Genomic DNA, 112,666 nt, shown 5'->3' with positions numbered 1-112,666 from the left:
CGTTTGCGCCGGGGATTCAATATAAAACTAAAAATCATTGATTTATCAATGGATTATGAAGTTTTTACGGGGCGCTTGATTGCGCGCCCACGAACAACCGTCTAAAACGCCGCGAGCAACGTGTTCGAGCCAGGGCCGATTCAGGTTAGCGCCGGAATTGGCTCTCAACTTCAGTATCGAGACCATTTTCCTGACGCGAACGTATCAGGCGATTCGCGTGCGGAAAACGTTCTGCCACCGTGCGGGCAAGGGCTCGCGGGAATTGGGAAAGCGATGAGCGTGACCTCCAGCACAAAATCTGAAAGCGGCTTGGGTGAAACCATCCGCGTCGTCATCCACGCTCTCCTGATCGCGCTCGTGATCCGCACTTTCCTGTTTCAGCCGTTCAACATCCCCTCGGGATCGATGAAGGCGACGCTGCTGGTGGGCGATTACCTGTTCGTCTCGAAATATTCCTACGGCTACAGCCACTACTCCATTCCCCTGTCACCGCCGCTGTTCTCGGGCCGCATCTTCGGCTCGGAGCCGAACCGCGGCGACATCGTGGTGTTCCGCCTGCCGAAGGATGACTCCACCGATTACATCAAGCGCGTGATCGGCCTGCCAGGCGACCGCATCCAGATGCGGGAAGGCCTGCTCTACATCAACGACAAGCCGATCAAGCGCGAGCGCTTGTCCGATTTCATCGGCGAGGACCCTTGCGGCTCGGATGCCACCGCGCGCGTCAAGCGCTGGAAGGAAACGCTGCCGAACGGCGTCAGCTATGAATCTCTCGATTGCGTCGACAACGGCTTCTACGACAACACCAACGTCTACACCGTGCCCGCCGGCCACTTCTTCATGATGGGCGACAACCGCGACAACTCGACCGACAGCCGCGTGCTGTCGGCGGTGGGTTATGTGCCGTTCGAGAACATCGTCGGCCGGGCGCAGATGATCTTCTTCTCCATTGCCGAGGGCGAACATGCCTGGATGTTCTGGCGCTGGCCGACCGCCGTGCGCTGGAATCGCCTATTCACAATCGTGCGATGATCGACGAAACAGCGACCATTCCTGACACATCGACCTCGGGTGAGCCGGGCCAGCGGGCCGAAGCCGCCGGCGCCGCCGCGCCGAAAAAGAGGCGTGGCAAGGCCGGGGCCAAGGCGGCCGCTGCCGCGATCGAGGGACGCATCGGCTACAAATTTTCCGATCCCGCGCTGCTGACGACCGCCTTTACCCATGTCTCCGCCTTGAAGCCCGCGACCCGCCATCGCGCCGACAGCTATCAGCGGCTGGAATTCCTCGGCGATCACGTGCTTGGGCTGATCATCTCCGACATGCTGTATCGCGCCTATCCGCGGGCCGACGAGGGCGAATTGTCGAAACGGCTGGCCGATCTCGTGCGCAAGGAAAGCTGCGCCGACGTCGCAAAATCGCTCGGGCTGCTCGACGACATCAAGCTCGGCGCGGTAGGCGCAGGGGCGGGCGCGCGCCTGCGCAAATCCGTGCTCGGCGACATCTGCGAGGCCGTGATCGGCGCGATCTATCTCGACGGCGGCTATGCCGCGGCGTCGCAATTCGTCGAGCGCAACTGGCTGGAGCGGATGCGCAAGCCGCGCCGGCCGCTGCGCGATCCCAAGACGGTGTTGCAGGAATGGGCCCAGAGCAAGGGATTGCCGACGCCGGTCTATCGCGAGATCGAGCGCACCGGGCCGCATCACGACCCGCAGTTCCGCGTCGCCGTCGACTTGCCGGGCCTTGTGCCCGCCGAAGGCGTCGGCGGCTCCAAGCGCGCCGCCGAGAAGGTCGCGGCCTCCGTGATGATCGAACGCGAAGGCGTCGGTGGCGGCAGCAATGACAGTTGAACCCACACCCGGCGCGCCCGCCGAGACCGCCTGCGGCTTTGTCGCGCTGATCGGCGCGCCCAATGTCGGCAAGTCCACGCTGGTCAACGCGCTGGTCGGCTCCAAGGTCACCATCGTCTCGCGCAAGGTGCAGACGACCCGCGCCCTGATCCGCGGCATCGTGATCGAGGACAATGCGCAAATCATCCTGGTCGATACGCCCGGCATATTCTCGCCCAAACGAAGACTCGACCGCGCCATGGTGTCCACCGCCTGGAGCGGGGCCCATGATGCCGACCTCGTCTGCGTGCTGCTCGACGCCAAGGCCGGGATCGACGACGAGGCCGACGCGATCCTGAACAAGCTTGCGTCGGTTCAACACCCGAAAATCCTGGTGCTGAACAAGATCGACCTGATCCCGCGCGAGAAGCTTTTGGCGCTGGCGCAGGCCGCCAATGAGCGCATGAAATTCGAAAGCACCTTCATGATCTCGGCGCTGTCGGGCGATGGCGTCGATGACCTGCGCAAGACGCTTGCGAAGATGGTGCCGCCCGGACCCTTCCACTACCCGGAAGACCAGATGTCGGACGCGCCGCTGCGGCATCTGGCGGCTGAAATCACCCGCGAGAAGATCTACCGCCACCTCCATCAGGAATTGCCGTATCAATCGACGGTGGAGACCGATAGCTGGACCGAGCGCAAGGACAAGTCGGTTCGCATCGAGCAGACGATCTTTGTCGAGCGCGAGAGCCAGCGCAAGATCGTGCTCGGCAAGGGCGGCGCCACCATCAAGTCGATCGGCGCGCATTCGCGGAAAGAAATCGCCGAAATTGTCGGCGTGCCCGTGCATCTGTTCCTGTTCGTCAAGGTGCGCGAGAACTGGGGCGACGACCCCGACCGCTACCGGGAAATGGGGCTGGAATTCCCCAAGGAATGATCAAGCAGTAAAGAAGAACAAGCCCGATGAACGTACCCCGGAACGTAGTGTGGTTTGAGGCTCTGCTGTACATGTCGCTGACGCTGGACTCGGTGTCGGTGGCGTTTCAGGACCGCACGCCAAAGGCCGACATGACCGCGCAGATGGTCAACGTGGCGACTCTGATGGCGGCCGGCCTGATCCTGCTTCTGGTCTACTTCGTCTGGCTCGCCGCACAGCGCCGCAAGAACTGGCCACGCTGGGTGCTGGCGGCAGCGCTGGTGCTGTCGGTGATTTCGCTCGTGCAGGTGATCGGCGCAAAGGGCCTGGCGTTCGACAGCGGCATCGAGGTGATTTCCTGCGCACTGACGGCGATGGGGCTGTATTACTCCTTCACCGGCGACGCGGTGGGATGGTTCAACGCGTGAGGCTCCCTCCGTCATTCCGGGGCGATGCGAAGCATCGAACCCGGAATCTCGAGATTCCGGGTTCGCATCTTCGATGCGCCCCGGAATGACGGCCGAGAGACCGCTGCGTCCCTCTGCGATTTCCTGTAAACTCCGCTCATGGAATGGACCGACGAGGGTATCGTGCTGGGCGTGCGGCGGCATGGCGAATCCTCCGCCATCGTCGAACTGCTGACGCGCGCGCATGGCCGTCATCTCGGCCTGGTGCGCGGCGGTGCGGGCAAGCGGATGCGGCCCTTGCTGCAGCCGGGCAACAGCGTCACCACGGTGTGGCGGGCGCGGCTCGACGAGCATCTCGGATATTACGCCATTGAGGGTACGCGCTTGCGCGCGGCCACCCTTTTGGCGTCGGCGCACGCGACCTATGGCGTCACCCATCTGGCCTCGCTGGTGCGGTTGCTGCCGGAGCGCGATCCGCACGAGGACATCTACGAGATGCTCGGCCGCACGCTCGACGACTTTGACGATGCCGGCGGCGCGGCGGCCCACCTCATCAGGTTTGAGCTCGCGATGCTGGCCGAACTCGGCTTCGGCCTCGATCTGGAAAACTGCGCCGCCACCGGCGAGACGTCCGACCTGATCTACGTCTCGCCGAAATCCGGCGGCGCAGTGTCGCGGCGGGCCGGCGAGCCCTACCGGGACCGGCTGCTGCGGCTGCCAGCCTTCCTGCGCGAAGGCGAGGGCGGGGCGAACGGCTGGTCGGACCAGGACCTGCAGGACGGTTTCCGACTGACCGGGCTATTCCTGCTCCGCCACGTGCTGGAACCGCGCGGGCAGGGCCATTCCGACGCACGGGACGGGTTCATCAACGCGGTGACGAGGAATCGGGCGCGAATCAGTTCCTCCGCCTGACCCACTCCCTCGATCCGTCGCCCTGCGAACGCAGGGACCCATATGCCGCGGCCCATCATTGGCGCCGTGGCCCCAGCCATTTTTCGCCACAAACACCTGTGGTTATGGGTCCCTGCGTTCGCTGGGACGACGGATGCCCTGTTTCCCGTCTTGCCCGATTCAGCCGAAAAGTTTAACGCCTCCCCATGGGAAAACGACAGCTGCCGCCGGAAGAACCGGCCGAAATCCACGAGGTCATGCTGCGCGATGCGCTGGAAGAGCGCTATCTCGCCTACGCGCTCTCGACCATCATGCACCGCGCTCTGCCGGACGCCCGCGACGGGCTGAAGCCGGTGCACCGGCGCATCCTCTACGGCATGCGCCTGTTGCGGCTTGACCCCGGCACGCCATTCAAGAAGTCCGCGAAAATCGTCGGCGACGTGATGGGTTCGTTCCATCCGCATGGCGACCAGGCGATCTACGACGCCATGGTGCGTCTGGCGCAGGATTTCGCCTCGCGCTATCCGCTGGTCGACGGCCAGGGCAATTTCGGCAATATCGACGGCGATAATCCTGCCGCCTATCGCTACACCGAAGCGCGCATGACCGACGTCGCGCGGTTGCTGCTGGAAGGTATCGACGAGGACGGCGTCGAATTCCGCCCGAATTACGACGGCCAGAGCAAGGAGCCGGTGGTTCTGCCCGGCGGCTTCCCGAATCTGCTCGCCAACGGTTCGCAGGGCATCGCGGTCGGCATGGCCACCTCGATCCCGCCGCACAACGCAGCCGAACTCTGCGACGCCGCGCTGCATCTGATCGACAAGCCCGACGCCAAGTCGAAGTCGCTCTTGAAATGGGTCAAGGGCCCGGATTTCCCGACCGGCGGCATTGTTGTCGACTCAAAGGAAAGCATCGCCGAAGCCTACATGACCGGGCGCGGCTCGTTCCGCACCCGCGCCAAGTGGATCCAGGAAGAGGGCGCCCGTGGCACCTGGGTCGTCGTCATCACCGAAATCCCGTGGCTGGTGCAAAAATCCCGGCTGGTCGAGAAGATCGCCGAACTACTGAACGAGAAGAAACTGCCGCTGGTCGGCGATGTCCGCGACGAATCGGCCGAAGACGTCCGCCTCGTGATCGAGCCGAAATCCCGTGCGGTCGATCCGGCGCTGATGATGGAATCGCTGTTCCGGCTCACCGAGCTCGAGAGCAAGATTTCGCTGAACCTCAACGTGCTGATCAAGGGCAAGATCCCCAAGGTGGTGGGGCTTGCGGAATGTTTGCGCGAATGGCTCGACCATCTGCGCGACGTGCTGGTCCGCCGCTCCAATTACCGTAAGACGCAGATCGAGAACCGGCTCGAAGTGCTCGGCGGTTACCTGATCGCGTACTTGAACATCGACAAGGTGATCAAGATCATCCGCACCGAGGATGAGCCCAAGCCGGCGCTGATCAAGGCGTTCAAGCTGACGGAAGTTCAGGCCGACGCCATCCTCAACATGCGCCTGCGCTCGTTGCGCAAGCTCGAGGAATTCGAAATTCGCACCGAGGACAAGAACCTTCGCGGCGAGTTGAAGGGCATCAAGTCGCTGCTCGGTTCCGAGACCGAGCAATGGTCCAAGGTCGGCGAGCAGGTCCGCAAGGTCCGCGACCTTTTCGGACCGAAGACGCCGCTCGGCAAGCGTCGCACGATGTTCGCCGATGCGCCCGAGCATGACCTTGCTGCGATCGAGGAAGCCTTCGTCGAGCGCGAGCCGTGCACGGTGGTGATTTCCGAAAAGGGCTGGGTGCGGACGCTGAAGGGCCACGTCGAGGATATCTCGGGCCTTGCCTTCAAGACCGACGACAAGCTCGACCATGCCTTCTTCGCCGAGACCACCTCCAAGCTTCTGCTGTTTGCCACCAACGGCAAATTCTATTCGCTCGACGTCGCAAAACTACCCGGCGGACGCGGCCATGGCGAGCCGATCCGCATGTTCATCGACATGGAGCAGGACGCCGCGATCGTCTCGCTGTTCGTCAACAAGGGCGAGCGAAAGTTCCTGATCGCGAGCAGCGAAGGGCAGGGCTTCGTGGTCAAGGAAGAGGATTGCGTCAGCAACACCCGCAAGGGCAAGCAGGTGCTCAACGTCACCATGCCGAACGAGGCCTGCGCGATTGCGACCGTGTCGGGTGATACGGTCGCCGCGATCGGCACCAACCACAAGATGGTGCTGTTCCCGCTCGACCAGGTGCCGGAAATGGCACGCGGCCGTGGCGTGCGGCTGCAGAAGTACTCCAGCGCCAAGCTGTCGGATGTCGCCGTGTTCGAACTCAAGGCGGGGTTGACCTGGAAGGATTCCGCCGGCCGCGAGCAGAGCATGAGCGCCAAGGAATTGTCCGACTGGCGCGGCAACCGCGCCGACGCCGGCCGCCTTGCACACGGCCTGCCGAAATCGAACAAGTTCTTGAGAGGCGTGGAGTAACGAAGGTAGGGTGGGCAAAGGCGCGCATGCGCCGTGCCCACCATCTGTCGGCATGTCTATCAAGAACGGTGGGACCGCTTCGCTTTGCCCGCCCTGCGAATCCCACCTGTAATAGTATTCGCAATTCCGCGCGCTATATAAGTCGCCGTCGAACTGGACGAGGCGGAATGGCGCACGATCACTCTCACCAGCATCATTCCCACACACATGGTCATTCCCATGGTCACGCCGGCCACAGCCATGCGCCGGATAATTTCGGCTGGGCGTTCGCCATTGGCGCCGCGCTCAATACGGCGTTCGTCATTGCGGAGCTGATCTTCGGCTACGCCGCCAACTCGCTTGCCCTGATTTCGGACGCCGTTCACAATCTCTCCGACGTGATCGCACTGCTGCTGGCATGGGGCGCGGCATGGCTGTCGCAGAAGCAGCCGACGCAGCGACATACCTACGGCTATCGCCGGGCTTCGATCCTGGCGGCGCTGTTCAACGCCGGTCTGCTGCTGGTCGCGGTCGGGGGCATCGTCGTCGAGGCGGTCAACCGGCTCTACAGCCCGGCGCCGGTCGCGGGTTGGACGGTCGTGGTGGTCGCGGCCTTTGGCGTCGCCGTCAACGGCTTCACCGCATTGCTATTCATGCGCGGCCGTCATGGCGACCTCAATATTCGCGGCGCCTATCTGCACATGGTGGCGGACGCGGGCGTTTCGCTCGGCGTAGTCGTTGCCGCCGGGGTCATCATGCTGACGGGCTGGCTGTGGCTCGATCCCGCGATCAGCCTCGTCATCGCCGCCGTGGTGTTCTGGAGCGGATGGGGCTTGGCGCGCGACAGCGTCAACCTCGCGCTCGACGGCGTGCCGCGTGGTATCGAGCTTGCCGAGGTGAGGGATTATCTCGCCGGCCTCGAAGGTGTTGCCGAGGTGCATGATCTGCACATCTGGGCGATGAGCACCAACGAGACCGCGCTGACCGCGCATCTGGTGCGGCCCGGCGGCACCGACGATGCCTTCCTGCATGGGGTCTGCGAGGAACTCTCGCACCGCTTCAACATCCACCATTCCACGCTGCAGATCGAAGCCGCCGCCGAAGTGTGCAAGCTCGCCCCGGCCGAGCGGGTGTAGGGAATGTAGGATGGGTGGAGCGAAGCGATACCCATCAGCCTCACAACCGGTATTGATGGGTATCGCTTCGCTCCACCCATCCTACGAGATCATGGCTACGCTCAAGCCCATCCCGCAAATCGCATCATCACACCCGCCGTGCACGACCCCGCCAACACCCACAGCATCCCGATGTTGAGACGGAAGATCGCAGTCGCCGCGGCAGCCGCCAGCACGAAGGCTGCGAGGTCGAGGCTTCCCCACACCGGCATGTCGAACGACAGCCCGAACGAGCGGACCGGGATGGTCTGCCGGAACAGCGTGTGCAATCCAAACCAGATCGAGAGGTTCAGGATCACGCCGACGACAGCGGCGGTGATCGTGGACAGCGCGCCTGCGAGCCCCTTGTTGCCGCGCAGCGTCTCGACATAGGGCGCGCCGAGGAAGATCCAGAGGAAGCAGGGGATGAAGGTGACCCAGGTTGCCAGCAATCCGCCGAGCGTGGCCGCAACCATCGGCGACAGCGTGCCGGGGTCGCGGAAGGCGGCCATGAAGCCGACGAACTGCAGCACCATGATCAGCGGACCCGGCGTGGTCTCGGCCATGCCGAGGCCATCCAGCATCTCGCGCGGCTGCAGCCAGTGATAATGCTCGACCGCCTGCTGCGCGACATAGGCCAGCACCGCATAGGCGCCGCCGAACGTCACCATCGCCATCTTGGAAAAGAACAGCGCGATCTGGCTGAACACATTGGCCTGCCCAAGCCCGATCAGCAGCGCCGCCACCGGCACCACCCACAGCAACAGCCACACCAAACTCACTCTTAGCGCACGCGCCACGGTAGGCCGGACATGATCGGGCAATTCCTCGCCGAGCAGGCTGTCGACCGCTGCCGTCTTCCCGTTTCCGCCGCCGTGTTCGACGGCGGCGAATTCCGGCCGTCCGCTCTTCGCGCCGAAATAACCGATCACGCCCGCCGCGATGATGATGACCGGGAAGGGGACGTTGAAAAAGAAGATTGCGACAAAGGCGATGGCCGCCAGCGCAATCATCACCCGGTTGCGCAACGCGCGCTTGCCGACGCGAACGACCGCGTGGACCACGATCGCGAGCACTGCAGCCTTCAACCCAAAGAACACCGCCTCGACGAAGCCGACATTGCCGTAAGCCGCGTAGATGTAGCTCAGGCCCATGATGGCGATGATGCCGGGCAGGATGAACAGGCCGCCGGCCATGATGCCGCCGGCGGTCCGGTGCAGCAGCCAGCCGATATAGGTCGCAAGCTGCTGCGCCTCCGGGCCCGGCAGCAGCATGCAGTAGTTCAGCGCATGCAAAAACCGGCTCTCGGAGATCCAGTTCTTCTCCTCGACCAGGATGCGGTGCATGACCGCGATCTGCCCGGCCGGGCCGCCGAAGCTGAGCACGGCGACCCGCAGCCAGACCCGGAACGCTTCGCCGAAGCTGATGCCGTGACCGAGGTCGCGGCTTACGCCGGCCTCGGCCGCCTTGTCGATCGTGGCTTCCATTACGATTTCGCCTTGTTGGTCGGCCAGTTGTGCGTCTCGCCTGACGCGTCGCGGCACCAGCGGTAGAACGCGTCGTACAGCGTCATGCCGGCCTCGAGCTGTTCGAGATCGTCGTCGAACATGCGCGACAGGCCGAGCGAGGCGGCGAGCAACCCGGGTGCTTCCGGAGACAGATCGAGCCGCCCGGTATCGGCACCGCGCACCATCGCCGCCAGCCGCAGCAGCGGCGGCGTCGCCAGGCCAAACTCCTCGATCATGACGTCGAAGGTGCAGAGTTCGCCGCGGTGGCTCCAGAACACGTTCTCGACGTCGAAAGGAGCCGCGTTGAACCGCTCGCCAACGGCCAGCACTTCCGGCGGCGAGACGAACAGGAACACGGCGTTTGGATCCACAAAGCGGCGGATCAGCCAGGGGCAGGCGATGCGGTCGATCTTCGGCCGCGCGCGGGTGACCCAGACGGTGCGGCCTTTCGCGTCACGCGCGGGCAGTTTTTCCGCCGGCACCAGCGGCAGTTTGGCCGCTTTCCAGCCTTCAAATCCGCCTTCCAGCGCTTCGGCCGGAACATCGAGATGCCGCAACCAGGCGGCCGTGCCCTGCGCCAGTTTCTGACCGCGCAGGCAGACGACAATGGCCGGGCGGCCGGAAAATTCCTCGCCCCAATCGGCGGCTTGCTCGTGGTTGCGCCTGATAGCACCGGGAATCAGCCGCGGGTCGGCGGCGAAATCCTCGTCGGTGCGAACGTCGATCAGGGCCGGCGTATTTGCCGTGCCGATCAATTTGGAAAGCTTGTCTGGTGATATCGTGGTGTAGGATGACATGGCTGCGCCCTCGTAAAAAAAACGGGACGCGATACTTGGGCATGTCGCCTCGTGGGGAGATCGCAAAATCCCCATGGGGGCGAATTAATCGCGTGCGGCTTCTTCTGTCAACCCGCTAGCGGGCCCACGTAGGGAGGGTAGAGCGAAGCGAAACCCATCATTTCGTTCGTCGGCACCAATCGATGGGTTTCGCTTCGCTCTACCCATCCTACCCAAGGGGTGCTTGCGAACTGCCGGTTTCGGTCCTAGCTTGCGCGTCATCGGGGACGAAGCAGGCTCCCCGTCAGACGGTCCGCCGTCCAAGCTCTGCGCACCTCTCGACGTGTCGAGGATGGCGCATGGACGCTGGGATGACCGATATCACGACTGAACCAAAACCCTCCACCGCCAACGCGCTGATCAGGCTGCTTTATGTCGCACGGGGTTTGCGTGGCTTCGGCGACGGTTTTGCTGTCATCATTTTGCCGGCCTACATGACCGCGCTCGGTTACGACGCGATCGCGGTCGGCATCGTCGCGACCGCATCGCTGCTGGGAACCGCGTTGCTGACCCTGGTCGTCGGCTGGGTCGCGCCCCGTCACTACCTGCGGCCGCTGCTGATCGCGGGCGCGTGCCTGATGGCCGCCACCGGCATCACCTTTCCCGGCGTCGAGCATTTTGTGCTGATTGCGCTGGTCGCCTTCGTCGGCACCATCAATCCATCCGGCGGTGATCTCGGCGTGCTGGTGCCGCTCGAGCATGCGGTGCTGGCGCACAGCGCCACCGATGAGCGCCGCACCCAGGTGTTCGCGCGTTACAGCCTGATCGGCGCGCTCTGCACTGCTGTTGGATCGCTGGCGGCGTCGCTGCCCGATCTCCTGGTTGCGGGCGGCAGCACCAAACTCGCCGCGTTCCGCCTGATGTTCTACGCCTATGCCGCGCTCGGCATCGTCTGCGCGGCGCTTTATCGCTATGTGCCGCATGCGCGTGGCGAGGAGAGGGCGCCACAGGCGCCGCTCGGGCCCTCGCGCGGCACCGTCTACAAGCTCGCGGCGCTGTTCAGCATCGATTCCTTTGCCGGTGGTTTCGTCGCGCAGTCCCTGCTGGTGCTCTGGCTGTTCGAGCGGTTCGACCTGTCATTGTCTGCGGCCGGATTGTTTTTCTTCTGGTCGAGCACGCTCAGCGCCTTCTCCTATCCGGTCGCCGCCTGGATTGCCAAGCGCATCGGCCTCGTCAACACCATGGTGTTCACGCACATTCCCTCCAGCATCTTCCTGATCCTGGCGGCGTTCTCGCCGAACCTCTATCTGGCGCTTGGGTTGCTGCTGTTGCGCTCGGCGCTGTCGCAGATGGACGTGCCGACCCGCACCTCCTACGTCATGGCTGTGGTGACGCCGGCCGAGCGGCCGGCGGCTGCCAGCGTCACCGCCGTGCCGCGCAGCCTTGCATCGGCGATCAGCCCGGCGATCTCAGGTGCGCTCTTGATGACGTCGTTTACGGGGCTGCCGCTGGTGGTCTGCGGCACGCTCAAGATCGCCTACGACCTCGCGCTCTTGTTCTCGTTCCGCCATATCAAGCCGCCCGAGGAGCAGGGGCGTTAGAGCTTTTGAGGCGCGCGACTACCAGGGCGGTCGCCGTCCGTCAGGGAGGGGGTCCATCAATCGCCGCTCATCTCGAACGTGCGACCATTGCGCCAGCTTGATCTCCGGAGAGTCGGGCGTATTGGCCTCTTCCGAGTGAAAGGCGAGTTTCTGGTTGGCCTGCACCTGGTATTTGGCGGCCTGCGCGAGCCAGTACCATTTCTTGTCCGGTTCGCTCAGAGCGCGCTGACGGCACTCGGCTTCCAATTCACGTAAGCGGGTCGCTTCATTCATAGCCAATTCCAGAGCCTTGAAGTTCCAACAGAGCGGAGCCTCGAAACCACCGGAAACGGGTTCCGGCACGTCGTCATGACAAAAACTTCTTGACGCCACGCTATGCAGGTCGGAGGCAATTGATTGAAATTTAGAAATGGATTGACGCTATAATTAATGGGCCTGGCCGGGGCTGCCCCAATCCATTGCGATACTGCTCGCGAATGCCCGCCTACACGATCAGCAGGGCGCCCGAGACCAGAAGAAGTATCAGCACGATTTTCCGGAACGTGGCCTCGTCGAGCCGCCCGAACAGTTTTAGCCCGAGCCAAGTGCCGGCGAACAAGGCCGGCAGTCCGATCAGGAACAGCTTGATCGTATCCGGCGTGATCGCGCCCCTGGCGCCGATCCAGAAGGCGCTCATGGCGAAGATCGCAACGGCCACCGGCTGAAACACCGTGCGCTGAACGTCCTTCGGCCATCCGCGCAGGCCGCACCAGATCGTCACCAGGATCCCGGCAAGCCCGGTGATGCCGCCGAGCACGCCGTTGAGGAATCCGATGCCGGCGTCGGCAGCGGCGCCGCCGGCTTCAACCTTTGGGATTGCAGGCCGCAGTAGCGCGTAGAGACTGTAAAGCACCAGGAACGCGCCGACGCCCATGCGCACATGGGCGGGGTTCGCCCAGGTCAGGATGCCGACGCCGACGGGAACGCCGAGCGCGGCGCCGGCCACGAACGGCCAGAGCCGCCGCCAGTCCAGCGCGCCGCGCAGCTTCCAGACCGAATAGCCCTGCACGAGCAGCCCGAATGCGATGATCAGCGTCGCCGTTTGCAGCGGGGTGAGGATGTAGAGCCAGATCGCCGATACGACGAGGCCGAAGGCGAAGCCAGACAGTCCGGCGACCAGCGCGCCGGCAAACGTCGCGAGAAGAAACAGCAGCAGTTCGAGTGTCGTTCCATCCATGTGCCCGCTCCACAGAAAAGCGAGCAGCGCTTGAATGGGATCGCCATTTGACGGGGAGGCTGCGATACCCCCGTCGTCAGGCTATGCCCGGCACGGCATCGTGCGCAAGATACATCGTTTGGCCGCTAGCGATGATCGCGCTGCTGACATTTGCCGCCATGCTGACAGTTGCCGCCATCAAGCAGAAAGATTCGCACGACAAACGCTTTTTGCTCGCGTGCTGCTCTGTCGCGACCATATGTTCAGCCAATCGCTGCAGTCGATGGCGCGTTGAATGCGGAGAGACGGCGTGGGCGAATGGGTTGGGGTCACGATCGCGCTGGTCTCGAGTTGTCTCGGCGGGACTGCCGCGGCGATCACGCGCTATCTTGCCGGCAACACCGATCCGATCACGCTTGCGATCCTGCGCTGGGCGATCGGCTTTTGCTGCGTGCTGCCGGCGGCGCTGTTGCTGAAGGCGCGATGGCCGCAACAGCGGGATTTGCCGGCCGTCGCCGCGCTGGGCTTTTGCTTCTTCGGCGTATTCTTCGTCCTCTACAACATCGCGATGTCCTACACGACCGCGGCGCGTGCCTCGCTCGCGCTGGCGACGTTGCCGCTGCACACCATGGTGGTCGGCGCAATACTCGGCATCGAGCCGCTGACGAAACGGAAATCGATCGGGGTCTGCGTCGCGGTGCTCGGCGTCGCTGCCGCGCTTGCAACGGGATTGTCGGCCGCGCCGCCGGGAGCCTGGCGCGGTGAACTGATCATGACCGCGGCAGTCTTGTGCATGGCGTTCTACAATGTCTGGTCTCGTCCCTTCATCCAGCGATCGAGCGCGCTGGGTTTCCTGACGGTCGGCATGGGGACCGGTGCCGTGGCCCTGGTCCTGGTCGGCTTGTTGACGGGAAGCGTGGCGGCGTTGAGCCAGTTCAGCACGCCGCAATGGATCGCCGGGATTTATCTTGGCGTTGCCGGCGGCGCGCTGGCGTTCATCCTGTGGGTGCTGGCGCTGGAGCGGGCGTCGCCGACGCGCGTCGCCAACACCATGACCGTCAATCCGCTCGCGGCAGGGCTGCTGGCTACTCAGTTGGTCGGAGAACCGATCACGCCGAATCTCGTGCTCGGGCTTGTCGCGGTGTTCGCCGGGATCTGGATCGCAACGTCGGAAGTCAGGAAGCCTGCTTGATGCTCACGCCGCCGCGATTGCCTCGATCTCGATCAGGAAATCCGGACCGTAGAGCTTTGACACCTCGACGATCTGCGAATAGCCGGGTGGCGACCCGAGTTCAGGCGGATTGATGCGGATGATCATTCAGGCATCCTCTTCTTTCGTCGCGCTTCGAGGCGGCGGCGCACGCAGCAAGCACAGCGCCAGCAGTGCGGCAAGGCTGAGCGCCGACGACACGATCAGGATGCGGCTGCCCATGACGTCGATCAAGAGGCTGAACGCCAGCGGGGCGCCGGCCTGCGCGATCCGCGCTGGTGCGCCGATGATCCCGAGGCGGTAGGCATAGTTCTGCGGGCCGAAGATCGCGAGCGGCATCGTGCCGCGAGCTATGGTCAAAATGCCATTGCCGGCGCCGTAAAAGACCGCAAACACGCTGGCCGCGCCGCCGCCCGCCAGGCCGAGGATCGCCGCGCCGATCGGGTGCGTCAGGCATGCCAGCCGGCCCGAGACCAGCGGGTGATAACGACTGAGGAAACCGGCCTCGAAGATGCGGGCCGCCACCTGCGCCGGACCCATCAGCGCGCCGGCCGCGACCGCTTGCAGCGATGTCGCGCCGGCGGATTCCAGGATGCGCGGCAAATGCGCGGCCATCGCGCCGGTGACGGTCCACGCGGCGGCGAAGGCGAATGCCAGCAGGATCATGGTGCGGTCGATCGGGATGTGCGGCTTGATGGCGGCGGCAATGGCGGCCTTTGCGCCCGCGACCGGCGGCAGCATCAACCAGTTGATCGGCAGCCCGATCAGGATGTGTGCCGCCGCCCAGGCAAAGCAGGTGTTGCGCCAGCCAATGGTTTCGAGTCCCCACGCGGTCAGCGGCCATCCGACCGTGGAGGCGAAGCCCGCGATCAAGGTGATGCCGGTAATGGAACGCCGTGCCTTGTCGCCGTAGATGCGGCCGAGCGCGCCGAAGGCGGCGTCGTAGAGGCCCGCACCCATGCCGATGCCGAGCAGGAGCCAGGCTGTAAGCAGCACCGGTATCGAATAGGTGAGGCCGAGCAGGGCGAGCCCCGCGGCCAGCGTGACATTGGAAATCGACAGCACGGAGCGGCCGCCGACCAGATCAATCTGCCGGCCGATGCGCGGGCCGAGCATCGCCGAAATCACCAGCGAGGCGGAGAACGCGGCAAAGATCCAGTTCGGGGAAACGCCGAGATCGCGCGCGATCGGATCGGCGAGAATCGCGGGGAGGTAATAGCTGGAAGCCCAGGCCAAGGTCTGCGTCGTGCCGAGCGCGACAATGATGGAAAACTGGCTGCGGTTCACGGCTGTGGAGTCTCTCTTCTCGACCAATAGAGCGCCAGCGGTCCAAGGAGGATGCCCGCCGCCAGCACCGAAAATGCGGTCATCCAGGCCGACGCACTCTGCGGTCCACCCGCCACATCGAGCGCTATGCCCACCGCCCACGCGCCAAGCGCGGACAGGCTGAAGCCGACGGTCGAATGCATCGCCATGGTCGCGCCGCGATGGCTCGGGTCTGCGGCCATCGACATGCCCGAGGTCAAAGCGCCGGAATCGGCAGGAACTGTGATGGCATAGATGAGCACCAGCGGCAGTAGCAGCCAGGGCGACTTGTCGGCGAATACGCCGATCAGAAGCGCAACGGCGGCGGAGGAGAACATCACCGCCGTGACGGCGCGGTGGCGGCCGAACCTGAGCGCGAGCTCATTGCCGAGAATGCTCGCGGGCATCGCGAGCAGCGAGAACACGACGCTGACCACGATCGGCGTCAAAATCGAGGCGTCTGAATTTCTCAGCGAGACAAAGGTCCAGAACGCCACGATCCAGGTTCTGATGCCGTAGAGCTCAAAACAATGCGCGCCGTAGCCCAGCACGAACCCCATGGCTTTCCGGTTCTGGAACACCGGCGCGAAATCCAGCAGGCGTCCCGTCGCCGGCTTCGGCTCGACCGGCCGCAGCAGGAAGCAGACGGCGAGCATCACGAGCGGCCCGGCGGCCGTGACGAAGAATGCGATGCGCCAGCCCCAGGCTTCGGCGACGAGTTGGGAAACCAGAAACGACAGGCCGACCCCGAACGAAAAGCTCGACGTGTAAAGCGTGATCGCGCGGGATGAATCGCCCGGCGCGAGACGATCCGTCAACGCTTTCAGGCCTGGCATATAGGCGCCCGCAAATCCCACACCGGCGATCGCGTTGAAGAGCGCGCCCGACCAGAGGCCGGTGGCGAACATGCCGAACAGCAGCGTGCCGAGTGCGCTGAGTGCGGAGCCTGCAATCAGGATCTTGCGCGCGTCGATACGGTCAGTGAGCGTCGCCAAAAACGGGACAGCCAGCATGTAACCTGCCGCACCCGAGCCCGCCAGCAGGCCGGCTTGCGCGCCGCTGAGATGCCACTCCGGAATCAGAAACGCCGCAAGAATGGATGGCACGACGACGTGCGGGAGCAGGCTGCCGAGTTGCCCCAGGCACATCGCGACAATGACGGATCGGCCTTCCAGAAAAATTCCGTTCACTCCCTATTGATCAGGAGGCGCAGCCGCACCCCGTCTTGCCGTCCTGCTTTGATTTCTCATCCGCGACGCAACACGCGTCAACATCCGATAATGCAGGGCCGCCGCAACAATTGCTGGCATCTGGCGCGAGCGGCCGGCTGCAGACGCCGGTCTCGGGCAGCACCAGTTCGACGCGCTCCGCGGCCGCGCGGTCGCCGGCGATGTCGGCGGCAATCGAGCGCACCTGCTCGTATCCCGTGAGCATCAGGAAGGTCGGCGCGCGGCCGTAGGATTTGATGCCGGCGAAATAGAAGCCGGGCTCATCCTGCGCAAGTTCACGGGCACCGTGCGGCCGCACGGTGCCGCAGCTATGCTCGTTGGGATCGATCAGCGGCGCCAGCGCGACCGGGCATTCGATCGCCGGATCGAGCCGGATGCGCAACTCGCGCGCAAAGTCGAGGTTCGGGCGAAAGCCCGTTGCGACGATGAACTCGTCGGCGATGACCCGGCGGGCCGAGCAGCCGGAGAGGGCGGCCACGACAAGGCTGGGGCCATCGGCGATGAGATGCGAAACACGAAATCCGCTTTCCAGCTTGATCCGGCCGGCGGTCACCAGCGCGGCAAAAGCCGCACCCAGCTCGCCGCGGGCCACCAGCTTGTCGTTGGCGCCGCCGCCAAAGGCCTTGGCGGGATCGCTGCCGCGCAACAGCCAGACCGGTCGGGTTTCAGGTGCTTCTGCCGCAAGCTTCGCCAGATCGGTCAGCGTGCCGATCGCGGAATGCCCGGCACCCAGCACGGCTACGGTCTTGCCGGCATAGCGTGCGCGGTCCTTACCCAATACGTCGGGCATGCCGTAGGCGATCCTGTCGGTGGCCTCTGTCTCGCCGATGGCGGGGAGGCCGTTCGCGCCCGCCGGATTCGGCGAGTGCCAGGTGCCGGATACGTCGATGACCGCATCGGCCTTGACGACCTCAGGACCTTTCCCGTTCTGATACCGGATTTCGAACGGCGCGGCCTCGCGGCCTTTTGTTTTCAGCTTGTCGAAGCCGATGCGGCTGATGCCCGTGACGCGGCTCGAGGTGTGGATGTGCGGCTTGAGCGCGGCGTGGGCCGCAAGCGGTTCGAGGTAGCGCTCAACTATCTCCGCGCCGGTCGGATACTGATCGGGTTCGGGAGAATTCCAGCCTGTCGTCGCCAGCAGGCGCGCCGCCGCTTTGTCGACGTTGTATTCCCATGGAGAGAACAGTTGAACATGGCCCCATTGCCGCATGGCGTGGCCGACAGTTTCGCCGGCTTCCAGCACGATCGGCTGCAGGCCGCGCTCCAGAACATGGGCGGCGGCGGCCAAGCCTACCGGTCCGGCTCCGATGATGGCGACGGTCTTGGCTTCGCTCATGGCATTCTCCCATTAAACTGGAAATATCGAAATATGGCGCAAATGATGATGCTTATGCCGCCGTCCTGGCATCCTTTGTTTCGGCGCTCTCCGTGCAGCATTCCGCGACCAGAAAACCCACCAGCTCCCGCATCACTTCGTAGTTGGCGTGGCAGATCAGCGTGGTCGCATCGCGCACCTGGGTCACGAGGCCGACCACCACCAGCGCCTTGATGTGGTGGGAGAGGGTGGAGGGCGCGATCTTCAGCTTCTCCTGCAGCCGCCCGACCGCTAGCCCGGCGCCCCCGGCGCGGATCAGCGCGCGGTAGATTTTGAGCCGGGTCGGGTTGCCCAGCGCCTCGAGATGGGCGGCGGCGTCATCGAGCTTCATGGAAGCAACATTTCAGGCTTCGCCTACGATGTCAACTATATTTCTAGAATTACGGAAATAGCGGCGCCTGTCGCTGCGTCGACTTGACAAGTGTCTATATATCGCTAATTCTAGATATATGGAATCAACGGATGCCATTGCCGCGCTGGCCGCACTCGCCCAATCGACCCGTCTCGATGTGTTCCGCTTGCTGGTCAAACACGAGCCGGACGGGCTTTCGGCTGGCGACATCGCCAAGGCGCTCGAGGTCCCGCAAAACACCATGTCCTCGCATTTGTCGGTGCTGTCGCGCGCCGGGCTGGTATCGGCGCAGCGGTTCAGCCGCTCGATCGTCTATCGCGCCGATCTGAGCCGTCTACAGGATGTCGTGCTGTTCATGCTCCGGGATTGTTGCGACGGGCGGCCGGAAATTTGTGCGCCGGTCATCGAAGACCTCACGCCGTGTTGCCAGCCTAGGCCGAGGGGGGCTGATGTCTGAGCGTACCCGCAACGGTCCGTGGAGCGGAAACAGCGCTCGTTCCTTTGGCTCCCATATCAACGGCTGAACGCGTATGAGAGTTCGTACACTATCCGATCCCGACTTCCTGCCCGCCCTAGACAGGCGCCACGTGCCGCAAAGCCAGGCGAGCGGCCTCGCTGCCGACCGCCGGCATTCGCCGCGCATCCTGCTTCTCTACGGATCGCTGCGAGAGCGCTCCTATTCGCGTCTGGTTATCGAAGAGGCGGCCCGTCTCGTCCGCTTCTTTGGAGCCGAACCGCGCATCTTTGACCCATCAGACCTCCCGTTGCCGGATCAGTTCAAGGGCGACGATCATCCGGCGGTGCAGGAGCTGCGTGAGCTGTCGATGTGGTCGGAGGGGCAAATCTGGTGCAGTCCGGAGCGGCACGGCCAGATCACAGGTGTCATGAAGGCGCAGATCGATCACCTGCCGCTCAACATGGGCGGTATGCGGCCGACCCAGGGCCGAACGCTGGCGGTCATGCAGGTTTGCGGCGGCTCGCAGTCTTTCAATGCCGTGAACACGCTGCGGCTGCTGGGTCGCTGGCTCCGGATGTTCACCGTTCCGAACCAGTCGAGCGTCCCAAAGGCATTCCAGGAGTTCGACGAGACCGGCCGGATGAAGTCATCGAGCTACTACGAACGGATTGTCGACGTCGTCGAAGAGCTCGTTCGCTTCACGGTCCTGCTCCGGCCCCACGTTACGACTCTGACGGACCGCTACTCCGAGCGCAAGGCGGCCGCAGGTCTGCAACGCGATGCTGCGTCGGACCTTTCGGCGATTGCGACGGCCCATCAGCGGATGTGTTCCAAGGTGTGAAGAAAACCGCAAGAAGTCCGGAAGAGGCCGATGAAAGAGCAGCTCTGGATCGAACCGAGGCAGCCCGTGATACGGCGGCCTGATACAGCACGCCGGAAAGAGGAATGCCGAGAAGGTAGCCCCGAACAGCGCCAATCCGACCACCAAGGCGATGTCTGGGCGTCAACGTCGGGGTTGAGTTCGTGATGGTCGCCAAAGGAATCGGCATAAGGGATATGGTCCATAACCCCTGCCAGGAACATCATGCAGAATTTTGACCTCACACGCCGGCTCACCGCCGAAGCACTCGGCACCGCGCTGCTGGTCGCGACCGTGGTCGGCTCCGGCATCATGGCCGAAACCTTGACAAAGGACGTCGCGCTGGCGCTGCTCGGCAATACGCTGCCGACAGGTGCGATCCTGGTCGTGCTCATTACGATTCTCGGGCCCATCTCGGGTGCGCATTTCAATCCTGCGGTATCGCTGGTCTTTGCCTTGAAGGGCGAACTGACGCCGCGCGACGCGCTGGGTTACGTTGCCGCGCAGGTGGCCGGGGGGATTGCCGGAACCATGGCGGCGCATGCGATGTTCGCGCTGCCGCTGATTGACGCCTCGCTGAAAATGCGAACCGGCGGCGCGCAATGGTTCGCCGAGGGCGTCGCCGCATTCGGCCTGGTGGCGACCATCCTCGCCGGCATCCGATTCAACCGGTCCGCGGTACCCTGGCTGGTCGGCCTCTACATCACGGCGGCCTACTGGTTCACGGCCTCAACCTCGTTTGCCAATCCTGCCGTTGCCATCGCGCGCTCGATGACCAATACGTTTTCGGGCATTCGTCCCGCCGATCTTCCCGGCTTTATCGCGGCCGAACTCAGCGGCGCCGTCGTGGCGCTGATCTTCATGAACTGGTTGCTGCGCGGGGCAGGCGAGACGGCAACGACCAAGGAGGCCCGGCCATGAGCGTGACCATCTATCACAATCCCGCCTGCGGCACCTCGCGCAATACGCTGACGATGATCCGGCAGAGCGGCGAAGAACCCGAGGTGATCGAGTACCTGAAGACGCCGCCGAGCCGCGTCCGGCTGGTCGAGCTGATCAAGGCCTTGGGCCTCACGCCACGGGAGCTGTTGCGCGAAAAGGGCACGCCCTATGCCGAGCTTGGCTTGGCCGACCCAAAGTGGAGCGACGACGAGCTGATCGACTTCATGCTTGCTCATCCGATCCTGATCAACCGGCCGATCGTGGTGACGCCGAAGGGCGTGCGGCTGTGCCGGCCGTCAGAGCTGGTGCTTGATCTGCTCGACAACCCCATCCAATCCTTCGTCAAGGAAGACGGCGAGGCGGTGACGCGCGCGAAGGGTTGAAGGGCGCGAGGCTTTCACCCGTCACGATTGCGCGGCATAATGGCGGCATGGAACTCACGCCCCGTCTGCGCCTGATGAACTGGCTGGTCAACCAGGGTCTCACAGGCCTACCCGAAAATGATCTGATCCGCGGTTTCTGCCAACGCTGCCGCGCCGAAGGCCTCCCCGTATCGCGCGGGATGGTCTTCATCGATACGCTGCACCCGATCTTCGAGGGCCGCGGCTTTCGCTGGAACGACGCCGAGACCAACGAAAGCGACGTCTTCGAATATGGTTCGACCAACGAGGGCGAAGCCGCGCAGGCCTGGCGCAGTTCGATCTTCTACCACATGCTCGAAAACGGTCATGAGGAACTGCCGGTCGACCTCGCCGACGGCGGGACTCACAGGTTCAAGTTCGTGAACGAACTCGCCGAGAAGGGCCACAAGCATCTGGTGGCCTATGTGCACCGGTTCGGCGAGGCCGGCACCATGGGGCAGATGGACTGCTTCTATTCCTATTGGGTGACCCGGCGCGACGAGGGTTTTGGCGCGCAGGGCCTGGCGGCGTTGCGCGACCTCGTGCCGGTGCTCGGGCTTGCCATCAAGACCGCGGCGCAGGCCGATATCACCAAGACGCTGGGCCGGGTCTATCTCGGGCGCGACACCGCCGAGCAGGTCTTGCGCGGACGGATCACGCGCGGCGTCACCGAGCGCATCAATACCGTGCTGTGGTTCTCCGACTTGCGCGGCTCGACCGCGATCAGCGAGAGCATCGATCCCGGCGAGATCATCCCGTTCCTCAACGATTACGCACAGGCCTCGATCGACGCCATCCATGACGCCGGCGGCGAGGTGCTGAAGCTGATCGGCGACGGAGTGCTGGCGATGTTCACCCATGACAACATGGCGTTGGCAAAACGCACAGCACTTCGCGCCGAACATCGCTTCCGCCGCAACATGAAGGCGCTGACCGCCCGCCGCACCACCGAGGGCCGCCCGGTGACGTCGGCCCATGTCGGCCTGCATGTCGGCGAAGTCTTCTATGGCAATATCGGCAGCGATGACCGGCTCGACTTCACCGTGGTGGGGCCGGCCGTCAACGAGGTCAGCCGCATCGCCTCGATGTGCCGCTCGGTCGACCGCGAATTGTTGATGTCGTCGGCGTTCCGCGCCGGCCTCGATGCCGCCGGGCGGAACTATCTGGTGTCCACCGGCCGCTATGCGCTGCGCGGCATCGGCCGCGCGCAGGATTTGTATACGCTCGATCCTGACATCGCCGCGGATGAGGTGGTGGCAGGGAAGTACGAGCGGTACTTGGCCGGCTAGTTCGGTCTTGCCCGCAGCATGTAGAGCCCGACCGCCAGCAGCGAGAACACTGTCAGCACCATGCCGAGCGCGAACAGCGCCTCGTGCGAGATCGTGGCGGCGAGCCAGACGCCGATGGCGGCCGTCATCATCTGCCAGAAACCGAGCAGCGCCGACGCCGCGCCCGCTTTCTCGCCAAACGGCGAGAGCGCTTGCGCCGTGCCCAACGGACTGACGATGCCCATGCCGAGCAGGAACACGCTCATGGCCGCAAGAAATGGCAGGAAGGTGGGAGTGTACAGCGAAACCAGCAGCATCGCGAGGCTGCCGGCGGCGGCTAGAAACAACGCGCCCAGGATCGGCCGGTCGAGTCCGTAGCGTGGCGCCAGTCGGGTCGCGAGCATGCCGGCGGCGAACACGATCAGCACAGTGCCCGCAAAGAACAGGCCGAGCTGTATAGGCGTGAAGTGCATCGCCTCGATCAGGACGCGGGGCGCGGCCGAGAACATCGAGAACAGCCCGCCCAGGATCAGGCTCACGGTCGCGGCCGGCACCACGAAGCGGCGATCGGCGATCAGGCCGAAGTAGGTTTTGGCGATGGCGAGCGGATCGAGTGGGGTGCGCGTTGCGTGATGGGTCTCGCCGAATACCGTCCCATAGGCCAACGCGCCGAGCGCAGCAAAGGCCGCGACCAGGACGAACTCGGAACGCCAGCCGAAAGCGTGGTCGAGCGCGCCGCCGAGCAGCGGCGAGAAGCCAGGCGCCGCCGCCATCGCGATCATGATCAGCGCCATCGCGCGCGCCAATGCAGCGCCCGAAAACATGTCGCGGGCGATCGCGCGGGACAGCACCGACGTGGCGCAGGCGCCCGCCGCCTGGATCACGCGGCCGATCAAGAGGCTGGTCAGGTCGGTCGCCAGCGCGCACCCGACGCTGCCGGCAAAGAATACTCCAAATCCGATCAGCACCGGCCAGCGGCGGCCGTAACGGTCCGAGATCGGCCCGACCGCAAGCTGACCGACGGCGAACACGGCGAGAAAGATCGTGATCGCCGAGGTCACCGCCGCGCTGGTGACGTTCAGCGATGCCGCCATCTGCGGCAGCGACGGCAGCAGGATGTTGGTGGCGAGCGTTCCGGTCGCGGCAAGGCCTGCCAACACAGCGATCTGCAGGACGGTCGAAGAGGCCTCGGTACGGCGGCTGGCGTCGATCGCGGCGGTCTGGTCGGTCATGGCGGTTCCCGTTCTCATATGAGATGACGTATATCATATAAAACGGGATCAGAAAGCAGCAATCGGCCTCCTACCGGCATTTGGAATAAAACACACGCTTACCCCGTCATTGCGAGCGAAGCGAAGCAATCCATCGTGCCGCGCAAGGAAAGAACGGATTGCTTCGCTGAGCCTGTCATCCGACGGCGCTACGCGCCGACCGGGTGGCTCGCAATGACGATTTCGCCAGCGCGCCTACCGGTCCGCTAACAGCCCGCCGGCTCGCCGACCATGTCCGGCTGCCGGGCCAGCGAGACCGCCGGCGACAGCAGGATCACCAGCGCCTGTGCGCCGAAGATGGTGGCTGCGAGATAGAGGCAGGCTTCCGCGCTGTAGAGCCCGCCGACGATGGCACCGAGCGCGGAGCCGAGCGGACGGGCGCCGTAGCTCATGATGTTGATGGCGGAGACACGCCCGAGCAGCGACGGCGGCGTCACCGATTGCCGCAAGGTGGTCGTCGAGATCACCCACAGGATCGGGCCGACGCCGAGCAGGAAGAAGCTCAAGCCGGCGAGCCATGGCGTCGGCACGATGGTCGTCAGCGCCATCACCGCTGCGGCGACGAAGCCGGTGACGGGCCCGAGCCCGATCACGGTGCCGAAGGCTAGCCGCTTCATCACGCGCGTCGCCGCGAGCGCGCCGGCGACCATGCCGACGCCATACATCCCAAGCGTCACGCCCACGCCGGTGGCCGATAGGCCGAGGTGGCGCACGGCGTAGGGCACGAACACGGCAAGCAGCAGGAACGACGCCGTGTTGAAGATGAATTGCGTGATGAACACCGGCCGCAGCAGCGGGTGATGCAGCACGAACGCCGCGCCTTCCCTGATTTCCTGCAGCGGATGACGCCGCGGCGCGGGCGCACGCGCCGGTTCATAGATGCCCGACAGCAGCACGACTGCGATCACGGACAACGCCGCGGCAAATCCGAAGGCGGGCCCGGCCCCGACCCATCCGACCAGCACGCCACCCAGTGCGGGGCCGCTGGCGAATGCGATCGTGCGCGCCAGTTCGATCCGCGCGTTCGCCGCAGGTAATTGTTTCGACGTCACCAGCGACGGCACCAAAGCGGGTGCGGCGACGCTGTAGGCCACGGTGCCGCATACCGCGATGAAGCCGAGCAGCGAAAGCAGTGGCAGCGTCATTTGCCCGAGCCAGATCAGCAGCAGAATTCCGGCCAACGCCGCAGCGCGCAGCGCCTCCGAGCCCGCCATTACCCAGCGCCGCGAAGTGCGATCGGCGAGCAGACCTGCGGGGATCGCGAACAGGATGAAGGGCAACGTCAGCGCGGTCTGCAGCAGGCCGGTCTGGCCCTCGCCGACGCCGAGCAGCAGCACCGCAACGATGGGCGCTGCGGCGAGCGCGATCTGTTCGGCCGACTGCGCGGCGAGGTTGGACCAGGCCAGGCGGTTGAAGGTTGCGGGCAGGTGAGGCGTCGCATCGGCTGACATGGCTGGATTCCCTGAAAGATTCGATTTTCACCTCATTGTCTGGCCTGAGGACGATCCAACCCACCCGTTTCCCGACAAGCTTTTGCAAACAAAAAACCTCCACACGCGAACGTGTGGAGGTGTTTCACCTTCCGTGATGGCCGGGCTTTATCCGGCACGTGGGCTTTATCCGGCACGTCCTCCTGCCGACCGATTCGCATCAAACGTCGAACAGGAAATCGTGCTTTGTGAGTTCATGAGGCCGCACGCCGGTCAGTTCAATCCGGTCGTCACCGACCTGAACCAATGTGTTGCCGTGGTTGCCCCAGATTTTCACATCGTGAAAGTCCAGACGGCCGGCGTTCTCAAACACCAGCATGTCGATGCCGGGATCGAAGTCGGTGATCTCAGCTTTGGTGGATCCGAAATCGAACACGAATCGGTCAGCGCCGTCATTCCCCGTCATCGTCTGCTTGCCAGTTCCGGCGAACAGGTAATCGCCCTGCGGACCGCCGATCAGCGTGTCGTTGCCGTTGGAGCCGATGACGATCTGGCGGGCTTCGGGATCCTCTGACTCCACGCCGCCGGCGAGGCCGGTGTGCCGCACATAGGTGACGAAGACATCGTCCTGGATATGCTTGGTGTCGGTATTGCGCAGAATGATGTCTGCCAGCGTCGTGCCTTTTATCTCGGACAACGTCCTGGAATCGAACCCCTGATTCTCAAACCAGAACCGGTCGCCATCGCGCAACGCCTCGAACTGCCTCGCAATGATGGCCTGGAAGGTTTCGCCGACAAGCGCGCCAGCGACATGATTTTCCGACAGGCCGCCGGTCCACAGGCCGACATTGTTGACATTGCCGTAAGCCGCTTTCAGCCCGGCCAGCGTCTCCGGATCGCTCGTGATCTGGCTGAAATCCGTGTAGGGGTCGAGGCCAAGTGCTTCACGAGTCTGGTTGAGCGTGCCGAGGCCAACGTCGCGCGCGCGTTGGATATTGATCGCGGCGAGATCCAGCGATACCGGCGGATCGAAAAGAAAATTGCGCAGGTCATCGACGATGCGCGCATCGAGCGCCTGCGATGGATCGGCGGCCAGGTGGCGCAATTGTCCGTCGGCGCCGCCATTGTCGATGAAGTTTGCCGCCGGCTGGAAAAATACATCCTTCAGGTCTTCCTCGGAGCCGGCGATGACCTCGCCGTTTTCCGCAAGGCCTTCGGTCTCGCCCGACACGATCGAATGCCCGAAGCGGAACGCCGCGGCGACGAATTCTAACGACAAATGGGGATCGACATTGGGATCATAGCCGTCATAGGGCGTGAGCGCGTTCTTGCCGACGAGGTTGGGCAGGAATTCCGAATAGGTGATGTTGGCGATTTCCGCCGTCACGATGGCGCGGGCGTGATTGTAGAGTTGGTCGCCGCTCCAGTTCGGGTGCTCGAGGTGCAGCTTGTCGACCCAATAATTGTGTTCGCGGACAAACAGCGTGTGCAGCGCGGTGAGCGCCGGATTTTCTGCGGCGCGGACGTCGCCGGCCACGACCATGCCGTCGACGATCGGCAGGTTGTCGCCTTCCGACGTCAGCATGTGGCCGTCGGCGGTGCGCAGGCTGGCGGCGGTCGCGGCGCTCGACCCATAGACCATCGAGGCGTCGAGCCAGGCGGTATTGGAATTGACCGCCATCGCCGGATTGGATGTGCCCGCACCGGTGGTGGGATCGATGACGGCGCGGGTGATCGGAATGACGGTGCCGGCGGGAAGCACGGGATCATCAGCGGGAACCACAACGCTGATGTCGCTGACGCCGTCGGTCCGGGTCAGCGTCATGTCGTGATCGATGAACTGGCCCCAGGCGTACATGAAGGCGGAGACGCCTTCCGGGTTCGCCACGTCAGGATCGCCGGCGCCGACCACAAGATTGCTGATGGTGCGCGGATTGTTGCCGCCGAGCGGGACGGAGATGCCGTCGGCGAAATGCGCTTCCCCGATGCGTCCGAATTCGGTGCCGGCAGCGTTGAGGGTGGCATCGGATTGATTGTTCTGCGAACCGTCGAAGCTGCGGTATTCGATTTTTGCCGGCTGCGGACCCGGTTGGCACGGCGAACCGTGGTGGCCGTGTGAGCCATGAGACTCATGCGGCCGGTGCAGGTGGTCGAAAAAATCGCCGAAGTGAAAATCGTCGCGATCCCCGTCGCGGTCTCCCCAAGTCCGCTTGAACTGGCGCATTCGGCTGCTCCCTCAGTTGCAATTGCGAATTAGTCGCAATTAATGTCACTAATGAGAGGCATTTGCAATAAGGGCATAAGGGCGCCCAAGCCTGCCTGCAAACCCGCCCGCTGTTCCCCGACAAGGCACACGCGAGCGGTGCCGAGAAAAAAGGCCCGCCGCGTCACCGCGGCAGGCCTCATTGACTTCGATTGAACGGCGTTCTGGCCGCTTGATTACGATTTCGGACCGAGCGTCGCCTTGCCCGTACCAGAGATGGTGGCGGGCGGCGTCACCACGTCATCATCATCTGCATCAAGCACGGCGGGCGCCTCGGCGGGAGCTGCCAGTTGCTGTGCGGCCAGCGCGTTGGTCAGGGTGGTCAGCGCATCCGGGCCGGCGGCGAAGCCACCCTCGGCGAGGATCTTGTCGATGATCGGCTTGAACGCCGAGACTGACAGCAACTGTGCGGCAAGGCCGTCGCCGAGGCCAAGACCGTTGCCATGACCGTTCATGGCGCCGTTGCCGCCGCGACCGAGCATGCCGCCGGTGTCGAAGATCCGGATGTCGGAAATCTTCTCGATCGGCTTGACCGCTTCGGCCAGCGCGTTCGGGATGATGTTGATGCGCGCGAGACTGAGGTCGTAGTCGACCATCGCGGATGAGAGCTTGTTGCGGGCTTCCGCCTTCAACGCCGCCACCTCGGCCTCGGCCTGGCCGAGCGACTTGACGCCGGTGGCGCGGGTGATCGCCGCATCGGCGTCGGCCCTGGCCAGCATGGTGATGGCTTCGGCCTTGTTGGTCGCGGCCTGGTTTTCGGCTTCCGCCATCACGGTGATCGGCATTGCCTCGGTTTCGGCGGCCTTTCGCGCCGCGATCACGTTGATGATCTTGTCGCGTTCGGCGATTTCGACGGCTTTGGCGGTGGTGACCTTTTCCTCGGCCGCAATCGCAAGCGCGCGTGCGGTCTCGGCGACGGTCTGCGCCTCGGATTGCTCCTTGCTCTTGGTGGCGACCGCGATCGCGCTTTCCTGGGCGACGATCTGCAGGTCGCGCTCCATCTCGGTGTTCCGGCGCTTCACCGCGAGATCGGCCTCGATCTTTCTGGTGTCGCGGGCCTGATTGGCTTCGGTCTGCTTGTTGGCGACCGCCAGTTCCTGCTGGATACGGTACTCCGCTTCGTTCTGCAGTGCGGTCTGCTCGACCTGTGCGGTCTGCGCGCGCATCGCGGCGGTCTTGTTGGCGATGTCGCGCTGCTGCGCCAGTTCCGCCTCGCGCTTGGTGGCTTCAATCGTCAGCGTGGTCTGGCGAGCGACGAGGTCCTGCTGCGCGATATTGACCTCGGTGGTGCGGACGATCTGGTTGCGCTCCTGTTCGCGTTCCCTTGTGATCTTGGTCAGCGTCGTCAGACCGTGGGCGTCGAAGAAATTGCTGGGATTGAAATGCTTGATGTCACTCTGGTCGAGCCGCGTCAGCGACACCGACTCGAGCTCGAGGCCGTTGTTCTGGATGTCGGCGCCAACCGCCTCCTGCACCGACTTGACGAAGGTCGCCCGCTGCTCCTGCAGCTCTTCGAGGTTCATGGTGGCGGCCACCGAACGAAGGCCGTCGACGAATTTGGCCTCGATCAACTCGCGCAGCTCGCCGGCGTTGTTGGTGCGGCTGCCCAGCGTCTGCGCGGCGAGCGCGATCGACGAGGCATCGGGTTTGACGCGCACGTAGAATTCGGCGCCGATGTCGACGCGCATGCGATCCTTGGTGATCAGCGAGTCCGGGCCGCCGCGGGCGACCTCGAGCCGCAGCGTCTTCAGGTTGACCGCAGCCGTCGAGTGGAAAACCGGAAGCACGATCGAGCCGCCATCGAGGACGACTTTCTGGCCGCCGAGGCCGGTGCGGACATAGGCCTCGTCACGCGTCGAGCGGCGGTAGAGTTTTGCAAGCAGGAGACCGATAACAAGAACGACAATGACGCCAATAGCGACGGGTACTGCAAGTTCCCACATGTTTTAAGCCCTGTCTGAACGTTGTTGTGCAATGAGGTCGGTTGGAGCGGAAATGGCGATAAAGCTCTTGGCGTCACGGTCGACCAGCAACACGCTGGCGCCGACCGGAAGCGGGGTGGACTCGGGACTGGCGCGTGCGACGAGAGAGTGCCAGTTGCCGAAGACATCCTTGAGACGGACGCGGCCGGGCAATCCCTGGTCGAGCGGCCCGATCGAAACTTCGGCGACGTGACCGATGAAATCGGCCTCCTCAACCGCATAGGTCTCGTCGCGCGGAATGATGCGGGCGATGCCGCGGCTGGTGACCCGGATGACGGGGAGACTCAAGGCTGCGGCGGCAAGCGCGGCGATCGAGACAGGTGCCGAGAGTCCCACACCGTGCGCGAGGCCTTGCAGGAAGAATCCCGCGATCGAGAACACACCGAGCGCGAGGATGATCAGGATCAAAAGCGGCAGACGTCCCGCATTGATCCACAGGAACAGGCCGCCGAGTCCGTTGCCGTGGTCGGCCTCGACGGTGACTTCCTTGCCGACAAGTTCGCTGATCGAGAAGCCGACCAGCGTTGCCAGCAATTCGATGCCGCCGAGCGCCAGCATGATTGCTGCGGCCACGGCGAAGGGCCGCACGTCCGGCGCCAGCAGGATGTCGGTCAGGGCACTCATTGCTGCGATTTGATCCTTTCAAGGCGAGCCGCGATTTCCTTTTCGCGGTGCAACCGGTCGAGTTCGTCGAGCTCCTTGTCGCCGGGCACGCCGGACGCCGGCACGCCGGTGACGCGTGCGATCGCCGCCATTGCCCGATCAGGGCTTACTGTTTTAGTCGCGCCAGCCCCGCGTCCGGTTTCCTGCGGCGAATGCTTTTCGAGGCTCGCTTCGAGATCGGCGAGACGGGTTTCAGCTTCACGCCGTGCGCCAAGCATCGCTTGTAACGCCTTGGTCTGCTCGTCGATTTCGAGTTCGATGAAATCCATCGCGCGTTCGAGCGCCGTTCCCTGTGATTCCAGATCAATTTGCCGTGCGACGCCGGCGCGCGCGAGATCCTCACGGTTTTCTGCAACCGCAAGACGAATCTTGTCCGTCAGCCCGCCAATTTCGACGTCCAGTTCCTCGCGCCGACGCTTCAGACGAAACTCCTCGGCGCGCGACTTGCCAAGCGCATGGCGCGCTTCATCGGCGCCGGCGTCGATTTCACGGATCGCCTGCTTGACCAGCGCGACCTTGTTGCTGTTCTCGGCATTGTCGATGGTCTCGCTGGCAATCGCAGCAAGAAGTCTACCCATACGTGCAAGGATACCCTCGTGAACCATGGTCTTCTCCTCCGGTGCTGTGGATTTCGATTTGACGGCGATGTGGATTTCGTAAGCACGGCCGTCCGAGACCAGGTGAGCCGGGAAGGGACTTTCCCAGCCGGCAAGATAGCCGGGTATTTCGAACGGCACCAAGATGCGGCCGCGGACAGTGCTAATCGTTAGTGAAGTTGGTCCCTTGATCGCGAACAACTTGTCGTCGAGCGGGATGCGGCGCGTTGCGGTGCCCGCTGCGTAATTGGCGCGGTCGCGCAAGCCGAGCGTCACCAGGCGAGCCGGCAGGCCGGTCTCGGTGCGAATCTTCTCGTAGGCCTGGGCGTGCAGCGAGACGAGGTTTGCGCCGACGGGGGCGACTTCTGCGAGGATCGCCATCATCCGCTCATACGCGGCAAAGGTTTCTTCGATCGCAGCGATGCCAGCCTCGTCAGGGGCAAGCGCGTAGCGCAGCGTAGCGGTTGGCGTTTCAAGCGGCAGTTTGATCATAGGATCATCCTAAAGCACTTCCTCAGTGCTTTACAATCAGTTCAGCGGGTATCATTTTCGTGATTGCTAGATGCAGTTGCAAATGAGTTGCAATAAAGATTGATATCGGCCATCTTGTTTAGATGGACGCCCGAACGCCCGCATTGGGCCCGAAGACCCCGATTGAGAGTGTCCCGATGTCCGACACGACTGCCGCCGGCTGGCGCGCTGACGCCGCCGCTGGCACGCAGCTCAGCCTGCCTGAGGTCAATTCGACCATCTCGGTGCCCTTTGGCGGGCATTGGTCGCGCCGGCTGCTGGCCTTCCTCGGCCCCGGCTATTTGGTCTCCGTCGGTTATATGGACCCGGGCAACTGGGCCACCGACCTCGCGGGCGGATCCAAGTTCGGCTACACGCTGCTGTCGGTGATCCTGCTGTCGAACCTGATGGCGATCCTGTTGCAGGCGCTCGCCGCGCGGCTCGGCATCGTCACCGACCGCGACCTCGCGCAGGCCTGCCGCGCCAGCTTTTCCCGACCCGTCAACTTCCTGCTCTGGGTGGCCTGCGAGGCCGCGATCATCGCCTGCGACCTTGCGGAAGTGATCGGCACCGCGATTGCGTTGAAACTTCTGTTCGGCATCCCCCTGATCAGCGGCGCGCTGATCACGGCGCTCGACGCCTTCCTGCTGCTGCTGTTGATGAACAAGGGTTTTCGTTTCCTCGAAGCCTTTGTCATCTCGCTGTTGATCGTGATTGGTGTCTGCTTTGCGATCCAGATCGTGGCTGCCGCCCCGCCGGTGGCCGGGGTGCTGAAGGGCTTTATGCCCTCGAGCGAGATCGTCACCAATCCTGAAATGCTCTACATCGCCATCGGCATCATCGGCGCCACCGTGATGCCGCATAACCTCTATCTGCACTCCTCGATCGTGCAGACCCGCGCCTATGAACGGAACGACAAGGGCCGCCGCGAGGCGATCAAATGGGCGACGACGGATTCTACGATCGCCTTGATGCTGGCGCTGTTCATCAATGCCGCAATCCTGATCGTGGCGGCTGCGACCTTCCATGCGACCGGCCGCACCGAGGTCGCCGAGATCGGCCAGGCATATGAACTGCTATCGCCGCTACTCGGGCTCGGCATCGCCTCGACCCTGTTCGCGGTGGCGCTGCTCGCCTCCGGCCTGAATTCGACGGTCACGGCGACTTTGGCCGGCCAGATCGTGATGGAGGGCTTTCTGCACCTGCGGCTGCCGAGCTGGGCGCGGCGGCTGCTCACCCGCGGCATCGCCATCGTTCCGGTGGTGATCGTCACCGCGCTCTATGGCGAGCGCGGCACCGGCCAGCTATTGGTGTTCAGCCAGGTCGTGCTGTCGATGCAATTGCCGTTCGCGGTGATCCCGCTGGTGAAGTTCGTTTCCGACCGGCGCAAGATGGGCAAATTCGCCATCTCCCGTTCGGTCGCCGCGGTGGCGTGGGTCGTCGCCGGCGTGATCGTCGCGCTGAACGTGAAGCTGTTGTTCGAGACATTCTTCGGGTGAGGAGTTCGTAGCCCGGATGGAGCGAAGCGCAATCCGGGAATCTTGAGAGCGGCCCCGGATTTCGCTGCGCTCCATCCGGGCTACAAGCTAAGCGTGAGCACTCAATCCTGCGGCTAACATAGCCCGCTCATATGCCGGAACTTCCAGAGAGACGGGACATCCTGGGGATTAATTCTTGGCACGTAGCCCCGCAACGTGGTCTTCGGTCCCTTCAGCTTGAATTCATCGATGCCGCACGAGGTCGGACCGTCGTACAGGCTCACCGTCACGTAATAGAAATCGGGTAGGATCTTCTCGATCCTGGCTTCGGATGCAACGTCGGCGTTTGGGCGCTTCCATGAATGGATGACTTTGCGACCGGGCTCGGGCCTGTCGAACAGAGGAACATCCGGCGCGAAGAGATCGGCGGTCTCGCCAACTTTATTGACCTGCTGACCGTAGCCGTTCAGGAATTTCAGAAGCTTCGCAGACGGGGGGGCTGCCCGCGACACAGCGTCCATAATAGTCCGTGTAGCCGGCTTCGCAGGCACAAGCCTCAGCGCTTGTCAGCAAGGCCAAGAAGGGCAATGCGAAGAGGACCAGCGACCTGAAATTCTGAGTGCCGGCAAATGACACCGACAGCGCTGGTGCGCCGCCGCTCGCCGCGCAACGCCGAACCATCATTCTCTAATCCTGCGGCTCGGACAGCATTTCGCCCGATGCGTCGACCCGCAGCCAGCCGGACGGCGCCAGCCGCTGCTGCGGCAGGAAGCGGCCCTTGTAGTCCATCTTCTTGGAGCCCTCGATCCAGTAGCCGAGATAGACGTAAGGCAGCCCGAGCCTGCGGGCGCGGGTGATGTGATCGAGGATCATGAAGGTGCCGAGCGAGCGGCTCTGCTGCGACGGCTCGAAGAAGGAGTATACCATCGACAGCCCGTCGCTGAGCACATCCGTCAGCGCCACTGCGATCAGCTCCTCGCCGCGGCCGGTGATGCCGGTATCGACGCCGCGCTTGCGGTATTCGATGATGCGGGTCTCGACATGGCTGTCTTCCACCATCATCGCGTAATCGAGCACGGTCATGTCGGCCATGCCGCCGTGGCGGTGCCGCCTGTCGAGATAGGCGCGGAACACGGAATACTGCTCCGACGTCGGCACGGCGCTGCGCTGCTCGCCGACGATGTCGGAATTGCGCGCCAGGACCTTCTTGAAATTGCGCGAGGGACGGAATTCGTTGGCGATGACGCGCACGGAAACGCAGGCGCGACACTGGTCGCAGGCCGGCCGGTAGGCGATCGACTGGCTGCGGCGGAAGCCGCCGTGGGTCAGGAGGTCGTTGAGGTCGCCGGCCTTGTCGCCGACCAGATGCGTGAACACCTTGCGCTCGTGCCGGCCCGGCAGATAGGGGCAAGGCGAGGGCGCCGTCAGGTAGAATTGCGGGGTGTCACGCGAGTGCTGGGTCACGTCGGATCGTCAGGCCTCCGAAACAAATCAACCATAGCGCTTTCCCGTTAAGAAAACGCGTCAAAGCGAAAAAGTGCCGGGCCGGCCCCGATTCAATCCGGGCCGGACCAACTGTAACATCGCGCCCCGAGGGCTGACGGTCAATTGGTTTGCTGCTCGCTCAGTAGCTGCTGCGTGCCGATGGCGCTACCTGAGTGCGAACCGAGCTGTTGATGACCACGGTTCCCAGGATGATATCGTGCAGCAGCCGGCGCCGGCCGTTGAACAGGCCGACCAGCAGCACCAGCGGCGTCAGGAACGAGATCGAGACCCAGTACAGCACGGCATGGCAGGCGCCGAGCACGAAATAGCCAGGGGCGCCGTACCAGGTGCGCAGCTCCAGATCCATCGCGCGCATGCCCATGGTGGCCGAATGCGGGCCGCCGATCGAGGCGCCGTAATAGACGATCGCCCACACGATGGTAGCCGGCCACGCCAGCCAGAACAGCATAAAGCCCAGTCCCAGCGTCACGATGCCGAACACGAAGATGAAGATGTAGCCGAGGATGACGGGCACCGACAGCACCACGAGGTCGATCAGGAACGCAAATACTCGCCGCGTCAGCAGGCCGCGAAACAGTTCCGGCTGCAGATCCGGATCGAACGCATGCGGCGGCACCCCGCCGTCGTTCCGCCAGGCGCCGCCGGCACTTGAAGGGCCGCCAGCACTTGAAGGGCCGCCAGCACCTGAAGGGCCGCCAGCACTTGAAGCGCCGCCACCGGTATTGCCAGAGCCGCTATAAGACATGGTCGTCCTCCAGGCCGAATTTACCGAACGAAACATGGGAACCGGCCAAGTGCTCGCCAAGGGCCTGCGACCATTAACAGCGTTCAATATTGGGGGTGAGGAACGTCACTCCCACCGCGTCATTGCTATCCGTTATGCTGCGCCATGGATTGCTTCGCTTCGCTCGCAAAGACGCGGAGGGAGCCTTGCGCACGATGGTAGCGGTGGATTAGCCGAAGGCGTAATCCACCGCGGGACCGTCCGCGTATCGAAACTTTGGTGGGTTATGGCTTCGCCTAACCCACCTACGAATTCGCCTTGATCTTCTCCGCGGCCTTCGGCGCAAAGTACGTCAAAATCCCATCCGCGCCGGCGCGCTTGAAGCCGAGCAGGCTTTCCATCATCGCGCGGTCGCCGTCGATCCAGCCATTGTTGGCGGCGGCTGCGATCATCGCGTATTCGCCGGACACCTGGTAGACGAAGGTCGGCATCGAAAACGTGTCCTTCACCCGCCGCACGATATCGAGATAGGGCATGCCGGGTTTCACCATCACCATGTCGGCGCCCTCGGCGATGTCGAGTTCGACCTCGCGCAGCGCTTCGTCGGAATTGGCGCTGTCCATCTGGTAGGTGCGCTTGTCGCCGGTCAGCGTTTTTGCGGAACCAATGGCGTCGCGGAACGGGCCGTAGAAGGCGGATGCGTATTTCGCCGCGTAGGACATGATCTGCACGTCGAGGAAGCCGGCCTCATCCAGCGCCTCGCGGATCGCGCCGACGCGGCCGTCCATCATGTCGGAGGGCGCGATGATGTCGCAGCCGGCCTCGGCCTGCACCAGCGCCTGCCGCACCAGCACCGCCACCGTCTCGTCGTTGAGGATCTTGCCGTCCTCGATCAACCCGTCATGGCCGTGGCTGGTGAAGGGATCGAGCGCCACGTCGCAGAGCACGCCGAGCTCAGGAAATTCCTTCTTGATCGCGCGCACCGACTGGCAGACCAGATTGTTCGGGTTGAGCGCTTCGGAACCGTTCTCGTCGCGCAAGGACGGTTCGGTATAGGGGAACAGCGCGATGCAGGGGATGTCGAGCTTCATCGCGCGCTCGGCGTCGCGCACCGCCTGATCGACGGTGAGGCGGTCGACGCCGGGCATCGAGGTGATGGGCGTGCGCGTGTTGTTTCCGTCGACCACGAACATCGGCCAGATCAGATCATTTGTGGTCAGCACGTTTTCGCGCACCATCCGCCGCGCCCATTCCGCCTTGCGGTTGCGGCGGGGGCGGATCGCCAGGTCCAGCGGGGTGGAGGCGAGGGCGGTCTGCCGCCGCGGTGCGTCGCGCATTTCGATCGGACGCCCGAATTTGATCGCCATGTGATGGGTACTCCTGAAGGCGCTGGTCAGTTTTGATTTGTTCCAGTTCTAGCACCTTGAAGGTCGCCCGTCACCGAGGCTTGATCCATCTCATCGGCAATTGATTTTACCGTCCCGGCGGGCCAAGACATGGCTATGAGGACATTCCAGTACGCGTTGAGCCCCGATTCCGAGGTCAACTTCCATGTCTGATACTTCGGCGCGCGATCAGGGGCGGGACAGGTCCAGGGACAATGCCATGTCGATGGCGGCGATGTCGTCGGAGCGGATCGAGCCCGACGAGAACGTCTGGACGCGCCGCCTCGTGCTGTTTCTGCGCGTCATGGCGGCCATCTCGATCCTGAAAGGCCTGTACCACTGGGCGCAGGTGACGGGTTTCATCGGCGGCGAGGAAGAGGCGTTCGAGAACCAGTCGATGGCCTGGCAGACCGCGACCGTCTATTTCGCCGTGATCGAACTCGTCGCCGCCGTCGGCCTGTGGCTTGCGACGCCCTGGGGCGCGGTGGTGTGGCTCACCACCGTGGTGTCGATGGCGGTGATCGAGCTGATGTTTCCCGGAATCTACGGCGGCAGCCTGACGGTCGTGGGACTCGAAGCCGTGATGCTGGCGGCGTATCTGGCGCTCGCCTGGATGGCCGCGCGCGAACGGCCGCCGTAGGAGGCTTGCTCCGATGCGCTCCCTCGCCCGGCTCTTACGGGGTCGAGACAAGCGAAGCTTGCTCTTAGAGGGTTGGGTGAGGCGTGTCACCGCGAGTCCGAGCGTGTCAGTTTCCCGCCATAATTCATCCGGGTGCAGAAACCGCGACGCCATCCGCTAAAATTTTCAAATATTTTGCCGGTAACGCTTCAGTCACCGTTAAGGGGCGTAAAGGGTTCCACCACACACCTTACGCGAGCGTTTCGATTTCAGACGCACCTGTTTCCGAATGCGACAGGGCTTGCAGACGAAGCGTGAACATGACGCTCTCACCGTCAATGAAATATTGCAAAAAGCCTTGATCCATGGGGCTTAATCGACAATTCACTCTGTTAAATTCATGATCTCTTTATTCTCTTATTTAAGCGGATCTTCAAACGGCCCCCTTAAGTTGAACCTATCAGGCGGGACAGAAGTTTCGTCGAAATAAGTCGAAAAACGACGACAGGGGAAGTGTCATGATCAAAGCCGTTGCAACGGCGGTGGAAACCGCTGAACGCTCTGCCGGTCAAACTCCGGTGCAGCCGCTCTATCTGGAAGCGTTGACTTTGGTGGAGCGGCTTCACCGCCGGCTGCTCGACGTCATCAAGGATGAATTCGATCGCCGCGGCCGCGCCGACATCAATTCGGTGCAGGCATTGCTGCTCTATAACATCGGCGACAAGGAGCTGACCGCGGGCGAGCTGCGCACGCGCGGTTACTACCTCGGCTCCAACGTCTCCTATAACCTCAAGAAGCTCGTCGAGCTCGGCTTCCTCGATCATCAGCGCTCCCGCGTCGATCGCCGTTCGGTCCGCATCCGCCTGACCGCGCAGGGCCAGGAAATCCGCAAGATCGTCGACGCGCTCTACCAGAAGCACGTCAAGACCGTGGAGCAGGTCGGCGGCATCTCGAACGAGGAGTTCGCAACGCTGAACAAGTCGCTGCACCGCCTCGAGCGGTTCTGGACCGACCAGATCCTGTATCGCCTCTGAGAATTTCTTTTCCGCTCGCGGTCAAGCCGGCCATCCGAGAAGACCGGCAGCCAACAGCGGACAATGAACTGGCAAGGCAGTAAGCCTTTGCTGAAAGCGCATCGGCACCGGTTCTCCGGGTCCGGTGCGTTTTGCTTTTTGGCGCACCTCTGGTTGATGTTTTCAATCAGCGTCTGCCCGATCGCTTGCCTTCGCCGATCCGATTGTGCTCTCGCACAATCCGATTGTGCCGCGTGCCACAATCCGGATTGACTAGCCTTCGACGCCCCGCCCATACTCCCCGAAAATACAGGCTTCACGCGCGTACCGGCCAGAAGAGTCGTGACGGCTTGATGCCCAAATGGGGAAACCGGCTTGTCGGCATCGCGGCGTCCCATGTTCGGCGAGCAACAGCGTTTCGTGCTGCTTCTGATCGCGCCGGCTGCGCTGTTGTTGCTGCTGTTTCAGGTCGTGCCGATCGTGATCGGCGCCAACGCCAGCTTTCGCGACTGGGCGCTCTATAATCCCAAAAAAACCTGGATCGGCTTCGACCACTATGTCGCCGTGATAACGGATCCGGCGTTCCTCTACGTGGTGCTGCCGAACACCTTCCTGTTCATGGTTCTCAGCGTCGCCGGCGCGCTGGTGACGGGGCTCATGCTGGCGCTCTTGCTCAACCGTCCATTCCGCGGACAGAAGCTGGTGCAGACGATCCTGCTGGTGCCGCTGATGGTGGCGCCCGTCATCGCCGCGATCATGATCCGCTGGATCTTCAACGACCAGTTCGGCATCGTGAATGTGGTGCTTGAAGCCATCGGGCTCGAGGGGCAGCCCTGGCTGGTGCAGCGCTGGAGCGCGTTCGGCATCATCCTTCTGACCGACATCTGGCTGTGGACGCCGTGGTTCACGCTGCTGCTGTTGGCCGGACTGCAGAGCCTGCCGAAGGAGCCGTTCGAGGCCGCGGCCATCGACGGCACCACTACATGGCGCGTGTTTCGCTTCCTGACGCTGCCGATGCTGCGCCCGGTGATCGTGGTGTGCGTGGTGATCCGCGCCATCGATGCCTTCCGCACGTTCGACATCGTGTGGACGCTGACCGGCGGCGGGCCCGGCCGCTCGACGGAATTGTTCAGCCTCTATGCCTATGTGCACGCCTTCCTCAACCTCGATCTCGGCCGCGGTTCGGCGGCCGCCATCGTCGGCGGGCTCATCATCCTCGTGATCGGCGTGGTGCTCTACCGCCTCGTCGATCGCATCGCAAAGGCCTGACCCGATGCCCATGGTACGCCGCTCCGAATTCCTGCCGTGGCTGCCGCCGATCGGCCGCAAGACGCTGTTCGCGCTGGCGCTCGCTTTCATCTGCTTTGCGTTCGCCTTTCCGGTGCTGTGGCTGATCCTGACCTCGCTGCGGCCGGAATCCGGCGTCTATTACGTCCATCGCGGCACTGAATTTACGCTCAGCAGCTTCGCCGAGGTGCTGAGCGACGAGCGGATCGTCAGCGCCTTCCTCAACAGCGCGCTGATCTCGACGCTGGCGACCGTGTTCTCGCTGCTGGTGACGGTCTCGAGCGGCTACATGCTGTCGCGCTTCACCGGGCCGGCCTCGCGGATCTGGTTCGGAACGATCTATGTGTTCCGCTGCGTGCCCTATATCTCCTGGGTATTGCCGCTGTATTTCGTGACGCAAAGCTGGGGCATCTACGACACCTATACGGGGCTGCTGCTGCCGCACGTCGCCGTGCATATCTGCTTCTTCTCATGGCTGATGAAGGGCTTTTTCGACGGCATCGACCCGTCGATGGAATACGCCGCCATGATCGACGGCTGCACCCGGTGGGGCGCCTTCATCCGCGTCGCGGTGCCGTCGGCGCTGCCGGCGATTTCCGCGCTCGCCGTGTTGTGCTGGCTGTTCACCTGGAACGAGTTTCTGTTCGCGCTGATCCTGACCGGCAACCGCGTGCCGATGATTACGGTTGTGATGGCGCAGTTCGTCACCGAGATGGGATTGCGCTGGAACCTGATGGCGGCGACCGCGGTCATGGCGCTGGTGCCGGCGTTTTTGATCGCGCTGTTCGGCCAGAAATACGTAATACGGGGTTTAAGGATTTAGCTGAGGGAAGACACGACACAACGACAAAAAACAGGAGGAGAGGCGATGCAGGGACTGGCGAGATGGTTCGTTGCGGCGACCGCGGCCCTGGTGGCTGCGACCGGCGGTGCCGCCGCACAGGTGAAGGAACTGCGGATCGGCTACCAGCCGAGCCCGATCCAGGACGCCTCGATTGCGATGTTCGAGGCCTGGGGCGCCAAGAACGGCGTCAAGATCGTCAAGGTGCCGAATTCCTACGGCGTCTATGTCGAGAAAATGACGGCGTCGCTGACGTCGAACGCCGACCAGTACGACGTCATCTGGCACAATGACGACTGGGGACAGACCTGGGCGCATCTGCTGGAGCCGACCGACGACGTCGAAGCCAATAAATACGCCGACAAATGGAGCATGGCCCCGGTCGTGTTCGCCAATGCGGAAGGCAAGAACACCGTCGTGCCTATGGGCCAGACCTTCAGCGTGTTCTTCTACCGCTCCGATCTGGTCAAGCCGGAGGAAGTGCCGAAGACGCTGGAAGAACTGATCACAACAAGCAAGAAGCTGCAGGCCGACGGCAAGGTCAAGTTCGGCTATGTCGGCGGCATGTCGATGAACCATAGCTGGTTCAGCTGGTTCTGGTCGATGTGGGGCAACAATTGCGACGTGCTGATGCCGGCCTATGAGCGCGACAACAAGGTACTCGCAGCCAATGGATGGAAGTCCGGCCTGACTGAGCCATGCATGCAGCAGACCGTCGAATATTGGTGGGACGTCATCAACACCCACAAGATCTCGCCGCGCGGCATGCCGGCCTATGACCGTAACGAGGCTAATGCCATCTTCATGTCCGGCGATGCCGCGTTCACCGTCGCCGACTCGCTGTGGTGGGGGACGTTCAACGACCCGGCCAAATCCAAGGTGGCCGGCAAGGTGGCCGCCGCGCGCTTCCCGCTCGGTCCCAACCGGGCCAAACCCTTCGCCTGGGACGATATCTGGGGCTGGGCGATCCCGAAGTCGATTGCGCCGGAGCGCAAGAAGCTGGCCAAGCAGATGCTGGAAGCGATGATGCTTGACGAGGAAGGCCAGACCAGGCTGTTCAAGATGACCGGCGCGCCGCCGCCCAACACGACGTTCTGGCCGAAGATTGCCGCCGAAGACTCCTTCATGAAGCTCTTGAAGGAATCGGTGCTGGATTCGCCGGATAAGGTGCGCGGCGCCTATTACTTCCCGCAATGGCCGGCCGTGCACAAGGCGTTCAACGACACCGTCACCAGGGCCGTCACCGGCAAGCGCGAGGACATCGCAAGAGTGCTTGCCGAGGGCGCGCCGCTGGTCAGCAAGGCTGCGCAATAATCACGAACGCGAAGCCCGCCGCGCAAGCTCGCGGCGGGCTTTTTGAAACAGGCATCATCAGGTTCGGTCACGGCGGGGCAATGGCAGCGATCACACTCCAAAAGCTGAACAAGCATTATGGCACGCTGTTCCACGCCGTGAAGGACGTCGATCTCGAGATTGCCGACAAGGAATTCGTGGCGCTGGTCGGCCCGTCCGGATGCGGCAAGTCGACCACGCTGCGCATGATCGCAGGCCTGGAAGACATCACCAGCGGCGACATCCGCATCGGCAACAAGGTGGTCAATCATCTGCCGCCGCGAGACCGCGACGTCGCCATGGTGTTCCAGAACTACGCGCTCTACCAGCACATGAGCGTCTACGACAATCTGGCGTTCGGCCTGCGCAACAAGAAGACGGCGGAAGCCGAGATCAAGGCGGCGATCGACCGCGCCGCCGGCATGCTCGGGTTGCATGATTTGCTCCAGCGCAAGCCCAGGCAATTATCTGGAGGACAGCAGCAGCGCGTCGCGCTCGGCCGCTGCATTGTGCGCAATCCGCAGGTGTTTTTGTTCGACGAGCCGCTGTCGAACCTCGATGCCAAGCTGCGCGCGCAGATGCGCATCGAGATCAAGCGCCTGCATGCGGAGATTCCGACCACGTCGGTGTTCGTGACCCACGACCAGGTCGAGGCTATGACGCTCGGCGACCGCGTCGTCATCATGCGCGACGGCAGGATTCAGCAGATCGGCACGCCGCTGCAGGTGTACGGCAAGCCCGCCAACAAGTTCGTCGCGGGCTTTATCGGCGCGCCCGCGATGAACTTCATCGACGTCGGCGTCCGCAGCGCAGCGGGTGTGACGTCAGTCGAGGCAGAAGGCCTGCGGCTCACGGTCGGGCCTGCGGACGCGTCTCCGCTCGCGGCCTACAGCGGCCGCCGCGTGATCCTGGGCGTGCGGCCGGAGCACCTCGTGCTCGGCGCTGGCGCCCCGGGCCTTGGTTTCGATGCCCGCGTCGAGGTGGTCGAACAGCTCGGCTCCGAGATCTTGCTGGAGACGAGGGTAGGCAGCGCCAGCGTCACCGCCGCCCGCGTCCCTGCGGAAACCGTCATCGCGCGCGGCGATCAGGTCCGTCTTTCGGCCCAGGCCGGCCGTCTGCATTTCTTCGATCCCGAGACCGAGTTGCCGATTTCGAGATGAATCAAGCCGAAACGCGCTGTTTTTACTGTCAAAAGGCAGGGCTCCCCAAAAAAGATGGAACCATCGCGCCCCTCGCGCATTGTCGGGCCTGTCACGGAACAGGTGAGGTATGCTGGTCGAGCGCGGAATTCAGGTCATGAACTTCGAGGTGGTGGGCGATGCCTACGCCATCGCGTCGAACTACCTGCGCAAGACCGGCGCCATTGCCGATAGCCTCGTCACCGACGAGCGATTGCTCCAAATCATCGTGAAGATGTTCCAGCACGGCGAATTCAACAGGCTTAGGCTCGCCAACAAGGCAATCGCCGAATTCGAAGCGTACATACCGGCCTGACCGCATCACCCGCATCACGCAACTCAGGAGGAATCCATGGAAGCCGCGATCGACCGCATCATGCAGACCTATGAGCTGCTTGTGAACCGCACCGCCGCGGCCAACGACGAGGCGCGCGTCAAGGTGACCGAATATCTCACCACGCTGGTGGAAGCGGGCGAGAAGGATCCGCACCGGCTTACCGTGTGCGGGCTGACCTATTTGCGGCAGCTCGACGGCAGCAACGATCCGGTGAAGGCGGGATATACGGGGCTGTAACGGACGCAGTCCTGCTGCGCGTCCGGTCCGAGCGGTGCGCGCTCAGGGCCTCCTCCTGAAAGGGGCCTTGCCTGCCACGCACGCTCCGCCATAGATTTCCTGATCTGATCTGGGCGTGAGGGGCTTGTCATGGACGTAGCTATTCCAGCCAATGAGCCTGAGCGGGTTGACGCGCTGAAAAGCTACGCCATTCTCGATACGCTTCCGGAAATCGGCTTCGACGAAATCACCGAACTGGCGGCACAGATTTGCGACTGCCCGGCCGCGCTGATCAGCTTCGTCGATCCATCGCGCCAATGGATGAAGGCAAAATACGGTCTCCCTTCGGATCTTGCCGAATGCCCCCGGGAAATCTCGATCTGTCAGGCCACGATCTGCAACAACGATATTCTCTACGTTCCCGATCTGCTCAGCGATCAGCGATTCAACACCAGCCCACTGGTGACAACCGGCTTGAACCTCCGCTTCTACTGCGGCGCTCCGCTCATCACGCACGACGGTTATGCGCTGGGCACGCTGTGCGTGATCGATTTCAAGTCGCGCGAACTCAGCTTTGAGCAGCGCGAAGCCTTGCGACGGCTGTCGCGGCAAACCATGGTTCATCTCGAATTGCGCCGGCAGTTGCTCGAACGCAACGAGATGCTGCGCGCGCTGGAGCAGGCCCGCGACCGCGCCGTTGCCGAGAAATCTGAATCGGAGCGGCTGCTGCTGAATATCCTGCCGGCATCGATCGCAGCCGAGCTAAAGGCGAGCTCGCGCGTCAAGCCGCGATTCTTCGACCTGGCCACCGTCATCTTCATCGATTTCAGCGGATTCACCCGCATTGTCGAAACGATGGAGCCTGCCAGCGTAATCGATCAGCTTGACCAGCACTTCACCAGGTTCGACGATATCATCGCAAAACACCGCCTGGAAAAACTCAAGACGATCGGCGATGCCTATCTCGCCGTGGGCGGCGTCCCGGAGCCCAACCGCTCGCACGCGATGGACGCCGCTCTATGTGCGCTGCAGATCATGGATCACATGACGAAGCTGAACCGGCAACGGGAAAAGCTGCATCTTCCGGCATGGCACGCGAGGATCGGGATCAATACCGGACCCGTGATTGCCGGCGTGGTAGGCAAGCACAAGTTCACCTATGATATCTGGGGGAACACCGTAAATGTGGCGGAGCGCGTTGAGGCCTCCGGAGTTCCGGGCCGCATCACGATCTCCGAAGCCACCTGGCAGCACATCAAGGGGCGCTTCGAGACGGAACCCCGCGGCGCCGTTGAGGTGAAGCACAAAGGCCTGGTGAACATGTACTTCCTCAATCGCGTTAAACCGGAATTCGCGTCTGATCCAGCCGGCACGATGCCCAATGAGGGATTCTGGAAAAAGGAATGGGAAACTCATTAGGGCACGGACTGCCGCTCCAAGGAGGCTCTCTATGACCTCACTCACCCGTCGTTTATTTCTGTCGCTGGCAGCCAGCCTTGCGCCGGCGTCGGCCATCGCCCATCACGGCTGGGGTGGATACGATACGTCGAAATCGTTCACCGTCACCGGCAAGATCCTGAAATCGACCTTTGAGAACCCGCATTGCGAGATCGAGATGGAGGTCGACGGCAAGCACTGGCACTTCGTCCTGGCGCCGCCGGCGCGCATGCAGGCGCGGGGTGCGACTGCTGACCGGATCGCCGTCGGCAAGACCTGCACCGTGTTCGGCTATCCCCATACCAGCAAGCCGGACGAGGCGCGGATCGAGTACATCGTGCTCGACGGCAAGCGCATCGAATTGCGGTAGGGCGCGGCGTGGAGCATCAGGCAGCCCCATCGATTTTCCTGACTTTGCAGGAAAGCGCGCTGGGCCATGCGATGCGCTCTTCACCCGCGCTCTATCCCGCGGTCGAGATCCTGCACATCATCGGCTTCGTGGTGCTGGTGGGGTCGATCCTGGCGCTCGATTTGAGGATGCTGGGGCTCGGGCGCGCGATTGCGATCCCACCGATGGCGCGATTGCTGTTGCCGTTGTCGCGCGCCGGCTTTGTGCTCGCGATCAGCATGGGACTTTTGCTGTTCTCCGCCGATGCATCGCATGTCGTGAAAAACCCGGCGTTCCAGAGCAAGCTGCTGCTGATTGCGGCGGCGCTGGTCAACGTCGTGATCGCGCATTCAGGCCCATGGCGTCATGTTGAGAGCTGGCATGACAAAGCCTCCGGCGGCGCCAAAGCCACGGCGCTGATCTCGCTTGTGCTGTGGCTCGGTGCGATCTGCGCCGGCCGCCTGATCGCGTATTTCTGATGGAGGCCGCCATGCGTTGCATGCGTTTTGCCATCTTCGCGCTCCTTCTCGGCTTCTGTAGCGCCGCAGAGGTCGCCGGCGCCGACGACGCGGCCGATGCCTGGACGGCGTTGCGGGCAGGCGGCCACGTCGCCCTGATGCGTCACGCCGATGCGCCGGGTGGCCTCGGCGATCCGCCGGGATTCCGCGTCGATGATTGTGCCACGCAGCGCAACCTCAGCGAAAAGGGGCGGGCGGACGCGGCAAAAATCGGCGCGCGGCTCAAAGGGGAAGGGATTGCATTCGAGAGAATCCTGAGTTCGCCGTGGTGCCGATGCATCGACACCGCCAAATTGCTGAACCTGGGGACAGTCGAAACCGAGGCGACGTTCGGCAATGTCGTGGTGCTGCGAGATCAAAGAGAGGCACTCACCACCGGCGCCCGCGCGCTCATCGCCAAATGGGCCGGGCGCGGAAACCTGCTTGTCGCGACGCATGGCGCGAACATTCAGGCGCTGACCGGTATCTCGCCCGCCAGCGGCGAGATCGTCGTTATCAGAGGCGGCAACGACCGCGCCGAACCTGTCGGTCGCCTGCTTCTCGATTGATGGCTGGCGAGAACTACCGCGCTTCCGCTCTCGCATCCTTTGCGCGGTGACGGTTCCAGTTGGCGATCACGGCCTCATATCTGAGCGCCTTCGCTGCAGTCTGGATGGGGGCGCCTTCGCCTTGCGTCCCATGGGTCTTCATATCCGGAAAAACGATAAAGTATCCGAGCAGACCGACGACCATCGTCCCGTAGATCAGGAAGGCCGTTGTCAGCCAGCGTCTCGATTTAGCCTTGGCCTCGCTATGTGAGCGTGAATCAGACATTTGCGAAATCCATCTGTCAGCCCCCAGTGTTTATGGACCCACCCGAGGCATTGCACTGTGAACCGGATCACAGGTGCAAATTTCAACGACGCCGTGCCGCACGGACCGGCGTAGGCTGCGATGCGGCTAATTGCGCTTCGCCGAATAAACAAACGATTGGTCGTCGTAATTGTCCGTCGCAAGCTTGTTCACGTCGACCATCAATTCGCTCAACGACATGAAGCCGGCGGATGCGTCTGGATGGTTCTTTGAGGGCAGCGGTCGCAGCGCGGCGGCTGTTGCGGCGACCGCAAGCAGAGCGACGGCTACGAAACTGGTGATCGTTCGATGCTTCGTCATGGGAAATCTCCGTTCCCCAGCCCATGACTGTACGTCAAGGGAACAACGGCGCGGTTCAACGTCAGGCCGATTAAATGAGGGGCAGGATCGGTGTCGAAAATTGCAGCCGACGTAACAGGAGCTTGCGCACGCTTGATGCGGGTAAGCATGCCACACTATGCGGCAAGCGGGACACATTCGGGAGCCGCGCGTGTAGCGCGTGTAGGATGGGTGGAGCGAAGCGATACCCATCATGTCTCTACAGGGGAATTGATGGGTTTCGCTTCGCTCTACCCATCCTACGAACCGTTCATTGCGAGCGCAGTGAAGCAATCCATCCCGCGGCACAAAGAAAGAATGGATTGCTTCGCTTCGCTCGCAATGACGCGGAGAGGCTGCGACGTACCGGATCGCCCGGTCGAGCCGGCCGATGACAGGGCTGTTTGAAAACTGAATCGGAAATGCCGCCTACTTCTCCACATGCTGCCCGACGAACGACGCCAGCGGCTGGCCTTGCTCGACGATATAGGTCGACAGCATCCGTCCCGTTTCCGGACCGAGGTCACGCGCATTGTGCGGAGTCCGCGGCGGGATGAGGAAACCGTCGCCGGCGCGCAGGATGACGGTGGGACGTCCCTCGACCTTCATCTCGACCTCGCCAGCGATGATGTAGCCGACCTCTTCGCCGGGATGGACGTGCCATCCGGATTCGACGCCTGCGGGAATCTCCGTCTCCACCTGCACGATCTCGCGGCCTGGGATCGACGACGGCGCGCGCTGGATGATCCGCCGGACAAGTTTACCGGCCAGGTCGTCGCGCGGCCGCTCGGATGCCGCCGAGGTTCGATCACTCGCGGCGCCCTGTGTCGTCTGAGCCGATGCCGGTGCGGCTGAAAGCATTAAAGCCAGCGCGAGCGCGGTCACCGGAATAAGGGAGAAGCTCTTGGATAGCGTACGCATTGCAAATCTCCATGATGGGTTGGTTGGATGCATCGGCGGCGAAATCGCCAGGACCTGCCGCCGATGCCTGTCGCACAGGTGCTGTTCATGCGGCCTGCTGCTGGCCGTGCTGTTCGTTGACGATGTAGTCGGCGTACCAGTCCGGCCAGTTCTCGTCGTGCTTGCCGCCGTTCTGCTTCTCGTATTCGCCATGGGCGGCGGCCGCCCGGCGGAACGCGGCGGCGAGATCGGCTGACGAGGTGAACGAGGTGCCGTTGCCGTCGATGCGGCCGGGCAATCGCGCGGTGACTTCCTGCAGCAGCCAGCCATTGCCGTCGGGATCGCTGAACGAGGCATACGAACGGTAGCTGCCGCGTTCCGGGTCCGGGCCGCTCAGCCGGACCCGCCCAAACAGATACGGCTCGTCCGTACCAACGTGCACATCGCCGCCGGCGTGAAACGCCTCACTGATCGCAACGCCACGGCCCAGCAACGCGTTGCGGGCGGCCTCGATGTCGGAGACGACCAAATAGAGGCCCTGCGCGGAGCCAGGCGCGGCGGAGGTGACGTTCTTGCCGAAGATCACCGAGGTGTTGGAGCCGGGCGGGGTGAACTGGATCACGCGGTAATCGTCGGGGCCGGAGAAATCGGCGTCGAGCCGCCAGCCGAGTTTTGCATAAAACTGCTTGGCGCGTTCGACGTCGGAGACCGGGATGACGACGATTTCGAGCTTCAGGTCGACCGCCGGCGCATTCGAGGTCTGGTTTGCAGATGTGGTGGTCATGGCTTTCTCCTTTAATTAGATCGTGTACGATATATTCGCGTGCGGCCTATAAATACTCGCCGAGCCCGACTGTCAACCCTTCCGATTTAATCGGATGCGATATATATGGATGCGAGACTTCACATGTTCGTGTCGAAAAGGACGACCCCGATGAAACCAAATGAGGCCCCCAAGACCGGTGCAAGCACCGGTTCCAGGGACAATTCCCGAGACAACTCAAAGGCCGGCCAGAAGGCAAAACCGCCGGGGGCCGACCGGCGCCTTGGCGATTTCCTCTGCTTTGCGATCTACTCGGCCAACCTCGCCTTCGGCCGGGCTTACCGGAAGGGCCTTGAGGATCTCGGCCTGACCTATCCGCAATGGATCGCGATCGTGGCCTTGTGGGAGCAGGACGGCCAGACGGTGAGCGAGCTTGGCGAAAAGATGTTCCTGGAATCCAACACGCTGACGCCGGTCCTGAAAAAGCTCGAGACCATGGGTTATCTGCGCCGACAACGCGATCCCGCGGACGAACGGCAGGTGCGCATCAGCCTCACCGAGGCCGGTCGGCTTCTGCGCGAGAAGGGCATGCACATGAACCTCGTGGCCTCGACCGGACTGAAGCCGGACGAGTTCGCGCGGCTGCAGGAAACTGTCGTCACGCTGCGCGACAATCTGATCAAGGCGACGGCGGAGGAGGCGTGACGGTGCGCTCGATCGGCGCTTCGATGCGATCGGCCGTCGGCGACGCATGAAGGGGAAGGTGCGATGAGCGTTGCGCCACACGAGGGCTCGCTTCGCGGACGTATCGCCGTCGTGGCAGGCGCGACGCGCGGCGCCGGCCGCGGCATCGCTACAGCGCTCGGCGAGGCCGGCGCGACGGTGATCTGCACCGGCCGCAGCAGCACGCGCGCCGATGCGCCGACGCGATCCGACTATGACCGGCCCGAGACGATCGAGGAGACAGCCGAGCATGTGACCACACTCGGCGGCAAGGGCGTCGCGATCGCCGTCGACCATCTCGAACCGGCGCAGGTCGCGGCGCTGGCCGAACGCATCCGCGCCGAGCACGGCCGCATCGACGTGCTCGTCAATGACATCTGGGGTGCCGAAGTGCTGAAAGGTGCCCCGCCGCAATGGAACACGCCGATCTGGAAGCTCGACCTGCAGAAGGGCTTGCGGATCCTGCGGCTCGGCATCGAGACGCATCTGGTGACGTCGCATTATCTGTTGCCGCTATTGGTCGCGCAGCCCGGCGGCCTGCTCGTCGAAGTCACCGACGGCACCGCCGACTATAACGCGCAGCATTACCGGATCTCGGTATTCTATGACCTCGTCAAGCAGAGCGTGAACCGTCTTGCCTTCTCGCAAGGCCATGAGCTCGCGCCGCATGAGGCCACCGCGGTTGCGATCACCCCGGGCTGGCTGCGCTCGGAAATGATGCTGGAGAATTTCGGCGTCACCGAAGCGAACTGGCGCGAAGCGCTGACGGAGCGGGGCGGCGGCCGGCACCAGGCGCCGCCCGATTTTGCGCTGTCGGAATCGCCGCGCTATGTCGGCCGCGCCGTGGCTGCGCTTGCCGCCGATCCTGATCGTGGCAAGTGGAATCAGAAGTCGGTCAGCTCCGGCGAGCTCGCCCGCCACTATGGTTTTACCGATATAGATGGCTCGCGGCCCGACATCTGGCGCTACACCGCCGAGGTCCGGGAGGGCGGCAAGGCGGCAGACCTTGGCGACTACCGCTAGGGTTGTCGTGCAATTGAGTGAGAATGAAAGCAGCAGCCTGATGTCCGACAGCCCTGGCCATCCCCTCGATTATCCGATCTGGACCGCACTGACGACCACGCAGCAGGCGTTGGCCGAAGGCGATGCCCGCGCGTGGCGCTATCCGGCAGAGATCACACCGTTCGCCGCGACGGCGGACAGGTCGCCCGAAAGCTTTGCAGCGCTTCGTGCGCTGATGTCGCCGCAGGACATCGCCGTGCTGTTCACGCCGGATGCCGTGAGCCCGCCTGCCGGATTCAAGGTCGCGCTGGCGGACACCGGCGAGCAGATGATCGGGACGCCGGTTGATACGCCGGCCAACGGCATCGACATCGTCACCCTCGGTATCGAGGACGTTCCAGCAATGATCGAACTGACCGCGCTCACCAAGCCCGGGCCGTTCAGCGCGCGGACCCATGAACTCGGCACGTTCCTCGGCATCCGCGTCGATGGCCAGCTTGTCGCGATGGCCGGCGAGCGGATGAAGCCCGCTCACTACACCGAGATGACCGCCGTCTGCGTGCATCCATCCCACCGCGGCCGCGGCTACGGGCAGATGCTGCTATCCGCCGTCTCCCGCCAGATCGTGGCGCGCGGCGAAACTCCCTTCCTGCACGTCTTCACCAGCAATCACTCGGCCATCGCGCTCTACCGGCGGCAGGGGATGGAAATCCGCCGCCGTCTCCACGTGACGGTGTTGAAGAAAGAGGATTGATCGTCCAGCGATGCGCGCCTTGACCGATATCCCTCTCACGCGTTGCGGGTGCCGTTCGGGCCCAGATCCGGACCGGGATCCTGGCCGGAGGCTACCTTGGTCAGCCTGTCGATATAATGGATCCACCCCTTGGCATGGCTCGCCTGGTGCGCGGCGCTGGGAAGCCCGCTATGGGTCATGCGCAGCAATGTGCCGCCATCGTGCTCGATCAGGTCGATCTCGATCAGGCCCGATCCCGGCGGCACCTCCTCATTGCCTTCCCAGCCAAAACTGTAGGCGAGGCGATGCACCGGCACCACCTCGCGGAACGTGCCGCGCGCTGTCGAACTGCCAACGCCCTTCAAGAGGTAAAGCCCGCCCGGATGCATCTCCGTCACGGCCTCGCTGCCCATCCATTGCACGATCTTCTCGGGGTCCGTCAGGAAGGCGAACACGCTGGCGCGCGGCGCGGCGATCTGGGTCTCGCGCTGGACCACAAACGATTCAGGCATCAAAAACCTCGCTACTTATTGGCATCAGGGGCGCTGCAACCGTGCCAACATATGCCGGCGCGGGAATTTACCAAGGGCCGATGGCGATAATGAACTATCCCTGCCATAGGGTCGGACCATGCAACTGAGTTCGACGCTGACATGGTTGGTCGATGCGGCCAGCGCTTCGCCGAGCGCTGAGCGGTTCCTCGCCGAACTCGGCACGCGCCTGATCGCGGACAACATGCCGCTCGCCGGCGGGGCGCTGACGCTCGCCGTGCCGCACCCGATCATCGCCCGCCGCACCTGGTTGTGGCGGGCAGGGAACGGCGAGGTGATCGAGGCGGTGGGATTTGCGCCAGTGGGATTTGGCGGCGCGGGGAGTTCGTCCGGCGATGCGGGGCGGAGCTGGCTGGCCGGGCTCGCGGGTGGTGCGGTGCATGAAGACGCCGTTGGCGCGGGAGAGGGCCGGCCGGTGCTCGGCTGGGTTGGGCCGCGCCGGTTCACGGAAACGGAAGCCGACCGATTGCGCGAGGCCGCCCGCTTTGCCGCAGCACCGCTCGCCGCGCTCTCGGCGCGCGCGACGCTGTCGGCCGCGCTCGAGGCTTATCTTGGCCGGCGCAGCGCCGCGCGCGTGTTGGCGGGGCCGCTGCGGCGCGAAGTCGGCGAGACCATTCGGGCGGTGCTGCTCTATGGCGATCTGCGCGGCTTCACGGCGCTGTCTGAATCCGAGCCTCCCGCTGCCGTCATCGCCGCCCTTGGCGGCTGGTTCGACTGCATCGGCGGCGCGGTCCATGCCTTTGGCGGCGAGGTGTTGAAATTCATCGGCGACGGCGTGCTCGCGATCTTCCCGGTCGGCGACAAGCCGCGCGACGCCTGCGACGCTGCGCTGCGCGCGGTTGCTTCCGCGAAAGCCGGCATGGCGCATCTCGATACGAGCCGGCGAGAGCAGGGGCTGCCACCGCTGTCGTTCGGCGTGGCGCTGCACCTTGGCGAAATTCTGTGGGGCAATGTCGGCGCGGCCGACCGGCTGGATTTCACTGCGATTGGTCCTGCGGTGAACCTGGTTAGCCGGTTGGAAGGGCTCTGCCGTCCGCTTGGCCGAACCGTCCTGATCTCGGGCGCGGTCGCTACTGAGACAAGCGCAACGCTGATGCCGCTGGGAACGCATGCGCTGCGCGGCATCGCATATCCCTGCGCCGTCTACACGGCGCCGGACAGCTAGGCGCAGTCTCGGAACCGCCGGGTCCATCACGGAAACGTTAAACCGATCGGTTGACTATCGGTGCTGCGTGCCTATACTAAACCAAATGGTTGAACGATCCGCCCATCTCGATGCTGTCTTCCATGCCCTCGCGGACCCGACGCGCCGCGCGATGCTTGGTCACCTGGCCGAGCAGGAGCTCACGATCGGGGAACTGGCGACGCCATTCCACATGAGCTTCGCCGGCGCGTCGAAACATGTGCGGGTGCTGGAGAATGCCGGGCTGGTGAAGCGCACGATCCGTGGCCGCTCCCATCTGTGCCGACTCGAGGCGGCACGGCTCGCGGAAGCCGATGCGTGGCTGAAGCGCTACGAACGTTTCTGGAGCGCAAAACTGGACTCGCTGGAAGCCCTGCTGCGTGCAGAGGACGAGGCGAAAGCAAAGCAGGTGAAGGAGTAGACAATGAATGCAACGACAAAGCCCGATGCCTATGGCGAGTTGATCGAGCCGACCACGCTCAAGATCCAAAGGCTTCTGCCCGGCCCGATCGAACGCATCTGGGCCTATCTCACCGACAGCGAGCTGCGCCGCAAATGGCTCGCGGCGGGCGCGATGGAGATGAAGGTCGGCGCGCCCGTCGAATTCGTCTGGCGCAACGACGAACTCAACGATCCCCCGGGCAAGCGGCCGGAGGGATTCCCGGAAGAGCATCGGATGCAGAGCCGGATCAATGAGCTCGAACCGCTCCGCAAGCTCTCGATCGCCTGGAACAACAGCGGCGACGTGACGTTCGAGCTGGAGCAGAGGGGCACGGGCGTGCTGCTCACCGTGACCCATCGCCATCTGCCCGATCGCTCGACCATGCTCAAGGTCAGCGCCGGCTGGCATATGCATCTCGATATCCTGGTCGCCCGCGCCAACGACAAGGAACCGGCGCCGTTCTGGGATGGCTGGGCCCGCCTGCAGCAGGAATACGATCGCCGGCTGCCGGCCTGAATGGATCGAAGCGTGCGCAACAACTGTCCCAACAAACAGGAGGTTAGCTATGCAAATTCATGCCGTTTCAGCACAGGAGTGGGAAGCCGCGCGCCAGAAATTGCTCGTGAAGGAAAAGGAATTAACCCACGCCCGTGACGCCATGGCCGCCGAGCGCCGGCGGATGCCGTGGCTGGCCGTGGAGAAGGCGTACAAGTTCGAGGGGCCCAAGGGCAACGCGAGCCTGCGCGATCTGTTCGAAGGCCGCCATCAGTTGATCGTCTACCGCGCCTTCTACGAGCCCGGCGTGTTCGGCTGGCCCGAGCATGCCTGCCGCGGCTGCTCGATGGTGGCCGACCAGGTCGCTCACATCGCCCATCTCAACGCCCGTGACACCACGCTCGTGTTCGCCTCGCGCGCGCCGCAGGCGGACATCGCGCGCCTGAAGGCGCGAATGGGGTGGGAGATGATCCCCTGGTACACCGTCACGGACAGCTTCGACGCCGATTTCGGCGTGGACGAGTGGCACGGCACCAACGTGTTCTTCCGCGACGGCGACAAAATCTACCGGACCTACTTCATCAACAACCGCGGCGACGAGCAGATGGGGGGCACCTGGAATTATCTCGACATCACCCCGCTCGGGCGCCAGGAGGAGTGGGAGGATTCGCCCGAAGGCTATCCGCAAACCCAAACCTACAAGTGGTGGAACTGGCACGATAGCTACGTTGAAGGCGCCGCGCCCGACAAGAGGTGGGTCGAGGTATCGGACGCCGGCGAGGCCGCGTTCCGGGAGCAGTCCGCGAGAGCAAAGCGATGAGCCATGCTTGCTCAGGCGGATCCGGCGGCGGTGCGCGCCGCCGGAATGCCGCCGCGCATCGGGTGGCCAATGGGCTCTATCTCGCGGCCGCGCCGACCTTTGCGATGATGGCGCTCCTGACGGGCGTCCTTGGCAGCGGCCCGTCGGACGCGTTGTGTTCGATCGCGGGCGCGTCTCCGCTCGGCGGAATGGTCCCGATGTACTTGCTGATGAGCGTCTTCCATTCAGCGCCCTGGCTGAAGCTGACGCTCACTCGGCCAGCGCCTCCTGGCGGCTGCGCCGGATCGCCGGGAATACCATCAGCAGAAACAGCCCCGCGACGAGCGCGAGCAGCGTGGCGCTGATCGGGCGGCGAAGAAAGACCGAGAAATCGCCGTCCGCCAGCAGCATCGCGCGACGGAAGTTTTCTTCCAGTTGCGGCCCGAGCACGAGGCCGAGCAGCAACGGTGCCGGCTCGACGCCGACCTTGATGAAGAAGTATCCGACCAGCGCGCAGCCGAGCATCAGCCAGACATTGAACAAATTGTTGGCGAGGCCGAAGGTGCCGATGCAGCAGAACAGCACGATCGCCGGAAACAGCAGCCGGTAGGGTATTTTCAGCATCGAGACCCAGACGCCGATCAGCGGCAGGTTGATGATGATCAGCATCAGGTTTCCGACCCACATGCTGGCGATGACGCCCCAGACCAGTTGCGGCTGCTCGCGCATGATCTGCGGGCCGGGCTGGATGCCCTGCATCATCAGCGCGCCGATCATCAGCGCCATCAGGGCATTGGCGGGGATGCCGAGCGTCAGCAGCGGGATGAAGCTCGTCTGCGCGCCCGCATTGTTGGCGGCCTCCGGTCCGGCGACGCCTTCGATCGCGCCCTTGCCGAAACGGGAGGGATCGCGGGCGAGTTTCTTCTCCAGCGCATAGGAGGAGAAGGGTGGCAGCGCGGCGCCGCCGCCCGGCAACACGCCGAGGACGGAGCCCAACACGGTGCCGCGGACCATCGCCGGGAAAGCGGCGCGAAGATCGGCGCCGCTCGGGATCAGGCTGCGGATCGACTGGCTGACGACGCGCATCACCGCCGGACGTTCAAGATTGGCGATGATCTCGCCGAGGCCGAACATGCCCATCGCGACCGGCACGAAGTCGAGCCCATCGGAGATCTCGGCGATGCCGAAGGTCATCCGCGGCGCGCCCGAATTGACATCGATGCCGACGAGGCCAAGCAGGATGCCCAGCAGCACCATCGCAAGCGACTTGGCGACGGAGCCGTGGGCAAGCACGACCGCCGCGATTAGCCCGAGCACGAGCAGGCTGAAATACTCGACCGCGGTGAATTTCAGCGCCAGCGCGGCCAGCGGCAGGCTGAGCACGGCGATCACAACAGTAGCGACGGTGCCGGCAAAAAACGAGGCGATCGCCGCGATTGCCAGCGCCGTCCCGGCCTTACCCTGCTTGGCCATCTCGTGGCCGTCGAGGCAGGTGACGACCGAGGAGGTTTCGCCGGGCACGTTGACGAGGATGGCCGTGGTCGAGCCGCCATACTGTGCGCCGTAGAAGATGCCGGCGAGCATGATCATGGCTGATGGAGGTGACAGGCCGAAGGTGAAGGGCAGCAGCAGCGCGATCGCCGGGATCGGTCCGATGCCGGGCAGCACGCCAATCGCGGTGCCGATGACAACGCCGATCAGGCAGAACAGCAAATTGTTGAGCTGCAGGGCGGTCGTCAGCCCCATCAGCAGATTGTCGAAAAGCTCCATATCAGAACCATGCTCCAGGCCAGATCGGCACCGGCAAGGCCAGCGCCTTGACGAAGAGCAGCACCGCCGCCGCCGAGAGCCCCAGTGCGAAGAGTAAGGTTTCGATCGGCCGCGCTTCCCGCGTCGCAAGGCTTGCGATCAGGATCGCGGCGAATGACGACAACGCGAGGCCGAAGCGCGTGGCTGACAGCGCGAACACGGCAACCGATGCCGTGATCGCGAGCAGCGGCTGCAGGCGGACCGGTGCAATTCCAACGAAGGGACGGCGGAGCCCACGGATGCTGAACCAGAGCCCGAAGCCCAGCAGCATGACGGCAATGGCGCGCGGCATATAGCCGGGGCCCATGTCGGCGGCATTGCCGCCCGACAAAGTGCGCGTTGCCGCCAGCGCGATTGCAGCGACGGCGATCAGGAACAGCCCGAAGAGCAGATCCTGCCAGTCCGTTCGGCGGGCGTTCATCGCAGGCCTCGCATCGCCAGTATCGATCCCGTCACTCGCCCTTGATGCCGGCTTCGCGGATGATGTCGCCCCAGCGCTTTGTTGAGTCGTTCAACCAGGTCGCCAACGCATCCGTGGTGCCGGCACGGACTTCGCCGCCCTGTTCGGCGATCTTGGCCTTGATTTCGGGCGACTGCAGAATCTTGCCGATCTCGGTATTGAGCCGCGCGATGGTCGCCGGCGGCGTGCCGCTGGCCACGACAATGCCTTGCCAGGTGCCGAACTCGCCGCCGGGCAGCTTGGCTTCCTTGAAGGTCGGCACATCGGGCGCGGAGGGGACGCGGTTCTCGCCGGTCACCGCAAGACCGATCAGTTGCTTGTTGTTCACGAAAGGAAGGGTGGCCGACGCGCCATTGATGAGCGCGCCGCTTTCGCCGGCGACCACGGCGCGGGTGGCTGCAGCACCGCCCTTGTAGGGTACGTGCTTGAACTGGATGCCGAGTTCCTTCTGCATCACCAGAGCGGTGATGTGATTGGCGCCGCCGACGCCGGAATTGGCGACGGCGAGTTTGCCGGGATTGGCCTTGGCATAGGCAATCAGTTCCGCGGCTGTTTTGACCGGGATCGATTCATGTACGGCCAGCACATAGGGGCCGAACATTACCATCGTGACGGGGGCTAGGTCCTTTTGGAGACTATAGGTCAGGTTCGAAAACAGGCTGGGCGCCGTCGTGAGCGAACCGAGATCCGTCAGCAGCAACGTCGTGCCGTCAGGCGTCGCCTTGGCGACGGCATCGGCGCCGAGATTGCCGGACGCGCCGGGCTTGTTCTCGATCACCACGCTCTGGCCGATCGCCGCCGACAGTTTCGGGCTGATCAGCCGCGCCAGGATGTCGGAGGTTCCGCCGGGCGCGAACGGCACGATGATTCGGACCGGCCGGTCGAAGTTTTGGGCGGAAGCGGCGCCGGGCAGTTGGCTGAACAGGATGGCTGCGGCGGCGGCGAGGGCGGCGCGGCGCCCGAAACGTGGAAGCATGGTTTCTCCTCCGGTCGAGTTTGCGCAGGCGCTCTGCGGCGTCGCGCATCGCGGTCTTTGGCCGCGCTGGTGGCACGATAAGCGATGACCGATCCAATAGCGAACTAGAATGAGGATGGTTCGATACCAATTTTGGATCATATTGCTGAGATGCGCTAGGCTAGCGAGGCGGAGCCGGTATGCGGCAGAGAATAAAGGGCGCGGGATGTTCGAACTGAGCCAGCTGCGCTGCTTCGTGGCGGTGGCGGAGGAACTGCATTTCGGCCGCGCCGCGGCCCGGCTGAACATGACGCAGCCCCCACTGAGCCGGCAGGTCCAGATTCTCGAACGGATTTTGGGTGTGCAATTGCTTCAGCGCGGCAATCGCCTGGTCCGGCTGACGCCGGCCGGACAGAGTTTTCTGACCGAGGCGCGGCTGATCCTGAAGCTGACGGAAAGTGCGGCGCTGCTGGCGAGGCGCGTCGCCGAGGGCAAGGCCGGCTCGGTCAATATCGGCTTCACCGCCGCGTCGTCCTATAGTTATGTCCCGGAACTGGTGGCGGCGTGCCGCCAGCAGTTGCCGGATGTCGAATTGATCCTCAAGGAGATGGTCAGCGGCGACCAGCTCAAGCGGCTCGGCGCCGGCGAAATCGATATCGGTCTGCTGCGGCCGCCGATCCCGCGCAGCGGCCTGCAGTTTTTCCGGGTTAAGGCCGAACGCATGATCGCGGCCGTGCCGACCGGTCACAAGCTCGCGGGGGCGGCGACGATCAGTCTGCCGGACCTCGCGGCCGAACCTTTTATTACTTATGCGCCTTACGAGGCCCGTTACTTCCACGACCTGTTGGTCGAGCTTTTCTCGCGCGCCGCACTGGCGCCGCTATACGTCCAGCACCTCGCGCAGATCCATTCGATCCTGGCCATCGTGCAAGCCGGCGTCGGCGTCGCCCTGGTGCCGGAAGCGGCGGAGAAATTGCAATTCAAGGGCGTCGCGCTGCGGCCGCTGGCGGACGATCAGCTGCGGGCGGCCGAACTCTACTTCGTCTGGCGGGACGACAACGACAATCCGTTGCTGCCGGTGATCGCGTCGATCGCCCGCGATCTTGCCGGTGCCTGAGCCATCCAATCAATGGATCATTCGATCCAGCAATTGGTCTGCCGCAGCATCAAGGCTGGTCTAATCCTCAGCCTTCCACAGCGAGGACCGCCACGATGAGCAGAATGACCCCGAAGGAGATGGCGCTGACGATCGGCAACGGGCTGTTGTCGTTTCCCGTCACGCCGTTCGACGCATCCAACAAATTCGACGCCGTGCGCTATCGCTCCAATCTCGACTGGCTGTGCAGCTATGAAGTGGCCGGTCTGTTCGCGGCCGGCGGCACCGGAGAATTCTTCTCGCTGACGCCGGCGGAAGTCGTCGACGTCGTGACCACTGCCGTGCAGCAGACCGCCGGCCGCGTGCCGGTGCTGGCCGGCGTCGGCTACGGCACGGCGATGGCGACCGAACTCGCCGGCGCCGTCGAGCGCGCCGGCGCCGACGGCATCCTGCTGCTGCCGCCCTATCTGGTGTTCTCCGAGCAGGCGGGACTGGCGGCGCATGTCGAGGCGGTTTGCAAGGCGACCAGCCTCGGCGTCATCGTCTACAATCGCGACAACGCCATCCTCACCGAGGACACGATCGCAAGACTTTGCGAACGCTGCCCAAACCTTGTCGGCTTCAAGGACGGCGTCGGCGACATCGAACAGATGACGCGCATTCATCTGCGCATGGGCGACCGGTTGACCTATGTCGGCGGATTGCCCACTGCCGAAACCTTCGCGTTGCCCTATCTCGAAATGGGCGTGACGACCTACTCCTCCGCCGTGTTCAACTTCGTGCCGGAGTTCTCGACCAAGTTCTACGCGGCGGTGCGGCGGCGCGACCGCGAGACCGTCCAGGCGGGCCTGCGCGACTTCATCATGCCGCTGCTCGCGATCCGCAACCGCAAGCGCGGTTATGCGGTGTCGATGATCAAGGCCGGGATGAAGGTGATCGGCCGCGATTCCGGCCCGGTGCGGTCGCCGCTGACCGACCTGGCATCAGGGGAAGTCGAGGAACTGTCTGTTCTGGTCAGCCGGCTGAAAGCAAGCGAGTTTGCCAGCCGATCGTTCGCAGCTGCCTGACGGCAGTCTTGTAGCTTAAGGAAATTGGCCCGGGCACGCGTTGGCATGCCCGGGCCATTCTTGTTGCGATCAATGCTTCGTCTCTTCCGATGCCGCGATCCACGCGAAATCCGACCGACGCGATAATTCGGCTGCCGGTGACATTGTCCGACATGCGTGCGCGTTGTCAGCTCCTGTCGCCCCGATCGGAGCACAAATATTCAACATGGATGGACTTGTTGTCCGGGTGCGCCACGCCAATGTTAGCGGGCAGTATCTGTCATCAATGAGCGCGTAATGTCGGAAGTCAGGCTGATTCAATCCATCGAGCGCGCAACCGCGATCCTCGAAATCATCGCACAAGAGGGTGGTGCTGCGCGGCTGCAGCATATTGCCGAGCACACGAATCTCGGCAAGACGACCGCGCACAATCTTCTGAAGACGCTGGACGAGCTTGGCTACGTACACCGCCGCGCCGGAGATACGCGCTATCATCTCGGCGGCCGCATTCTCAATCTGGCGCGGATCGCCGGAGACGATGGCGCGCTTCGCAGCCGCCTGCGCCCGGCGCTCGAAGCCGTCGCAAGGCGCACCGGAGAGATGGTCTATCTCGCCGTCCCGAGCGGTGACGAAGTCTATTATCTCGATGCAATCGAACCGTCCCACGCCTTGAAGGCGGGCGCATGTCCTATCGGCGTACGTGAACCTCTGGAAGGATCAGCGGTCGGCCTCGTGTTCCTCGCCTTCATGCCCGGGCTCGGCAAGCGTGTCCTTGCCAGCCGTGCCGACGCGCTTGGTCCGCAGATTCTATCCGAGATCAAGACGGTGACCACGCGCGGCTTCGCGCTCGATCTCGAGAATTGCCAGCCGGGTCTCCACTGCGTCGCGATTCCCTGGCGCGAGGGTGGCGAGGTTCGTGCGAGCGTCGGGCTGAGCGGGCCATCGGCGCGCTTGTCGCCGCAGGCATTGACGGACATGGCCTGGATGATGATGAGGGAGGTCGAGCGCGCCTGAGTTCAGCATTGCTGAACATATGGCGTTTCCAAGTTTCGATCGTTCGCCTTTGCGATTTTGCGCACCATGTTGAGGCCGTCGCGCCACCCGCGCGTTTCGTAAGCCTCAACAGGAGCAACGTCTTTGAGCAACGTCCTTGTCGTTCACGCGCATCCGGAACCGAAATCACTCACCAGCGCCTTGAAGAATCTGGCGGTCGAAACCCTCACCGCGCAGGGCCACACGGTGCAGGTCTCGGATCTCTACGCGGCCAACTGGAAGGCGGTCGCCGATCGCGGAGATTTTCTCGATCAGGCGCAACCGGATCGCCTCGGCTATGCCGCCGAGTCGCGTCATGCATTCGCCACCGGCACCCAATCGGCCGACGTCGAGGCCGAACAGCAGAAGCTCTTGTGGGCTGACGCTGTTCTCCTGAGTTTTCCGATGTGGTGGTTCGGCATGCCGGCGATCCTGAAGGGCTGGGTCGACCGGGTCTTCGCCTACGGTTTTGCATATGGCGTCGGGACTCATGGTGGCGAAAGATGGGGCGACCGGTATGGCGAAGGTACCTTGAGCGGTCGCCGCGCGATACTGTCGGTCACGATCGGTGGACGCGCGCCGCACTATGGCGAGCGCGGCGTGAATGGGCGGCTCGACGATCTGCTGTGGCCGATCCAGCATGGCATGCTCTTTTATCCGGGCATGCAGATCCTGCCGCCTTTCGCCGTCTATCAGAGCGACCGGCTGACCGAGGCCGAATGGCCCGCCGTTGCTGAGGCCTATCGGCGCCGCATCTCAGGACTTTTCAGCGACCGGCCGATCGCCTACCGCACCCAGAATGGCGGACACTATGACGGCCAGCAGGTTTTGAAACCAGGTCTGGGTGCAGGCGAGAGCGGCGCGCGCATCCATCTCGTCCAGCCGGGCGATCCGAAGGAGGTTCTTGATGGCAATGGTCCGGATAGCACCGCCGCGACGCGCGAAATGGCGGCTTGTCCGGACTCATGATGAGCGCGGCATAAGCCGCAAGACACTTGTGCGAAGAAAGCTTGGTGTTTTTCCGGCGTAACCGTGACGACGGCAATGTGCACTTTTCTTACGAGGCACTTCATCCAATCCGCGGCAATTTTTGTTATCGAATGGGCTGAATGATATGTCGTTCAGTATTGCTATTTACGGTTGTTGGTGTCATCCGATCCGTCAAAGGCAATGTTCCAGGAGAGTTCGGTGCAAAAAGCGATTTCCGCCGTCGTTATGTTGTTTGTCGTGCTTGGGTCGCTGCCGGTCTTTGCTCAGGCGTCCCCGCCGAGCGAGGCCTCGCGAAAGGCGGAATTGGTTGCCGCGTGGAAAGCCGCCAGCGAGGCTGGCGTCGGCGGACCCAAGGATGTTTCCCTGATCGACCAGGCCACGCTGAAGCTTGCGGCAGGTCGTTTCTTCGTGCCGCAGGCTGAAGGCGCCCGTGTCTTGCGGGCGCTCGGCAACGTCGTCAACGATGCAGGCTTCGTCGGCCTTGTGGTCGGCACGGGGCCGAATGACGAGTGGATCGTGGTGATCCGCTACGTCAAGGAAGGCTACATCAAGGATGATGATGCCAAGAACTGGAATGCCGACGAGCTCCTGAAAAACCTGAAGGACGGAGTGGAGGAGACCAACAAGGACCGCATCGCGCGTGGGTTTCCCGAGATGCAGGTGATCGGATGGGTGCAGCCGCCGAGTTACGATGCCGGCAGCCATCGTCTGGTCTGGTCGCTGCTCGCCAAGGACAAGGGCGAGGCGGACAACGCGGCGAAGAGCATCAATTACAATACCTACGCGCTGGGGCGCGACGGCTATTTCAGCCTCAATCTGCTGTCGAACTCGGAACGCATCGCCGGCGACAAGGCGGTGGCCCATGAGCTGCTCGGCGATCTCGGCTACAGTGCCGGCAAGCGCTACGAGGACTTCAGCGCCTCTACCGATAGCATCGCGGAATATGGCCTGATGGCGCTGGTCGGGGGCGTTGCGGCCAAGAAGCTCGGTCTGTTTGCGCTCGTGGCCGCGTTTGTGCTCAAATTCGCCAAGGTCATCCTCATCGGCCTGGCGGTCGTGGGCGCGGGCGTGCTGAATTTCTTCCGTCGCAAGCCGCGCAGGGATTCGGCCGACCGCTCCGCATGAAGGCGCTCTTTCTCGGTCATGACGTACGATGCCCACGAGATGCTGAGCCGGTTCGCGCGGCCCGTCTAGCGAACGCATGTCTGCTGTGACTTGACGCCGCCACCGCAAGCGACGATTGAGAATAAGGTCTTCGCCGAGCAATATTCAACGCATAAACGACAAGAGGAAACCCGATGGCACGCGTGCGCTGTATCACCGAAATGGGCATGGGCGTCGACGTTCACGGGCGCGATGCCACCAAGGCTGCCAAGCGTGCCGTCTCTGACGCCATCCGCCACTCCAGCCTCGGCTTCTTCCGGATGCTGGGCAAGACCGCCAACGACATGTTCGTCGAGGTCACCGTCGCGGTGCCGGACCCGAGTGAGGTCGACACTGCGGCAGTTGCCAAGGAGCTGCCGTACGGCACCGTGAACGTGACGGCGGTCAAGGGCGGGCTGGAAGTGCCTGCCGAGAGCGGAAGCGACTCCATCATCATCGCGAACGCCGCCGTGATTGTGAGCTTCGACGACGGCAAGACTGGTTAAGCAAGCCCGGCTAAACAAGACTTGCTAAATTCGTTCAGTGCCAAGCAGGCCGGACGCCTGGTCCGCGATCAACCGGAAGACCTGGAGCCTCCATGACGACGCAGGACAGCAGCATTTATTGGAAGCGAGGGCGGGTGGAGTTGCGCGCCGCCGGATTCGATCCGGACCGCGCCGCGCAGACCAGCGCGGTGGTGACGATTGCCAGCGCCTACACCAACGCCCATCGCTGCAACAACCGCGTGCGCGCCATTACCGATCTCCTGGTCGAGATCCTGGCGGAGCGCGGCGGGCAGGGGTTGATCGTCGGCGCGCCGGCGGTGTCGGATGCGCTGACGCAGGGCACGCCGACGGCGGGATATAGCCTTGCCTCGCGCGACGTCGTCGCCGACTGTTTTGAGATCGGCCACTACGCGCATCACGGCGACGCCATGATCGTGATTTCCGGCTGCGACAAAACTGGCGCCGCCGCGCTGATGCCGCTGGCGCGCACCAATGCCTTTGGCCTCGTGCTCTATCCCGGCACCGGCACGCCGGGGCGTGTCTCGTTCGGGGCATGGGCCAGCAAGGGCAACAACATCACGATCCTCGATTATGCCGAGGCGCGCGCCGCAAACGAGTCCGGCCGCATCTCCGGCGAGGAGCTGCTGGAAGTCGAGCGCAACGTGATGCCGGGCAGCGGCACCTGCGGCGCGATGTTCACGGCCAACACCATGAGCACGATCGCGGAATCAATCGGCATGATGCTGCCGCGCGGCGCCTCGCATCCGGCCGATTACGACGCCGGCAGCGACATCCACGCCGACGTCCGCGCGCAGGCCCGCGCTTCGGTCGATGCCCTGTACCGGCTGATGGAAGCTGGCATCCGGCCGCGCGACATCATGACCGAGCGCGCCTTCGAGAACGCGATTACCACCGTCTACGCGATGGGCGGTTCGACCAACATGTATCTGCATCTGCTGGCAGTCGCGCGCGAGGCCCAGATGCCGATCACGATCGAGCGCATTCAGGCGGTCGGCGAGCGCGTCCCGCTGCTGGCCGATCTGCAGCCGCATGGCCCGTTCGCGATGGGCAGCCTGCATGCGATCGGCGGCGTGCCGGTCGTGATGAAGGAACTGCTGTGCGCGGGCCTTCTGCATGGCGACGTCATGACGGTGACCGGCAGGACGCTGGCGGAAAACCTCGCCGATGTTCCGACGCTCGAACAGATGCCGCCGCAGGAGATCGTCCTTCCGGTGTCGAAGCCGATCGCGCCGGCGAACAATCACATCAGCGTCTTGAAGGGCAACCTCGCGCCGGAAAGCTGCTTGCTGAAGCTCTCGGGCAAGGCGCTGGAGAAGGGCCAGTTCCGCGGCACGGCGCGCGTCTTCGAGTCCGAAGCCGATACAATGGCTGCGATCCGCGCCGGCGAGATCGTGGCGGGCAACGTGATCGTGGTGCGCAATGTCGGCCCGGTCGGCGGACCCGGCATGCCCGAAATGGTGATGTTGACGATCCAGCTGCAGGGACGTGGCCTTGGCGAGGACGTCGCGCTGATTACCGACGGCCGCTTTTCCGGTGTCTCGCACGGCATCCTGATCGGCCACGTCTCACCCGAAGCCGCGCGCGGCGGCCCGATCGCCGCGGTGCGTGACGGCGATGCCATTGTCATCGATCCCGGCGCCCGCACCGTTACCCTCGAAGTGTCCACGGAAGAGATCGCGCGCCGCATGGCCGACTGGCGCGTGCCGGCTTCTGTTGCGGCGGTACGGCCGGGATCCGTGCACGACAAGTACATCCGGCTGGTGTCGTCGGCGCATTATGGGTGTGTGTTGTGAGGCTGCGAGAAGTTACGAATGCGGTTGCATTTTAATGTTGTGACAACTCCATGTTCATGATATGTTCTATTCCATCATGGACGACTTTGCAAGCTCTAGTAGTGCCCGATTATTCCTCGCGACCGTTCCCGACGCAGCCACAGCGGAGCGAATTCACCGATTGGCCGACGCGCTCAAGCACGCACATCGCCTCAACGGCAAGCTCATCGCGCCAGAGCGTCTGCACATCTCGTTGTTCTTTCTCGGCGATATGTCGGAGCGCTTTGTTGGCGCAGCAAACGAGGCTGCCATGCAAGTGCGGACCGAGCCGTTCGAGGTTTCGTTCGACCGCACCGCGAGCTTTCGGGGCAGGCCGGGCAATCGTCCGTTCGTTCTGATTGGAGAGAGTGGATTGCGCCAGTTGGAGTCATTTCGGCGGATGCTCGGCGCCGCGCTGACGCGAAGCGGATTGAAGCGGGTGTCGAATACGAATTTTACGCCGCACGTGACGCTGTTGTACGATGCGCGTAGCGTGGACGAGCATCCGATTCAGCCGATCTTCTGGACGGTGACGGAGTTCGTGCTCATCCGCAGCATGAAGGGCCACGCTTATCACGGTCGCTGGCCGTTGCGGGCATGACGGGAATTGGCACAGAAAGAATGCGGGGAAGCTTTCGGCTGCACTATTTCGCCACGGCAAGCCGCTCGATCATCCCCTCGATCGAATTGAACAGATGCGTCGGTCCCGCCGCCTGCAGCGCGCTCGGAAGTGCGTAGCCCCAGGCCACCGCGCCGGAATCCATGCCGGCGGCTTTGGCCGCCTCGATGTCGCGGATCTCGTCGCCAATGCAGATCGTATCTGCTGGCTTCGTTCCCAACCGTCGTGCGACCTGCCGAAATTTCCAGTGCTTGCCGAATATGGCAGCGCCGCAGTCGAAGCGAGTGATCAGGCTGGTGGCGGGTCCGAGTACCTGCCGGACGGATGCTTCGCTGTCGGAACTGACGATGGCGGTCTTGATACCAAGGCGCTGCAGGTCGGTCAGCATCGCCGGGATGCCGGCGAATAGCGGTGTCTCGCTTGCCGCCGCGAGCTTGCGCTTTCGCATGTCGCTGACGATGGCCGGCAGCTGCCACATGGATACATTGAGCCGCGCCATGATTTCGAGTGCGGACAGGCCGCGCAGCCCTTCCACCTCGTCGTCGCGGACGGGCGCAAGATCGAACCGCGTAATCATGTCCTGGAAGGAGGCACGAAACCAGGGAAGGGAATCCGCCAGCGTGCCGTCGAAGTCGAAAATGGCGAGCCGGTAGCGCGTCATGAGAAAAGGACCATCAGCGTGTCACGTGTCATCGCCGCAGAAATAGGCGGGCTTGCCCGTGGTCCAGGTTTCGCCCCAGAGCTGACCGCCGCCGTCGACCGTCAGCGTCTCACCGGTTACGAATTTCGCGGATGGTCCGGCGAGGAAGACGCTGGCCTCCGCGACGTCCCAGGGCGAACCGACGCGCATCATCGGGTTCGAGCGCGGGTAGGCGGCGCGGGCTTCCGGCGAATAGACGTTCCAGCCTTCGGTTTCGATCGCGCCGGGCGCCACGCAGTTGACCCGGATGTTCAAGGGCGCCCATTCGACCGCGACGGCGCGCGAGAGCCCGATCACGCCGCTTCGCGCGGCGATGGTGTGCGCGATGCCGTACAGGCCGTGCGTCGTCACGACCACGATGTTGACGATGCTGCCGGGATGCTTGTGGTCGCGCCAGCGCTGCGCGGCGGCCTGCATCATGTACCAGGTGCCGTTCAGATTGGTGTTGATGACCGCGTTCCAGCCCTTCACGGAAAAATCGATGGCGGCTTGCGGAAATTGTCCGCCGGCGCTGTTGATGAGGCCGTCGACGCGGCCTTGCGCGGCCCAGATCGTGTCGAACAGGGTGCTGACCGCATCGGGCTCCCTGATGTCGGCTGTATGCGCGGATGCCTTGAGGCCGCGGCCGGCCAATTGGGCCACGAGCGCTTCGAGCTTGGCTCCGTCGCGCCCGACCACGGCGACATGCGCACCCAGCCGCGCGAACAGCCAGGCGATCGCCCGCCCGATACCGCCGGCGCCGCCCGTTACGACGACGACCTGATCCTTACATGCATCGGTCGCGAATGTGGTCGGATGATCCGCAAGCTCCTCATCGCTGAGGCCGAGCTTCGCCGGAGACGGTTGATCGGTCATGAACGGCGCGGACCCTTGTTATATGCGGCATCAGCCGTACATTAGCCGCGCAACAACAACCATGCAAAACGAGTTTCGATGTCCGATCTCTCCGCCTTCCCGATCACCAAACGCTGGCCCGCCAAACATTCCGACCGCCTTCAGCTCTATTCGCTGCCGACGCCGAACGGCGTCAAGGTCTCGATCATGCTCGAAGAGATCGGATTGCCCTACGAGGTGCATCTGGTCGACTTCAATAAGGACGACCAGAAGACGCCGGAATTCCTGTCGCTGAACCCGAACGGCAAGATCCCGGCCATCCTCGATCCGGACGGGCCCGGCGGCAAGCCGCTGCCGCTGTTCGAGTCCGGGGCGATCCTGCAATACCTTGCGGAAAAGACCGGCAAGCTCCTGCCGGCCGATCCGGCGCGGCGATACCAGACCATCCAGTGGCTGCACTTTCAGATGGGCGGGATCGGACCGATGTTCGGGCAGGTCGGCTTCTTCCACAAATTCGCCGGCAAGGAATTTGCCGACAAGCGGCCGCTCGAGCGTTACGTTGCCGAGTCGAAGCGCCTGCTGGACGTGATGGAGACGCGGCTTGCCGGACGGCAATGGATCATGGACGACGAATATTCCATCGCCGACATCTCCATGCTCGGCTGGGTCCGCAACCTGATCGGCTTCTACGGTGCGCGCGATCTCGTCGCATTCGATACGCTGAAGCAGGTGCCGGCATGGCTGGAACGCGGGCTCGCCCGGCCGGCGGTGCAGCGCGGGCTCGACATACCGAAGCGGCCCTAAGCGGCGCGCTTGAGCAGCTCGTAAACAAGAGGATTGTCGGCGCAGGCGCCGAAGCCGCATTCGAGCAGTGTCGTCACCACGTTGGCCGCCGTCAGCGCGATCACGAGCCACACCGCGATTTGCGCGAAGGCGCCGCCGGTGGCCGGCAGCACGGCTTTGTCTTCTTCGAACTGGCGGTCGAACAGCAGGATCGCGGCAAGCAGGACGATGGCGGCAATGAAGCCGAGCAGCGCCCAGGTATAATAGTGATAGCCGAGCAACGCGGAACCATAGCCCGCGTCGCCGGGCATGATGTGCAGCAGCACCTGCCGGGTCGACGCCACCGCGCCGGCGACCGCCGCCAGCAGCGACATCGCATAGTGGCTGGGGCGGGGCCCGAAGCGGATATTGAGGATCGGTCCGACGGCCAGCGCCGCGAACAGGATGCGCTGCAGCAGGCACAGCGGGCAGGGCAGTTCATGAAGGATGAACTGCGCCGCATAGGCTGCTGCCAGCACCAGCGCCACCGCGTAGAGGCTGAGTGCATTCAGCGTGATGGCGCGCGTCTGGGTCATGCGTATCTCAGAACGACAGTTTCAGCGTATCGGTCGCGTGGTGGAGATAGGTGGCGACGCACGCGATCAGGACAGCCCCAAACAGGCCGAGCGCCAGTGGACGCTGACCGCGCCAGGCGACCAGCATCACGATGGCCGTGGCCAGAAACAAAAGGGTGAATTCCATCGGCTGGTCCTGACTTCGCGAATGGTATGCGAGTCTATGATAGATTCGCCGTTCCGCTTTGTATAAAAAACGGTCCGACAGGACCAGTAACGCTATTTCCGGAATGCAACGAAAATGCCCATTACCATCTACGGCATCAAGAACTGTGACACCATGAAGAAGGCGCGCGCCTGGCTTGACGATCACGGCGTGGTCTACGATTTCCACGACTACAAGCTTGCCGGCATCGCCAAGGACAAGCTCAAGCAATGGTCCGACGAAATCGGCTGGGAAACGCTGCTCAACCGCGCAGGCACGACGTTCAAGAAGCTGCCCGACGGCGACAAGGAAGGCCTCAACGAGCGCAAGGCGCTGGCGCTGATGCTGGCGCAGCCCTCGATGATCAAGCGCCCGGTACTCGATCTCGGCGGTAAATTGCTGGTCGGATTCAAGCCGGATATCTACGCGAGCGAGGTCGCGTCGAAGCCGCGCGGGCGGAAGGCCTAATCGAATTCGAGTTCATCGCCGGACGGAATGCGGCCGGGTGCGCGATGGAAGAGATCGCGGTCGATGATGGTGCGTAGCTTCGGCACCGGCAGCTTGTCGTTTCCACGCATCAGGTTCTTGATCTCGAAGCCGCCGTCTTCGCTGATGGTCTTCAACGAAGCGATGATGTGGGTAACGCTGCCATCGTCGGAGAACGGCAGCAACAGTCGCTCATAGGCGACGATTCGCCCGTAGATGTCATCGATATTGGCGATGGTGTAGGCGGGGAGGCGGCGCGCGATGCATTCATGATAGACCGGCATCACGATCGGAGCGAGCCTTGCGCCGAGATACTCGTTGAGATAGCGGCCCTTGCCGGTATTCCCATAAGCGCTCGACATCCGTGTGCCGTCGCTCTGGATGGTCAGGCGCGGCGGCTGTGTGCTGGTATCGACGGTGTACAATACCAGGTCAGGAAGTTCGTCCTCGATCCGCGCCGGCTGGTATTCCGGCATGCGCGGTATCGACTGGTCGCGGGCGTATAGCCGCAGCCAGGTGTTCAACAGGTCGCGCTGCTTGATGGATTTGACGACCGACGGTCCGGCGCTTTGAAATTCCAAGGCGGCAATTCCTGGCTATCTAAATCGCGTGATGATGCGCCGGAGGCAGAAATATTGTGTGAAAGGGCTCGATTGCAGCAAAACACCGTTAACGATGGCTTGCCGGAGCGAAGATCGCGGTTGAGCGCGGACGACGAGCCGGCCGGGCCGGGCGGTCGGCGCAATTCGACTTATGGCGCATCCGGAACCGGCACGCGCGTTTTCCCCGCGGCAGCTTTCCACCTTGCCTAACCCATACCGTTGACGGCATATTCCGGCCCGGAGGCGGCGGGCTCGGGACGGTTTCCAGGACGTCCGGCTGGGCTTGCCCGAACAGGGAAAAATTGGTCGCGCGCGAGCAAACTCGCGGAGACGACGGGGGAAATTTGTTTGGCTGATGAGTTCATTCTCGAAACCCACGGGTTGACCAAGGAATTCGCAGGTTTCTTCGCCGTTCGCGACGTTGCTCTGAAGGTGCGCCGCGGCAGTATTCATGCGTTGATCGGGCCGAACGGCGCCGGCAAGACGACCTGCTTCAACCTGCTGACCAAGTTCTTGAGGCCGTCGGCAGGCCAGATCCTGTACAAGGGACAGGATATTACCGCGATGGCGCCGGCCGATGTGGCCCGTCTCGGGCTGGTGCGTTCGTTCCAGATTTCAGCAGTGTTTCCGCACCTGACGGCGCTGGAAAACGTCCGTGTCGCGCTACAGCGCCAGCATGGCTCTTCGTTCGATTTCTGGCGTTCCAAGAGCGTGCTCGACCGCTTCAACGGCCGTGCGCATGAGCTTCTCAATGATGTGGGCCTGAGCGAGTTTGCCAACACGCCGGCGGTCGAGATGCCCTACGGTCGCAAGCGCGCGCTCGAAATTGCGACGACGCTGGCGCTCGACCCCGAGATGATGCTGCTCGACGAGCCGATGGCCGGCATGGGTCATGAAGACATCGACAAGATCGCAGCGCTGATCAAGCGCATCTCGGCCAAATACACCATCCTGATGGTCGAACATAATCTCTCGGTGGTCGCCAACCTGTCCGACATCATTACGGTGCTGACGCGCGGGCAGGTGCTGGCCGAAGGCAATTATTCTGAACTGTCCAAGGACGAACGCGTCAAGGAAGCCTACCTGGGGGCCGGTCATGCCTGAGTTGAAAATGGCCGAAGCCGCCGCCAAACCGGCGGGCGCGGAAATTCTTTCCGTCTCCGACCTGCAGGCCTGGTACGGCGAATCCCACATCCTTCACGGCATCAACTTCAATGTGAAGGCCGGCGAGGTGGTCACGCTGCTCGGCCGCAACGGCGCCGGCAAGACCACGACGCTGAAGTCGGTGATGGGAATTATCGGCAAGCGTACCGGTTCGATCCGTTTCAACGGTCAGGACATCACGCGTGCCCCGTCCGACAGGATCGCACGCCAGGGCATCGCGTTCTGTCCCGAGGAGCGGGGCATTTTCGCCAGCCTCGACGTGCGCGAAAACCTGCTGCTGCCGCCGATCGTGCGCGGTGGCGGCCTGTCGCTCGACCAGATCTTCGAATTGTTTCCGAACCTGAAGGAGCGCCTCAATAGCCAGGGCACCAAGCTTTCGGGCGGCGAGCAGCAGATGCTCGCGATCGCGCGAATCCTGCGCACCGGGGCGCGCTTCCTGATGCTGGACGAGCCGACCGAGGGTCTCGCGCCCGTCATCATCCAGCAGATCGGCCACACCATCGCGCGGCTGAAGTCGGAAGGCTTCACCATCCTGCTGGTGGAGCAGAATTTCCGCTTCGCCTCGACGGTGGCCGACCGCTACTACATCGTCGAGCACGGCAAGGTCATCGACGGTTTTGCGAATTCGGAGCTGTCGGCCAACATGGACAAGCTCCACACCTATCTCGGCGTTTAATCAGTACTACCCGCTGCACTCTGGATTTATGGAGATACTATGAAACATCGCATTTCATCTCTCTTCCTCGGCACCGCGCTCGCGTTTGCCGCAGGCGGTGGCGCCATGGCGCAGGACAAGACCGTCAAGATCGGCGTGCTTACCGACAATTCCGGACTTTACTCCGACCTCGGCGGCGCAGGCTCCACGCTTGCCGCCCAGATGGCGGTCGAGGATTCCGGCCTTGCAGCCAAGGGCTGGAAGATCGACATCGTGTCGGCCGACCACCAGAACAAGCCCGACATCGGCACCACCACCGCTCGCCAATGGATCGACGTCGAGAAGGTCGATATCTTCGTGGACGTGCTGAACTCCGGCGTTGCGCTGGCCGTCAACAATCTGGTGAAGGAAAAGAACGTCGTCATGATCAATACCGGCGCGGCGACGTCGGACCTCACCAATACCCAGTGCTCGCCGAACACAATTCACTGGGTCTATGACACCTACATGCTCGCCAACAGCACCGGGCAGGCGCTGGTGAAAGCCGGCGGCGACACCTGGTACTTCCTGACCGCAGACTACGCGTTCGGCCACGCGCTGGAACGCGACACCGCCGCAGTCGTGGTCAAGTCGGGCGGCAAGGTTATCGGCACCGTCAGGCATCCCCTGAATTCGTCGGACTTCTCCTCGTTCCTGCTGCAGGCGCAGGCTTCCAAGGCCAAGATCGTCGGCATGGCGAACGCCGGTGGCGACACCACCAACACCATCAAGCAGGCATCGGAGTTCGGCATCGTCGCAGGCGGTCAGAAGCTCGCGGGATTGCTGCTGTTCATCAACGACGTCCACTCCCTCGGCCTCAAGGTGGCTCAGGGCCTGAACTTCACGGAAACCTTCTACTGGGATCTGAACGACGGCACCCGCGCGTTTTCCAAGCGCTTCTCCGAGCGCATGAAGAACAAGGCGATGCCGTCCATGGTGCAGGCTGGCGTGTATTCTGGCCTGATCCACTATTTCAAGACGATCGATGCGATGGGCGGCAATCCGCATGATGGCGCCAAGGTGGTGGCGAAAATGAAAGAGGCGCCGACCGACGACCCGCTGTTCGGCAAGGGCACGATCCGCGCCGACGGCCGCAAGCTTCATCCGGCCTACCTGTTCGAGGTCAAGAAGCCTTCCGAATCCAAGGGACCGTGGGACTATTACAAGCTGGTCGGAACGACCCCGGGCGATCAGGCCTTCCGGCCGCTTTCGGAAAGCGCCTGTCCGCTGGTAAAGAAGTAACAACGACAGCCCGCCGGCGCCGTGCCGGCGGGCTTCCTCTCGCGTCCCTGCGCGATTCCGCGTCTTAAACGAGATTGAGTGCGAAACCGATGCAAGCTCTATACGCCCAGCTTTTGGTGGGATTGATCAACGGATCGTTCTACGCGCTGCTCAGTCTCGGGCTCGCCGTGATCTTCGGCATGCTCAACATCATCAATTTCGCCCATGGCGCGCTCTACATGATGGGCGCGTTCTGCGCGTATTTTCTGTTGAACATCGCCGGCATCGGCTATTGGCCGGCGCTGATCATCGCGCCCATCGTCGTCGGCATCTTCGGCATGATCCTGGAACGGACTATGCTGCAATGGCTCGCCGGCCTCGACCATCTCTATGGGCTGCTGCTGACATTCGGATTGGCACTGATTATCCAGGGCGTCTTTCAGAATTATTTCGGTTCGTCGGGTCTGCCCTACGCGATTCCCAGTGAACTGCAGGGCGGCATGAATCTCGGTTTCATGTTCCTGCCGATCTACCGCGGCTGGGTGGTGGTGTTCTCGCTCATCGTTTGCCTCGCCACCTGGTACCTGATCGAAAGGACGCGGCTTGGCGCCAATCTGCGCGCCGCCACCGAGAACCCGACGTTGGTGCGGGCATTCGGCATCAACGTGCCGCGGATGATCACGCTGACCTATGGACTTGGCGTCGGCCTGGCGGCGCTGGCCGGCGTGCTGTCAGCGCCGATCAATCAGGTACGGCCGCTGATGGGCGCCGACCTGATCATCGTGGTTTTCGCGGTGGTGGTGATCGGCGGCATGGGCTCTATCTTGGGTTCGATCATCACGGGATTCGCGCTCGGCGTGATCGAAGGACTGACGAAATATTTTTATCCCGAGGCTTCCAACACCGTGGTGTTCGTCCTGATGGTGCTGGTGTTGCTGTTGAAGCCTGCGGGACTGACGGGACGGGCGGCCTGACATGAGCGCATTGACTGACGACACCCTGCCGGTAACGCCGCGCGCGATGCGCGACGAGATGATCGTATTCGCGGCGATGGCGGTGCTGCTGGGCCTTGTGCCGCTGACCGGCATCTACCCGTTCTTCGTGATGCAGGCCCTGTGCTTCGCGCTGCTCGCCTGCGCGTTCAACCTGTTGATTGGCTACGGCGGCCTGCTGTCATTTGGCCACGCGATGTTTCTGGGAACTGCGGGCTACTGCACGGCGCATGCGCTCAAGGTCTGGGGTGTGACGCCGGAAATCGGAATTGTGGTTGGCGTCGCTGGCGCCGCCGCGCTTTCGGTCGTCACCGGCTTCATCTCGATCCGCCGGCAGGGCATCTACTTCTCGATGATCACGCTCGCGCTGTCGCAGTTGCTTTACTTCATCTACCTGCAGGCGCCGTTCACCCACGGCGAAGACGGCATCCAGGGCATTCCGCAGGGCTATCTGTTCGGGATCTTCAATCTCGCCAAGCCTACGGTGCTTTACTACGTCGTGCTGGCCGGTTTCCTCGGCGGCTTCCTCCTGATCTACCGCACCATCAACTCGCCGTTCGGCGAGGTGCTGAAGGCGATCCGCGAGAACGAGCCGCGCGCGATCTCGCTCGGCTACAAGACCGACCAATACAAGCTGCTCGCCTTCATCCTTTCCGGGACCATTGCGGGCTTTGCCGGTTCGCTGAAGGTGTTCGTGGCGCAGAATGCCTCGCTCACCGACGTGCACTGGACGATGTCGGGTGAAATCGTGCTGATGACGCTGGTCGGCGGCCTCGGCACCATTTTTGGGCCGGTCGTCGGCGCCTTCGTCATCATCGCCATGCAGCAATATCTGGCCGGGTTCGGGCAGTGGGTGACGGTGATCCAGGGCGTCATCTTCGTCGCCTGCGTGCTGACCTTCCGCCGCGGCGTGATCGGCGAGATCGCGCATTATTTCCGCAGATCCCTGTAAAAACGGCCGGTTTTGGCGCCTCACAAAGCAGTGGATGACCCGGTTGCCGGGTCGCCTCGTGGCGCGCTTTTCCCTCGAATGGTCTATGACAGTTTTGTGACAGGCCGCCCGGGCGGCCGTTTCTGAATGACGGAAAAATGCCCATGCTGCGCTGGTTTCGTGCCTTTTTGCCCAAGGAGGAGCGGTTTTTTGACCTGTTTGCCCGTCACGCCCAGACGGTCGTGCAGGGGGCGCTGGCGCTTCAGGACATGCTGCGCGGCGGCGACGAAACACCGGTGTTCTGCCAGCGCGTCAACCAGTTCGAACATGACGCCGATGGCATCACCCGCGAGGTACTAACCGCGGTCCGCCGCACTTTCATTACCCCGTTCGACCGCGGCGACATCAAGAACCTGATCACGGCGATGGACGATGCCATCGACCAGATGCAGCAGACCGCCAAGGCGGTGGTGCTGTTCGAAGTCCGGACGTTCGAACCGCCGATGCGTGAAATAGCCACGCTGCTGGTCGAATGCGCCAATCTCGTCAGCCGCGCGCTGCCGCTGATGCAGTCGATCGGCAACAACGTCGCGATGCTGTCCGCCATTACCGAGGAGATCGGAAAGCTGGAGGGCCGCATCGACGATCTCCACGATATTGGATTGAAGGAACTATTTCTCAAGCATCGCAGCGGCAACTCGATGGACTTCATCGTTGGCGCCGAAATCTACAAGCATCTCGAGAAAGTATCCGATCGCTTCGATGACGTCGCCAATGAGATCAACTCCATCGTGATCGAACAGGTATAGGGCAGGGCCATCACGTGGATGCCACCCTCGCTCTTCCGGTTCTGGTCTTCCTGATCGCGGTCGCGCTGCTGTTCGACTTCCTCAACGGCTTGCACGACGCCGCCAATTCGATCGCAACGATCGTGTCGACCCGCGTGCTGCGCCCGCAATATGCGGTGATCTGGGCCGCCTTCTTCAATTTCATCGCCTTCCTGGTGTTCGGGCTCCACGTCGCCAATACGATCGGCACCGGCATCATCGAGCCGAGCGTGGTCGATGCCACCGTGATCTTCGCGGCACTTGTGGGCGCCATCGTCTGGAACCTGATTACCTGGGCGCTCGGAATTCCCTCGTCCAGTTCGCACGCGCTGATCGGCGGGCTGGTCGGCGCGGGCGTCGCAAAAGCCGGAATTTCGGCGGCGGTGTGGACCGGTCTGTCGAAAACGCTGCTGGCGATCGTGCTGTCGCCGCTGGTCGGGTTCCTGCTGGCGCTGGTGCTGGTTGCGATCGTGTCCTGGCTATCGGTGCGCTCGACGCCGTTTGCGGTCGACCGCGCCTTCCGCATCCTGCAATTCGTCTCGGCGTCGCTCTATTCGCTCGGCCATGGCGGCAACGACGCGCAAAAGACCATGGGCATCATAGCGGTGCTGCTCTATTCGCAGGGTCATCTCGGCGCGGACTTTAACATCCCGTTCTGGGTCGTGATTTCCTGCCAGGCGGCCATGGGCCTCGGCACCCTGATGGGAGGCTGGCGAATCGTCCGCACCATGGGGCTGCGTATTACGAAGCTGACGCCGATGCAGGGTTTTTGCGCCGAAACCGGCGGGGCTGCGACCCTGTTCATGGCGACCTTTCTCGGGGTTCCCGTATCCACGACCCACACCATTACCGGCTCGATCGTCGGCGTCGGCGCGGCACGGCGGGTTTCGGCGGTGCGCTGGAACGTGGCGAGTTCGATCGTCTATGCCTGGGTGATCACCATTCCGGCTTCCGCGATCGTGGCGGCGTTGACCTATTGGGCCGTACTGTTGCTACGCTGACCCCGTGACGAGTTTGAGCCCGACAATGCCGGCCACAATCAGTCCGATGCAGGCGAGGCGTGCGGCGGTGGCAGGCTCACCGAACAGCGCGATACCCAGGATTGCCGTTCCGACCGCGCCGATGCCGGTCCACACCGCGTAGGCGGTTCCGATCGGCAGTGATTTCAGGGCAAGGCCGAGCAGGAGGATGCTGCCTGCCATGCAGGCGAGCGTCAGGAGGGACGGAATGAGCCGTGTGAAACCTTCGGTATATTTGAGGCCGATCGCCCAGCCTATTTCCATGAGGCCGGCGACGAACAACACGATCCAGGCCATCACGACCCTCCGAACCAGACAGGGTCGTCCCCGCGGACGAGCTGTGAATTGGAAGGCCGTCCTTCCGCTGCCCGATATGGGACTGGCCCTCGGCCTCTGCAACCACCAAATGAGGCTTGATTAGCCCCGTTTTCCCTGCCAAACGCTCGAGCCTCATGTCCGACATTGCCGTTTCAGCCGAATCGCCGTCCCGTTCGCCGCTTTCAGAGGAAGTGGCGCGGCGGCGCACGTTTGCGATCATCTCCCACCCGGACGCCGGCAAGACCACGCTGACCGAGAAGCTGCTGCTGTTCGGCGGCGCCATCAACCTGGCAGGGCAGGTCAAGGCCAAGGGCGAGCGGCGCAATACCCGGTCCGACTGGATGAAGATCGAGCGCGAGCGCGGCATCTCGGTCGTGACGTCGGTGATGACGTTCGAGTTCGAAGGCCTGGTGTTCAACCTGCTGGACACGCCGGGCCACGAGGACTTTTCCGAAGACACCTACCGGACGCTGACCGCGGTCGATTCCGCCGTGATGGTGATCGACGCCGCCAAGGGCATCGAGGCGCGGACGCGAAAGCTGTTCGAGGTGTGCCGGCTGCGCGACATTCCGATCATCACCTTCATCAACAAGATGGACCGCGAGAGCCGCGATACGTTCGAACTGCTGGACGAGATCGAAAAGACGCTGGCGCTCGATACCACGCCGATGACCTGGCCGGTCGGCCGCGGCCGCGACTTCCTCGGTACCTATGACGTCGTCAATGGCGGCGTGCGCCTGCTCGAAGGCGGCGGCGCCAAGACCGGCGCGACCGAGCAGATCGACATCGCCGATCTCGCCGGCCGCAACGCCAATCTCGACGTCGCCGAGATCAAGGATGAGCTCGCGCTGGTATCCGAAGCCTGCAAGCCGTTCGAACTTGAGGCATTTCGCGAAGGCCACCTGACGCCGGTCTATTTCGGCAGCGCGCTGCGCAATTTCGGCGTCGGCGACCTGCTGGAAGGTCTCGGCAAGTTTGCGCCTGCGCCGCGCGCGCAGGATTCGAACCTGCGCAAGGTCGAGGCGGCCGAGCCGCGCATGAGCGCCTTTGTGTTCAAGATCCAGGCCAACATGGATCCGAACCACCGCGACCGCATCGCGTTCGCGCGCCTGTGTTCCGGCAAGCTCAGCCGCGGCATGAAGGCGAAGCTGGTGCGAACCGGCAAGAACATGAGCCTGTCCAGCCCGCAATTCTTCTTCGCTCAGGACCGTTCGGTGGCTGATGAGGCGTTTGCCGGCGATGTCGTCGGCATTCCCAACCACGGCACTTTAAGGATCGGCGATACGCTGACCGAAGGCGAAGACATCACCTTCGTCGGCGTTCCCAGCTTTGCGCCGGAAATCGTCCGCCGCGTGCGGCTGACGGATGCGATGAAGGCGAAGAAGCTGAAAGAAGCGCTGCAGCAGATGTCGGAAGAGGGCGTGGTGCAGGTGTTCCGGCCGCGCGACGGCGCACCGGCGCTGGTCGGCGTCGTCGGCCCGCTGCAGCTCGACGTGCTGAAAGCGCGGCTCGACGCGGAATATTCGCTGCCGGTGGAATTCGAGGTCTCGGAGTTCCAGCTCGCGCGCTGGGTCTCATCCGACGACCGCAAGAAACTCGACGCCTTCATCGCCGCCAACGGCTCCGGCATCGCCGATGACGTCGATGGCGACCCCGTGTTCATGGCCAAGAACGAATTCTATCTCGGCTATACCCGCGAACGGGCCGAGGGAATTACCTTCTCCAACGTCAAGGACGTGAAGAAGAAGGCGTAAGGGGCGCTGTCGCTTTCCGCGCCATCCTCCGCTGTCGTCCTCCGCGAAAGCGGGGGACCCAGTACGCGGCGGCTTATCCGTAAATCACTGACGTCTCTGGAATACTGGCCGTCGGCGTCGCACATCGCTCGCTGTACAATCATTTCGCCGACCGCGAGGCGCTGCTTGATGCGGTGGCGACCGAGGCCTATACCCGGCTCGCCGCCATCCTCGTCAAGGCGGACACGCCACAGGACTACACCGCGAAATATGTCCGCTTCGCCCTGGCCAATCGCGCGCTCTACGCCCTGATGACCAGCCGCCCGCACGCGACCATGAAGCACAACCCGCCGCTGCAGGCTGCGGTCCACAAGGTCATCACCCAGGCCATGCGGATATTCTGCCAGGATATCGAGAGTTCGGTCGAACGCCGCCGCGCGGTGATGAAGGTCTACATCACGCTTTATGGCGGCATCTCGCTCTATACGGCCGGCGTCCTCGACCAGCCCAGCGAGAAGGCCCTGATTGCGGAACTGTCAGCCATGAACGCGGGGATGTGAACGCCGTCAGCCTTGATAGCGCCTCTAGCGCGCATCAGCTTAGTCGGGTCGACCGTGAGGACCCCACTACATGTTCCGGCTCGCCATCGTTTGTCTGGCCGCACTCTTCGTCGGGATGGGTGCCGCCAATGCCCAGCCGCGGCGCCAGATCGACGCGACGCCGTTTTCGCATGCGCCATGCAGCGTGCTCGACGGCCAGCCGTGCACGCCGTCGTTTTGCAGCGTGTTCAACGACGGGCCGTGCATTCCCGAGATCGATTATCCGTACGGCCAGAACCTGCAACTCACGATCGAAAGTGTGCCGCCGCAGGACCAGGCCGCGAAATACCGCAAGCCGGACCACGATCTCGATACGATCGGCGACCTGTTCGCGGCGTTGCGGTCCTGCTGGTCGCCGCCGCCTTCCGACATCGCGCGGCCGGGCATGCAGATGTCGGTTCGCTTCAGCTTCAAGCGCACGGGCGAGATCATCGCCACCCCGCGCGTGACCTATGCCACTGCCGGCGCCCCGGCGGATACCCGCGCGACCTACCTGAAGGCGATCAATGCGTCGCTGCAGGCATGCCAGCCTCTGAAATTCACCAGTGGGCTCGGCGGCGCGCTCGCCGGGCGGCCGATCGCGATCCGCTACGTCGACAACCGCGATTCGGCAAAGCAGGCGGAGAAGCCGTGACCACGTCCGCGTGGCGCATTGCGCACCAAGCCCCTAAAATGATACGCGGATAACAGGCAAAACCAGCCGCGCAGCGGGAGGATATCATGGGACTGCTGGTGCTGATCCTGGGCTTGATCCTGTTCTTCGGCGTCCACACGCTCACCATCCAGCGCAAGCTGCGCGCGCAGGTCATCGCCGCGACCGGCGAGGGCGGCTACAAGATCGGCTATGCGCTGGCCTCGTTCGCAGGGCTGGCGCTGATTATCTGGGGCTTTGCGCTTTATCGCGCGACGGGATGGTACAACGTCTGGAACCCGCCAGTGGCGCTCAAGCACATCACGTCGGCGCTGATGCTGCCCGCGGTGATCATGGTGGTGGCTTCCTACATCCGCGGCCGGATCTATACGACGCTGAAGCATCCGATGCTGACGGGCATCAAGCTGTGGGCTGCGGCGCATCTGCTCGCCAACGGCGATCTCGGCTCGATCATCCTGTTCGGCTCGTTTCTCGCATGGGCGGTATATGACCGCATTTCGCTGAAATCCCGTTCCGACGCCGGCGCGCCGCCGATCCCCGTCGGTGGTCCCGGCAACGACCTGATCGCGATCGCGGTCGGCCTCGTCGCCTATCTGGCGCTCGCATTTGCGTTCCATCCGGTCGTGATCGGCGTGCCCGTGGTTGGAGCCTAGCATGTCGGTTCAGTCTGCCATCAAACGCAAAACTGCGCCGGATATCCGCGCGCGCAAGAACGGCGACCCGATCGTGATGCTGACGTCCTACCATGCGCATACCGCAGCCCTGGTGGATCGGCACTGCGACGTCATTCTGGTCGGCGATTCCCTCGGCAATGTCATGCACGGTTTCGAGACCACCGTGCCGGTGACGCTCGACATGATGATCCTGCAGGGACATGCGGTGATGCGCGGTTCGAAGCACGCTTTGGTCGTGGTGGATATGCCGTTCGGCTCCTATGAGGCCTCGAAGGAGCAGGCATTTCATTCCGCGGTGCGGATATTGAAGGAAACCCATTGCGGCGCGGTGAAGCTGGAAGGCGGCGCGCGCATGGCGGAAACCGTCGCATTCCTGTCCGAGCGCGGCGTACCTGTCATGGGCCATATCGGATTGACGCCGCAATCGATCAACACGCTCGGCTCGTTTCGCGCGCAGGGCCGCGATGAAGGCAGTTGGGACCCGATCCTGAGGGATGCCCAGGCGATTTCGGATGCCGGGGCTTTCTCGGTCGTGGTCGAGGCGGTCGCCGAGCCGCTGGCGCGAAAGATCACGGAGACCATCGCCATTCCGACCATCGGCATCGGCGCCAGCGCGGCGTGCGACGGGCAGGTGCTGGTGCTGGAGGACATGCTGGGCCTGTCGCCGCGGACGCCGAAATTCGTTCGCCGCTATGGCGATCTCGGCCCCGCAATCGAAGCGGCGATCCAGGGCTATGCCAAAGACGTGCGCTCGCGCGCTTTCCCGGGGCCAGAGCACGTCTACGAGATGAAGAAGAGCTGACGGGGGCGCGCCATGGACTGGTCGCAGCATTCCATTCCGGCGATGCGGCTAGAACCGCGCTTCGGCGATCGTATCATTCCGGCTTTTTGCGAACGGCCCAAAAGCATCCCGGCGATGGTAGCCGATGCGGTTGCTATAAATCCCGATGGAGAAGCGCTGGTCTGCGGCGCCACGCGAATGACATGGCGCGAAGTCGCGCAGCAGTCTGCGCAAATCGCGGCAGGTTTCGGGAAGTTCGGCCTCAAGCGCGGCGACCGCGTCGCGGTGCTGCTCGGCAACCGGATCGAATTCGTGCTGACGATGCTGGCCGCGGCCCATGCCGGGCTGGTGACGGTGCTGCTTTCGACCCGTCAGCAAAAGCCCGAGATCGCCTACGTGCTCACCGATTGCGGCGCGCGGCTTCTGATCCACGAGGCGGCGCTGGCTGACCGTGTGCCCGATGCGGGCGACATTCCCGACGTGACGCACCGGATCGCGGTCGATGATGATCCGCGGCTTTCACGCTTTTCGGAGTTGGCCGATAACGCGGAGCTCGCAGCGCCGGTCCAGGTCGGCGAAGAAGATACCGCGATGATCCTCTACACATCGGGCACCACGGGCAAGCCCAAGGGCGCGATGCTCGCCCATTGCAACATCATTCATTCGGCGATGGTGTTCGTATCGTGCCTGAAGCTGACGGCCGCCGATCGATCGATCGCCGCGGTGCCGCTCGGCCATGTCACCGGCGTCGTCGCCAACATCATGACCATGGTCCGCTGCGCCGGCGCGCTGATCATCATGGCGGAGTTCAAGGCTGCTGAATATCTGAAGATGGCGGCGCGCGAGCGTGTCACCTACACCGTGATGGTGCCGGCGATGTACAATCTCTGCCTGCTGCAGCCGGATTTCGACAGCTACGACCTGTCGAGCTGGCGGATCGGCGGCTTTGGCGGCGCGCCGATGCCGATTGCCACGATCGAGAAACTCGATGCCAAGATTCCCGGCCTGAAGCTGATGAATTGCTACGGCGCGACCGAGACCACGTCGCCGTCAACCATGATGCCGGGCGAACTGACCGCCAGCCACATCGACAGCGTCGGTCTGCCCTGTCCGGGCGCCCAGATCGTCGTCATGGATGCCGAAGGCCATGAGCTGCCGCGCGGCGAGATCGGCGAAATCTGGATTCATGGTGGCTCGGTCATCAAGGGCTACTGGAATAATCCGAAGGCCACGGCCGAAAGTTTTACCGCCGGCTTCTGGCATTCCGGCGACCTCGGCTCGATCGACGAAGAGAACTTCGTTCGCGTATTCGATCGCCAGAAAGACATGATCAACCGTGGCGGATTGAAGATCTATTCGGCCGAGGTGGAGTCGGTGCTCGCCGGTCACCCTGACGTGGTCGAGAGCGCGATCATCGCCAAGCCGTGCCCGGTGCTGGGCGAGCGCGTGCATGCGGTCGTCGTGACTCGCAACACAGTCGGGGCCGAGGTGCTGCGCGCCTGGTGCGCCGAGCGGCTGTCTGATTACAAGGTGCCGGAAACCATGGATGTGCGAGCGGACCCGTTGCCGCGCAATGCCAACGGCAAGGTGATGAAGCGGCAATTGCGCGAGACTGTGCAAGCCTAGCGCGGCCGGCCGCTACAGCTTCGGAGCGCTGCCCTTGGGCATCGAGCCTTCGCTCGGCCCGGCGGCAAGCGCCGCACTGTCGATCGCGGCGGCGCTGACGAACTGCTTGACGTCCAGCAGGGTGAATTGCGCGATGCCGACGCGGTCGGCCGGCGTGCCCGGGACGAGCTGCACGCTCAACACGCCATCGCAATTCGCGCCCTTGGCCTCGGCCAGCATGGCGCTCGGTTCCTTGGCCTTGGTCTGCGCGCGCTTGACGACCGCCACGCAACTGCCGCGGACGGTGTCGCCGTTGAGCTTGACGGCGGCCCTCGGATCAAGCGGCTTGTCGATCGCTTCCAGCGCGGTCGCTTCCTTGTACTTGCCGCCGACGGACATGATCGAGCCCTTGCGGTAGATGTAATACAGATGCTGATCGCCGACGATGGTAGGCACGCCGTATTTACCCATGACTTCCTTGATCATGTCGGCCTTTGACGGTTGCTGGTCCTGGGCGAAGGTCAGATTGCGCGCCACGAAATAGGCGCGGTTGGCGCTCGCAGGCGAGGAGAAGCTGGTCGAGAGCATCTCGCCGTTCTGTTTCGAACCGGCGGGGAGACTGAAATTCAGCGCAGCGACATAGCTGGTGCCGCCGAATTTCTGCTGCTGGATGTCGGTCTTGGTGTCGGTACGGCCCTTGAACAGGGAATCAAAGACGCCGCGTGCGGATTCGGCGTTCGATTCGGTCGAGATACCCAAAATGTCGGGGCGGAGTTTGCCGGAGAATGCCGTCTCGGGCGTCTTCGGCCTGATATCGTCGGCCAGTGAGGCCGCGGGCAGGGATGCCAGTCCCATTGCCAGCCCCATGGCAAGCATCGAAACCAGCGCATGGCGAGGCATGAAACACCCAGGAAATTGGGATAAGATTCGAAATGGAAGCGGGCGGGATTACGCCAAACTTTGAACCGCGATGTCAACGCTGTGAGGCGATTTCGCGGGCCGGCGGGGGCGTTGTTAACGCTTTGATCCACCTCACTTTGCCTTGCCACCGCCATATCGATAGGCTACGTCGCGGCGATGCGGGGATCGGGCGCACGATGCTGCCGCCCAAGGCGCGGTTCCTCGGGGATGGGATACCTTTAAGTGTCTGAATTATTTGATGAAGTAGACGAGGAGGTCCGTCGCGATCAGCTCAAAAAGCTGTGGGACCGATACTCGCTTTATATCATTGCCGGCATGATTTTGATCATCGCCGCCGTGGGCGGCTGGCGTGGCTACCAGTATCTGGAGGCCAAGAAGGCGGTCGAGGCGGGGGCTGCATTCGACAAGGCCGTGGAGCTTTCGGAAGCCAACAAGCACACCGAGGCCGAAGCGGCCTTCGCCGATCTCGCGGCGAAGGCGCCGTTCGGCTATCGCGTATTGGCGCGGTTGCGCATGGCGGCGGAAGTCGCCACCCGCGATCCGCAGGCCGCGGCAAAGCTGTTCGATGAGATCACCGCCGATCGCAGCGTCGGCGTTGCCGAGCAGGATCTGGCGCGGATTCGCGCCGCCCAGTTGCTGCTGGAAAGCACGAGCTATCCCAACATGAAAGAGCGCCTCGAGGCCGCTGCTGCGGCCGGCGCCACCTTCCGCCATACCGCGCGCGAATTGCTGGCGCTGTCGGCATGGCGCGCCAACGACGCTGCGGCGACGCGGCAATGGCTGGATCTGATCGCCAATGACGGCGAAACGCCGCCGAGCCTGCGCTCGCGTGCCGAAGCGCTGCAGGCCTTGCTTCCGCCAGTCGCCAAGAGCTGACGCGTACAAACCGAGTTGATTGGGAAACCCAGTATGCGCCGCCCGCAACGTTTGATCGCAACCGCCGTCCTCATCGCGCTTTCGGGCGCGCTGGCCGGCTGTGGCAGCACGGGCAATTTCGACCCGTCCGATCTGCTCGACTTCCTCGATACCAAGAAGAAGCTGCCGGGTGACCGCAAGCCGGTGTTCCCCGAAGGCGTGCCGGGCCTTGAACAGGGCGTGCCGAAGGATCTCTACAAGGGCTCCCGTCAGCAGGTCGACGACCCGAACGCGCAGGCCGCGACAGCTCCTCCGCCGGCAGAAGAACCGAAATCGAAGCGCGGCGCGAAATCCAAGGGCAAACAGGCTGCCGCCCCTGCGGCTGCGGATCCCGACGCCGCACCCGAGGAGGAAGGCAGCACCGCCGCCGCGCCGCCGGCGCCCAAGCCGGCCAAGATCACGCGCAAGCGGACCACCGCGCCGCCGCCCGATCAATCGGCGGCGCCTGCACAGTCCCCGCAACAATCCGCGTTCCCGGCGCCGATGCCGAGCGGTACGTTCACGCGTTGATTCTTTCTTTTCGTTCGATTGACACGCCCTTCAAAAAAGGGCGTTTGGATCATTTATGTCCTTTACGATTGCCATCATCGGCCGACCCAATGTCGGCAAATCGACGCTGTTCAACCGGCTGGTTGGGCAGAAGCTCGCGCTGGTGGATGACGAGCCCGGCGTTACGCGCGACCGCCGCGAGGGCAATGCACGTCTCGGCGATCTCGAATTCACCGTGATCGACACCGCCGGCCTCGACGAGGGCGCCAAGGGCTCGCTCACGGCACGGATGCAGGAGCAGACGGAAACCGCGATCGAACTGGCCGATGCGCTGATGTTCGTGATCGACGCGCGCGCAGGGCTGACGCCGAACGATCGCGCCTTTGCCGATTTCGCGCGCCGCGCCAACAAGCCGGTGGTGCTGGTCGCCAACAAGAGCGAGGGCAGGCACGGCGAAGTCGGCGCGATGGAATCCTACGCGCTGGGCCTCGGCGATCCCATCCAGATTTCAGCCGAGCATGGCGAGGGCCTGAGCGATCTCTACGACGCGCTCGCCGCGCTGATGCCGGAGCCGGCCGAGGAGGGTGAAGAGTTCGACGACGACGATATCATCGTATCGGATGAGGAACTCGCGCAGCGTCCGATCCGCGTCGCTATCGTCGGCCGCCCCAATGCCGGAAAGTCCACGCTGATCAATCATCTGCTCGGCGAGGAGCGGCTGCTGACCAGCGCCGAGGCCGGCACCACCCGCGATTCCATCTCGGTCGAGATTACCTGGCAGGGCCGCGAGTTTCGCGTGTTCGACACCGCAGGTCTTAGGCGGCGCTCGCGGATCGAGGAGAAATTGGAAAAACTGTCGGTGGCGGACGCGCTGCGCGCGGTGCGCTTTGCCGAAGTCGTCGTGATGATGATGGACGCGCAGAACCGGTTCGAGGAACAGGACCTGCGCATCGCCGATCTGATCGAGCGCGAGGGGCGGGCGATCGTGCTTGCGGTCAACAAATGGGATCTGATGGAGCGCAAGACCCATCTGATTTCGGCGCTGCGCAGCGATGCCGACCACTGGCTGCCGCAGGTCAAGGGCGCCCCCATCGTCGCCGTGTCCGGCCTGATGGGCGAGGGCATCGATCGCCTGATGACCGCGATCCAGGACGCCTATGCGGTGTGGAACAAGCGCGTACCCACGGCTGCGCTCAATCGCTGGTTCGAGCAGGCGGTCGACGCCAACCCGCCGCCCGCGGTGTCGGGCCGCCGGCTCAAGCTGAACTATATTACCCAGGCCAAAGCGCGGCCGCCGAGTTTTATCTTGTTTTGCTCGCGGGCGGATGCGGTGCCCCAATCCTATTTGCGCTATCTCACCAACAGCCTGCGCGAGGCCTTCGACCTGCCGGGCACGCCGATACGGATCACGCTGCGCGAAAAGGCCAATCCGTTCGCCCACAAGCGCAAGCGGCCGTCATGAGCGAACACGCGTCCACCGCTGTTGCCGACGACAAGCCGCCGGTGCGCAGCGGCGCGGCGGCCTTTATCTTCGTCACCATCCTGCTCGACATGTTGGCGCTCGGCCTGATCCTGCCGATCCTGCCAAAACTCGTGGAAAGTTTTGTCGACAACGACACGGCGACGGCGGCCCGGATCTTCGGCCTGTTCGGCACCGCCTGGGCGCTGATGCAGTTCCTGTTCTCGCCGATCCTCGGCGCGCTCTCGGACCGCCTCGGCCGGCGACCGGTGGTGCTGCTATCGAATTTCGGGCTGGCGCTGGACTATGTCTTGATGGCGCTGGCGCCAACGCTGGCTTGGCTGTTCATCGGCCGCGTGATCTCAGGCATTACGTCGGCGAGCATCTCGACCGCCTTTGCCTATATCGCCGACGTGACGCCGCCGGAACGGCGAGCCGCGGTGTTCGGCAAGATCGGCGCGGCCTTCGGCGCCGGCTTCATTCTCGGCCCCGCCATTGGCGGCCTGCTCGGTGGCATGGATCCGCGTCTGCCGTTCTGGATCGCGGCAGGCTTGAGCTTTGCGAATACGCTCTACGGCTGGCTGATCCTCCCCGAGTCGCTGCCGCTGGAACGCCGCGCACCATTCCATTGGAAAAGCGCCAGCCCGCTCGGCGCGCTGCATCTGCTGCGCTCGAACCGGATTCTCGCGGGCCTGTCGCTGGCGAATTTCTTCGGGCAAGTCGCGCATGTGGTGCTGCCGTCCACCTTCGTGCTCTATGCGACCTACCGCTATGGCTGGGATACGACGACGGTAGGGCTCACGCTGGCCTTGGTCGGCGTCTGCGCCATGGTGGTGCAGGGCGCGGGCGTCGGCCCGATCGTTAGCCGTCTCGGCGAACGCCGCGCCCTATTGCTCGGGCTGGCTTGCGGGGCACTCGGATTTTTCATCTATGGCGCGGCCCCGACCGGGCCGCTGTTCTGGATCGGCATTCCCGTGATGGCGCTGTGGGGCGTGGCGGGGGCGGCGATCCAGGCATTGACGACACAGCTTGTTGCGCCGGATCAGCAGGGCCAATTGCAGGGCGCGACCAACAGCGTCAACAGCATCGCCCAGATGGTGGGACCGTTCCTGTTCACGCTGACCTTTGCTTATTTCATCAGCGACCAGGCGCCGGTGAAAATGCCGGGCGCGCCGTTCCTGCTGGCGGCGGCGTTATTGGGGCTGGGGTTGGTGATTGCGTGGCGCACGCTGGCCGCGGTCCGCTCGCCAGACTGATTACCGCGAATAGGGCGGTTGCTACTGTGGCCAGTTTGCAACAGCGATTCCCGATTCTCGATCTTTGGCCATGTGGGACTGCACGGGAACTTTCGGCAGTGCGGTTCCCGTATATAAAGTAAATCAGTTGATTCATTTTTTTCTATTGAAAGCCGGGGCCGCCGACGTCTCGGAAGCAAGCCATTCAAATGACGCGCGTGCCGGTTCGGACATGGTGTTTCCCCCGGCCGCGATTGCCGTTTTGGCAAGCCGCCGCCGTTGTTGCAATCGCTGGTTGCGCCACGCTCGCGCTGACGAGCGGGGCATCCGCGGTCTGTTCGCCGGCGGCCGACAATAGCCCCAATCCTCCGCCGGGCACGACCATTACATGCTCAGTCGTGACGACCGATCAGAACGGGACCAACGGTTACGGAACGGGCAACCAGACCGGCATTGTCATCAATGTCGATAGCGGTGCCTCTGTCACGGGAAGTGCGAATAGCGGAATCAATATCGGAAGCGCGACGGTCAGCAATTCGGGAAGTATCACCGGCGCCACGAACGGTGTTTTCTCTCAAGGTGACGTCACCGTCACCAACAACACCGGCGCCACCATCACCGGTACTACCGTATCCGGCGTCGGCTCGAACAATGGCAGTGTGACTGTCCTCAACTCCGGCACGATCACGGGCAACGCAAACATTGGCGTATTTGCCTTCGTCAATGCCACGGTTACGAACAATGCGGGTGGCACCATCACCGGCGATCTCGGCGTTAATTCCGGCTTTTCCGCTGTCGGGAATGTCACCAATGCCGGCAATATCATCGGCACCTCTTACGGTTTCATTGCCTACGGCACGGGCATCGTCTCCAACAATGCGGGCGGCCTGATTTCCGGCGGGATAAGCGGTGTCCAGGCAAACCAATTGCTGAATATCACGAATGCCGGCGCGATTACCGGTACTGCCAGCTATGGCCTGGAGGCGACCGGCAATATGGAAGTCGCCAACGCCGCCGCCGGGACGATTACCGGCGCAACGGCTGCGATCTACACCACCAGCGGATCGATTTCGGTAGCGAATTTCGGCACTATCTCGAGCCCCACCGGCTTTGCTGCCTCTGCGAATGCCAATCTGACAATAGCGAACGGCGCCAGTGGAAGCATCACCGGCGGCATGGTTGCCAATTTGGGCTTTGCCCACGTTACCAACCAGGGAACCATTACCGGCCTGAACAATATCGCCATCTATGCCCTTACCGACATCAATGTCACCAACGGCGTTGGCGCGCAGATCACGAGCCTGATCAACAACGGGATCTATGCCAGCAATGGCGTCGCAACCGTCGTCAATTCCGGAAACATAAGCGTCGGCGGCCTTGGCTACGCCATTCGCGCCGAGACGAGTGCGGTGGTGACCAACAATGCCGGCGCGCAGATCAGCGGCGGCGACACCGGCGTCCGCGCCAGCCTCGGGTCTGTCTCAGTCACCAACTACGGCTCCATTTCCGGCCTCGCGGGCAACGGCATCTATGCGGGCACCGGCGGGTCGACCGTCTTCAATGCGGGAACGATCAGCGGCGGAACGGCTGCCATCCAATTTTCCGGCGGCGGCAACATTCTCACGCTCGCGCCGGGATCGGTGATATCGGGCAACGTGCTCGGCGGGGGCAGTGATACGTTCCAGCTTGGCGGCAGCGGTGCCGCGACTTTCGATATCAGCGCCCTGGGCGCCGCCGCTCAGTACCAGGGTTTCAGTGCGTTCAATAAAGTTGGCGATTCGGTCTGGACGCTAAGCGGTACGGGCTCCTTCGCGGGTGATGTCAATGTCAATGGCGGCGCGCTGATCGTAAATGGCAATATCGCGTCGGCCAGCAATCTCGTTGTCAATGCCGGCGGCACGCTGGGCGGCAACGGCATCGTCAGCAACACTGTCATCAACGGAGGCATTCTGTCGCCGGGCAACTCGATCGGGACTATCGCCGTACAGGGGAGCCTCGTCTTCACGGCGGCTTCGACCTACCTGGTGGAGGTGTCGTCGGCGGCTTCCGACCTCACCAATGTGACGGGGGCGGCGACGTTGGCCGGGACCGTTCAGGTTGCGCTCGTCAACGGCACCCTGCGGTTCAATTCGCCCTATACCATCCTCACCGCGGCGACGCTGAACGGTTCGCGCTTTGATTCCGTCGCGACGCCAACGGGCGTCTCCGGTTCGCTGACTTATTCGGGCGGCACGGTGCAGCTTGTTCTAGGCTCGGGCCTTGGGGAGATTACCGGCCTCAACATCAACCAGCGAGCCGTTGCCACCGCGCTCGACAAGGCATTCAATTCCTTTGGTAGCGTGCCGGCGTCATTCGGCGGCATCTTCGTCGGCAAAGTCCCGGCAAACCTGACGCAGGTGTCGGGCGAGTTGGCGACGGGTTCGCAGCAGACGACGTTCGACGCGATGAATCTCTTCGTCAATTTGCTGGCCAATCCGTTTACCGCGGGACGCGACGGGCCCGCGCCGGCGGCCGCTTCATTCCAGGAAGAGGGAGCGGCCGATAGCTATGCCAGCGGTCGCCGTCGGCCCATTGCCGAGCGCGACGCCTACGCCATGATCACCAAGGCGCCTGGGCCTGTCAGTTTCGGCCAACGCTGGAGCGTGTGGGGCGCGGGCTATGGGGGCTCGCAGACCACCGACGGCAATGCGGTACAGGGATCGAATACGGCCACCAGCCGCATAGCCGGCACGGCCGTCGGCGCCGATTACCGGGTCTCGCCATTCACACAACTGGGGTTCGCCCTGGCCGGCGGCGGCACCAACTTCGTCGTCGCCAACGGTCTTGGTTCGGGACGCTCCGACCTGTTTCAGGCCGGCGCCTACGTTCGTCATACGGCCGGCGCCGCGTATTTTTCCAGCGCTCTGGCCTATGGCTGGCAGGATGTCACGACGAACCGAACGGTCACGATTGCGGGCAGTGACCAGTTGCGCGCGCAGTTCAACGCCAATGCGTGGGCGGGGCGTCTCGAGGGCGGTTATCGTTTCATCAGCCCGTGGATCGGTATCGGCATTACACCCTATGCCGCCGCGCAATTCGCAACCTTCGAACTGCCGGGCTATGCCGAACGGGCCATTGTCGGTGCCAACACCTTTGCGTTGGCCTATGCGGCCAAAAGCGTTACCTCGACGCGCTCCGAATTGGGATTCCGCACCGACCGATCGTTCGCATTGCCGGGGGCGATCCTGACCCTGCGCAGCCGCTTCGGCTGGGCACACGACTACAATATCGATCGCAGCATCGCTGCCACCTTTCAGACCTTGCCGGGCACATCCTTCGTCGTGGGCGGTGCTTCGCCGGCGCGAGACGCTGCGCTCGCTTCAGCAACGGCCGAAGCGAAATGGCTGAACGGTTTCTCGCTCGCCGCGACCTTCGAGGGTGAGTTCTCGAATGTCACCTCAAGCTACGCCGGAAAGGGCGTGGTGCGCTATGCTTGGTGAGAAGCGCCAATCGGCGGGCTCATCCCTGATCTAGAGCATGATCCGGAAAAGTGGGTACCGGTTTTCCGAGAAGATCATGCTCAAATCAAAGAGATAGAGCGGGATGACGATTCGAAGAAGAGTCATCACGCTCTAGAGGAAGGCGGGCACATGGCGCGAGTGGCCTTACCCGCCTTCTGCTTGATTTACTTCTTCACCAGCGGACACTCGCTGGCTTCGAGCGGCTTGGCGGCGTCTTCCGCCGAGATCGTGGCGATCTGCTTGTAATAGTCCCACGGTCCCTTCGACTCGTCCGGCTTCTTCACTTCGAACAGATAGGCCGGGATGATGCGGCGGCCGTCGGCGCGCAGCGGGCCCTTGCCGAACAGCGGATCGTCGGTCGGCAATTCCTTCATCTTGGCGACGACCTTGGCGCCGTCATGGGGATTGCCGCCGAGCGCTTCCATCGCCTTGAGATAATGCAGCACCATGGCGTAGTTGCCGGCCTGGGTCATCGACGGCATCGCGTTCTTGCTGGTGAGCGCGGAGAACCGCTTCGACCAGGCGCGTGTCTGGTCGTTGAGGTCCCAGTAGAAGGATTCCGTGAACGTCAGGCCCTGCGCGGTCTTCAAACCCAGCGAGTGCACGTCGTTGATGAACAGCAGCAGCGCGGCGAGCTTCTGGCCGGCCGCGACGATGCCGAATTCGGCGGCCTGCTTGATCGCATTGGTGGTGTCACCGCCGGCATTGGCAAGTCCGACGACCTTGGCCTTGGAAGCCTGCGCCTGCAGCAGGAAGGACGAGAAGTCGGACGTGTTCAGCGGATGCTTCACGCCGCCGAGCACTTTGCCTCCGTTGGCGGTCACAACCGCCGATGTATCGCGCTCGAGCGCGTGACCGAAGGCATAGTCGGCGGTCAGGAAGAACCAGCTATCGCCGCCCGCCTTGGTCAGCGCCTTGCCGGTGCCGGTCGCCAGCATGTAGGTGTCATAGGTGAACGAGATCGTGTTCGGCGTGCAGGCCTTGCCGGTGAGATCGGCGGTTGCCGCACCCGAGTTCAGCAACACCGCGTTCTTTTCCTTGACGAGATTGCTGACCGCGAGCGCGACGCCGGAATTCGGCGTATCGGCGATCGCATCGACCTTTTCGGTATCGAGCCATTGCCGGGCGATGTTGGTGCCGATGTCGGGCTTGTTCTGGTGATCGCCGCTGACGACGTCGATCTTCCAGCCTTTCTGGGTGAGGCCCGAATCCTCGACCGCCATCTTGACCGCAACCACCGAGTTGGGGCCGCCGATATCGGCATAGAGGCTCGACATGTCGTTCAGCACGCCGATCTTGACGGTCTTGTCCATGGTTTTGTCTTGGGCCAGTGCTGGCGTCGCGAGGCCGAGTGCGGCAAGCGCCACGGAGGCGGCGAAGCGCCGCGCAATTCTAGTCGTCATGGTATTCCTCCAGAAATGGTTGTTCGCCGGCTCTCTTTTCGGAACCTGCCAGCGGCTTTGCGATAGTCCTTCTCGTGGAGCCGGGCAATCCGCCTATCGTAGCGCGTCCGAGGTCAGCTTGAACTTCTGGATCCGCTTGCCGGTGTCGACCTCGGCCGTATAGACGTTGCCCCTGGCATCCACCGCCATGGCGTGAATCCAGTGGAACTGTCCGGCATTGCGCCCGCTGCGCCCAAAACTGCCGACCACGGACCCGTCGTCGCGTTTCAGCACCCGGATTTCGTTGTTCTCACCGTCGGCGCTCAGCAAATAAGTCTGCTTCGGGTCGGGCCAGATTGCGATATCCCACACTGCGCCGTTGCCGAGTGTGTTCTTTTCGTAAAACCATTCCTTAACGAAGGTTCCATCTTTCCTGAACACCTGGATGCGGTTGTTGATGCGGTCGCAGACATAGACCAGCCCGTCATTGGAAAGCTTTACGCAATGGACGGGATTGGCAAATTGCTGCGGCGGCGGTCCCTTGGGATCGTAGGGCGGTTGCTTCTCATCGCTCGGCGGTTTGCCATAGGCGCCCCAGTGCCGCTTGTAGGCGCCTGACGTGGCGTCGAACACGATGATGCGACGATTGCCGTAGCCGTCGGCGACGAAGATTTCGTTGGCGTCCTTGTCGACCGCGGTCTCGGCGGGCTTGCCGAGCTGCGTGGTGTCGCCAGAGCCCTTGCTCGGCGCGATCTTGCCGATCTGCATCACGAACTTGCCGTCGAGGGTGAATTTCAGGATCGCGTTGTCGTTGTCGGCATTGCCGCCGACCCACACGAAACCTTTCTCATCCACTTCGATGCCATGCTCGCGGCCGACCCATTCGTAGCCTTCGCCGGGCCCGCCCCAGGAGCGCAGCAGATTGCCGTCGGCGTCGAACTCGAGCACCGGCGGCGCCGACACGCAGCATTTGGAGCGAGGCGGATTCAGCGCAGCACCCTTCTCATCGTCGGTGAGCGAGCGCGGGCGATGGATCACCCAGATGTGGCCCTGCGCATCGACGGCGATGCCGCCGACCTGGCCGAGGATCCAGTTGTTCGGCAGTGGTTTTGGCCAGGACGCATCGACGGCGAAGGTCGGGACGTCGGCGGCTTGCGACGGTGCGGGCGTCGCAATCAGCATTGCGGCGGCGAAGCAGGCTGCGATGGTTCCGGAAAGAGTCAGGCGAGCGCGCGTACATGTCGGCGTCATAGGTGCCTCCCGATATTTTTCTTGGCGGGTTGTCCCGCTTAGGGAGGGCAGTCAATCGCGGGGAGGGGGAGGAGTCAACGGTATGACGCCGTCATTGCGAGCGAAGCGAAGCAATCCATCAAGCCGCGCAAAGAAAGAATGGGTTGCTTCGTCGCTTCGCTCCCTTGCGCAAACGCTTCGCGTTTGTCGCAGGCAATGACGTGGAGAGATCTCACGCTGGCGGATGAAAGCTCATCAGCGTGCGGGTCTTGTAGTCGTACAACTTGCCGGTCTCGTTCCACTCCGGCGCGCACATCGGCACGATGAATTCCGCCGCCTGTTCCGGCGTATCCAGCGTCATCGGGTCTTCGCCGGGAAATACGCTGGCGCGCATGCGGGTGCGGATCGGGCCGGGGCTGAACAGGTTGACGCGCAGTTTCGTGCTCACGGTCTCGTTGGCCCAGGAACGCACCAGCGTGTCCAGCGCGGCCTTCGAGGCCGCGTAGGGACCCTGATAGGCGTTCGCCTTGCTGGCGGCGCCAGAGGTCACGAACACGGCGCGGCCGGCGTCCGAGACCCTGAGCAACGGGTCCATGCAGCGGATGAGCTGGAAGTTTGCGGTGACGTTGATCGCCATCACGTCGTTCCAGGGCTTCAGTTCGATATGGCCGAGCGGCGAGGAGGGACCGGCGATGCCGGCATTGCCGACGAGAATGTCGAGCTTGCCGTGGCGTTCGTGCAGCGCCGCGCCGAGCCGCGCGATGCCGTCGAAATCGGTGAGGTTCAGTGGCACCAGCGTAGCGCTGCCGCCGTCCTTCCGGATCTCGTCGTCGAGCTCCTCCAGCCCGCCTTGCGTGCGCGCGACGGCCACGACATGCGCGCCGGCGCGGGCGAGCGCGCGGGCGGTAGCGTAGCCGATGCCGCGCGAGGCGCCGGTGACGAGGGCGATGCGGGAGGCGAGGGGTTTGGTCATGTCGTGCCACTTTCGTCATGCCCGGACTTGTTTCGGGCATCCACGTCTTTGCGGCGGGTATTACAGACGTGGATGGCCGGGACAAGCCCGGCCATGACGGAAAATTACTGGATTATTCGCCGCATGCGAGCCCTCAGCTCGCTTCCGCCAGCAGCGACAATTGCCGGGGCTGCGGCTCGACCTGGGTCTGGTCGGTGAGGTGGGTCGGATAGGCGCCGGTGAAGCAATGATCCGAGAACTTCGGATTGGCGGGATCGCGGCCCGGCTCGCCCATGGCGCGGTACAGGCCGTCGATCGACAGGAACGCCAGCGAATCCGCGCCGATGATGTCGCGCATCTCTTCCAGCGAGTGGGTCGCGGCGAGAAGTCCGCCGCGGTCCGGCAGATCGATGCCGTAATAGTCGGGATACAGGATCGGCGGCGAAGCGAGCCGGAAGTGCACCTCGCGGGCGCCGGCATCGCGCATCATGCGGACGATCTTCTTCGACGTGGTGCCGCGCACCAGCGAGTCGTCGATCAGGATGATGCGCTTGCCCTCGATCGCGGCGCGGTTGGCCGAATGCTTCATGCGCACGCCGAGTTCACGCACGCTCTGCGTCGGCTGGATGAAGGTGCGGCCGACATAGTGGTTTCGGATGATGCCGAGTTCGAACGGCACGCCCGAATGCTGGCTGTAACCGAGCGCGGCGGGCACGCCGGAATCCGGCACCGGCACCACGACGTCGACTTCGACATGGCTCTCGCGGGCAAGCTGCGCGCCAAAGGCTTTTCGGACGTCGTAGACCGAGCGGCCGCCGACGATGGAGTCCGGCCGCGAGAAATAGATGTATTCGAAGATGCAGGGCCGCGGCGGCTTCGGTGGGAACGGCTTGTGGCTGTGCGCGCCGGCCTCGTCGAACACGATGATTTCGCCGGGCTCGATGTCGCGGACATATTTAGCGCCGATCATGTCGAGCGCGCAGGTTTCCGAGGTCAGGATCGGACGGCCGTCAAGGTCGCCGAGCACCAGCGGGCGGATGCCGAGCGGATCACGCGCGCCGATCAGCTTCTTGTTGGTGAGCGCGACCAGCGCGTAAGCGCCTTCGATCGCGCGCAGCGACTCGATGAAGCGGTCGATGAAGCGGCCGCGCTTCGACTGCGCCACCAGGTGCAGGATCACTTCGGTATCGTTGGTGGATTGCATCATGGCGCCGTTGCGCACCAGTTCGCGGCGCAGGCTCAGCCCGTTGGTGAGATTGCCGTTGTGGCCGACCGCGAAACCACCGGCATTGAGTTCGGCGAACAGCGGCTGCACGTTGCGCAGGATGTTGGCGCCTGTCGTGGAGTAGCGCACATGGCCGACGGCGAGGTTGCCGGGGAGGCGCTCGATCACTTCGCGGCGGGAGAAGGTGTCACCGACCAGGCCGAGCCGTTTCTCGCTGTGAAACCGGGAGCCGTCGAAGGAGACGATGCCGGCGGCCTCCTGACCGCGGTGCTGAAGGGCGTGTAGTCCCAGCGCTGTGATGGCGGCGGCCTCGGGGTGGCCGAAAATGCCGAACACGCCGCATTCCTCACGTAGCGTGTCGCCTTCGAGATCGTCCTGCAACTCGATGCCAGCATTTAGATCGAGTTGGCCGGCGGGATCGGAAGGGTTTTGCATCGCGTCCATCGCCTCTCTATCTTGGCCAGAATTAGCGTGCCGCGGGTTTCTCGATCAGCTTTTTAAGGCTGTCGCGGGCAGGTTTACTGTAGCCATCGCCGGACGCAGGGGCTGCCTGGTCGGCGTCAGTTTGGTCGTCTTCCGGTTTATTCTTCTTGAATCTCTTTAAGATGGTGTTCTCGGGATCATCCGGCAAGAGCGACATTAACCAATCCCCGGTTCCCTGCAGGACCACCCGGGATTTCGCACCGGTGATCCAGTCCGGCCGCTGCTTGTCCGGGACCAGCCAGCTGAAGAACAGGAAGGCGACCACCACGATCAAAAGGCCGCGACCCAACCCAAACAGGAAGCCGAGCGTGCGATCCAGTGCACCGATCCGGGAATCCAGGATCATGTCCGAAATTCGCACCGTGATGACGGAGACCACGATCAGGGTGCCGATGAAGGTGCCGGCCACCACCACTACGGACGCCACCGTGTCGTTGTTGAAATAGGTCTTGGCGGTCGGCAGCAGCTTCGAGAAGGCATACAGCGTGACCAGCGCCGCCGCGCCCCATGCCGCGATCGACAGGATTTCGCGCATGAAGCCGCGCACCATGGCGAGCAGCCCCGAAATCAGCATCACTCCGAGCAGGACGAGATCGAGTATCGTTATCGGCATCGGCTGGTCAGGTCCGCTCGTAAGTTCTCAAGCAGCGAATCGACGGGTCAGGTCACCCCAAGTGAGGGGCAGAAGGCGCATCCCGCAAGGCCGGATATTGCACCATCCCGCCCGCCTTTCGCGCGCGTTGTATAGCGGCGAGGGCGGGGCGCGTCACGCCGCTTTAGCTGTTTTCACGACGGAATCGCGCCGGTGTGGCATTTTTCTCCGTCACACCCTCGCGATTGGCTTCCCGGTTGCCGGCCCCGGCATTTCTTGGGCTGCCACGCGCGGCGATTTCGGCGACCAGGCTGGTCAATCCACCAACGCTGTTCAGTACCAGGCCGCCGTCGGAGCCGATCTCGCCGCGAGCCGATTCGGGCAGAATGGCGCGGCCAAATCCCAGTTTTGCGGCCTCCTTCAATCGGGCGGAGGTCTGCGCCACCGGCCGGACCGCGCCCGAGAGCGAAATCTCGCCGAAATAGACCGCATCTGTCGGTAACGGTGCGTTCACCAAGGATGATACCAGGGCGGCTGCCGCCGCGAGGTCGGCCGCGGGCTCCTGGATACGCAGGCCGCCGGCCACGTTCAGATAGACGTCGTAGCCGGACAATTTGACCCCGCAATGGGCCTCCAGCACTGCCAGCACCATCGACAGCCGGCTCGGGTCCCAGCCCACCACGGCCCGCCTGGGGGTGCCGAGCGTGGTCGGCGCCACCAATGCCTGCAATTCCACCAGCACCGGGCGGGTGCCTTCGATCCCGGCAAAGACCGCCGTGCCCGGGCTGCCCAGATCGCGTTCAGAAAGGAACAATTCGGAGGGGTTGGAGACCTCGCGAAGGCCGAGGCCCGTCATCTCGAACACGCCAATCTCGTCGGTCGGGCCAAAACGATTCTTCATCGCGCGCAAAATCCGGAAATGCTGCGAGCCTTCGCCCTCGAACGACAGCACGGCGTCGACCATGTGCTCGACCACGCGGGGACCTGCGATCTGGCCGTCCTTGGTCACATGCCCGACCAGAATGATCGCTGCACCCGATTTCTTGGCGAAGCGAATGAGCGCCTGCGCGGAGGCGCGGACCTGCGTCACCGTTCCCGGCGCCGATTCCACCGTATCGGTCCACATGGTCTGGATCGAATCGATCACGATCAGGCGCGGCACAGCGCCCTCCGACAGCGTCGAGACGATGTCCTCGACCGAGGTCTCGGCGGCGAGCTGCACTGGTGCGTCCGCCAATCCCAGCCGCTCGGCGCGCAGCCGCACCTGCGCCACGGCTTCTTCGCCCGAAATATAGACCGCGCGGTGGCCTGCGCGGGCCAGCATGCTGGTGGCCTGCGTGAGAAGTGTCGATTTGCCGATGCCGGGATCGCCGCCGACCAGCAAGACCGAGCCGCGGACAAATCCGCCGCCGGTAACGCGATCGAGCTCGGTCATTCCGGAGGACAGGCGCGGGGCGTCGTTGCTTTTTCCCGTCAGCGATTCCAGCGCGAACGTCCGGCCCTTGCGGCGGGAGCGGACCGACACCGGCATCGAGGTGGCACCGGTCGTGTCCTCCTCGGCCAGCGTATTCCACTCGTTGCAGGAATCGCACTTGCCCTGCCAGCGATTATACGCCGCGCCGCAGTTCTGGCAGACAAAGGAGAGGGTGGATTTGGCCATCAAGGGTGAGTCGCTGCTTCCTGTCGAGCACCGTGCATAACACGGTTAGGCCCGGAAGCACGAACGCGCAGCATCGATCGCGGCGATGCCGACCCTAAAGCGCGCTTCGGTGGGACTGCCTTGTCAGAGAGCGACAGGCATGAGCGAGCCGGTGAACAGGACCGGACCCGACGGCTGCCCTGTCGTCGAGCCGCCCCTTGGCTCGAGGCTGACGGCGAGCGCCGCTTGGGCCAGCGCTTCGGCAGTGGCGTGCGGCAGCACGAGAGCCGTCGTTGTGCCGGGGCGCTCGCTCGGGAAAAGGCCAAGCGAGCGGCGCGTTCCGTCCGGGGACACCAGCCAGACCTCAAGCACATTGCTGTTGAAATCACGGGGCGGCGTGAGGTTGAGCCGCAGCACCAGCCGTCCGTCGGCAACGTCGAGATCCGCCGTCATCATCGGACGCTGATCCTTGTCGAGCAGCACCGCCACGTGCGTGGGCGGCGAGGCCACCAGGCCCTTGGTTGTGTCCTCGATGCGTGCAAGCCGCTTGTCGAGAGCCGCAATCTGCTCCGGCCCAACACCCTGCGGGAGCGAAACGACGTAAAGGAGCAAGGCCGCCGCCGTGCCCGCAGCCAAAGCAGTCGCGCCGCGCCAGAAGCCGACGCTGTCCCACAGCCGATCGAACCAGCCCTCGCGTACCGGTGCTGCCGGTGCACGTGCCAGCGCGATCTGCCGGGCAATCTCGTCCCAGACATGCGCAGGCGGCTCCTCGGCCGGGACCGACTCGGCGAGGGGATTGAGCCTCTGTTCCCAGCGTTCCACGAGATCGCGCAGGTCACGGTCGCCGGACAACAGCCGCTCGAAACGGCGGCGCTCGGCGCCGCTCAGCGTGCCGAGTACGTATTCGGCCGCCAGTAGCTCGCGCGTTTCCGTATCGACGTAGTTCATCGTTCCAAACACCCCCTGAGCCGGATCAGGCTTCGCCGAACCCAACTCTTCACGGTGCCGAGTGGCACGCCCACATGGGCTGCCACCTCCTGGTACGTCATACCCTCATAATATATCAGCTTGAGAGTATTGCGCGGCCCCTCCTCGAGTTTGTCAAGGCAGTCCTGCAGGCGGCGGGCATCGCGACTAAGCGCCGCCTGATCGGCCGGACGCGATGCCGGGTCCTCGCGGTCCTCAATCGGTGCATCATCAAGTGGCGCCTCGCGCCCGCGCCGTCGTATGACATCGATGCACCGGTTCCGGACGATGCGGGCGAGCCAGGCCATCGCAGCACCGCGACTGGGATCGAAGGTGTGCGCATTGCGCCAAACGAGAACAAAGCAATCCTGTATGATTTCCTCGGCTGTTTCGCGACTCCTGAGAATACGCAGAGCGAGTCCGAATAGTTGCGGAGCCGTTCCCTTATAAAGGCTATGCAGGGCAGTCTGATTGCCGCTGGCGCAGGCCTGCAGCAGGGCCTCGGGACTCTGCGTCGTCTCCGCATCTGGGGCTGCCGGTCGGATGGATCGGCTGATCACCCGCTCATCAGAGCTCGACACGAAGCTGACCGTCTTGATTTCCGGCATTTCGACTCGTCGGATTCTTGTGCGCGAGGTCACATGCGACGGCACCAGCTTGTTCGCCCTTGTCGCCTGACCGCACCGCGCCCGCAGCGGGCGGTCGGCAACGACTGCGCGGGTATTGTGCGTAGTCGACAGCAAGGTAGCGAGCGCGCCTGCTCTCATCGCCTTTAACCTTAGCACCAACCCGACGGACACTTAAGCCAACAAGTTGGTTGTACACGACGCGGTTCCACGGACGTGCGTGACAGGTTCCACGGGCGTGCGTGAAAGTTGGGCCCGCGCATCTCCAAACTATCGGACAGCACGAGGCTGGCCCGGCAATCACGCGTACCGCAACGCTTCGATCGGATCGAGCCGCGACGCGCGCAGCGCCGGAAACCAGCCGAAGAACACGCCGACGAATCCGGAAAACAGCACTGCCAGCACGATCCATTCCGGCTCAATCAGGAGGGGCCACTGGGCCAGGCTCGCGATTGCGCAGGCGGCGAGGATCCCGGTCAGAATGCCGATGGCGCCGCCAATGAGCGACAACGCGATTGCCTCGAACAAGAACTGTTTCAGGATATCACGTGGACGCGCGCCGATCGCGAGCCGCAGCCCGATCTCGCGCGTGCGCTCGGTCACCGACACCAGCATGATGTTCATGATGCCAATGCCGCCCACCGCGAGCGAGACCCCGGCGACGATCGCGAGCAGCAAGGCAAGCGTGCCCACGCTTTCCTCCTGCGTCGCCGCAATGTCGGCGAGGTTGCGGACCGTGAAGTCGTCGTCCTGCATCGGCTGCCGACGGTGACGCTGGCGCAGCAGCATCTTCACGTCGCTCTCCGCCGCGGCGAGGCTCTCCCCCTCGCGCACTTTGAGATAGAAGGAGTCGACCGAGCGCGAATTGGCTGCATTGCGGCCGATCACCCGCTGGCGCGCCGTGTTGAGCGGCAGGAGCACGACATCATCCTGGTCGTGGCCCCAGGCGGATTGGCCCTTTCTTGCCATCACGCCGATCACGCGGAACGGCACATTGCGCACCCGCAACTCCTGCCCGACCGGATCGAGCCCGCCATAGAGCGCGCGCGCCACGGACTGCCCAATCAACGCCACCTGCGCCCCGCGGGCGATCTCGTCCGGCGCGAACAGTCGACCCGATTCCACGTCCCATTCGCGCGCCTCGAACAGGCCAAGATCGACGCCGTAGACCAGACTCGACCAGTTGACGCCGGCAGCGATCAGTTGAGCATTTTCGCGAACGAATGGCGCGGCTACCTGCAGCAACGGCACTTCCCGCACGGCAGCCGCTGCATCCTCGTCGGTCAATGAGGAAGCGGAGCCTGAGCCGAGGCCCACGCCGGATTTGGTGATGCTGCCCGGCATGACCACGAGCAGGTTGGCGCCGAGGCTGCGGAACTGCGCCGCGACCTCCTCGCGTCCACCGCTGCCGACCGCCACCATCGCTATCACGGATGCAACGCCGATGATGATGCCAAGTATCGTCAGGGAGCTGCGCAGCTTGTGCAGCCGCAGTGCGTCGAGCGCAGAGATGCCCGCATCAGCAAACGTCATGCTGCCGTCTCCGCGAAGTCTGGCATGATCTCGACCGGGCTTGCGACCAACTCGGCGGCAGCATCGTCCGGGCGCTGTAGTCTGTCACTCAGCACGCGACCGTCGCGGAAACGCACGAGGCGCGACGCAAACCGCGCCACCTCGGGTTCGTGGGTGACGACGACAACGGTCGTCCCTTCATTGTTCAGCTCCTGGAACAGCGCCATCAGCTCGAGCGAGGTGCGGCTGTCGAGCGCACCGGTCGGCTCATCGGCGAGCAAGAGCCTTGGTGTGTTGACGAGCGCGCGGGCGATGGCGACGCGCTGTTGCTGGCCCCCCGAGAGCTGTGTCGGCTGATGATGCAGGCGCTCGGCGAGGCCAACGCGGGTGAGTGCGGCCGCGGCTTTGTCGCGTCGTCGCCTGCGGTCCTCGCCGGCGTAGATCGTCGCTAGTTCCACGTTTCCAAGCGCATCAAGACGCTCGAGCAGGTTGAACTGCTGAAACACGAAGCCGATCTTGCGGTTGCGCACGGCGGCGAGCGCATCGCGACTCATCGCCGACACTTCCTCGCCGCCGAGGCGGTAGCGGCCGGAGGTCGGCCGGTCGAGGCAGCCGATCACGTTCATGAACGTTGACTTTCCCGATCCCGACGGACCCATGATGGCGGTGAATTCGCCGGCCGCGACCGAAAGCGTCACCTCGCGCAGCGCATGCACGGCTTCGTCGCCGAGCCGATAGACGCGGGTGAGCTGCTCGGTCTCGATGAGCGACATGGTGTCCTCTCTACAAGCTGCCGGGTGGCGTGGTCTTCGCCTCGGCGGTGCGCGGTCCGCCGCCGATGATCACCTCGCGGCCGGGCTCAAGGCCTGATACGATCTCGGTTGCTGTTCCTTTGGTTGCGCCGATGCGGACCGTGACCCCTTGCGGCTTGCCGTCCGGCCCAACCACGAAGACACGCCCAGGCTGCGTCGCCCGATTGCGTTCGACGAGGGCGGCATTCGGCTCGCCGGACAGACTGCTTCCTTGTGACTGCGAAACCTGTGCGCCGGAGATGTCGCTGGTCGCCGGGGGACGCCAGCGCAAGGCGGCACTTGGGACCTGCACGGCCCCGTCGCGCCGGTCGGTTTCGATCCGCAGCGTGGCGGTCATTCCCGGCAGCAGCTCGAGACGCGGATTCTCGATCGAGACGATTGCCGTGTAGATCACCACGTTCTGTATGGTCTGCGACCCCAACCGCACCTGCTTGACGGTTCCCTCGAAGGTTCGCCCGGGAAAGGCGCCCACCGTGAACGTCGCGCGCTGGCCCGGCTTGATACGGCCGACGTCGGCCTCGTCTATATTGGCGGATATCTCCATTTGGCGAAGATCGTCCGCCACCAGGAACAAGGTCGGCGACTGCAGCGCGGCCGCGACCGTCTGACCAAGCTCGACCTGACGCTGAACCACCACGCCGGAAACCGGCGAGCGGATGTCCGTGTTCCGGAGATCGACCTCGATCTGTCTGACCGTGGCCTCGCGCGCGGCGACCTGCGCGGCCGCGGCTGCAAGCTGCGCCTCTGCCACGCGCTGATCGGCCTCGAGGCCAACGAGCTGCGCCTTGGCGGATTTGAGCTGCGCTTTCACCGAGTCGAGGCTGGCACGCTGGGCATCGCGTGTCGTCCGGGCCGCATCGTGCGTCGCCTCGGCGGTGACGCCGCGCGCGCGCAGCTCGCTCTGGCGCTGGTAAGTGCGCTCGGCGTCGGCGAGCAGCGCCCCGTTGCGGGCGATCTGCGCTTCGATCTCTGCCTCGGCAGCTCGGGCCTTTTCGGTGTCCGCGCGCACGCGCTCGATCTGCGCTTTCTGCACCAGCTTCTTGGCGCGGGCCTGCTCAAGATCGGCGCGCGCCGCATCGAGCTTGGCGAGGATCTGGTCCGAATTGAGCCGCGCCACCACTTGCCCCGCCTTCACATTGGAATTGTAGTCGGCAAGGAGCTCGACGACCTGGCCCGAGAGCTGCGAGCCGACGATGACTGTCGTGGTTGGATTGATGGTGCCGCTCGCGTTCACCGTGGCAACGATTTCGCCTTCGTTTGCCTTGGCGAGTCGGTAGGACGGCTGGGCCGGCGCACCGCTCCAGTGCGGAAAGAAATGGAATGTGCCCGCAGTGGCAGCGGCGATGGCAAGCAGAGTGATCAGCAGGCGGCGCATCTGTGACGCTCCCCCTCCATTTCTCTGGTTGAGTGACGCGTGATGGGTCGCGCTTGGCAACGGCGGCAGAGGCCGCCCGGCGGCGGGCGGCCTCTGCGTCTTGCTGCAAGCAATCAGAGCGGTACGTAATACAGAGGCACTGCCCTCCAGCTAAACCAGCCCGCCGACGCGGGGGCGGCGGCCGACATGGTCGCCAGAGCAAGGATGGCCGTGGCGAGTGCGATGCGGAACTTATCCGGCATGATGCTCTCCTGTTTTCGCTCATGCGAGCGACGTTAGGTTGCTGTCATCGGAGCGGCGTGATTGTCGCTCCTGTCTGCCGGTACGAATTCAGGGGCGGTCCGGATGCAGGCCTCGCGCATTCGTGAGCTGGTTGTGGGGTAGAGCATGATCCGGAAAAGTGGAAACCGGTTTTCCCTTAGCTAACAAACGCCAAGCGTTTGCGCAGAGATCATGCTCTCAAACATGTAATCGCATCACGATCTGCGCAAAGTCGCCGCGCCGCGCCAACCACGCGCACTGCTGCTGCTATTTTTGGAACGGCGTCGCGACGGCTCGTCCGGCCGCAAGCTTCGCTGTGGTCGCGCCTGGCGACACCTGCAGAGGCCGCCCGGCGGGCGGGCGGCCTCTGCGTCTCGCTGCAAGCGCTCAGTACGGTATGCCGTACAGAGGCACTGCGAACCAGCTCCAGTTAAGTATGCCCGCCGACGCGCTATCGACGGCCGACACGGTCGCCAGCGCCAAGGCAGTCACGGCGAGTGCGATGCGAAACCTATCCGGCATGATGCTCTCCCGTTTTCGCTCATGTGAACGACGTTAGGTTGCTGTCATCGGAGCGGCGTGATTGTCGCTCCTGTCTGCCGGTACGAATTCAGGGTACGGTTCGGATGCAGGCCTCGCGCATTTGTGAGGATGCATCCATCGCGCGCTTCAGGACCTCAGCAAGCGACGTTGGCACATGTCCAGATGCCGACCGGTTGTTCGAGACCGCGAATGATCTGTGCCGGCTGCTCGACGAGCGACGCGAAGTCGGCGCTCGAATGGTTCGACTCCGTCTGGGCGTGCCGCACCAGCGCGTCGCTGACCACGATGGCGCATCCGAACTCGCGGGTAAGCGACTCAAGCCGGCTCGCCGCATTCACGGTGGTGCCGATGACAGCGAATTCGAGCCGGTTAAGGCCGATATCTCCCAGCACGACCTGACCATAGTGCAATCCGACGCTGACCTGGATCGGCGGCTCGTTGCGATCCTTCCGTTCTCTGTTCAATTCGGCGATCGAGGCGATCATAGCCCTCGCGCAACGCAAGGCATTCAACGCATCGGAATCGCCGGCGAACGGCGTGCCGAACGTCGCCATTAGGCCATCGCCGAGATATTTGTCGAGCGTTCCGCCGTGCTGGAACACTTCTCTTTCCATGCGTTCATGGAATTGCCGCAGCGTGCCGATGACCTCCGTCGGGTCTCGTCCATCGGCGTAGGCGGTGAATCCCACGATATCGGCAAACAACACCGCGACGTCTTGCGTGCGAACCCGCGTGAGCGGCTCGTCATTGCCAGACAATTCGTTGACAACATTGGGTGAAAAATAACGCGCCAGGTTGGCGCGCTCGCGTTCGATTCCGGCGTGGCTGATCAGAAGCGCATTCGAACGGCGCACCATCAGCGCCAGGATCGCGGCGACGATGATGAACACGGTGACCTGCTGGAAGCGCGCGCCGAAGCCGATCGACGAGGGATCGATGATCTCGAACATGCGAATATCAGCGCCGACTGCTTCCCTGACGCGCTCCGACAGCGCGGCATGGCTTTCCGGCTGCAGGTACGCCCAACCGACCGCGACGGCCCACAGGGCCGAGGTCCAGAAGCCAATCGCGATCACCGTTCGCCACGAATAGGCGAGGGTGGCGGTGGCAAGGAAGATGAAGAAATAGATGAAGCTGTCGAACCGGAATTGCATTCCGATCGGCCAGTGAACGCTGCTCCATGGATTGGGTACGACGCTGAGGAAGGTCAGCAGCGCGAGGTCGCAAAATATCAGGAAAAGTTCGGGACGCGAACGGCCCACCTTGCCGACCTTGAGTTGGGCCCATCCGATCAGCGCAAAGAAGCCCAGCATCAGGACGTAATAGGTCACGTCCCAGTTCGGGTTGATGATCGGCAGGGTAACGGCAGTGATTGCCAGCGCGACCCAGCGGGCCCGGACGGCGAGCAGCAGTCCATCACGCTTGCTGTCGGCAAGGGCGGCTTCGGCGAATTTCAGGGTGTCCTGTCGGGCGTCGGCTCGCCCGGCCGTTTCGCTCCGGAGATTTGTGATATCAACCGCTTCCGCCAATGCGCTCAAGACACTCGTCCCCAAACTAAATGTATCGGATGATGCACTATGCCACGGCACCCGATGCCGTTCACGCTGACATGATACCACCGGAGGGCGTGCGCCCCTAGCCATTGAAAAAGCGAAGGGCCCGGCATCATCGTGGTCGGCAGCAGGCATTTCTATGAAAATGCCGTCCACAACAGGGTGAGACCGGCGACGAGCATGATGCCGTCCATCAGGAGGCGGAAGACGTCGGGCTTGAGATGCAGCACGAAACGTTTGGCGATGAAAGCGCCGAACATGAGGGAGGAGCCGGCGATCAGGCCCTTTAGCGCGACGTCCGGCGTCAGCGCGCCGAAGCGTTCGAAAGTAACCGACTTGCTCAGATAAAGCCCGAGCGAGCTTGCGGCTTCGGTGGCGAGGAAGGCACCTTTGTTCAGCCCGTAAAACAGAAACAATGGCACGCTGAGCGGCCCGGTCGACACCACGATGCCCGTGATATAGCCGATGATGGCGCCGCCGACCGCCAGGTGCCAGAGCTGCGCTTTGAGCTGATGGCGGGTCAACCAGTGCCGAACCGGCACCATCGCGATGAGAAACAGGCCGATCGCGATATCGACGGCGTGTGAGGGCAGCGCGAGCAACGTCCGCGCGCCAAGCGCAGCAGCCGGAATGCCAGTGGCCGAATAAGCAAGGCAGGCGCGCCAGTCGACCTCGCGCCACCACGCGAGAATGCGCGAGAAGTTCGCCATCACGGCCGCGACCGCCATGATCGGCACCGCTTCCTTCGGCCCGTATTGATAGACCAGCACCGGCATCAGCATGATCGACGAACCCGTGCCGACAATGCCTGAGATGGTGCCGGCGAGCAGGCCGACAATGAGGACGAAGAGGAAACCCAAGGTTGCTGTCTTTCGCGATTCCCTGATGCTGACATCATGGTGGCAGCAGGCTCAGGTTACGAGGTCTAAATGTCACTCGGAAAGGAGCCGGTCGTGCCAATCAAGGGAAGCTGCCATTGCGGCAACACACAATTCGAGGTGAACGAAGCGCCGTCTGATGTGACACGCTGCACCTGCTCGCTGTGTTCCAGGCGTGGCGCGCTGTGGGCCTATTACACGCCGGCGCAATTTCGCCTGACGTCGGCGCCGGAAAATGTCGCGATCTACCTGTGGGGCAGCCGCACCGTCAAACATCATTTCTGCGCCAATTGCGGCTGCGGCACCTATTCGGAATCGCCGGACTGGTCGACCGGCAAGCCGGACTTCGACAACCCCAAGGTCGGCGTCAATGCGCGGTTGTTCGATGATTTCGACCTCGATGCGGTGCCGGTGACGGTCATCGATGGCAAGAATCTGTGGTGACAGGCGGCCGCCGCGTTCGCGTCAGGCGGCGTAAAGCTCGACCGGGACGTCGAATCCCTTGAGCTGGAACGCCTTCGAACGACTATCCTTCAAATCTGGCTGAGCGCGTTCAAAGACGGCCTTGGTCACGAGGATCTGGTCGGCTTCGGCGACTGACTGGGCTCGGGAAGCGGTGTTCACAACCGTGCCGATCGCCGTCAGGTCGCGGTGCGATCGGCCGAACTCGCCAAAACTCAGTTCGCCGGAGTGGATGCCGATGCCGATCCCGAGTTCGCTCGCAGTGAGCCCGTGCGCGGCAACGAGAGCTTCCCGGCGGTCGCGCCAGTTCTTCTGAATGTCGCGTGCGGCGAGCACGGCGTTTCTGGCATGCGCCTCCCGCTTCAGGGGAAAATTGAAGACCGCCATCACGGCGTCGCCGATCGTCTTGTTGAGGAGCCCGTCATGCTCCCAGATCGCGCTTGCACATTCGTCATAGAATGCGTCGAGCAGGCCTGAAACGGCATCCGGCGACTGTGATTGCGACAGGCTGGTATAGCCCCGCAGATCGGCAAACATGATGGTCGCGTCGATGGTGATCTTGCGGGCCCGCATCACCTTCGTGAACATCAGCTCGCAGATGGTGCAGGTGTTGGGGTTCATCCGGCTCGGACGAACGCCGAACGCGCGGAAGGGCGCCGAGATCACGCCGCGAATCGGCACCGGCAGATGCATCTGCTCCCAGCACCCCTTACAAATTCGCGAATGTTGCAAAGCCGCCATTTTCGACCGTGATCCACGCGAGCGGCAGATCGGCTGATCCTACAGTCCGGAACAGGCGCGAGCAAGGCAGCAGCGCCGCAGCGCACACCTGCCGGCTGGCGGCTCAAGGCAAAGCTGCTAGGATCGCGTCAAAACAACCGGCAACGGAGGATCGCCATGGACGCCGTGACACCGAAGGGCGCGCAGACCGCAGACACGCATTCCCATCTCGTCCGCCCCGACAGCATGGAATGGCAGAAGACCCGTTTCCCCGGCTGCGAAGCCAAGACGCTGCTGTTCGATCGCAAGACCGGCCTGATGACCGCGCTGATGCGGTTCGCGCCGGGTGCGGTGCTGCCCGACCACGAGCATGTCAATATCGAGCAGACCTATGTTCTGGAAGGTTCGCTCGTCGACAAGGAGGGGCCGGCGCAGGGCATCGAATGCAAGGCCGGCGAATTCATCTGGCGCGAGGAGGGCAGCCGCCACGTCGCCTGGTGCCCCGAAGGCGGGCTGATGCTCGCGATTTTCCAGGTCCCGAACAAGTTCTTCGAGGCCGACGGCCGCGTCATCGATGCCGCCGGCGAAGATTGGGACGCGGCCTGGGGGCACACCAAAAAGGGCTGATTTCCGCTGGTCGAAACCGGGCGGCGGTCAAGGCGGCGTTTACCATGGCGGAGGCCGCTTCCCGGCGATCGGATTAAGCCTTTCTCAGGAGTCACCGGCTACCGTGCAACCAAAAATTGCCGGTGCTGGGGATATCGATGTCGCTCTTCAATGCTTTGGATCGGATCTCGCCTGTCGTTGATCGGCAGGCTGCGACAACTCGACTGACGTCATGGCTCTATGCCGCGACGTTATTCGTCTCGGCGCTGCTTCTGTTCTCGATCCAGCCGATGTTTGCGAAGATGGTGCTTCCGAAACTCGGAGGCGCGCCGGCGGTCTGGTCGGTCGCAATGGTGTTTTTTCAGACGGTGCTGCTGGGAGGTTACGCCTACGCCCATCTGTTGAACCGTCTGTTGCTACCCGGACGGGCGGTCATGTTCCATCTTCTGCTGGTCGGTGTAACCGCGATGATGCTTCCGATCGCGATTGCGCCCGAATGGGGTGCTCCGCCGCTGGATGGAACGGCGCTTTGGCTGTTCGGCCTGTTCGCGGCTTCCATCGGCCTTCCGTTCTTTACCTTGTCAGCCAGTGCGCCGCTGCTGCAAAGCTGGTTTGCCGCGAGCGGACATCGACAGGCGAGCAATCCATATGTGCTCTACGCGGCATCCAATCTTGGCTCGTTCGCCGCGCTGTTCGCCTATCCCGTCGTCATCGAACCGTTCCTGACGCTGAAAACGCAGACGGCGGCCTGGTCCATCGGGTTTGCGCTGCTGGCCATTCTCTTGAGTGTCGTCGGATTGGTTGCCACACGCGCGGAGCCTGCCGCGGCCCAGGCCGAAGTTGCGGATGATGTTCGCACGAGTGCAGGGGAGCGGATGCGCTGGATTGCGCTGGCCGCCATTCCGTCGGGTCTAGTCATCGCCGTTACGGCGTACATGACGACCGATATTGCTGCCGCTCCATTCCTCTGGGTGGTTCCGCTTGCGATCTTCCTGCTGACTTTCGTCGCCGTGTTTAGCGAGCGGCCATGGATCGCACATGCCAGCGTGGTCCGGTTTGTTCCGTTCGCGGTGGCGCCGCTCGCGGTGAGCCTGATCGGCGGGGAGAAGGTCTTTTGGCTGACCACGATTGCCCTCAATCTCGTCGCCTTTGCGCTGCTGACGCTGATGTGCCACGGCGAACTCTATGCCCGGCGTCCAAACCCCCGACGATTGACCGAATTCTACCTCTGCACCTCGTTTGGCGGGGTGATCGGTGGCGCCTTCGCGGGCTTGGTGGCGCCGCTGATTTTCAACGGCAATTACGAATATCCGATCCTGATCGCGCTGGCGCTGCTGTGCATGCCCGGCTTCTTCGCCGGCGGGCTACGCAAGGCGCTGACAGACGCGACGCCGTGGCTTCTGCTCAGTGCGGTGCTCGCGGTGATCTGGTACGCCACCCTCTTGCAGCCGCCAGCGACGCTGGAGCTGCCGTATCAAGTGCTGCTCGCGCTGCTGGCGGCCGCGATGCTGTTTCAACGGCAGCGGCCGATGCGCTTCTTCGGCCTGGTCGTCCTGAGTTTTACAGTGACCGCCCTGTGGCGACCTGGATTAGCGCCGATCGAAACGGCACGCAGTTTCTTTGGCGTCCATAAGGTCGCCGAGGTCGGCGACGGCAAAGCCCGCGTCCTTTATCACGGCACCACGATTCATGGTGCCCAGCGCTTGCGGAACGAGGACGGCACGCCGATCAGCGGTCCACTGTTGCCGCAGACGTATTACTATCCGGGAGGTCCGTACTCGGAGGCCATCGGTGCCGCGCGCGCTGTTCGCGGCAATCTGGACCACGTTGCCGTCGTAGGCCTGGGCACCGGTACGCTTGCCTGCCATCGCAAGGGCGGCGAGCTCTGGACGTTCTTCGAGATCGATCCGGAAGTAATTCGCATCGCACGTGATCCGCGTCGCTTCGAGTTCCTGTCACGCTGCGCGCCCGATGCGCCCGTGGTGGCCGGAGACGCGCGCCTGACATTGGAAGCATCGCATGACAGTTACGACCTGATCGTGCTGGATGCCTTCTCGTCCGATTCCATTCCGGTGCATCTGCTCACGCGTGACGCGCTTGCAGGTTATCTTTCGAGGCTTTCGCCGCACGGTGTTATCATCGCGCACATCTCCAATCGCTACCTCGATCTGGCGCCGGTGGTGGCGAACGTCGCTCATTCCCACGGGCTGGTCGCCTTCATCCGCGAAGACAACAGCGCCGGCGATCTGCTGACGACGCTGAAGGCCAATGCCCGCCTCGTGGTGCTGGCGCGCGACGCCGCCGATGCCGGAAGCGTCGCCGGAAACTGGACGCCGCTGCATCCAGACCCGGCAAGCGCGTTGTGGACGGACGACTATTCCAACATTCTCGGCATCATGCTGCGCAAGAAATTTGGCGGGTAGCGGCTTGCGGGCAGCTACTTCAGCACGATCCACGCCGGCGCATGGTCGCTGGCGCCTTCCTCGCCGCGCACCTTGCGATCGACGCCGGCCTTGAGCAGGCGCGGCGCTATCTGCGGGCTCAGCAGCAAATGATCGAGCCGCAATCCGGCGTCGCGCGGCCAGCGGTTGCGCTTGTAGTCCCAGAACGTGAACATCGGCTTTTCCGGGTGCAGGGTCCGGATCGCATCCGTCCAGCCCTGGTCCACCAGCGCCTTGAACGCCGCGCGGCTCTTCGGCTGGATCAGCGCGTCCTTGTCCCAGGATTTCGTCGGATAGATATCCGACACCGTCGGCGCGACGTTGTAGTCGCCGGCCAGCACCACGGGGATATCCTGCTTGAGCAATTTGCCGGCATGGGACCGCAGCCGTTTGAACCAGTCGAGCTTGTAATCGAATTTCGGCCCGGGCTGCGGGTTGCCGTTCGGCAGATAGAGGCTGGTGACGATGACGCCGTTGACCGCGGCCTCGATATAGCGCGCCTCGTCATCATCGCGATCGCCGGGCAACGCGGTGCGCGTCAACACCGGCTCGGCGTTGTGCGCCAGGATGGCGACGCCGTTCCAGGCCTTCTGTCCGCGCCACACTGCGCCGTAGCCTGCCTTCTCGATCGCCGGAATCGGGAACTCGGCGTCGGTCGATTTCAGTTCCTGCAGACAGACGACGTCGGGTTTGGCCGCGCGCAGCCAGCGCAACAGGTTCGGCAGGCGGCGGTTGACATTATTGATGTTGAAGGTCGCGATCTTCATGTAGAGCTAACCGGCATCACTGTGCTTCGCCTGACAGTTGGAGTCTCTATGTCGAAACTACGCTTCGCCGTTCTCGTGCTCGCCATCGGATGCTCCGGATCCGCGGTTGCGCAAACCGCCGACGGGCGCGGCGCCTGCAAGGCGGACTATGACAAATATTGCGCCGGCACGCCGCCCGGCGGCGGTCGCGTCGTCGCATGTCTGACCAAGCAGCAGAACCAGCTCAGCGACGCCTGCAAGAAGGTATTGGCCAGCCGGAAGGCGCAGTAAGCGCAGCGAACGCACTAGGTGGTGTGGACATTTAGCGGAGCCATAGGACGATGGCGGCGAGAGTAACGACGGCCCGATAGTTTCGGGCGGTCTTTTCGAAGCGGGTTGCGACGCGGCGGAACTGCTTGAGTTTTGAGAAGCA

General features: G+C 63.4%; 118 protein-coding genes and 1 pseudogene. 66 read left to right on the top strand and 53 right to left on the bottom strand.

The annotated features are described in order from the left end of the window. The first annotated feature begins 273 nt into the window (after positions 1-273). From lepB to C7G61_RS20500, 7 genes are all read left to right on the top strand, one after another. Entirely contained in the window at positions 274-1,032 is a 759-nt protein-coding gene (lepB, locus tag C7G61_RS20530) for a signal peptidase I (protein WP_108517686.1), read from the top strand. Then, entirely contained in the window at positions 1,029-1,847 is an 819-nt protein-coding gene (gene rnc, locus C7G61_RS20525; RefSeq protein ID WP_108517683.1) for a ribonuclease III, read from the top strand. The genes lepB and rnc overlap by 4 nt, the downstream gene beginning before the upstream one ends. Continuing rightward, complete coding sequence (era, locus tag C7G61_RS20520) at positions 1,837-2,763, top strand: GTPase Era (RefSeq protein ID WP_108517681.1); 927 nt, start codon at positions 1,837-1,839, stop codon at positions 2,761-2,763. The genes rnc and era overlap by 11 nt, the downstream gene beginning before the upstream one ends. A 26-nt stretch (positions 2,764-2,789) precedes the next feature. Further along, a complete protein-coding gene (locus tag C7G61_RS20515; protein WP_108517679.1) occupies positions 2,790-3,170 on the top strand; it encodes a hypothetical protein in 381 nt (126 codons plus the stop codon). Between the two features lie 138 nt (positions 3,171-3,308). Then, the gene (gene recO, locus C7G61_RS20510) at positions 3,309-4,061 is read left to right on the top strand and encodes a DNA repair protein RecO (RefSeq protein WP_108517676.1); all 753 of its coding nucleotides are present in this window, start codon (positions 3,309-3,311) and stop codon (positions 4,059-4,061) included. A 185-nt stretch (positions 4,062-4,246) separates the two neighbouring features. After that, positions 4,247-6,502, top strand: a complete 2,256-nt coding sequence (gene parC / locus C7G61_RS20505; RefSeq protein WP_108517674.1) for a DNA topoisomerase IV subunit A — start codon at positions 4,247-4,249, stop codon at positions 6,500-6,502. A 167-nt stretch (positions 6,503-6,669) separates the two neighbouring features. Continuing rightward, entirely contained in the window at positions 6,670-7,617 is a 948-nt protein-coding gene (locus tag C7G61_RS20500; protein WP_108517671.1) for a cation diffusion facilitator family transporter, read from the top strand. 101 nt (positions 7,618-7,718) lie between these two features. On the opposite strand, the gene chrA is transcribed toward C7G61_RS20500, so the two are convergent. Together chrA and C7G61_RS20490 are read right to left on the bottom strand one after the other, a co-directional pair. Then, positions 7,719-9,122 carry a chromate efflux transporter gene (gene chrA / locus C7G61_RS20495; RefSeq protein WP_108517669.1) on the bottom strand — a complete coding sequence of 468 codons (1,404 nt, stop codon included), beginning with the start codon at positions 9,120-9,122 and terminating at the stop codon, positions 7,719-7,721. After that, positions 9,122-9,940 carry a chromate resistance protein ChrB domain-containing protein gene (locus C7G61_RS20490; protein ID WP_108517667.1) on the bottom strand — a complete coding sequence of 273 codons (819 nt, stop codon included), beginning with the start codon at positions 9,938-9,940 and terminating at the stop codon, positions 9,122-9,124. Before C7G61_RS20490 ends, chrA begins: the two co-directional genes overlap by 1 nt. Before the next feature lie 350 nt (positions 9,941-10,290). Here C7G61_RS20490 and C7G61_RS20485 point away from each other — a divergent pair, with 350 nt between their 5' ends. Next, complete coding sequence (locus tag C7G61_RS20485; protein ID WP_108517941.1) at positions 10,291-11,520, top strand: MFS transporter; 1,230 nt, start codon at positions 10,291-10,293, stop codon at positions 11,518-11,520. Between the two features lie 18 nt (positions 11,521-11,538). Here C7G61_RS20485 and C7G61_RS20480 read toward each other — a convergent pair whose 3' ends face one another. Next, complete coding sequence (locus C7G61_RS20480) at positions 11,539-11,793, bottom strand: hypothetical protein (protein WP_108517665.1); 255 nt, start codon at positions 11,791-11,793, stop codon at positions 11,539-11,541. 211 nt (positions 11,794-12,004) lie between these two features. Next, complete coding sequence (locus C7G61_RS20475; RefSeq protein ID WP_108517662.1) at positions 12,005-12,736, bottom strand: sulfite exporter TauE/SafE family protein; 732 nt, start codon at positions 12,734-12,736, stop codon at positions 12,005-12,007. A gap of 289 nt (positions 12,737-13,025) precedes the next feature. On the opposite strand from C7G61_RS20475, the gene C7G61_RS20470 reads away from it, so the two are divergent. Continuing rightward, a complete protein-coding gene (locus C7G61_RS20470) occupies positions 13,026-13,907 on the top strand; it encodes a DMT family transporter (protein WP_108517660.1) in 882 nt (293 codons plus the stop codon). A 3-nt stretch (positions 13,908-13,910) separates the two neighbouring features. Here the strand turns inward: C7G61_RS20470 and C7G61_RS47030 are convergent, their stop codons facing one another. From C7G61_RS47030 to C7G61_RS20450, 5 genes are read right to left on the bottom strand one after another with little or no spacing between them, the layout of a single operon-like run. Further along, on the bottom strand, positions 13,911-14,033 hold the full coding sequence (locus C7G61_RS47030; RefSeq protein WP_274542280.1) for a hypothetical protein: 123 nt from the start codon (positions 14,031-14,033) through the stop codon (positions 13,911-13,913). Beyond that, on the bottom strand, positions 14,034-15,212 hold the full coding sequence (locus C7G61_RS20465; protein WP_108517658.1) for an MFS transporter: 1,179 nt from the start codon (positions 15,210-15,212) through the stop codon (positions 14,034-14,036). It abuts the gene before it with no gap. Further along, positions 15,209-16,378 (bottom strand): MFS transporter, encoded by a 1,170-nt coding sequence (locus tag C7G61_RS20460; RefSeq protein ID WP_190241904.1) that lies wholly within the window; start codon positions 16,376-16,378, stop codon positions 15,209-15,211. Before C7G61_RS20460 ends, C7G61_RS20465 begins: the two co-directional genes overlap by 4 nt. Before the next feature lie 52 nt (positions 16,379-16,430). Further along, positions 16,431-17,795, bottom strand: a complete 1,365-nt coding sequence (locus C7G61_RS20455; protein WP_108517655.1) for an NAD(P)-binding domain-containing protein — start codon at positions 17,793-17,795, stop codon at positions 16,431-16,433. Positions 17,796-17,847: 52 nt separating this feature from the next. Beyond that, entirely contained in the window at positions 17,848-18,165 is a 318-nt protein-coding gene (locus C7G61_RS20450) for an ArsR/SmtB family transcription factor (protein WP_108517653.1), read from the bottom strand. A gap of 118 nt (positions 18,166-18,283) precedes the next feature. Between C7G61_RS20450 and C7G61_RS20445 the strand changes: the two genes are divergently transcribed. The 5 genes from C7G61_RS20445 (at position 18,284) to C7G61_RS20425 (ending at position 22,134) form a co-directional block, all read left to right on the top strand. Further along, positions 18,284-18,643: an ArsR/SmtB family transcription factor gene (locus C7G61_RS20445; RefSeq protein WP_108517651.1), complete on the top strand. Its 360-nt coding sequence runs from the start codon at positions 18,284-18,286 to the stop codon at positions 18,641-18,643. A gap of 73 nt (positions 18,644-18,716) precedes the next feature. Further along, positions 18,717-19,484, top strand: coding sequence for an arsenical resistance protein ArsH (gene arsH, locus C7G61_RS20440; RefSeq protein WP_108517649.1), 768 nt, complete (start codon positions 18,717-18,719; stop codon positions 19,482-19,484). Between the two features lie 243 nt (positions 19,485-19,727). Further along, a complete protein-coding gene (locus C7G61_RS20435; protein WP_108517647.1) occupies positions 19,728-20,423 on the top strand; it encodes an aquaporin in 696 nt (231 codons plus the stop codon). Further along, a complete protein-coding gene (gene arsC, locus C7G61_RS20430) occupies positions 20,420-20,827 on the top strand; it encodes an arsenate reductase (glutaredoxin) (protein ID WP_108517645.1) in 408 nt (135 codons plus the stop codon). Before C7G61_RS20435 ends, arsC begins: the two co-directional genes overlap by 4 nt. 47 nt (positions 20,828-20,874) lie before the next feature. Then, on the top strand, positions 20,875-22,134 hold the full coding sequence (locus tag C7G61_RS20425; protein WP_108517643.1) for an adenylate/guanylate cyclase domain-containing protein: 1,260 nt from the start codon (positions 20,875-20,877) through the stop codon (positions 22,132-22,134). On the opposite strand, the gene C7G61_RS20420 is transcribed toward C7G61_RS20425, so the two are convergent. The 6 genes from C7G61_RS20420 to C7G61_RS20395 all read right to left on the bottom strand — a co-directional run bounded on the left by C7G61_RS20420 (position 22,131) and on the right by C7G61_RS20395 (position 30,810). After that, positions 22,131-23,345: a multidrug effflux MFS transporter gene (locus tag C7G61_RS20420; protein WP_108517641.1), complete on the bottom strand. Its 1,215-nt coding sequence runs from the start codon at positions 23,343-23,345 to the stop codon at positions 22,131-22,133. The two genes, C7G61_RS20425 and C7G61_RS20420, sit on opposite strands and share 4 nt — an antisense overlap. A 245-nt stretch (positions 23,346-23,590) precedes the next feature. Then, positions 23,591-24,835 (bottom strand): MFS transporter, encoded by a 1,245-nt coding sequence (locus C7G61_RS20415; protein WP_108517639.1) that lies wholly within the window; start codon positions 24,833-24,835, stop codon positions 23,591-23,593. A 199-nt stretch (positions 24,836-25,034) separates the two neighbouring features. After that, positions 25,035-27,038: a peroxidase family protein gene (locus C7G61_RS20410; RefSeq protein WP_108517637.1), complete on the bottom strand. Its 2,004-nt coding sequence runs from the start codon at positions 27,036-27,038 to the stop codon at positions 25,035-25,037. A 215-nt stretch (positions 27,039-27,253) separates the two neighbouring features. After that, positions 27,254-29,020, bottom strand: a complete 1,767-nt coding sequence (locus tag C7G61_RS20405) for a flotillin family protein (protein WP_108517635.1) — start codon at positions 29,018-29,020, stop codon at positions 27,254-27,256. A gap of 3 nt (positions 29,021-29,023) precedes the next feature. Beyond that, positions 29,024-29,683, bottom strand: coding sequence for an OB-fold-containig protein (locus C7G61_RS20400; protein ID WP_108517633.1), 660 nt, complete (start codon positions 29,681-29,683; stop codon positions 29,024-29,026). Further along, complete coding sequence (locus C7G61_RS20395) at positions 29,680-30,810, bottom strand: PspA/IM30 family protein (RefSeq protein WP_108517630.1); 1,131 nt, start codon at positions 30,808-30,810, stop codon at positions 29,680-29,682. Before C7G61_RS20395 ends, C7G61_RS20400 begins: the two co-directional genes overlap by 4 nt. Positions 30,811-30,932: 122 nt before the next feature. On the opposite strand from C7G61_RS20395, the gene C7G61_RS20390 reads away from it, so the two are divergent. Then, on the top strand, positions 30,933-32,327 hold the full coding sequence (locus C7G61_RS20390; RefSeq protein WP_190241897.1) for an Nramp family divalent metal transporter: 1,395 nt from the start codon (positions 30,933-30,935) through the stop codon (positions 32,325-32,327). A 113-nt stretch (positions 32,328-32,440) separates the two neighbouring features. Here C7G61_RS20390 and C7G61_RS20385 read toward each other — a convergent pair whose 3' ends face one another. The 4 genes from C7G61_RS20385 to hemB all read right to left on the bottom strand — a co-directional run bounded on the left by C7G61_RS20385 (position 32,441) and on the right by hemB (position 35,903). Further along, positions 32,441-32,827, bottom strand: a complete 387-nt coding sequence (locus C7G61_RS20385) for a hypothetical protein (RefSeq protein ID WP_108517625.1) — start codon at positions 32,825-32,827, stop codon at positions 32,441-32,443. A gap of 166 nt (positions 32,828-32,993) precedes the next feature. After that, positions 32,994-33,770, bottom strand: a complete 777-nt coding sequence (locus tag C7G61_RS20380) for an arginyltransferase (protein WP_108517623.1) — start codon at positions 33,768-33,770, stop codon at positions 32,994-32,996. 160 nt (positions 33,771-33,930) lie between these two features. Next, entirely contained in the window at positions 33,931-34,557 is a 627-nt protein-coding gene (locus tag C7G61_RS20375) for an RDD family protein (RefSeq protein ID WP_108517621.1), read from the bottom strand. Positions 34,558-34,841: 284 nt separating this feature from the next. Then, the gene (gene hemB, locus C7G61_RS20370) at positions 34,842-35,903 is read right to left on the bottom strand and encodes a porphobilinogen synthase (protein ID WP_108517619.1); all 1,062 of its coding nucleotides are present in this window, start codon (positions 35,901-35,903) and stop codon (positions 34,842-34,844) included. A 184-nt stretch (positions 35,904-36,087) separates the two neighbouring features. Between hemB and C7G61_RS20365 the strand changes: the two genes are divergently transcribed. The 12 genes from C7G61_RS20365 (at position 36,088) to C7G61_RS20310 (ending at position 45,635) form a co-directional block, all read left to right on the top strand. Next, positions 36,088-36,561 carry a DUF6163 family protein gene (locus C7G61_RS20365; protein WP_108517616.1) on the top strand — a complete coding sequence of 158 codons (474 nt, stop codon included), beginning with the start codon at positions 36,088-36,090 and terminating at the stop codon, positions 36,559-36,561. A 497-nt stretch (positions 36,562-37,058) separates the two neighbouring features. Continuing rightward, entirely contained in the window at positions 37,059-37,574 is a 516-nt protein-coding gene (gene ldtR, locus C7G61_RS20360; protein WP_028345688.1) for a transcriptional regulator LdtR, read from the top strand. 354 nt (positions 37,575-37,928) lie between these two features. Further along, entirely contained in the window at positions 37,929-38,822 is an 894-nt protein-coding gene (locus C7G61_RS20355) for a carbohydrate ABC transporter permease (RefSeq protein ID WP_244608389.1), read from the top strand. Between the two features lie 4 nt (positions 38,823-38,826). Then, entirely contained in the window at positions 38,827-39,663 is an 837-nt protein-coding gene (locus C7G61_RS20350) for a carbohydrate ABC transporter permease (RefSeq protein WP_108517612.1), read from the top strand. 45 nt (positions 39,664-39,708) lie between these two features. Further along, a complete protein-coding gene (locus C7G61_RS20345; RefSeq protein ID WP_108517609.1) occupies positions 39,709-40,995 on the top strand; it encodes an extracellular solute-binding protein in 1,287 nt (428 codons plus the stop codon). A gap of 80 nt (positions 40,996-41,075) precedes the next feature. Next, positions 41,076-42,173, top strand: coding sequence for an ABC transporter ATP-binding protein (locus C7G61_RS20340; protein ID WP_108517607.1), 1,098 nt, complete (start codon positions 41,076-41,078; stop codon positions 42,171-42,173). Between the two features lie 109 nt (positions 42,174-42,282). Continuing rightward, on the top strand, positions 42,283-42,507 hold the full coding sequence (locus tag C7G61_RS20335; protein WP_108517605.1) for a hypothetical protein: 225 nt from the start codon (positions 42,283-42,285) through the stop codon (positions 42,505-42,507). A 36-nt stretch (positions 42,508-42,543) separates the two neighbouring features. After that, positions 42,544-42,765 (top strand): hypothetical protein, encoded by a 222-nt coding sequence (locus C7G61_RS20330; protein WP_108517603.1) that lies wholly within the window; start codon positions 42,544-42,546, stop codon positions 42,763-42,765. Between the two features lie 129 nt (positions 42,766-42,894). Further along, a complete protein-coding gene (locus C7G61_RS20325; protein ID WP_108517600.1) occupies positions 42,895-44,163 on the top strand; it encodes an adenylate/guanylate cyclase domain-containing protein in 1,269 nt (422 codons plus the stop codon). A gap of 31 nt (positions 44,164-44,194) precedes the next feature. After that, a complete protein-coding gene (locus C7G61_RS20320; RefSeq protein WP_108517598.1) occupies positions 44,195-44,551 on the top strand; it encodes a DUF6152 family protein in 357 nt (118 codons plus the stop codon). A gap of 8 nt (positions 44,552-44,559) precedes the next feature. Beyond that, the gene (locus C7G61_RS20315) at positions 44,560-45,048 is read left to right on the top strand and encodes a hypothetical protein (protein WP_108517596.1); all 489 of its coding nucleotides are present in this window, start codon (positions 44,560-44,562) and stop codon (positions 45,046-45,048) included. Further along, the gene (locus C7G61_RS20310; RefSeq protein WP_244608388.1) at positions 45,048-45,635 is read left to right on the top strand and encodes a histidine phosphatase family protein; all 588 of its coding nucleotides are present in this window, start codon (positions 45,048-45,050) and stop codon (positions 45,633-45,635) included. The genes C7G61_RS20315 and C7G61_RS20310 overlap by 1 nt, the downstream gene beginning before the upstream one ends. 13 nt (positions 45,636-45,648) lie before the next feature. Here C7G61_RS20310 and C7G61_RS20305 read toward each other — a convergent pair whose 3' ends face one another. From C7G61_RS20305 to C7G61_RS20290, 4 genes are all read right to left on the bottom strand, one after another. Further along, positions 45,649-45,900, bottom strand: coding sequence for a hypothetical protein (locus tag C7G61_RS20305; RefSeq protein WP_108517593.1), 252 nt, complete (start codon positions 45,898-45,900; stop codon positions 45,649-45,651). 126 nt (positions 45,901-46,026) lie between these two features. Beyond that, on the bottom strand, positions 46,027-46,239 hold the full coding sequence (locus C7G61_RS20300; RefSeq protein WP_108517590.1) for a hypothetical protein: 213 nt from the start codon (positions 46,237-46,239) through the stop codon (positions 46,027-46,029). 447 nt (positions 46,240-46,686) lie between these two features. Then, complete coding sequence (locus C7G61_RS20295) at positions 46,687-47,178, bottom strand: cupin domain-containing protein (RefSeq protein WP_202975787.1); 492 nt, start codon at positions 47,176-47,178, stop codon at positions 46,687-46,689. An 85-nt stretch (positions 47,179-47,263) separates the two neighbouring features. After that, the gene (locus C7G61_RS20290) at positions 47,264-47,941 is read right to left on the bottom strand and encodes a VOC family protein (protein WP_108517587.1); all 678 of its coding nucleotides are present in this window, start codon (positions 47,939-47,941) and stop codon (positions 47,264-47,266) included. 150 nt (positions 47,942-48,091) lie between these two features. On the opposite strand from C7G61_RS20290, the gene C7G61_RS20285 reads away from it, so the two are divergent. The 3 genes from C7G61_RS20285 to C7G61_RS20275 all read left to right on the top strand — a co-directional run bounded on the left by C7G61_RS20285 (position 48,092) and on the right by C7G61_RS20275 (position 50,399). Next, a complete protein-coding gene (locus C7G61_RS20285) occupies positions 48,092-48,625 on the top strand; it encodes a MarR family winged helix-turn-helix transcriptional regulator (RefSeq protein ID WP_244608387.1) in 534 nt (177 codons plus the stop codon). Between the two features lie 63 nt (positions 48,626-48,688). Further along, complete coding sequence (locus C7G61_RS20280) at positions 48,689-49,666, top strand: SDR family oxidoreductase (protein WP_108517583.1); 978 nt, start codon at positions 48,689-48,691, stop codon at positions 49,664-49,666. A 40-nt stretch (positions 49,667-49,706) separates the two neighbouring features. Then, the gene (locus tag C7G61_RS20275) at positions 49,707-50,399 is read left to right on the top strand and encodes a GNAT family N-acetyltransferase (protein WP_108517581.1); all 693 of its coding nucleotides are present in this window, start codon (positions 49,707-49,709) and stop codon (positions 50,397-50,399) included. A gap of 35 nt (positions 50,400-50,434) precedes the next feature. On the opposite strand, the gene C7G61_RS20270 is transcribed toward C7G61_RS20275, so the two are convergent. Further along, a complete protein-coding gene (locus C7G61_RS20270; RefSeq protein WP_108517579.1) occupies positions 50,435-50,890 on the bottom strand; it encodes an SRPBCC family protein in 456 nt (151 codons plus the stop codon). A gap of 118 nt (positions 50,891-51,008) precedes the next feature. Here C7G61_RS20270 and C7G61_RS20265 point away from each other — a divergent pair, with 118 nt between their 5' ends. The 4 genes from C7G61_RS20265 to C7G61_RS20250 all read left to right on the top strand — a co-directional run bounded on the left by C7G61_RS20265 (position 51,009) and on the right by C7G61_RS20250 (position 53,869). Then, complete coding sequence (locus tag C7G61_RS20265) at positions 51,009-52,094, top strand: adenylate/guanylate cyclase domain-containing protein (RefSeq protein ID WP_108517577.1); 1,086 nt, start codon at positions 51,009-51,011, stop codon at positions 52,092-52,094. An 85-nt stretch (positions 52,095-52,179) separates the two neighbouring features. Then, the gene (locus C7G61_RS20260) at positions 52,180-52,533 is read left to right on the top strand and encodes an ArsR/SmtB family transcription factor (protein ID WP_108517575.1); all 354 of its coding nucleotides are present in this window, start codon (positions 52,180-52,182) and stop codon (positions 52,531-52,533) included. Positions 52,534-52,536: 3 nt separating this feature from the next. Then, positions 52,537-53,070 carry an SRPBCC family protein gene (locus tag C7G61_RS20255; protein WP_108517573.1) on the top strand — a complete coding sequence of 178 codons (534 nt, stop codon included), beginning with the start codon at positions 52,537-52,539 and terminating at the stop codon, positions 53,068-53,070. A gap of 49 nt (positions 53,071-53,119) precedes the next feature. Further along, positions 53,120-53,869, top strand: coding sequence for a DUF899 domain-containing protein (locus tag C7G61_RS20250; RefSeq protein WP_108517571.1), 750 nt, complete (start codon positions 53,120-53,122; stop codon positions 53,867-53,869). 76 nt (positions 53,870-53,945) lie between these two features. Here the strand turns inward: C7G61_RS20250 and C7G61_RS47485 are convergent, their stop codons facing one another. Genes C7G61_RS47485 through C7G61_RS20230 form a run of 4 tightly spaced genes read right to left on the bottom strand, consistent with a single transcriptional unit; the run spans position 53,946 to position 57,093 of the window. Next, complete coding sequence (locus C7G61_RS47485) at positions 53,946-54,122, bottom strand: hypothetical protein (RefSeq protein WP_190241896.1); 177 nt, start codon at positions 54,120-54,122, stop codon at positions 53,946-53,948. Next, on the bottom strand, positions 54,119-55,618 hold the full coding sequence (locus tag C7G61_RS20240; protein ID WP_108517567.1) for a tripartite tricarboxylate transporter permease: 1,500 nt from the start codon (positions 55,616-55,618) through the stop codon (positions 54,119-54,121). Before C7G61_RS20240 ends, C7G61_RS47485 begins: the two co-directional genes overlap by 4 nt. 1 nt (position 55,619) lies before the next feature. After that, positions 55,620-56,078, bottom strand: coding sequence for a tripartite tricarboxylate transporter TctB family protein (locus tag C7G61_RS20235; RefSeq protein WP_108517565.1), 459 nt, complete (start codon positions 56,076-56,078; stop codon positions 55,620-55,622). Between the two features lie 31 nt (positions 56,079-56,109). Then, on the bottom strand, positions 56,110-57,093 hold the full coding sequence (locus tag C7G61_RS20230) for a Bug family tripartite tricarboxylate transporter substrate binding protein (RefSeq protein ID WP_108517563.1): 984 nt from the start codon (positions 57,091-57,093) through the stop codon (positions 56,110-56,112). Between the two features lie 205 nt (positions 57,094-57,298). Here C7G61_RS20230 and C7G61_RS20225 point away from each other — a divergent pair, with 205 nt between their 5' ends. From C7G61_RS20225 to thpR, 8 genes are all read left to right on the top strand, one after another. Then, the gene (locus tag C7G61_RS20225; protein ID WP_108517561.1) at positions 57,299-58,189 is read left to right on the top strand and encodes a LysR family transcriptional regulator; all 891 of its coding nucleotides are present in this window, start codon (positions 57,299-57,301) and stop codon (positions 58,187-58,189) included. 95 nt (positions 58,190-58,284) lie between these two features. Then, entirely contained in the window at positions 58,285-59,235 is a 951-nt protein-coding gene (gene kdgD / locus C7G61_RS20220) for a 5-dehydro-4-deoxyglucarate dehydratase (protein ID WP_108517559.1), read from the top strand. A 276-nt stretch (positions 59,236-59,511) separates the two neighbouring features. Further along, the gene (locus tag C7G61_RS20215) at positions 59,512-60,228 is read left to right on the top strand and encodes an IclR family transcriptional regulator (protein ID WP_108517557.1); all 717 of its coding nucleotides are present in this window, start codon (positions 59,512-59,514) and stop codon (positions 60,226-60,228) included. Positions 60,229-60,351: 123 nt separating this feature from the next. Beyond that, positions 60,352-61,215, top strand: a complete 864-nt coding sequence (locus C7G61_RS20210; RefSeq protein WP_108517555.1) for an NAD(P)H-dependent oxidoreductase — start codon at positions 60,352-60,354, stop codon at positions 61,213-61,215. A gap of 219 nt (positions 61,216-61,434) precedes the next feature. Next, positions 61,435-62,361 (top strand): DUF2167 domain-containing protein, encoded by a 927-nt coding sequence (locus C7G61_RS20205; protein ID WP_108517552.1) that lies wholly within the window; start codon positions 61,435-61,437, stop codon positions 62,359-62,361. Between the two features lie 173 nt (positions 62,362-62,534). Further along, on the top strand, positions 62,535-62,885 hold the full coding sequence (locus C7G61_RS20200) for a Lin0512 family protein (protein ID WP_108517549.1): 351 nt from the start codon (positions 62,535-62,537) through the stop codon (positions 62,883-62,885). 92 nt (positions 62,886-62,977) lie between these two features. After that, positions 62,978-64,699, top strand: coding sequence for a dihydroxy-acid dehydratase domain-containing protein (locus C7G61_RS20195; RefSeq protein WP_108517547.1), 1,722 nt, complete (start codon positions 62,978-62,980; stop codon positions 64,697-64,699). Between the two features lie 61 nt (positions 64,700-64,760). Beyond that, positions 64,761-65,318: an RNA 2',3'-cyclic phosphodiesterase gene (gene thpR / locus C7G61_RS20190; protein ID WP_108517545.1), complete on the top strand. Its 558-nt coding sequence runs from the start codon at positions 64,761-64,763 to the stop codon at positions 65,316-65,318. A 43-nt stretch (positions 65,319-65,361) separates the two neighbouring features. Here thpR and C7G61_RS20185 read toward each other — a convergent pair whose 3' ends face one another. Together C7G61_RS20185 and C7G61_RS20180 are read right to left on the bottom strand one after the other, a co-directional pair. Then, on the bottom strand, positions 65,362-65,997 hold the full coding sequence (locus C7G61_RS20185) for an HAD hydrolase-like protein (RefSeq protein ID WP_108517542.1): 636 nt from the start codon (positions 65,995-65,997) through the stop codon (positions 65,362-65,364). Between the two features lie 21 nt (positions 65,998-66,018). Continuing rightward, positions 66,019-66,891, bottom strand: a complete 873-nt coding sequence (locus C7G61_RS20180) for an SDR family oxidoreductase (RefSeq protein WP_108517540.1) — start codon at positions 66,889-66,891, stop codon at positions 66,019-66,021. 78 nt (positions 66,892-66,969) lie between these two features. Between C7G61_RS20180 and C7G61_RS20175 the strand changes: the two genes are divergently transcribed. Beyond that, positions 66,970-67,674 carry a glutathione S-transferase family protein gene (locus C7G61_RS20175; RefSeq protein ID WP_108517538.1) on the top strand — a complete coding sequence of 235 codons (705 nt, stop codon included), beginning with the start codon at positions 66,970-66,972 and terminating at the stop codon, positions 67,672-67,674. On the opposite strand, the gene C7G61_RS20170 is transcribed toward C7G61_RS20175, so the two are convergent. Further along, on the bottom strand, positions 67,671-68,228 hold the full coding sequence (locus tag C7G61_RS20170) for a disulfide bond formation protein B (protein ID WP_108517535.1): 558 nt from the start codon (positions 68,226-68,228) through the stop codon (positions 67,671-67,673). The genes C7G61_RS20175 and C7G61_RS20170 overlap by 4 nt on opposite strands. Positions 68,229-68,235: 7 nt before the next feature. Next, positions 68,236-68,394, bottom strand: coding sequence for a DUF5993 family protein (locus C7G61_RS44740; RefSeq protein ID WP_190241895.1), 159 nt, complete (start codon positions 68,392-68,394; stop codon positions 68,236-68,238). Between the two features lie 114 nt (positions 68,395-68,508). Here C7G61_RS44740 and C7G61_RS20165 point away from each other — a divergent pair, with 114 nt between their 5' ends. Further along, positions 68,509-68,880: an ArsC family reductase gene (locus tag C7G61_RS20165; RefSeq protein WP_108517533.1), complete on the top strand. Its 372-nt coding sequence runs from the start codon at positions 68,509-68,511 to the stop codon at positions 68,878-68,880. Here C7G61_RS20165 and C7G61_RS20160 read toward each other — a convergent pair. Next, positions 68,877-69,479 (bottom strand): PAS domain-containing protein, encoded by a 603-nt coding sequence (locus C7G61_RS20160; RefSeq protein WP_108517531.1) that lies wholly within the window; start codon positions 69,477-69,479, stop codon positions 68,877-68,879. The two genes, C7G61_RS20165 and C7G61_RS20160, sit on opposite strands and share 4 nt — an antisense overlap. Positions 69,480-69,848: 369 nt before the next feature. On the opposite strand from C7G61_RS20160, the gene C7G61_RS20155 reads away from it, so the two are divergent. From C7G61_RS20155 to C7G61_RS20125, 7 genes are all read left to right on the top strand, one after another. Further along, the gene (locus C7G61_RS20155) at positions 69,849-70,604 is read left to right on the top strand and encodes an ABC transporter ATP-binding protein (protein WP_108517529.1); all 756 of its coding nucleotides are present in this window, start codon (positions 69,849-69,851) and stop codon (positions 70,602-70,604) included. Continuing rightward, entirely contained in the window at positions 70,597-71,340 is a 744-nt protein-coding gene (locus C7G61_RS20150; RefSeq protein WP_108517527.1) for an ABC transporter ATP-binding protein, read from the top strand. Before C7G61_RS20155 ends, C7G61_RS20150 begins: the two co-directional genes overlap by 8 nt. A gap of 39 nt (positions 71,341-71,379) precedes the next feature. Beyond that, positions 71,380-72,600 carry an ABC transporter substrate-binding protein gene (locus C7G61_RS20145; RefSeq protein ID WP_108517524.1) on the top strand — a complete coding sequence of 407 codons (1,221 nt, stop codon included), beginning with the start codon at positions 71,380-71,382 and terminating at the stop codon, positions 72,598-72,600. Between the two features lie 89 nt (positions 72,601-72,689). Next, the gene (locus tag C7G61_RS20140) at positions 72,690-73,553 is read left to right on the top strand and encodes a branched-chain amino acid ABC transporter permease (RefSeq protein WP_108517522.1); all 864 of its coding nucleotides are present in this window, start codon (positions 72,690-72,692) and stop codon (positions 73,551-73,553) included. Between the two features lies 1 nt (position 73,554). Next, the gene (locus C7G61_RS20135) at positions 73,555-74,523 is read left to right on the top strand and encodes a branched-chain amino acid ABC transporter permease (protein WP_108517519.1); all 969 of its coding nucleotides are present in this window, start codon (positions 73,555-73,557) and stop codon (positions 74,521-74,523) included. 143 nt (positions 74,524-74,666) lie between these two features. Beyond that, complete coding sequence (locus tag C7G61_RS20130; RefSeq protein ID WP_108517517.1) at positions 74,667-75,311, top strand: DUF47 domain-containing protein; 645 nt, start codon at positions 74,667-74,669, stop codon at positions 75,309-75,311. Between the two features lie 14 nt (positions 75,312-75,325). Beyond that, complete coding sequence (locus C7G61_RS20125; protein WP_108517515.1) at positions 75,326-76,330, top strand: inorganic phosphate transporter; 1,005 nt, start codon at positions 75,326-75,328, stop codon at positions 76,328-76,330. Here the strand turns inward: C7G61_RS20125 and sugE are convergent. After that, the gene (gene sugE / locus C7G61_RS20120; RefSeq protein WP_108517513.1) at positions 76,322-76,645 is read right to left on the bottom strand and encodes a quaternary ammonium compound efflux SMR transporter SugE; all 324 of its coding nucleotides are present in this window, start codon (positions 76,643-76,645) and stop codon (positions 76,322-76,324) included. The genes C7G61_RS20125 and sugE overlap by 9 nt on opposite strands. Positions 76,646-76,800: 155 nt before the next feature. Here sugE and C7G61_RS20115 point away from each other — a divergent pair, with 155 nt between their 5' ends. The 6 genes from C7G61_RS20115 (at position 76,801) to C7G61_RS20090 (ending at position 82,731) form a co-directional block, all read left to right on the top strand. Then, positions 76,801-78,420 carry a peptide chain release factor 3 gene (locus C7G61_RS20115; protein WP_108517511.1) on the top strand — a complete coding sequence of 540 codons (1,620 nt, stop codon included), beginning with the start codon at positions 76,801-76,803 and terminating at the stop codon, positions 78,418-78,420. 173 nt (positions 78,421-78,593) lie between these two features. Then, positions 78,594-78,959 carry a TetR-like C-terminal domain-containing protein gene (locus C7G61_RS20110; protein ID WP_190241894.1) on the top strand — a complete coding sequence of 122 codons (366 nt, stop codon included), beginning with the start codon at positions 78,594-78,596 and terminating at the stop codon, positions 78,957-78,959. Between the two features lie 115 nt (positions 78,960-79,074). Continuing rightward, a complete protein-coding gene (locus tag C7G61_RS20105) occupies positions 79,075-79,632 on the top strand; it encodes a hypothetical protein (RefSeq protein WP_420836776.1) in 558 nt (185 codons plus the stop codon). An 86-nt stretch (positions 79,633-79,718) separates the two neighbouring features. Beyond that, positions 79,719-80,303 carry an NnrU family protein gene (locus C7G61_RS20100; protein WP_108517505.1) on the top strand — a complete coding sequence of 195 codons (585 nt, stop codon included), beginning with the start codon at positions 79,719-79,721 and terminating at the stop codon, positions 80,301-80,303. A 1-nt stretch (position 80,304) separates the two neighbouring features. Continuing rightward, positions 80,305-81,126, top strand: coding sequence for a 3-methyl-2-oxobutanoate hydroxymethyltransferase (gene panB, locus C7G61_RS20095; RefSeq protein WP_108517503.1), 822 nt, complete (start codon positions 80,305-80,307; stop codon positions 81,124-81,126). A gap of 12 nt (positions 81,127-81,138) precedes the next feature. After that, positions 81,139-82,731, top strand: a complete 1,593-nt coding sequence (locus C7G61_RS20090) for a class I adenylate-forming enzyme family protein (RefSeq protein ID WP_108517500.1) — start codon at positions 81,139-81,141, stop codon at positions 82,729-82,731. A gap of 12 nt (positions 82,732-82,743) precedes the next feature. On the opposite strand, the gene C7G61_RS20085 is transcribed toward C7G61_RS20090, so the two are convergent. Further along, a complete protein-coding gene (locus C7G61_RS20085; protein ID WP_108517498.1) occupies positions 82,744-83,610 on the bottom strand; it encodes a hypothetical protein in 867 nt (288 codons plus the stop codon). A 243-nt stretch (positions 83,611-83,853) separates the two neighbouring features. Between C7G61_RS20085 and C7G61_RS20080 the strand changes: the two genes are divergently transcribed. The 5 genes from C7G61_RS20080 to C7G61_RS20055 all read left to right on the top strand — a co-directional run bounded on the left by C7G61_RS20080 (position 83,854) and on the right by C7G61_RS20055 (position 91,208). After that, complete coding sequence (locus C7G61_RS20080) at positions 83,854-84,507, top strand: tetratricopeptide repeat protein (RefSeq protein ID WP_108517495.1); 654 nt, start codon at positions 83,854-83,856, stop codon at positions 84,505-84,507. A 33-nt stretch (positions 84,508-84,540) separates the two neighbouring features. Further along, positions 84,541-85,056 carry a hypothetical protein gene (locus C7G61_RS20075; protein WP_108517493.1) on the top strand — a complete coding sequence of 172 codons (516 nt, stop codon included), beginning with the start codon at positions 84,541-84,543 and terminating at the stop codon, positions 85,054-85,056. A gap of 55 nt (positions 85,057-85,111) precedes the next feature. After that, complete coding sequence (der, locus tag C7G61_RS20070) at positions 85,112-86,497, top strand: ribosome biogenesis GTPase Der (RefSeq protein WP_108517491.1); 1,386 nt, start codon at positions 85,112-85,114, stop codon at positions 86,495-86,497. Then, positions 86,494-87,750 carry a TCR/Tet family MFS transporter gene (locus C7G61_RS20065; protein WP_108517489.1) on the top strand — a complete coding sequence of 419 codons (1,257 nt, stop codon included), beginning with the start codon at positions 86,494-86,496 and terminating at the stop codon, positions 87,748-87,750. The genes der and C7G61_RS20065 overlap by 4 nt, the downstream gene beginning before the upstream one ends. A 377-nt stretch (positions 87,751-88,127) precedes the next feature. Next, on the top strand, positions 88,128-91,208 hold the full coding sequence (locus C7G61_RS20055; RefSeq protein WP_244608384.1) for an autotransporter outer membrane beta-barrel domain-containing protein: 3,081 nt from the start codon (positions 88,128-88,130) through the stop codon (positions 91,206-91,208). Between the two features lie 185 nt (positions 91,209-91,393). Here C7G61_RS20055 and C7G61_RS20050 read toward each other — a convergent pair whose 3' ends face one another. From C7G61_RS20050 to C7G61_RS19985, 15 genes are all read right to left on the bottom strand, one after another. Then, positions 91,394-92,632: an ABC transporter substrate-binding protein gene (locus tag C7G61_RS20050; RefSeq protein WP_108517487.1), complete on the bottom strand. Its 1,239-nt coding sequence runs from the start codon at positions 92,630-92,632 to the stop codon at positions 91,394-91,396. A gap of 93 nt (positions 92,633-92,725) precedes the next feature. Next, complete coding sequence (locus tag C7G61_RS20045) at positions 92,726-93,793, bottom strand: NHL repeat-containing protein (RefSeq protein ID WP_244608393.1); 1,068 nt, start codon at positions 93,791-93,793, stop codon at positions 92,726-92,728. A gap of 280 nt (positions 93,794-94,073) precedes the next feature. Continuing rightward, positions 94,074-94,814 carry an SDR family NAD(P)-dependent oxidoreductase gene (locus C7G61_RS20040; protein ID WP_108517483.1) on the bottom strand — a complete coding sequence of 247 codons (741 nt, stop codon included), beginning with the start codon at positions 94,812-94,814 and terminating at the stop codon, positions 94,074-94,076. 133 nt (positions 94,815-94,947) lie between these two features. After that, positions 94,948-96,453 (bottom strand): amidophosphoribosyltransferase, encoded by a 1,506-nt coding sequence (gene purF, locus C7G61_RS20030; RefSeq protein ID WP_108517930.1) that lies wholly within the window; start codon positions 96,451-96,453, stop codon positions 94,948-94,950. Positions 96,454-96,484: 31 nt separating this feature from the next. After that, entirely contained in the window at positions 96,485-97,114 is a 630-nt protein-coding gene (locus C7G61_RS20025) for a CvpA family protein (protein WP_108517479.1), read from the bottom strand. A 163-nt stretch (positions 97,115-97,277) separates the two neighbouring features. Continuing rightward, positions 97,278-98,753, bottom strand: a complete 1,476-nt coding sequence (gene radA, locus C7G61_RS20020) for a DNA repair protein RadA (protein ID WP_108517477.1) — start codon at positions 98,751-98,753, stop codon at positions 97,278-97,280. 123 nt (positions 98,754-98,876) lie between these two features. Further along, positions 98,877-99,680 (bottom strand): anti-sigma factor, encoded by an 804-nt coding sequence (locus C7G61_RS20015; RefSeq protein ID WP_108517475.1) that lies wholly within the window; start codon positions 99,678-99,680, stop codon positions 98,877-98,879. Continuing rightward, complete coding sequence (locus C7G61_RS20010) at positions 99,677-100,306, bottom strand: RNA polymerase sigma factor (RefSeq protein WP_190241892.1); 630 nt, start codon at positions 100,304-100,306, stop codon at positions 99,677-99,679. The genes C7G61_RS20015 and C7G61_RS20010 overlap by 4 nt, the downstream gene beginning before the upstream one ends. Positions 100,307-100,624: 318 nt before the next feature. Beyond that, positions 100,625-101,857: an ABC transporter permease gene (locus C7G61_RS20005; protein WP_108517470.1), complete on the bottom strand. Its 1,233-nt coding sequence runs from the start codon at positions 101,855-101,857 to the stop codon at positions 100,625-100,627. Further along, entirely contained in the window at positions 101,854-102,609 is a 756-nt protein-coding gene (locus C7G61_RS20000; protein WP_108517468.1) for an ABC transporter ATP-binding protein, read from the bottom strand. The genes C7G61_RS20005 and C7G61_RS20000 overlap by 4 nt, the downstream gene beginning before the upstream one ends. A 10-nt stretch (positions 102,610-102,619) precedes the next feature. Beyond that, complete coding sequence (locus tag C7G61_RS19995; protein WP_108517466.1) at positions 102,620-104,023, bottom strand: efflux RND transporter periplasmic adaptor subunit; 1,404 nt, start codon at positions 104,021-104,023, stop codon at positions 102,620-102,622. Between the two features lie 113 nt (positions 104,024-104,136). Continuing rightward, the gene (locus tag C7G61_RS47025) at positions 104,137-104,265 is read right to left on the bottom strand and encodes a hypothetical protein (RefSeq protein ID WP_274542279.1); all 129 of its coding nucleotides are present in this window, start codon (positions 104,263-104,265) and stop codon (positions 104,137-104,139) included. A gap of 406 nt (positions 104,266-104,671) precedes the next feature. Next, the gene (locus tag C7G61_RS47020; protein WP_274542278.1) at positions 104,672-104,806 is read right to left on the bottom strand and encodes a hypothetical protein; all 135 of its coding nucleotides are present in this window, start codon (positions 104,804-104,806) and stop codon (positions 104,672-104,674) included. 155 nt (positions 104,807-104,961) lie between these two features. Then, positions 104,962-106,365, bottom strand: coding sequence for an adenylate/guanylate cyclase domain-containing protein (locus tag C7G61_RS19990; RefSeq protein WP_202975786.1), 1,404 nt, complete (start codon positions 106,363-106,365; stop codon positions 104,962-104,964). A gap of 152 nt (positions 106,366-106,517) precedes the next feature. Continuing rightward, a complete protein-coding gene (locus C7G61_RS19985) occupies positions 106,518-107,240 on the bottom strand; it encodes a sulfite exporter TauE/SafE family protein (RefSeq protein WP_108517463.1) in 723 nt (240 codons plus the stop codon). A gap of 93 nt (positions 107,241-107,333) precedes the next feature. On the opposite strand from C7G61_RS19985, the gene C7G61_RS19980 reads away from it, so the two are divergent. Next, the gene (locus C7G61_RS19980; protein WP_190241903.1) at positions 107,334-107,702 is read left to right on the top strand and encodes a GFA family protein; all 369 of its coding nucleotides are present in this window, start codon (positions 107,334-107,336) and stop codon (positions 107,700-107,702) included. A 21-nt stretch (positions 107,703-107,723) separates the two neighbouring features. On the opposite strand, the gene C7G61_RS19975 is transcribed toward C7G61_RS19980, so the two are convergent. Beyond that, positions 107,724-108,452: an adenylate/guanylate cyclase domain-containing protein gene (locus tag C7G61_RS19975; protein ID WP_190241902.1), complete on the bottom strand. Its 729-nt coding sequence runs from the start codon at positions 108,450-108,452 to the stop codon at positions 107,724-107,726. Positions 108,453-108,617: 165 nt separating this feature from the next. Between C7G61_RS19975 and C7G61_RS19970 the strand changes: the two genes are divergently transcribed. Both C7G61_RS19970 and C7G61_RS19965 read left to right on the top strand, forming a co-directional pair. After that, positions 108,618-109,067, top strand: coding sequence for a cupin domain-containing protein (locus tag C7G61_RS19970; protein WP_108517457.1), 450 nt, complete (start codon positions 108,618-108,620; stop codon positions 109,065-109,067). 137 nt (positions 109,068-109,204) lie between these two features. After that, positions 109,205-111,469, top strand: a complete 2,265-nt coding sequence (locus C7G61_RS19965; protein WP_108517455.1) for a fused MFS/spermidine synthase — start codon at positions 109,205-109,207, stop codon at positions 111,467-111,469. Positions 111,470-111,483: 14 nt separating this feature from the next. On the opposite strand, the gene C7G61_RS19960 is transcribed toward C7G61_RS19965, so the two are convergent. Continuing rightward, the gene (locus tag C7G61_RS19960; RefSeq protein ID WP_108517453.1) at positions 111,484-112,254 is read right to left on the bottom strand and encodes an exodeoxyribonuclease III; all 771 of its coding nucleotides are present in this window, start codon (positions 112,252-112,254) and stop codon (positions 111,484-111,486) included. A 48-nt stretch (positions 112,255-112,302) separates the two neighbouring features. On the opposite strand from C7G61_RS19960, the gene C7G61_RS19955 reads away from it, so the two are divergent. After that, entirely contained in the window at positions 112,303-112,524 is a 222-nt protein-coding gene (locus C7G61_RS19955; RefSeq protein ID WP_108517450.1) for a cysteine rich repeat-containing protein, read from the top strand. 31 nt (positions 112,525-112,555) lie between these two features. On the opposite strand, the pseudogene C7G61_RS19950 reads toward C7G61_RS19955, so the two are convergent. After that, positions 112,556-112,666, bottom strand: a pseudogene (locus C7G61_RS19950) (IS5/IS1182 family transposase); the annotation flags it as partial.

This window comes from Bradyrhizobium algeriense, assembly GCF_003062295.1.
GTDB lineage: Bacteria > Pseudomonadota > Alphaproteobacteria > Rhizobiales > Xanthobacteraceae > Bradyrhizobium > Bradyrhizobium algeriense.
Note: the sequence above shows the minus strand (reverse complement) of the source record. Positions and strands in the feature narration are given on the sequence as shown.

Coding starts and splice junctions, on each gene's coding strand:
- C7G61_RS20320 (WP_108517598.1), top strand. CDS start 44,195: ATGACCTCACTCACCCGTCGTTTATTTCTGTCGCTGGCAGCCAGCCTT.
- C7G61_RS20135 (WP_108517519.1), top strand. CDS start 73,555: ATGAGCGCATTGACTGACGACACCCTGCCGGTAACGCCGCGCGCGATG.
- C7G61_RS20300 (WP_108517590.1), bottom strand. CDS start 46,239: ATGACGAAGCATCGAACGATCACCAGTTTCGTAGCCGTCGCTCTGCTT.
- der (WP_108517491.1), top strand. CDS start 85,112: ATGTCCTTTACGATTGCCATCATCGGCCGACCCAATGTCGGCAAATCG.
- C7G61_RS20040 (WP_108517483.1), bottom strand. CDS start 94,814: ATGACCAAACCCCTCGCCTCCCGCATCGCCCTCGTCACCGGCGCCTCG.
- C7G61_RS20165 (WP_108517533.1), top strand. CDS start 68,509: ATGCCCATTACCATCTACGGCATCAAGAACTGTGACACCATGAAGAAG.
- purF (WP_108517930.1), bottom strand. CDS start 96,453: ATGCAAAACCCTTCCGATCCCGCCGGCCAACTCGATCTAAATGCTGGC.
- C7G61_RS47030 (WP_274542280.1), bottom strand. CDS start 14,033: ATGATCATCCGCATCAATCCGCCTGAACTCGGGTCGCCACCCGGCTAT.
- C7G61_RS20025 (WP_108517479.1), bottom strand. CDS start 97,114: ATGCCGATAACGATACTCGATCTCGTCCTGCTCGGAGTGATGCTGATT.
- C7G61_RS20000 (WP_108517468.1), bottom strand. CDS start 102,609: ATGTCGCTCATCGAGACCGAGCAGCTCACCCGCGTCTATCGGCTCGGC.
- C7G61_RS20005 (WP_108517470.1), bottom strand. CDS start 101,857: ATGACGTTTGCTGATGCGGGCATCTCTGCGCTCGACGCACTGCGGCTG.
- C7G61_RS20275 (WP_108517581.1), top strand. CDS start 49,707: ATGTCCGACAGCCCTGGCCATCCCCTCGATTATCCGATCTGGACCGCA.
- C7G61_RS20105 (WP_420836776.1), top strand. CDS start 79,075: ATGGGTGCCGCCAATGCCCAGCCGCGGCGCCAGATCGACGCGACGCCG.
- C7G61_RS20065 (WP_108517489.1), top strand. CDS start 86,494: ATGAGCGAACACGCGTCCACCGCTGTTGCCGACGACAAGCCGCCGGTG.
- C7G61_RS19995 (WP_108517466.1), bottom strand. CDS start 104,023: ATGCGCCGCCTGCTGATCACTCTGCTTGCCATCGCCGCTGCCACTGCG.
- sugE (WP_108517513.1), bottom strand. CDS start 76,645: ATGGCCTGGATCGTGTTGTTCGTCGCCGGCCTCATGGAAATAGGCTGG.
- C7G61_RS19965 (WP_108517455.1), top strand. CDS start 109,205: ATGTCGCTCTTCAATGCTTTGGATCGGATCTCGCCTGTCGTTGATCGG.
- C7G61_RS20085 (WP_108517498.1), bottom strand. CDS start 83,610: ATGCCTCGCCATGCGCTGGTTTCGATGCTTGCCATGGGGCTGGCAATG.
- C7G61_RS20150 (WP_108517527.1), top strand. CDS start 70,597: ATGCCTGAGTTGAAAATGGCCGAAGCCGCCGCCAAACCGGCGGGCGCG.
- C7G61_RS20010 (WP_190241892.1), bottom strand. CDS start 100,306: ATGCCGGAAATCAAGACGGTCAGCTTCGTGTCGAGCTCTGATGAGCGG.
- C7G61_RS20310 (WP_244608388.1), top strand. CDS start 45,048: ATGGAGGCCGCCATGCGTTGCATGCGTTTTGCCATCTTCGCGCTCCTT.
- C7G61_RS20045 (WP_244608393.1), bottom strand. CDS start 93,793: ATGCTGATTGCGACGCCCGCACCGTCGCAAGCCGCCGACGTCCCGACC.
- C7G61_RS19955 (WP_108517450.1), top strand. CDS start 112,303: ATGTCGAAACTACGCTTCGCCGTTCTCGTGCTCGCCATCGGATGCTCC.
- C7G61_RS20325 (WP_108517600.1), top strand. CDS start 42,895: ATGGACGTAGCTATTCCAGCCAATGAGCCTGAGCGGGTTGACGCGCTG.
- radA (WP_108517477.1), bottom strand. CDS start 98,753: ATGGCCAAATCCACCCTCTCCTTTGTCTGCCAGAACTGCGGCGCGGCG.
- C7G61_RS20130 (WP_108517517.1), top strand. CDS start 74,667: ATGCTGCGCTGGTTTCGTGCCTTTTTGCCCAAGGAGGAGCGGTTTTTT.
- C7G61_RS20385 (WP_108517625.1), bottom strand. CDS start 32,827: ATGGACGCTGTGTCGCGGGCAGCCCCCCCGTCTGCGAAGCTTCTGAAA.
- C7G61_RS20330 (WP_108517603.1), top strand. CDS start 42,544: ATGGAAGCCGCGATCGACCGCATCATGCAGACCTATGAGCTGCTTGTG.
- C7G61_RS20015 (WP_108517475.1), bottom strand. CDS start 99,680: ATGAACTACGTCGATACGGAAACGCGCGAGCTACTGGCGGCCGAATAC.
- C7G61_RS20090 (WP_108517500.1), top strand. CDS start 81,139: ATGGACTGGTCGCAGCATTCCATTCCGGCGATGCGGCTAGAACCGCGC.
- C7G61_RS20175 (WP_108517538.1), top strand. CDS start 66,970: ATGTCCGATCTCTCCGCCTTCCCGATCACCAAACGCTGGCCCGCCAAA.
- parC (WP_108517674.1), top strand. CDS start 4,247: ATGGGAAAACGACAGCTGCCGCCGGAAGAACCGGCCGAAATCCACGAG.
- C7G61_RS20290 (WP_108517587.1), bottom strand. CDS start 47,941: ATGACCACCACATCTGCAAACCAGACCTCGAATGCGCCGGCGGTCGAC.
- C7G61_RS20435 (WP_108517647.1), top strand. CDS start 19,728: ATGCAGAATTTTGACCTCACACGCCGGCTCACCGCCGAAGCACTCGGC.
- C7G61_RS20265 (WP_108517577.1), top strand. CDS start 51,009: ATGCAACTGAGTTCGACGCTGACATGGTTGGTCGATGCGGCCAGCGCT.
- C7G61_RS20485 (WP_108517941.1), top strand. CDS start 10,291: ATGACCGATATCACGACTGAACCAAAACCCTCCACCGCCAACGCGCTG.
- recO (WP_108517676.1), top strand. CDS start 3,309: ATGGAATGGACCGACGAGGGTATCGTGCTGGGCGTGCGGCGGCATGGC.
- C7G61_RS20415 (WP_108517639.1), bottom strand. CDS start 24,835: ATGTCAGCCGATGCGACGCCTCACCTGCCCGCAACCTTCAACCGCCTG.
- C7G61_RS44740 (WP_190241895.1), bottom strand. CDS start 68,394: ATGGAATTCACCCTTTTGTTTCTGGCCACGGCCATCGTGATGCTGGTC.
- era (WP_108517681.1), top strand. CDS start 1,837: ATGACAGTTGAACCCACACCCGGCGCGCCCGCCGAGACCGCCTGCGGC.
- C7G61_RS20395 (WP_108517630.1), bottom strand. CDS start 30,810: ATGATCAAACTGCCGCTTGAAACGCCAACCGCTACGCTGCGCTACGCG.
- C7G61_RS47020 (WP_274542278.1), bottom strand. CDS start 104,806: ATGCCGGATAGGTTTCGCATCGCACTCGCCGTGACTGCCTTGGCGCTG.
- lepB (WP_108517686.1), top strand. CDS start 274: ATGAGCGTGACCTCCAGCACAAAATCTGAAAGCGGCTTGGGTGAAACC.
- C7G61_RS20225 (WP_108517561.1), top strand. CDS start 57,299: ATGTTCGAACTGAGCCAGCTGCGCTGCTTCGTGGCGGTGGCGGAGGAA.
- C7G61_RS20295 (WP_202975787.1), bottom strand. CDS start 47,178: ATGCGTACGCTATCCAAGAGCTTCTCCCTTATTCCGGTGACCGCGCTC.
- hemB (WP_108517619.1), bottom strand. CDS start 35,903: ATGGCGATCAAATTCGGGCGTCCGATCGAAATGCGCGACGCACCGCGG.
- C7G61_RS20480 (WP_108517665.1), bottom strand. CDS start 11,793: ATGAATGAAGCGACCCGCTTACGTGAATTGGAAGCCGAGTGCCGTCAG.
- C7G61_RS20375 (WP_108517621.1), bottom strand. CDS start 34,557: ATGTCTTATAGCGGCTCTGGCAATACCGGTGGCGGCGCTTCAAGTGCT.
- C7G61_RS20445 (WP_108517651.1), top strand. CDS start 18,284: ATGGAATCAACGGATGCCATTGCCGCGCTGGCCGCACTCGCCCAATCG.
- C7G61_RS20340 (WP_108517607.1), top strand. CDS start 41,076: ATGGCAGCGATCACACTCCAAAAGCTGAACAAGCATTATGGCACGCTG.
- chrA (WP_108517669.1), bottom strand. CDS start 9,122: ATGGAAGCCACGATCGACAAGGCGGCCGAGGCCGGCGTAAGCCGCGAC.
- kdgD (WP_108517559.1), top strand. CDS start 58,285: ATGAGCAGAATGACCCCGAAGGAGATGGCGCTGACGATCGGCAACGGG.
- C7G61_RS20285 (WP_244608387.1), top strand. CDS start 48,092: ATGAAACCAAATGAGGCCCCCAAGACCGGTGCAAGCACCGGTTCCAGG.
- C7G61_RS20230 (WP_108517563.1), bottom strand. CDS start 57,093: ATGCTTCCACGTTTCGGGCGCCGCGCCGCCCTCGCCGCCGCCGCAGCC.
- C7G61_RS20490 (WP_108517667.1), bottom strand. CDS start 9,940: ATGTCATCCTACACCACGATATCACCAGACAAGCTTTCCAAATTGATC.
- C7G61_RS19970 (WP_108517457.1), top strand. CDS start 108,618: ATGGACGCCGTGACACCGAAGGGCGCGCAGACCGCAGACACGCATTCC.
- C7G61_RS20185 (WP_108517542.1), bottom strand. CDS start 65,997: ATGACGCGCTACCGGCTCGCCATTTTCGACTTCGACGGCACGCTGGCG.
- C7G61_RS20475 (WP_108517662.1), bottom strand. CDS start 12,736: ATGGATGGAACGACACTCGAACTGCTGCTGTTTCTTCTCGCGACGTTT.
- C7G61_RS47025 (WP_274542279.1), bottom strand. CDS start 104,265: ATGCCGGATAAGTTCCGCATCGCACTCGCCACGGCCATCCTTGCTCTG.
- C7G61_RS20250 (WP_108517571.1), top strand. CDS start 53,120: ATGCAAATTCATGCCGTTTCAGCACAGGAGTGGGAAGCCGCGCGCCAG.
- C7G61_RS20200 (WP_108517549.1), top strand. CDS start 62,535: ATGGCACGCGTGCGCTGTATCACCGAAATGGGCATGGGCGTCGACGTT.
- C7G61_RS20235 (WP_108517565.1), bottom strand. CDS start 56,078: ATGAACGCCCGCCGAACGGACTGGCAGGATCTGCTCTTCGGGCTGTTC.
- C7G61_RS20410 (WP_108517637.1), bottom strand. CDS start 27,038: ATGCGCCAGTTCAAGCGGACTTGGGGAGACCGCGACGGGGATCGCGAC.
- C7G61_RS20390 (WP_190241897.1), top strand. CDS start 30,933: ATGGACGCCCGAACGCCCGCATTGGGCCCGAAGACCCCGATTGAGAGT.
- C7G61_RS20240 (WP_108517567.1), bottom strand. CDS start 55,618: ATGGAGCTTTTCGACAATCTGCTGATGGGGCTGACGACCGCCCTGCAG.
- C7G61_RS20500 (WP_108517671.1), top strand. CDS start 6,670: ATGGCGCACGATCACTCTCACCAGCATCATTCCCACACACATGGTCAT.
- C7G61_RS20425 (WP_108517643.1), top strand. CDS start 20,875: ATGGAACTCACGCCCCGTCTGCGCCTGATGAACTGGCTGGTCAACCAG.
- C7G61_RS20515 (WP_108517679.1), top strand. CDS start 2,790: ATGAACGTACCCCGGAACGTAGTGTGGTTTGAGGCTCTGCTGTACATG.
- C7G61_RS20255 (WP_108517573.1), top strand. CDS start 52,537: ATGAATGCAACGACAAAGCCCGATGCCTATGGCGAGTTGATCGAGCCG.
- C7G61_RS20420 (WP_108517641.1), bottom strand. CDS start 23,345: ATGACCGACCAGACCGCCGCGATCGACGCCAGCCGCCGTACCGAGGCC.
- C7G61_RS20455 (WP_108517655.1), bottom strand. CDS start 17,795: ATGAGCGAAGCCAAGACCGTCGCCATCATCGGAGCCGGACCGGTAGGC.
- C7G61_RS20400 (WP_108517633.1), bottom strand. CDS start 29,683: ATGAGTGCCCTGACCGACATCCTGCTGGCGCCGGACGTGCGGCCCTTC.
- ldtR (WP_028345688.1), top strand. CDS start 37,059: ATGATCAAAGCCGTTGCAACGGCGGTGGAAACCGCTGAACGCTCTGCC.
- arsH (WP_108517649.1), top strand. CDS start 18,717: ATGAGAGTTCGTACACTATCCGATCCCGACTTCCTGCCCGCCCTAGAC.
- C7G61_RS20335 (WP_108517605.1), top strand. CDS start 42,283: ATGCTGGTCGAGCGCGGAATTCAGGTCATGAACTTCGAGGTGGTGGGC.
- C7G61_RS20215 (WP_108517557.1), top strand. CDS start 59,512: ATGTCGGAAGTCAGGCTGATTCAATCCATCGAGCGCGCAACCGCGATC.
- rnc (WP_108517683.1), top strand. CDS start 1,029: ATGATCGACGAAACAGCGACCATTCCTGACACATCGACCTCGGGTGAG.
- C7G61_RS20140 (WP_108517522.1), top strand. CDS start 72,690: ATGCAAGCTCTATACGCCCAGCTTTTGGTGGGATTGATCAACGGATCG.
- C7G61_RS20145 (WP_108517524.1), top strand. CDS start 71,380: ATGAAACATCGCATTTCATCTCTCTTCCTCGGCACCGCGCTCGCGTTT.
- C7G61_RS20350 (WP_108517612.1), top strand. CDS start 38,827: ATGCCCATGGTACGCCGCTCCGAATTCCTGCCGTGGCTGCCGCCGATC.
- panB (WP_108517503.1), top strand. CDS start 80,305: ATGTCGGTTCAGTCTGCCATCAAACGCAAAACTGCGCCGGATATCCGC.
- C7G61_RS20170 (WP_108517535.1), bottom strand. CDS start 68,228: ATGACCCAGACGCGCGCCATCACGCTGAATGCACTCAGCCTCTACGCG.
- C7G61_RS20180 (WP_108517540.1), bottom strand. CDS start 66,891: ATGACCGATCAACCGTCTCCGGCGAAGCTCGGCCTCAGCGATGAGGAG.
- C7G61_RS20260 (WP_108517575.1), top strand. CDS start 52,180: ATGGTTGAACGATCCGCCCATCTCGATGCTGTCTTCCATGCCCTCGCG.
- C7G61_RS20115 (WP_108517511.1), top strand. CDS start 76,801: ATGTCCGACATTGCCGTTTCAGCCGAATCGCCGTCCCGTTCGCCGCTT.
- C7G61_RS20460 (WP_190241904.1), bottom strand. CDS start 16,378: ATGTGCCTGGGGCAACTCGGCAGCCTGCTCCCGCACGTCGTCGTGCCA.
- C7G61_RS20195 (WP_108517547.1), top strand. CDS start 62,978: ATGACGACGCAGGACAGCAGCATTTATTGGAAGCGAGGGCGGGTGGAG.
- C7G61_RS20050 (WP_108517487.1), bottom strand. CDS start 92,632: ATGACGACTAGAATTGCGCGGCGCTTCGCCGCCTCCGTGGCGCTTGCC.
- C7G61_RS20100 (WP_108517505.1), top strand. CDS start 79,719: ATGGGACTGCTGGTGCTGATCCTGGGCTTGATCCTGTTCTTCGGCGTC.
- C7G61_RS20270 (WP_108517579.1), bottom strand. CDS start 50,890: ATGCCTGAATCGTTTGTGGTCCAGCGCGAGACCCAGATCGCCGCGCCG.
- C7G61_RS19960 (WP_108517453.1), bottom strand. CDS start 112,254: ATGAAGATCGCGACCTTCAACATCAATAATGTCAACCGCCGCCTGCCG.
- C7G61_RS20345 (WP_108517609.1), top strand. CDS start 39,709: ATGCAGGGACTGGCGAGATGGTTCGTTGCGGCGACCGCGGCCCTGGTG.
- C7G61_RS20280 (WP_108517583.1), top strand. CDS start 48,689: ATGAGCGTTGCGCCACACGAGGGCTCGCTTCGCGGACGTATCGCCGTC.
- C7G61_RS20075 (WP_108517493.1), top strand. CDS start 84,541: ATGCGCCGCCCGCAACGTTTGATCGCAACCGCCGTCCTCATCGCGCTT.
- thpR (WP_108517545.1), top strand. CDS start 64,761: ATGTTCTATTCCATCATGGACGACTTTGCAAGCTCTAGTAGTGCCCGA.
- C7G61_RS20405 (WP_108517635.1), bottom strand. CDS start 29,020: ATGTGGGAACTTGCAGTACCCGTCGCTATTGGCGTCATTGTCGTTCTT.
- arsC (WP_108517645.1), top strand. CDS start 20,420: ATGAGCGTGACCATCTATCACAATCCCGCCTGCGGCACCTCGCGCAAT.
- C7G61_RS20450 (WP_108517653.1), bottom strand. CDS start 18,165: ATGAAGCTCGATGACGCCGCCGCCCATCTCGAGGCGCTGGGCAACCCG.
- C7G61_RS20365 (WP_108517616.1), top strand. CDS start 36,088: ATGTCTGATACTTCGGCGCGCGATCAGGGGCGGGACAGGTCCAGGGAC.
- C7G61_RS20305 (WP_108517593.1), bottom strand. CDS start 45,900: ATGTCTGATTCACGCTCACATAGCGAGGCCAAGGCTAAATCGAGACGC.